The organism is Cupriavidus respiraculi, from assembly GCF_914271545.1.
Lineage (GTDB): Bacteria > Pseudomonadota > Gammaproteobacteria > Burkholderiales > Burkholderiaceae > Cupriavidus > Cupriavidus respiraculi.
In genome coordinates, this window is the sequence record NZ_CAJZAH010000001.1 from 226,798 (window position 1) to 337,375 (window position 110,578).

The following is a 110,578-nucleotide window of genomic DNA, read 5'->3' on the forward strand; positions in this document are numbered from 1 at the left end:
ATGCTGCTGCTGACGGCAGTGCTGGGCGCGGTCTGCGCCTGCTGCGCAGGACGCGGCGACGATCGCCTGGGCCGCCATTTCGACGCGCTGTTCCAGTTCCAGCTGATGGGCCTCAACGGTGCGTTCCTCGCCGGCGATATCTTCAATCTCTTCGTCTTCTTCGAAATCCTGCTGATCGCCTCGTATGCGTTGTTGGTGCACGGCGGCGGCGAAGCGCGGATCCGCTCGGGCCTGCACTATGTCGTGCTGAACCTGGTCGGTTCCTCGTTTTTCCTGGTCGCCATCGGCATCCTGTACGGGCTGACCGGCACGCTGAACATGGCCCACATGGGGGAGCGGCTGGCGCGCCTCGATGCCGAGGCGGTGCCGCTCGCGGCGGCCGCCGGCGCGATGCTGATGCTGGTGTTCGGGCTGAAGGCCGGCCTGTTTCCGCTGTCGTTCTGGCTGCCGCGCGCCTATGCCAGCGCTGCCGGCTCGGTCGCGGGCCTGTTCGCCATCATGACCAAGGTCGGCGTGTACGCCATCATGCGATGCCACGCGCTGATGTTCGACGCGGGCCACGGCATGCTGGCGACGTTCGCGTCGCGCTGGCTGTGGTGGCTGGCGCTAGCCACCATGGTAATCGGCGCCTGCGGGGCGCTCGCGGCCCGCAGCATGAAGCTGCTGACCGCCTACCTGGTGCTGGTGTCGGTGGGCCTGCTGCTCGCCAGCGTGGCGCTGCAATCCCCCGGTGCCTGGGGCGGGGCGTTGTACTACCTGGGCAGCACCACGCTATGCACGGCGGGGCTGTTCCTTCTGGCCGATGCGCTCGAGGGCCTGCCCACGCGGCGCACACCCGAGCCCACGCCGAGGGTGCGCGCCGTCGCGCGCCGCAAGCCGATCACCTGGATCGCGGGGGCGCTGTTCCTCACCGGTGCGATCGGCGCGGTCGGGCTGCCGCCGCTGTCCGGGTTTCTCGGCAAGGCCATGGTGTTGCGCGCCGCGCCGTTCGACGCGCAATGGCACGGCGCATCGGTGCTCTGGCCGGCCATCCTGCTGACCGGCCTCGCGTCGCTGGTGGCTGTCAGCCGCACGGGCACGCGCCTGGTGTGGCAGGCGCCGTCCGCGCCCGCAGGCACGCCCGCGCGCCAGGTGGCGGGCATCGTGCGGCATCGCGCGGCGCCGGACCCCGGCAAGCTGGCGTGCTGCGCCGCGCTGCTGGCCTGCAGCATCGGCATGGTGGTGTTCGCGCAGCCGATCTCGCGCTACGTGGACGCCACCGCGCTGCAACTGCTGGACCGTCCCGCGTACCTGCGGGCGGTGCTGCCGAACGGGGAGGGCTGACGCCATGCTGCGACGCTGGTTTCCCCATCCATGGCTCACGCTGGTCCTGCTGGTGGTCTGGCTGCTGCTGTCCAACGAGATCTCGTTCGGCAGCGTGCTGCTGGGCGGCCTGCTGGCGTGGCTGATCTCGCTGCGCATCGGCCTGCGGCTATGGCTGAGCCCGATGCAGTTGCGCCGGCCGGACCTGATGCTGCTGCTGCTGGGGCGTGTGATGGCCGATATCCTGGTGGCCAACGTGCATGTGGCGATGCTGGTGCTCGGGCGCGCGTCGCGCCTGCGGCCCGGCTTCGTCGAAGTCCCGCTGGAGGCCGAGCACGAAATGGCGCTGACGGCCCTGATCAGCATCGTCTCCCTCAGCCCCGGCACGCTATGCGCCGAGCTGAGCGAAGACCGCCGCTGCCTGCTGGTGCACGTGCTTGACCTGAAGGACGAGTCCACCCTGACTGCTGACATCAAATCGCGCTACGAAGCGCCTTTGAGGGAGATATTCGTATGCTCGACGTCGTGATCCCGATCTGCCTGGCGCTGCTGGTCCTTGCCTTCCTGCTGACCGCCGCCCGGCTGGTGCGCGGGCCGAGCCTGCCCGACCGCATCGTCGCGCTCGATACGCTGAACATCAACGCGATCGCGTTGATCGTGGTGTACGGCATCTGGTTGCGCAGCGCGCTGTTCTTCGAGGTCGCGCTGCTGATCGCGGTGATGGGATTCATCGGCACCGTCGCGCTGACCAAGTATTTGCAGCGCGGCGACATCATCGAACTGCAATAGCATCGCCGGAGTCCGCCATGAGCCTGTTCGTCGAAATCGCGACTTGCGCGCTGCTGCTGATCGGCAGCATCTTCACGCTGGTCGGCGCGCTGGGCCTGTTCCGGCTGCCTGACTTCTTCATGCGGCTGCACGGGCCGACCAAGTCAACCACCCTGGGCGTTGGCGGCGTGGTGGGCGCGTCGGTGGTGTTCTTCAGCGCGCAAGGCGAACTGAGCCTGCACGAGCTGCTGATCATCGCCTTCCTGTTCCTCACCGCCCCGATCAGCGCACATATGCTGGCGAAGGCGGCGATGCAGCAGCGCGTGCCGCTGGACCCCCGCACCCGTAACGTCGACGCCGTTACCCGCGAGCGCCGGGCGGCGGACGAAGACAGCCCCGTGCCGCGGCGCGAGCAGTGCTGACCCCGCCAGCGCCGCCCGCGGTCACGGCGCCGCGCGGTCACCAGTTGAAACGCAGGCCGACCTTGCCCTCGAAGGCGTAGCTGTCGTCGCCGAACGCGCGCTGATAGCCGACCGAGCCGAACAGCGAGGCGGTTCGCGTCAGTTGCGCGGTCACGCCGCCCTTCAGTTCCCACCAGCTGCCATCGATGCTCGCGGTGAACGGGACGAAGCCGGTGCTGGAGGAGAACGCCGTGCGCGGCTCGCCGCGGAACTCGCGCCACACGCTGGCGCGCAGCCACCCGGTGGTCAACCGTTCGGGATCGCCGTCGCGTTCCACGGTGCGCGCCAGGCGCACGCCGAGGCGGCCGGCGAGGGAGTCCATGTCGCTGAAACGGACCTGCGCGGCGCCATCGTTGCCGTCCGCGTCGCGGATGTTCTGGTAGACGAGCTGCGCCTGCGGCTCGACGACCCAGTTGCCCCGCACCGGCAGCGGGTAGCCGCCTTCGAGCGAGGCCGCCCAGCCGAATGCGTCCACGTCGAGGTTGGGCACGTCCCGCGTGGATTCCGCCTTGCCGTCGTACCACGTGCCTTGCAGGATGGCGTCGACATAGGCACCCGTGCGGGTGTAGTGGGTCCAGTAGCCACCCAGGGTGTAGGCATCGAGCCGGTTGGTGCCGGCCCGGCCGCCCGCGAAGCTGTCGACGTCGCTGCGCGCATAGCCCACCGCGCCGTAGATGCCTGCGTGATCGCGCCGGCCATCCTCCCGCTCCCGGCGGAACAGGTCCATGCCGATCTGTGCGCCGTAGAAATCGTAGTCGTAGCGCGGGCCGTCGCCACCCTGCGCACCGCCCGGATCGCCGTCGTGCCTGCCGTGCGCGCCGATGATGCGGCCCCAGGCGCCGTTGGCGTAGGGGCTCGCCCCGGGACCCGCGCGCCCGCGCAACTGCTCCTGTTCGCCGACCCGCTCGTGCAGCGTGTCGAGCAGCGCATGGCCATAGAGCAGGGCCATGGCGGGCAGGGCGCTGTACAGGGCCACTTCCTGCCGGAAGTTCGGCGCCGGGGCCGGGGCGGGGCCCGGCCCGGGTCCGGGCTGTTCGCAGGGCGGGGTGGTGGGAGACAGCGTGCAGTCCAGCGTGGAGCGCAGGAACCAGTCCTCGCCGCTGGCCGCGGACGCGCCGCCGCGGTAGAGGGCGTATTCGTACGGGCCGGCGACTACGCGCGTGCCGAGGGCGAACGCGCCGGACGCGGTGGTGCCGCCATTGATGCCCTGCACCACGCGGATGCCGTCGCCGGTCGTCAAGGCGCCGGGGCCGGTGGTGTTGCGAATATCGAGCGCGGTGGTCCCGGTGGCCGTGCCGCCATCGATCTGCAGCCTGTCCGAAGGCGAGCCGTCGCTGCCGAGAAACGTGTTCAGCGTCAGCCGGCCATTGGCGCCGGCGTAGTTGGCGACCCGCAGCGTCTTGTAGGCGCCCCCCGGAGGCGGCGGCGCGAAATCGATCGAACTGGCAGCCACGCTGAGATTCGTCAGATTGGAATCGCCGGTCACCAGCCACGACGACCCGCTGGTCATGGCGACATTGGCGGTGTTGCCCGGTTCGGTCAGCGCCGCGCCGCTGATGGCCGAGCGGCTGACCGCGATCGTCGCCGTGGAAGGCGCGAAGGTGACCGCCGTGGTGGGGCTGGTCGTCTCCAGCTCCGAGCCGAACACCAGCGTATCGGGAAACGCCGGGAAAGCGGCTTCGGCGTTGGCGTGCGGACGCGCGAAGTCCAGCGACAGGCTGTTGGCCCCCGGCACGGCGCCCTGGCCGACATGGAGCCAGTATCCGGGCGAGGACACCTGCGTCCCGTCGAGACTGATCTGTGCGATGCCGCCACCCACGCCGATGGCCGGACCGCGCGCGCTGGCGATGGCGCCCCCGGTGATCGACGCCACGCCGGTGTAGCCGTTGCCGCTGGCGATCAGCAGACCCGCCGCGCCCAGTCCGCTCGCCTGCGCGCTGGTGCCGGACAGCGTCAGCGTGCCGCCTTCGAGCACAGCCAGGGCATGTGCGGCATCGCCCTGCGTGGTGACCGCGATATCGGTGAGCCGTGCGGTGGCCAGCGCCGGGTCCGCGGCCGCCGCGACCACGTTGACGCCGTATGAAGCCGTGCCCCCGGTAGCGATGCTGCCGTCCGCGAGCGTGAGGCCTGCGCCGGACGCGGCCACCACGCCGTGCGCGCCCGCTCCGGCCGTGGCAATGGTCACCGTATCGAGCGCGGCGCGCGAGGCGGGGCCGAAGCCGAAGACGCCGTGGGCGGCCTGCCCCTGCGTGGCGATGTCGAGACCGGAGATGGCGGACGTGGAGGCCTCACGGGCGAGCATCCCCCACGCGTTGTCGCCCGCGGTGGCGATCCGCACGTTTCTCCCGTTGAAGGTCGATACCGGCGCGGCGTCCACGCCGGCAACGCGCAGGCCGATGCTGCCGGTGCCGCGCGTCTCGATGTCGATATCGGCGAAGTCGCCGTTGCCGCCGAGCTGGAAGTTCGCCCCGTAGGCGGAGGCGCCCGTGGTGACGATGCGCAGCCGCTGCGCGGTGGCGGTGGCCTCGTGCACCAGCACGCCGGCGGCGCCGAGTCCGGTGGTGGCCACGGTGCTGTCGCTGACGGCGAGCGTCGCGTTGACCTGCGAGGTCAGTCCGTAGGCTCCCTCGCGATTGGGCATCTGGTCGCCGGTGGTGACGACCTGGACGCGTTCGAGCACGCCGCTGGCCCCGTTGGTGACCACCACGGCCGATGCGCCGGTGCCGCCGGTGCCGATGGCGGCGTCGGCCAGGGACAGGATTGGCTGGCCGCCGATGGCGTTCGCGCCCATGGCGTAGACGCCATAGGAACGCTCGCCTCCCGTCAGCACGGTCAGCTGGGTGCCGGTCACCATCCGCACCTGCGCCGGATTCGTTCGCGCATCGACGAAGATGCCCAGCCCGCGATTGGCGGTGGGACTATCGGTGCGCAGTTCGATGCCGGCGCCCGTGCTGGCCGGATGGGTGCGATCGAGCACCACCGAGCCATTGGTACTGACGATGGCGAAGTCGCCGGAAACATCGGTGTCGACGATGGTGCCACCGACGATGGTGGCAGTGCCGCCCGGAGGCGGCGACACCGTCGTGGCCGTCACACCGGGCCCCACCACGGTCTGCGCGCCGGCGACGGTGGCCATGCATGCCAGCGGCACGGCGAGCAGGGCAAATCCGGAAAATGGCCGATTGGCCCGAGACGGTCTTGCCGACCCGTTGCTACGTTGACGGCGATCACTGCGGCTCCGCATCGCGGGCCTCCTTTGAGCGAACCGGTCTGGCGCTGGTGCGATCCGACGCACGCATGCCGGGACGCTCCGACGGTTCGTGACACCCCTGCCGAGGCGACGCTTCAGTTTCGCGCAAGCCACGTCCGCAGAGAACTGAAGAAGTTTCTGCCGTGACATAAACGCTGTCGTCAGGAATGCGGTCCGTGCAAGGCACGCGCGTCGGGACCACGGGCGGGTGTCAGCAAAGGTACCCGCAAGGCCACCGGTGTTGGACGGATGTGTCGATAACCAGGGTTCGGCCATGCGTTGCCGGCCGAGCGGCGGATTGTGGGCGGCCAAGCTAGCGCTTGCTGTCGGATTCGCTGCGCATTGTCGGTTTTGGCGGTTGCGCCGATTGCATGGCCCCGGGGCGAGGCAAACGCCCGCGGCGATCGCGCCGCGAACATGCACGGGGCAGGGAGAAGGACCTAGCGCGGCAATGGCGTGGAAGGCGCCGCGGCGGCCACCGCGGTGCGGCCATCCGAGCGGCAGATGGCATCCTGCCAGGGCGCCGGTGGCGCCAGTCGCTGGCTGATGGCGCGGGGCAGCATGGACTTCCAGGTGCTGGCGAGCGAGGTCGCCTGGATGACGTTCATGCGGGCGGCAGGCAGCGCGCTCTGGCCCGGCGGCAGTACCACGATGTTCGCCATCATGCCGCCGTCCTCGTGTTCGACGATGTGGCAGTGGAACACGAAGCGGCCGATCATCAGCGGATTGGTGAAGGGAATGATCACCTTGACCTCGCCCGGCACGCCGTTCTGCTGAAAGGGCAGGTCGATGACGTCCCTCAGCCCGCGCTCGTCCACGTCCTCGTTGTTGATCGACGTGACGAGGAAGTCGAGCTGGTGGATGTGGAACACGTGCCGTTCGCCGCTGACATTGCGGATGGTCCATTCCTCGACGTCGCCCAGGTTGACCGTCACGTCGTCGCGGCCCACGTCGTATTCCTTGCCGTCGATGAAGAAGGTGTTGCCGTCGGCCGTTTCCGAGAAGACGACGGTGCGGCGGCGCGTGATGGGCAATGCCGCTACCTGCTCGGGCGTCAGCGTGTCGCGCCGCACCGCCGGCTCGTCGATGCGCGCCAGCAGGTTGGCGGTGTCCTGCGGCTGGCCGCCCACGGCCAGCGTGGCGAGCCGGACTTCGGGATTGGGATCGCCTTGCGGGCCGGTATCGACCGCGAGCGTGCGGATGGCGTAGCTGCCCGCCGCATCGGCCGCGCGCACGATCAGCGTGGAGCGCGAGCCGGGGGGCAGGAACAGCGATGTCCGCGCCTCCGGGCGGGCCCGCACGTTGCCGTCGCGGGCGATCTCCCACCATTGCAGGCCGTCGATGGCCAGGTCGAAATACGCGTCGGCGCCCACGTTGCCCACGTGCCAGACCTGCATCTCGCCGGGGCGCAGGTTCAGGGTGCCGCCCAGCACGCCGTTGATGGTCTTGGTCAGCGGCGCGCCGTCGTCGGCACCGGGCAGCTGGATGTCCTTGAGCAGGAAGTGGCGCTCGGTCAAGCCGGCGAACGCAGGGAAATGGTCCAGCAGGCCGTCGATCACCATCAGCCCGGACATGCCGCTCAGAATCTGCGGCTCGACCAGGCCGTGCGGGTGCGGGTGGTACCAATGCGTGCCCTGCGGATGGTCCACGGGCACGCGCCACGTGTAGAGATAGTCGGCTCCGGCCCCCACGTGCAGGAAGATGTCATCGGCCGGCGCGAGCGGGGAGATCGACATTCCGTGGTAGTGCAGGTTCGTTTCCTGCGGACCGTCGATCTCCACCTCGGCCTTGCCGATGCGATTGCGCAGCGTCAGCGCCAGCCGGTCGCCGCGGCCGAGCTTGATCACCGGTGGCACATAGGTGTCGTTGAAGACGTTGGAGGTGATCGTGGTGCCGGCCACCTCGACTTTCGCGGGGGCCTGCCGCAGCGTCAGTTCGAGCACGCCGTCGCGGCTTGCCGCCACCTGCGGCTGCGGAATCGTGTCGGCCGGCTGGCCATCGCCGCCGCCTCCGCCCCCGCATCCGACCACCGCGGCGAGCAACAGGGCCGCTGCGGCGGCGGGGCGCATCGGCAAAGGCCTGCTTTCCATGTCAGCGTGTCCTTTCACGAACCGGTAGGCGGCAGGCATGCCATGTGGCTACGCCGCTTTCTCGGCCATTCTAGGAAACGCCCGTCGTCTTTTCCGCTGTTATTTTTCGTCCTTGCCGCCACCCCCGCTCTTGTCCGGCCGTCTCGTCCCTTTTCTGGCGGCGCCCGGCGCGGTGGCGCGCTTGCGGGCGGCCGTGCCGGCGGCAGGCGTCTTCGGTGTAGCCACGGCGCCGGCATCGGCCGCCTTCGCGGTAGTCGTTGCCGTGCTCCTGCCCTTGCGCGGCGGCGGCGCCGCCGACAGCCGCGCGGCCATCCGCAGCGCCTCGACGATGCGCTCGAAGGCGGCCTGCTTCGCAGCTTGGTCCGGCACGCGGAGCACGTAGGAGGGGTGATAGGTGGCGATGACCTTGCGGCCTTCGTGCTCGATGGCCATGCCCAGCACCTTCGATATCGCCACGGTCTTCTTGCCGAGCACGGCCTTGAGCGCCGTGGCGCCGAGCGTCACCACCACGTCCGGGCGCACCGTGCTCAGCTCGGATTCCAGCCAGTAGCCGCAGGCCTCGATTTCCTGTTGCGCCGGCGTCTTGTGCAGGCGCCGCTTCCCGCGCGGTTCCCATTTGAAGTGCTTGACGGCATTGGTCATGTAGACCTTGTCGCGCGCCAGGCCGGCGCGTTCGAGGGCGGTGTCCAGCATGCGGCCCGCGGGGCCGACGAAGGGAGCGCCTTGCAGGTCCTCCTGATCGCCGGGCTGTTCGCCCACCACCATCACGCGGGCCGAGGCCGGGCCCTCGCCGGGTACGCCCTGCGTGGCGTTGCGCCACAGGTCGCAGCGCCGGCATTCCTCCAGCGAGCGGGGCGCCTGGTCGTCGGGATGGAGTGCGTCCGGCTTGGCGTTGTCGTCTGCGGGACGGGTCACGTGGACTCCCTGGCATGGCGATGGCCCATGATAGGCCTGCGCCACGGGATCGCTCAAGCACGCCGTCCGCCTGGCGGCGGCGCGTCAGGCGCCGTGGTCCTCGAGCCTGGCGCGCGCGGTCAGAAGCGCGGCGGCGATGTCGGCGGCCTTTGCCTCGACGCGGTTGATCGGCCCGGCCACCGACACGCCGTGGGCGGTGCCCGCGAATACCACGGGCACGGCAATCGCGCCCAGGTCCGCCAGCGACTCGCCGAAGTTGCAATACCAGCCGCGCTCTCTGGAGGCGTCCAGCTCTTGCTGCAACGCTTCCTTCGTGCTCACCGTACGCGCGGTCAGCGGCGCGAAGGTCGCCCGCGCGAGATAAGCCTCGCGCTGCTCGTCCGGCAGCGCGCCGAGAATGGCGCGGCCGATGGAATTGGTATGGGCCACCCGGATGTCGCCCGCGGTGGCCGTGTAGCGCACCGGGTTGAGCGATTCGACCACATCGAGATAGACCACGCGGCCGTCGTCCCGCAGCTTGCCGAAGATCACGGTTTCGCCGGTCTGCTCGCGCAGCGAGTCCAGCACCGGCTGCACGCGTTCGAGCAGCGGATCGTTGGCGGCGATCTTCTGCGCCATCGCCAGCAGCCGCGCGGTGGGGTAGTACCCCTGCCTGCGCCCGGTATCGTAGAGATAGCCGAGCGAAGTCAGCGTCCGGATCAGGCCCAGGCAGCTCGACACGGGCGCGCCCAGCAGCCGCGCCAGCTCGGTCAGCGTCAGCGAGCGGCCTTCGCGCGCGAAGATCTCCATGATCTCGATCACGCGCAATGCGGTCTTCACGTTCGAGGTGCTTGCCTTCTCGGCCAGTTCCGCTTCCGCCATCTGTGTTCCTTGCCCGCCCGTTTCGCGATCGTCAGGCCGGTAGTGTAGCCGGCGCTGGTTCGGCACTACTCCAGCGCTTCCGGCCAGCGCCGGATATTGCCGGGCGTGCGCGAGAAGCGCGTGGGAATGCCCGCGGCGCGCACGCGCCCCTCGCTCGGATGATCGTATTCGAAGAACATGCCGGTGGCGCGCAGATGCGGGTCGTCGAACAGCGCGTCGAAGGCGGGCACTTCGCTGTGCGGAATGTCCTCGTGTTCGAGCAGCGCCAGCCACTGCGCCGTGGTGCGCGTGGCGACGATCTCCGCCAGCGTGGCGTACAGCGTGTCGATATTGGCGCTGCGCCCGGCCGCGTCGGCATAGCGCGGATCGCTGGCCAGCTCCGGATGGCCCGATAGCGCGAAAAAGCGCGCCCATTGCCCGGTGGTGTAGGGCAGCAGCGCGAGATGGCCGTCCAGCGTGCGATAGGGCTTGCGATGCCGCGACATCACGCGGGAATAGCCGGCGCCGCCCAGCGGCGGCACAAAGCTCTGGCCGGCCAGCTGTTCCACCGCCAGGAAAGAGACCAGCGTCTCGTACATGGGCACTTCGATGGCCTGGCCCACGCCCGAGCGCTCGCGTTCGTACAGGGCCATCGGGATGGCATAGGCGACCGTCAGCCCGGCCACCTTGTCGGCGAGGATGGTGTTGACGTACTGCGGGCCCTCGGTGGAGTTGGCCCCCTGGAACTGGGCCATGCCGCTGCGCGCCTGGATGATGTCGTCGAAGGCCGGCTGTCCCGCATAGGGTCCGGCCTCCGAATAGCCATAGGCGCCGCAGTAGATCAGGCGCGGATTGGCCGGGCGCAGCGATTCGTAGTCCAGGCCGAGCCGTTGCAGCGACCGTGGGCGCACGTTGGAGACGAACACATCGGCGCCGGCGATCAGCGCCTTCAGCTCGCGCAGGTCGGCCTCCCGCTTGATGTCGAGCACCACGAAGCGCTTGTTGCGGTTCAGGTTCAGGAAGGCGGCGCCCATGCCCGGATGGCGGGCCGGCGCGGCATGGCGGAACACGTCGCCATCGGGCGATTCCACCTTGATCACATCGGCGCCCATGTCGCCGAGGATCTGCGTGGCGTAGGGGCCCATGCCCACGGAGGTCATGTCGACCACGCGGATGCCGGCGAGGGGCCCGGTTGCCGGGCTGGCCGGCGTGTCGGAATCGGTCATGGTGCGGTAGCGTTGGCGCGGCCCCCATCGTCCCGATGCGGGCCGGCGCACGTCAGTAGGACTTGGGCAAACCCAGCACGCGCTCGGCGATGAAGCACATGATGAGCTGCGGGCTCACCGGGGCGATGCGCGGGATATAGGACTCGCGCAGCAGGCGCTCGACGCGGTACTCGCGCGAATAGCCCATGCCGCCCAGCGTCAGGATGGCGGTCTGGCAGGCGTTGTGGCCCGCCTCGGCGGCCAGGTACTTGGCGGCATTGGCCTCGGCGCCGCACGGCAGCCCCGCGTCGTAGCGCGCCGCGGCTTTCATCACCATCAGGTTGGCGGCTTCGAGCTGCATCCACGCCTGCGCGAGCGGATGCTGCACCCCCTGGTTGGTGCCGATGGGCCGCCCGAACACCACGCGATCCTTGGCGTACTGCGTGGCGATGGCCAGCGCCGCGCGGCCCAGGCCCACGGCTTCGGCGGCAATCAGAATGCGCTCGGGATTGAGCCCGTGCAGGATGTATTCGAAGCCCCGGCCTTCCTCGCCGATCCGGTCCTCCTCGGGGATGAACAGCTCGTCGATGAAGAGCATATTCGAATCGACCGCGGCGCGTCCCATCTTGTCGATCTCGCGCACCTCGATCTTGTCCCGGTCCAGCCGCGTGTAGAACAGCGACAGGCCCTCGGTGGGCTTGCCGACCGACTCCAGCGTCTCGGTGCGCGCGAGCAGCAGCATCCGATCGGCCACCTGCGCCGTGGAGATCCACAGCTTGCGGCCGCTGACGAGGTAGCCGCCGTCGACCTTGTGCGCGAAGGTCTTGATCCTGGTGGTGTCGAGCCCGGCGTCGGGCTCGGTGACCGCGAAGCAGGCTTTCTCGCGTCCCGCGATCAGCGGCGGCAGGAAACGCTCGCGCTGCGCATCGCTGCCGAACACCACCACCGGGTTCAGGCCGAACACGTTCATGTGCACCGCCGAGGCGCCCGACATGCCGGCGCCCGATTCCGAGACGGTCTGCATGACGAGCGCCGCCTCCAGGATGCCGAGGCCCGCCCCGCCCAGTGCCTCGGGCATCGCCACGCCAAGCCATCCGCCTTCGCACAGCGCCTGATGGAACTCGTGCGGGAAGGTGTGCGACGTGTCGAGCCGGTCCCAGTACTCCATGTCGAAGCGCGAACACACCGATTGCACGGCCTCGACGATGGCGCGCTGCTCGTCGCTGATTTCGAAATTCACGGTGCTCCCCTTATTCCGGTTGGATGCCGGCGTCCTTGACCAGCCGGGACCACTTCTGGATCTCGGCCGAGACGAAGCGGCCAAGTTCGGCCGGCGTGCTGCCGAAGGGCTCGAAGCCGAAACCGTAGTACTGCGAGGCGTACTGCTTGTTGGACACGATCGCGACCAGCTCGCGGTTCAGGCGCTCGACCACCGGCGCCGGCGTGCCGGCCGGGGCGAACACGCCGTTCCACGAGGTGATATCGAAGCCCTTGAGTTCGGGCGCGCTCGCCATTGGCGGCACGTCGGGCAGCAGCTGGCTGGTCTGCGCCGTGGTCACGGCCAGCGCGCGGAGCTTGCCGGCCTTCACGTTGCCGATCCCGGCGGCGAAGTCCACGAACATCATCTGGATCTGTCCGCCCATCACGTCGGTCATGGCCGGCGGCGTGCTCTTGTACGGCACGTGCAGCAGCTTCAGCCCGGCCATCTTGGCGAAGGTGGCGCCGGCCACGATGCCGGTGCTGTTGCCGCTGCCATAGCTCAGGCCGGGATTGGCCTTCGCGTAGGCGATCAGCTCGGGCAGCGTCTTGACCGGCAGCGCGGGGTTCACCACCAGCATGAAGGGCAGGTTGCCCATGCGCGAGATCGGCGTGAAGTCCTTCACCGGGTCGTAGCGGATCTGCTTCATCAGCGACGGGTTGGCCGAATGCGTGGTGTTGGTGGTCATGAACAGCGTGTAGCCATCGGGCGCCGCCTTGGCGACGTATTCGGCCGCGATGGTGCCGTTGGCGCCCGGCTTGTTCTCGATCAGCACGGGCTGGCCCAGCGACTCGCCGAGGTACTTGCCGGTCAGCCGCGCGACCGCATCGGTGCCGCTGCCGGCGGCGAAGGGCACCACCAGGCGGATCGGCTTGGACGGAAAGGTATCGGCCTGGGCCGGGGCCGACAGCGCGGCCAGCGCGGCGGCGCAGCCCGCCACCAGCGTGCGCAGCGCCTTTGCGGTTGAGGTCATGAGGTGTCTCCTGGATGTTGTTATGGGTGATGGGCGGCGAGGGTGTCGCCCGCTTCAGGCGGGTCGCACCACTCTGTCCGGCGATTCCTCGTAGGGCGGGGAATAGATGACCAACAGCTTGACGGGTTCGTCGCTGATGACCGTGAACACATGCATCAGGTCGGGCGGGAAGAAGCAGCAGTCGCCCGGCCCGAGTTCGCGGCTCTGACCGCCGACTTCGGCCAGCGCGCGGCCTTCCAGCACGTAGCACACCTGCTCGATACCCGGATGGGCATGGGGCAGCGCGCCCTTGCCCTTCTCGATGGTGCCGTGCACCACCTCTAGGTGGCGCGAGCCCACGGTGTCGGGGCTGATCAGCCGGCGGTTGGTGGTGCCGACATGGTTGGCGGGGTGGTAACCCTCGACCTGGTCGAGGGAGACGAAATAGGTCGGTGTGGGGTTGGGCGCGGTTGTCACTGGCTTGTCTCCGAGACCGGTGCTTGGTCTTGTTTTCATAAATATGAAGTGAAGTTTAGCTATGTGAATTCTGGCGTCAATGGGTAAGTGGCGGGGGCAGGGTATACCGGGACGGGCTTCGGGCCTGACGCGCGACACCTAGCCTGCCTTCGGTTTGCTCCCTCCCGCCCGCGGGAGAGGGACCGAGGGTGAGGGCGAACGTCTGCGATGCTGATGTCGTCAGTGCTTGCCCGCGCCCTTTTGTTAGACTAGACTAACCGGGCTTAGTCCAATACTCACGCCATTATGCAAACCGTCAACGTTCATGAAGCAAAGACGCATCTGTCTCGTCTGATCGATCAGGCGGCGAAGGGAGAGCCGTTCATCATCGCCAAGGCTGGCAAACCGCTGGTCAAGGTGGTTCCGCTTACGTCTCCGGACCCGGGCCAGACCAAACGATTGGGTTTTCTGAGCGGGCAGTTGCAGGTGCCGGACGACTTCGATCGCATGGGTGATGGGGAAATCGAGTCGCTATTCGGCGGTAGACCATGAAATTGCTCCTCGACACGCATCTGCTGCTCTGGGCTGCAGGCATGCCGGAACGATTGTCGGCGCCTGCGCGCGCGATCATCGAGGCACGCGACTCGGTGTTGTTCTTCAGCGTTGCCAGCTTGTGGGAGATAGCCATCAAACGGGGAGTTGGACGGACGGACTTTCAGGTCGATCCGCGTCTTTTGCGCCGCGGCCTGTTGGACAACGGATACAGCGAACTGCCGATTGCAAGCGAGCATGCCGTTGCCATCGACAGTCTCCCGCCGCTACACAGGGATCCGTTTGACCGGCTGCTGGTCGCGCAGGCAACAGTGGAGGGCATTACGCTATTGACCAGCGATTCGTTGGTAGCGCAATACCCTGGCCCCTTGAGGCTTGTCTAGCGCTGGGTCCAAGCGCTTTCCGCCCCGTCCTCAACTCAACCGCTCCTCCAGAATCTCCACCATCCGCTGCGCCAGCGGCGACAGGTAACCGCCCGCGCGCGACATCACGCCCACGCGCCGGCGCAGGTCCAGCTGCTCGGTGCCCAGGTCCAGCGGACGCAGGCGCATGCCGACATTGACGCCCACCGCGCTGGCAATGCTCAGCAGCTGCGTGCCTTGCACGAGGTGGAACAGCGAGGCGCTGCCGAAATCCGTTTCGATCCGCAGTTTCGGCGCCGGCAGGCCCTGTTGCCGGAAAGCGGCTTCCACCTGCTGGCGCAGCACGATATGCGGGCCGGGCAGCAGCCAGTCCTGATCGACGAGGTCGGCCAGCGTCAGGCCGCGCCGGCCCAATAGCGGATGACCGGGATCGGCAACGACGGCCAGACGGTCGTGGAACAGCTCGCGCACGACGAACTCGCCCACCCGTTGGCGCGGAACGGGCGCCAGCGCCAGGTCCAGTTCCCCCTCGATCAGCAGGTCCATCAACTCCGGTGCCAGCTTGCGCACCAGCCGCAGGCGGGCCACGGGCCGCTCGGTCATCAGCTGCCGGCAGGCCCCCAGCACGAGCGGGTTCGGCATGGAGGGCGAATACCCCAGGCGCAGCACGCCCAGTTCGCCGGTGCGCATGTCGCCCATTTCCTTGAGCGCGTCCTCGTATTCCAGCCGGATGCGCCGGGCGCGGTCGATGAACGCGGCGCCCGCCTGTGTCGGGCTCATGCCCCGCGCAGTGCGCTCGAACAGCGGCAGCCCGATCTGCGCCTCCACCCGCTGGATGGCCTTGGTGAGCGCCGGCTGGCTGATGCCGAGCGATTCCGCCGCGCGGCCGATGCCGCCCTGCGTGCTGACGGCCAGTACGTATTCGAGGTCGCGTGTCTCCATTTCGGCATTCCTTGTGGTTATGGCTTTATAGCCGACGCATCATTGCGGTGATGCCTCCCATCTTACAGACTGCGCAAAAGCACAGTCAGGAGACACCAATGACCTTCGCCTACTTCCTCCAGCGCGCCGCGCGCTATTGGGGGGACAACACCGCCGTGCTGGCGCGCGACAAGGCGCTGACCTATCGCGAGCTGGACCGCCGCTCGACGCGGCTGGCCAATGCCCTGCTCGGCCTGGGCCTGTCCCGCGGCGACCGCGTCGCCGTGCAATCGCGCAACTGCGCCGAACTCGTCGAGATCGAATGCGCGCTGTACAAGGCGGGCCTAGTCAAGGCGGCCCTCAATCCGCGCTTCACGGCGATGGAGGCCTCGGACGTGGTGGAGAACTGCACCCCGCGCGTGCTGATCGCCGGCGCCGGCTACACGGGCTATTCGGCGCAGACGCCGGGCTTCGGCTCGGTGCAGACCTATGTCGCCATCGGCCATCCGGCACCGGGCTACATCAGCTACGAGTCGCTGATCGCCGGCGGCAGCGACACGCCGCCGGACTATGTGCCCGCCGCCGACGATCTGGCCGTGCTGCACTTCTCCTCGGGTTCCACCGGCAAGATCAAGGCCGCGATGCAGACCTACGGCAACCGGATCGCCGCGCTGCGCAAGGTGGTGATGGGCATGGACCGGCCGGCGCGCCCGGGCGACCGCCTGGCGCTGATCGGCCCGGTCACGCACGCCTCCGGCATGCTGATGCAGCCCTATCTGTACACCGGCGCCACGCTGGTGCTGTTCGACAAGTTCGAGCCGGCCCACTTCCTGGCGGAGGTGGCGAGGCTGCGCATCACGCACGTGTTCATGGTCCCGGCCATGATCAATATGCTGCTGGCCGAGCCCTCGCTGGCCAAGGCCGACCTCTCCAGCCTGAAGACGCTGGCCTATGGCGCCGCGCCGATGGCGCCCGCGCGTATCGTCGAGGCGTGGGAGCGCTTCGGACCGATCCTGTCGCAAGGCTATGGCGCCAGCGAATCGACCTCCGGCGTCACGCGGCTGTCGACCACCGAGCATGCCGAGGCCATCGCCAACGCGCCGCACCGGCTCGCCTCCTGCGGCCGGGCGCTGGGCGAGACCGAGGTCCGCGTGGTCAACGAGCAGGGCCAGGAAGTGCAGGGCGACGAGATGGGCGAGATCGTGATCCGGGGCGAAGACGTGTTCCAGGGCTACTGGGGCGAGCCGGAACTCACGCGCGAAGTGCTGGTGGACGGCTGGCTGCGTACCGGCGACCTGGCGCGCGTGGACGAGGACGGCTTCATCTATCTGGTCGACCGCAAGAAGGACATGATCATCTCGGGCGGCTTCAACGTGTATCCGACCGAGGTCGAGGCAACGCTGTACCAGCATCCGGACGTGATGGAGGCGTGCGTGATCAGCGTGCCGGACGACACCTGGGGCGAAAGCGTCAAGGCCGTGGTGGCGCTGTGGCCGGGGCGCGAGGCCTCGGCGGCCGACCTGATGGCGCATTGCCGCGCCCGCATCGCCGACTACAAGACGCCGCGCTCGGTGGACTTCGTTGGCGAACTGCCCAAGAACGCCAGCGGCAAGCTGGCCCGCAAGCTGGTGCGCGAGCGCTACTGGCAGGGCGAAACCCGCCGCGTGAACTGACAGGGGACCACCAATGTTCGACCATCTGACCAACCCGGTGCTGGCGCAGACGCGCAGCGAGATCCAGCGCTTCATCGACACCGAGCTCAAGCCGCTGGAGGCGGAGCTGGGCCTGGGCTCCGAAGATCCGTGGCCGAAGGAGGTGCTGCGCCGCGTGTGGCGCCGCTCCAGCGAACTGGGCCTGTACGCCGCCTGCCTGCCGGTCGAGCTCGGCGGCAAGGGGCTCAACATCAGCGAGCAGTGTGCGCTGAAGGCCGATCTGGCGGCCAGCGGCTGCACGCTCGCGCCGCACGTGCTGGGCGACCTGGGCGGGCCGCCGCGCGTGGGCAACATGCTCAAGTACGCCACGCCGCAGCAACTGCGGGACTATTTCCAGCCGGTGATTCGCGGCGAGAAATCGACCTGCTTCGCGCTGACCGAACCGCATTCGGGTTCGGATGCGCAGAGCATCAAGACCTCGGCCGTGCCCGATGGCGACCAGCTGGTCATCAACGGCACCAAGCACTTCATCAGCGGCGCGCCGTTTGCCGATTTCGCGATCGTGATGTGCGTGACCGACGCCACCGTGACGCCGCCCGCGATTACCGCGGTGCTGGTGGACCTGGACCTGCCCGGGGTGACGGTGAGCACCGAGTACGTGCCGATGTCCGGCCAGCATATCGACGGCGACATCCTGTTCGACAACGTGCGGGTGCCGCGCGCAAATATCTTCGGCGGCGAAGGCAATGGCTTCAAGCTGGGCATGTCGCGCATCAACGTGAACCGCCTGCTGCACTGCCCCTCGATGCTGGGCCTGGCCACGATGGCCTACGAGTCGTCGCTGCGCTATGCCGGCCAGCGCCGCCAGTTCGGCGGACCGATCGCGCGCTTCCAGGCCATCCAGCACATGCTGGCGGACATGGCCGCGGCGCTGTGGGCGTGCGAGAGCATGATCGCCCAGACCGCGGCGCTGGCGGACGCGGGCGGCGACCTGCGGATGAAGGCCGCCGCGTGCAAGCTGTTCGTGTCGGAGCGATGCTTCGAGATCGCGGACAAGGCCGTGCAGATCCACGGCAATGTCGGTGTGACGCGGGGCCACCCCGTCGAGCAGGCGTTCCGCAAGCTACGCATGTTCCGCATCTTCACCGGCACCAGCGAGATCCAGCGCAATACCATCGCCAAGGCGATCCTGGACCCCGGACCGGCGCGGTAATCGCCGCGGTGCTTGCGCGGCGATTGCCGCGACAATCGCCGCCTTGCCACCATTCCTATCCGACGCAGACCACTGCGCAGCAATACGGAGACACGATATGAACCGTCGTAAATGGCTTGCCACCGCAGGCGCCGCCGCCATGGCAGGCGTCCTCCCGAGCGCCTGGGCCGCGGCCGCCTGGCCCAATCGTCCGATCCGCCTGATCGTGCCCTTCCTGCCCGGCACCTCGCCCGACAACATCGCGCGCGCGCTGGCGGCTGAACTGGGTCCGCGCCTGGGCCAGCCGCTGGTGGTCGAGAACATGCCCGGCGCGGGCGGCATCATCGGCGCCAAGGCGCTCAAGCGCGCCGCCGCCGATGGCTACACGCTGGGCATGCTTGCGAACGCCCACGTCATCAATATCCATATGTACAAGGAGGCGCCGTACGAACCGGCGCGGGACTTCACCGCCATCGGCGCGCTGTCCGGCGGTCCCACGGTGCTGGTCGTGCCCGCGAAGTCGCCGTACAAGACCGCCGCCGACCTGATCGCCGCGATGAAGCGCGCCCCGGGGGCCATGAACTACGGCTCGGGCGGCAAGGGCAGCATCGCCCATCTGGCCGTCGAATCGATGCTGCACCAGACCGGCACCGAGGCCGTCCATATTCCCTACAAGGGCGCCACGGAAATCCTCTCTTCGATGATGATGGGCCAGACACAGTTCGGCATGCCCGTGCTCGGCACGGCCACGCAGTTCCTGCGCGACGGACAGATGCGGGCGCTGGCCGTGTCGACCGCGGCGCGCTCGCCGTACTTTCCCGACGTGCCCACGCTGACCGAGGCGCTGCCGCCGGGATTCGTCATCGACAACTGGAGCGGGCTGTTCGCCCCGGCCGGCCTGCCCGCGCCGCTGGTGCAGCGGCTCTTTGCCAGCGTCAAGGAATTGCAGGACGGCGGCAAGTTCGACGCGCTGCTCAAGGCGAATGCCGGCGAACTGCGCCGCAGCGAATCGCCCGCGAAGTTCGCCGAGCAGGTACGGGCCGAAACCAGCCGCTATGGCGCGTTGATGAAATCCATCGGCATGACGCCCGACATGGCGTAAAGGCGGCCCATGCCGGAAGACGCCATGAAGCCCGAGTGGTCCTGCCTGAAGGACGTGAGAATCCTGGACCTGAGCCAGTTGCTGCCCGGGCCGCACGCGACCACGCTGCTGATGCAGCTGGGCGCGGATGTGATAAAGGTCGAGCAGCCCGGGGTGGGCGACACCTCGCGCCAGTTTGGGCAACGGGTCTTTGCGCAGTGCAACCGCGGCAAGCGCTCGGTGGCGCTGGACCTGAAGGCGCCGGCCGACCGCGACGCGTTCCTTGCCATGGTGCGCGAGGCCGATGCCGTGGTCGAAGGTTTCCGGCCCGGCGTGATGCGGCGGCTGGGACTGGACTACGCGGCGCTTGCCGAGGTCAATCCCGCCGTCGTGCTGTGCTCGATCTCGGGCTTCGGCCAGAGCGGGCCCTACGCGGAGCATGCGGGCCACGACCTGAACTATCTCGCGCTGGCCGGGTATTGGGCGGTGCCGGCGCAGGTGGATGATCTGGTCTCCCGTCCGCGCGCGCGGGTTTCGGACTATGCCGCCTCGGGCTACGCAGCGCTCGCGCTGGCCGTGGCCGTCATGAGCGCCCGGCAAAGCGGGCAGGGGCAGCATCTGGACGTGTCGATCCACGAGGCAATGCTGTCGTGGACCGCCCATGGCGCCTGGTCCGCCCGCACGCGAACGGACGAAACGGACGAAACGGACGATCCGGACGACGGGCCGCTGGTGATGCCCGACAACGACCTGTTCGAGACCGCGGACGGGCGCCACCTGGCCATGGGAATTCTGGAGAACAAGTTCTGGCTGCACCTGCGGGATGCGCTGGGGAACGATTGCCCGTGGCTGCGCGACGAGCGCTTTGCCACGCGGGCCGGCCGTCAAGGCCACCAGCGCGAAGTCAGCGGGCTGTTGAAGGCAATGTTCCGCTCGCGCACGCTGGCCCAATGGCGTGCCGCATTCGAGGGGCTGGACCTGCCGTTCTCGCCGGTGCTGAACGCCGACGAACTGTTCGCCGATCCGCATGTACGGGCCCGTGGCATGGTGCGAGAGCTCGACGACGGGCGGGCGATCGCGCTACGGTTCCCGGTGCGGTTCTCGCGCGGCCTGCCGGACAGCGGCACGCACGCGCCGGCATTGGACGAGCACGGCGGGCGCGCCGGGGACTAGGCGGGCGCCGCGTCAGTCGCGCGCGAAGCCGTAGTCGCGCTCCACGCGGCAGATGCGGGTCTTGTACGCCGCGTACCACTTGTCGCGCCCCTGCTGCTGGGCCATCAGGTGCGCGGCGTTCTGCTTCCATGCGGCGATGGCCTCCAGGCTCTCCCAGTAGGAGACCGTGATGCCCGTCTCTTCCCGCGCCGACTCGACGCCAAGAAAGCCCGGCTGCCTCGCCGCCAGCGCCACCATCGCGTCGGCCATCTTCCCGTAGCCGTCGTCGCCCTCGGTCCGCACGGAGGTGAAGATCACGGCGTAGTAGGGGGTATCGGGAGTCGGAGCGATGGTCATCGAAGGTTGCGCGGAGCGGTTGATTACATCGAATCCGATTCGCTGGCGAAGCGCTGGAACGCGGCCACCAACTCGACCTGTTCGAGCGAGCACAGCACGGCGCGCACCGAGGTGGTCTCGTCGTCGATGAACAGATAGCCCAGCGTCCAGGCGCTGAAACGGCCCGGGCTGGCCGGAATGCCGCAGGCCAGTTCCTCGATGCTGTGGTGATGGCGCGACGCCAGGATGCGGCGCCGGGCCTCCTGGATGCCGCTCACCGTCCCTTCGATGTACTGGTAGAACGAGGTCCCGTCGTACAGCAGGATCCCGGTGATGCCGTGCTGCCGGTTGAACGCCCGCGACTGCACGATGATGTTGGTCAGCGCGCTCGGCGCCAGGTTTGGCATGGCCACGCTGGCGTAGGCATAGCAGGATTGTGTTGTCATCTGGTTCCAGGGTGCGGGACGGACCTGGGGACCGCACGCGCGTTCTTCTGTCGGGATTTCAGGCCAGTAGGATAACGGCCCTTGGGTGACAGGCCAAGGCAAGTTTGTACTTAACGCCCTCGGCCCTGGTTGGCCCCGGCCATGGCGCTTGCCCGGCTCGATTGTGGACCGCGTCGGCGCCCGGGCGTCGGGCACAGCGCGTCCCACCCCGCCATCGCGCAGTCGATGATGCGCTGCAACCGCTGGCGCGGGGCGCCGTTGCGCGCCTGCAGCGACAAGCCCTGCAGCACTGTCTCGTAGTACGACGCCACGCCGGGGATATCGACGTCCGGCCCGATTTCTCCCTCGTCCGCGGCGCGGCGCAGCCGGCGCCGGATCGCCTCGCCCACCGCGCTCATATTGGCCGTCAGCATCTGCTTCACCGCGGTTTCCCGGTCCGGGCAACCCGCCGCCGCGGAAACCACCAGGCACCCCCGCGGCGTGGCGGGATCGCAGTACGCGTCCGCGTTGCTGCGCAGCATGGCCTCCACCCCCGCGCGCGCCGTGGGCGCGGTGGCAAGGGCGTCGTCCGTCAGGTTCATGGTCTGCTGGTAAAGGCCCGTTGCCTCGCGGAACAGCGCTTCCTTGTCGCCGAAGGCGGCATACAGGCTCGGCCGGTTGATGCCCATGGCAGTGGTCAGGTCGCTGAGCGAAGCATTCTCGTAGCCCCGTTCCCAGAAGACATGCATGGCCGCGCGCAGGGCGGCGTCGCGGTCGAAGGTGCGGGGGCGTCCGCGCTGGGTCATGGTCGGGTGCCGAATATTTATGTACCGGTCCGATGATAATTCTCTTGACCTGTCCGGGCAAGCTTGCCAATAATTTGTATCGAGCGGTACAAATTTCGGCGCGTCGCCGCCCCAGGGCGGGCTTACGGCGCGTCGACCTCTTCCCCTGATACGTGAAGGAGCATCCCATGGACAAGTCAGTCACAACACCGGCGCCCGTACTTGCCGGCAAGATCGCGCTGGTCACCGGCGGCAGCCGCGGCATCGGCGCGGCCATCGTCGAGCGGCTGGCGCGCGACGGCGCCGACGTCGCATTTACCTATGTCAGCGCGGAAGCGCGCGCCCGGGACACCGCGCGGGCGGTCGAGGCACTGGGCCGCAAGGCCCTGGCGATCCGCGCGGACAGTGCCGATCCCGATGCAGTCGCGCAGGCCGTACAACGCACCATCGCAGCGTTCGGCCGGATCGATATCCTGGTCAACAACGCGGGCATCTTCCATGCGGCCCCGCTGGAAGAGCTCTCCACCGCCGACTTCGACCGCACCATGGCCATCAATGTGCGTGCCGCCTTCGTCGCCGCGCGCGAGGCAGCCGCCGCGATGCCCTCCGGCGGACGCATCGTCAATATCGGCAGCAATCTGGCCGTGCGCGCCTTCGGCCCCGGCCTGACGCTCTATACGGCCAGCAAGGCGGCGATCGCGGGCCTGACGCAGGCGCTCGCCCGGGACCTTGGGCCGCGCGGCATCACGGCCAACGTGGTGCATCCCGGTTCGACGGACACCGACATGAATCCGGCGGACGGCCCGGGCGCGGCGCACCAGACCGCGATGATGGCAAGCGCCGGCGGCTACGCCGCGCCGGCCGACGTGGCCGCGGTCGTGGCCTTTCTCGCCAGCCCGGCGGCGCAATCGGTCAACGGCGCCGCGTGGACCGTGGACAACGGAACCAATGCATGACGGCCGGCCGAGCCTGCGCCACGCGGGGCGGGATCGGACTGGAGGGACTGGTGGTCGCCTTCGGCGCGGCCATCGTGGTGACGGTCGAGTTCGTCGTGATCGGACTGTCGCCGCTGATGGCCCAGTCCCTGGGCCTGTCGCTGGAGGCATCGGCCCGCTTCATGATCTGGTTCGCCATCGGTTCGGCGGCCATGGGGCCGTTCGTCACCATCCTCACGCGGCATTGGCGTGCGGATCATGCGCTGATGGTGGCGCTGCTGCCTTTCGTCGCCGGACTGGCCATGCCATGGATGCGGGACGCCGGGATGCTAAGTGCGCTACGCCTGTTGCAGGGCGCCACGCTGCCGCTTTATATCGGCATTGCGGCGGACGCGCTGGGGCGGCTGTGGGGCCGCGATGACCGGGCAGTGGCGCGCATCTATCTGGGCGTGACGGTCGGCAGCGTGCTGGGCGCGCCCCTCGGCGTGTTTATCGCGCAGCGCGCGAGGTGGGACGGCGCGTTCGCCATTCTCGGCGCAATCGCGTTGTTGGCCGTTGCGCTGATCGCGGTGCAACCGCGGCTGCGTATCGCTTCCTCCGCGCCGGCGTCGATGGGCAGCCAGGTGAAGGCGGTTGCGCGGCCGCAAGTGCTCGCGCATCTGGTGCTGTCCGCCCTGCATTTCGCCGCCATGTTCTGCTGCTACGGCTACCTGGGTGCGTTGCTGAGAATGCGCGAGGCGGACGAGTCCACCATCGGCTGGCTGCTGCTGGCGTTCGGTGCCGGCGGGCTCGCCGGCAACCAGTTCGCCGGCCGCATGGCGGGGCGCTCTACGCGCGCGCTTTCCATCGTCACGGCGGCGTCGATCGCCATGGCGGCGGTGGCCGTGACGCAGCTGGCTCTGGGGCGGGCTGCGACGGTGTTGCTGCTGCTGTTGTGGGGCGCCGCCCATGCCGCATCGTTTGTCGTGTGCCAGTTGCGCGTGGGGCGCGCGGCGCCCGCGGCGCCGAGGCTGGCCTCGGCGCTGAACATCTCCGCGGCCAATCTCGGCATCGCCGCGGGGCCCGCGCTCGGCGCGGCCGCCTTGCAGGCGGGGGCGCTGCCGGCGCTCGGGTGGACGGGTTTCGGCCTTGGGGTACTGGCCATGGCTATGGCATTGGCGCTCACGCATGCCCATGCCAGCACGGGCATTACGGACCGTGGCGACAGGCGCCGCCGGGAGTGATCGCACGCGGGCGAAGTTCTCGTTCAAGGAACATTCCCGCGTTCATACGAGCCCGACGGCGGCTTGCCAGCTTCCCCGCGCCCCTCACATTACACGGCGTTAACCACCGCGCTGCCCGCCGGCACCTCGAACGTGCGCGTGCTCGCCGTTGCGGGCTGGGCCGGCGCGACGCCATTCTCCAGGCGCTTGAGCTTGTGGAAGGTGCAGCTCAGCTTCTCCGGTGTGAGCGTGACCACGGCATAGCCGTGGGTATCGGTGTCGGCATGGGCGATCCAGGGATTGAACGCCTCCAGCGTGGCGTTGAAGGTGTTCACCACGGTATCGCCAATCCGCTCGTAGACCAGCGGCGCCGCGGCGGCGAAGGTGGGATTGGAATCGACCACTTGCACGAAGTTGTTCTGGAACGAGCCGCTGGAGAAGCCCGCCGTGACCAGGTCCACCATGACCGGCACCGGCGACGGCGTGTCGTAGTCCTCCATCACCACGCCGGCGAAGAACGCATGGATGTCGCCGGTCAGCGCCACGACGTTGCCGATGCCGCGCGTGCGCAGGAAGGCCATCAGCGCCTTGCGCTCGGCGTTGTAGCCGTCCCACTGGTCGGCATTGAGGATGTATTCGTCCAGCAGCGACACCGACGGCAGGCGCGCGTCGAGCGCGGGCCGCAGCACGTTGTTGAAGGTGGTGGCGTCGATGCCGGCAGGCGCCAGCACCGCCTGCAGCGCGGTGTAGGTCACGCTGGGATAGGTGCCGTTGTTGCGCGCCGCGGCCAGGTCGGTGACCAACGCGGCGGCCATCGAGCCGCGTAGCGGGGCGAGCGCGGAGTTCAGCTGCGCCAGGCCCGCCGCGAGCAGGTCGGCGATGGCCTGCAGGCCGTCCAGTTCCATGCGCAGCAGCGATACCTCGTTGCCCCACAGCTTCCAGGTGGTGCCGCCCGCGCTCATGCGCTCCTCCCACCAGGCGCGCTGGCCGTCGCCCAGCATCGACACGGGCGTCAGCGCATTGCCGGCGCTGGCCGTCTTCTGCGCCTCGGCCGCCGCCAGGGTGGACTTGCGCACGAAGAAGCGGCTGCCGATCTCGCTGCCCACCGCGGCCTCGGAGACGATATGGTCTGCCCGATACAGGCGCTGGTCGGTCATCACCAGGCTGGCCAGATTGCCGAAGGTGAACTCGCGGTAGATCTGGATATTGAGAAAGGACGGGTTGGCCGCGTCGAAGCTGACATCGGCCGGCATGAACTCGAACCATGCCTGGCTCGCGCCCCGGCGGCGGGCGGTGCTGGGCGACTGGTCATCGTCGGCATCGTAGTTCGCGCGGTCCTGCCAGCAGTCGTTGGAGAATTCGTGGTCGTCCCACACCGCGATCATGGGGAAGCTGGCGTGCAGCGCCTGCAGCCGGGGATCGCTGCGATATGCCTTGTACAGGTAGCGGTAGTCCTCCACCGTCGTGGCGTGGACCATGTCGTCGGGCGCCGGCGCGCCGTTGGGCAACGTGAGCGGCGGGTGGCGGTCTTCCACCAGACCCGCCGGCTGGGTCGCGGGCACGGCCTCGTAGATGTAGTCGCCCACGTGCACGACGAAGTCCAGGTCTTGTGCCGCCAGTTCCTCCATGCCGGCCCAGTGGTTCAGGTTCCAGTCCTGGCACGAGACGAAGGCGAAGCGCAGCTGCGACAGCGGGGTGCCCGGGGCCGGCGCGGTGCGCGTGCGGCCCACGGGGCTGGTCCGGTTGCCGACCACGAAGCGGTAGTAGTACGTGGTGGCGGCGGTGAGGCCGATCACCTTGTTGCGCAGCGTGTAGTCCCACTCGGGCAGCGCCTGCAACTGGTCGTCGACCAGCAGCGTGCCGAAGTCGGCTTGCGTGGACACCTGCAGGCGCACCGGTACGGGCTGGCGGCCATTGTTGCCCTCCACGCGCGTCCACAGCATCACGCTGTCGGGACGCGGGTCGCCCGAAGCGACGCCATGCTGGAACGTGAACAGTTCGGGATTGCCGGGCGGTGGCGCGGGTGGCGCTTCCGGATTGTCGTCACCGCCGCAGGCGGTCAGGCCGCCGGTGGCGACCGAGACTGTCACGAAACTACCCCATTTCAGAAACTGGCGGCGGTCCATTGTTGTTCTCCGAGGGCTGTGGGGGGATGAGCCTTGCTTTGCGACGAATGCCCTCGCGGCTCGAGAGGGCGGAAGAATCGGGGGGAAGGTACCGGGCTCAGCCGGGGTGGACGCCCGCGTCGGGTAATAACTGCGCGGCAGCGCAAATCCTTCGCGGGTGTCGCTGGCGGCCGCTCGTGAGCGCGGGGCGCCGCGGGCTGGAACACCTCTTGCGCGTTGGTGGGCAAGATTGCCGCGAAACGCCTTTCGCCGGCATCCATGGCCGGGAGCCCGCGGCGGGTGGCGTCACTTCCCGCATCCGGCCGGCCAGCCAACACCGAAGGAGAGCACCATGGCAACCCAATCCACCCAGTCCGGGTCCGGCGGCAACGTCCTGCACCTGCGCGACGTGATGAGCCGCGATCCGGCCTTTGTCTCGCCGGACGAGACCATCCAGCGCGCGGCGCAACTGATGGACGAACTCAATGTGGGCGCGCTGCCGGTATGCGACGGCCGCCGCCTGACCGGCATGATCACCGACCGCGATATCACCATCCGCTGCACCGCCGCGGGCAAGGCGCCCGACCAGGCGACCGTCAACGAGGCCATGTCTGCCGGTACGCAGTGGGCCAAGGAGGACGACGACGTCGATACCGCCCGCGAGATGATGGCCGAGCGGCAGATCCGGCGCCTGCCCGTGGTCGACGCGAACGATCAACTGGTGGGCATCGTGTCGCTGGGCGACCTGGCCACCAAGGCCGGCGATACCGCGCAGGCCGGCGAGACGCTGCTGGACGTCTCCGACCCGGCGGAGCCGGATCGCTGAGAACGCCGCGCGCATGGCTCAGGCCCCCTGGCCCTGGAACAGCATCAGGGCGCCGTCCACCACGATGGTCGCGCCCTGGATGTAGCGCGCCTGCGGCGAGGCGAGGAACGCCACGACATGCGCGACCTCCTCGGGCGTGCCGGCGCGCTTCATCGGAATGGATTGGACCTGCTTCTCGCGCACGCTGGCATCGTCGATCGCCGCCTGGTTCATCGGCGTAAGGATCATGCCGGGCGCGACGTTGTTGACATTGATGTTCTTCTCGGAGACCTCGAGCGCCAGCGTGGTGGTGAGGTTGCGCAGTCCTCCCTTGGAGGCGTCGTAGGCCGATGCGCCCGGCATCGGGATCTCCTGGTGGACGCTGGTGATGTTGATGATGCTGCCGTGCCGGCCGCTGCCATCGAGCCCGCGGATAAAGGCGCGGCAGCAGTAGAACGGCCCATACAGGTTGGTGCGGATGGTCTTGTCCCAGTCTTCGTCGGAAAGGTCTTTGACCGGCACCCCGTTGGCATTGATGCCGGCGTTGTTCACCAGGATCGTCGGCAGACCCAGCTGCTGGCGCACCTGCCCCAACATGCGGTCGACTGCCGCGGAGTCGGTCTGGTCCAGTTGCAGCGTCACGGCCTTGCGGCCGCAGGCCTGGATGGCGGCCACGGTCTTGTCGGCGCCCTCGCGGTCGCTGTGATAGAGCACCGCAACATCCGCGCCCTGGCGGGCGAGCGCGATGGCGCTGGCCTGGCCGATGCCGGAGTCCGCGCCGGAGACGATCGCGATTTCGTTCTGCAGGGTAGGAGTGGTCATGGCGGCAAGGGCTCTCGGGGGGAAACGATGTCGCCCTGCAAAGGTCGTACCCGCCGCAAAGCCGGCTGCCCGTCCGGGTTTGCCGTCGTGCCCGTCGCGCATCGCGGCGGGAATTGCACCCCGGTGGCAATCTTTACCGGCACCGGGCCCATGCCGATGTGGACCGGAGGCGGGGACGGTACTATTGCGCTTTCCCTTCACGCGGCCGAGCCGCCGCCCCATTCCCTCACGCCATGACCGATCTGTCCCGCTTCCCGATCACCCGCAAATGGCCGGCCGCGCATCCTGACCGGCTGCAGCTCTATTCGCTGCCCACGCCCAATGGCGTGAAGGCTTCCATCATGCTGGAGGAGATCGGCTTGCCCTACGAGCCGCACCTGGTGCGCTTCGATGCCAACGACCAGCTGTCTGCGGAATTCCTGTCGCTCAATCCGAACAACAAGATCCCGGCGATGCTGGACCCGGACGGCCCCGGCGGCGCGCCCCTGGCCCTGTTCGAATCGGGCGCCATCCTGCTGTACCTGGCCGAGAAGACCGGCAAGCTGCTGCCCCGCGACCCGGCGGCGCGCTACGAGACGATCCAGTGGGTGATGTTCCAGATGGGCGGGATCGGGCCGATGTTCGGACAGCTCGGTTTCTTCCACAAGTTCGCCGGCAAGGAATACGAGGACAAGCGCCCGCGCGACCGCTATGTCGCCGAATCGCGGCGCCTGCTCGGCGTGCTGGAGACGCGCCTGGCGGGGCGCGACTGGATCATGGGAGACGAATACACGATCGCCGATATCGCGATTTTCCCGTGGGTGCGCAACCTCGTCGGCTTCTACGAGGCCGGCGAACTGGTCCAGTTCGATGCTTTCCCGAACGTGCAGCGCGTGCTGGCGAACTTCGTGGCGCGCCCCGCGGTCGCGCGCGGTCTGGAAATTCCGAAGCGGGACTAGGCGGCGCTCTCCGTCCGCCGCGGGGTTAGCCGCCGGATCAGCCGCTGCGCGTCGAAGGGCGCCTTGACCTTCATGTCGTTGTCGAAATAGCAATAGACGTCGCGGCGCGCCTTCGTCGGCCGGACCGGCGAAATGCGCTTGGCATCCGGCGGTTCGCCGCCGGCCGCCCACGCCGCGATGCGCTCGGCCCAGCGATCCAGCGCCGGGTCCGCATAGGCGCCGCCATAGAGCGTCTCGCTACCGTGCAGCCGCATGTAGATGAAGTCGGCCGTCACGTCTTCCGCATAGGGCCAGTCGGCGATCGCGTCGGACACCACGAAGCCGACGCGGTGCTTTCGCAGCAGGGCCGGAAAGTCGGGCGTGCAGAAGCTCGCATGCCGTATTTCCACGGCGTGCCTGAGCTTGCGTTTGCGCATGGGACCGAACCAGGGCGTCTTGACGCGGCCATCGTGCTGCTTCGCCAGCGCGATCGCCTCGTCGGTATTGCGCGGCAGCAGGGCGAGAAACCGCTCCATGCGCTCGGGCTTGAAGGAGAAGTTCGGCGGAAACTGCCACAGGAATGGCCCGAGCTTCTCGCGCAGGCACAGCACGCCCGAGGCGAAGAAGTTCGATATCGCGGGCCGCGCGGTCTCGTCGCGAAAGCGCAGCATATGCGTGAGGTAGCGCGGCCCCTTGACGCTGAAGACGAAGTCTTCCGGCGTGCTGTCGTACCAGGCGCGGTAGCTCTGCACCGTCTGCAGCGAATAGTGCGAGCCGTTGATCTCGATGGTTTCGACGGCGCGCGACGCGAACTCCAGCTCGCGCCTTTGCGCCAGCCCCTTCGGATAGAACACGCCGCGCCAGCCTTCGTAGCGCCAGCCCGAGATGCCAATGCGGATCGTCATGGTGGTGGGCACGGTGCCGTGCGGGCGCGTACGTGCGACAGCTACGCCCGCCGGTCACCTTCCATTGCTCGTCTTGCCGGCTCCATGCAAATCACATGCCCGTGGCGCCGCATTCGAGCGCCCGGCGGCACGACCGCCGGATCAGATGAACGTGAACAGCTGGTCGTGGGGCAGGCGCGACTTCGGCAGCCGCGCATTGAAGTCATCCTCGCCGCGATAGCCCAGCGCCGCCAGCACGACACTGGTGTAGCCGCGCTCGCGCAAGCCCAGCGCCTGGTCGAGTGCGCGTGGATCGAAGCCCTCCATTGGCGTGGCATCCACGCCGAGCACCGCGGCGCCCATCAGCAGGCCGCCCAGTGCCAGATAGACCTGCTTCTCCATCCATTGCTGGACATCGCGCCGCTCGTAGCGGTGCAAATCCACATATAGCCGCCGGCTGCTGTCCTGTCCGGCCTTGGCGCCGTCGAGCTGGAAACGGCCGTCGCGCTCCTCTTGCGCAAGGACGTTCCGCAGATGGGCCTCGTCCATGTCGATGCGCATGGCCAGCGCGACGACGTGCGAGGCGTTGAGGACCTTGCCCCGGTTATAGGCATAGCTGCCCTGCGTGGCTTCCGCGATGCGCGCGCGCCCTTCCGGGGTCGACGCCACCACGTAATGCCATGGCTGGGAATTGACGGAGGAAGGGCTGTTGCGCAGGACGGCGAGCAATTGGTCGACCGTGGCCTGGGGCAGGGTGCGGTCCGGCGCGAACGCCTTGACGGTATGGCGGGTTTGGGTGGCTTCGGTGAGGTTCATGGCAAAGACCTTGGATTGCGTGATGGCTGGCTTGGATTGGAAGGGTGAGCGGGCCTGGGCCCGCATGGGTTCAGTGCGTGGGAGCGGGGGCGGCGTCGATGCGCACGCGCAGCAGGCTGTAAGGCTTGCGGCGCTCGTCCTTGCCGCCGTGGAAGCCCGGCTGGCGGTGCAGCTGGTTGGCGGTGAAGTACAGGTAGCCGTCGGGGCCGATCGACAGCGTGTCGGGCCACAGCATGCGCGGGTCGTGGGCGATGGTTTGCCACTGGCCGTCGGCGGTGCGCTTGCGGATCGCGTTGTGCTCGTAGTCGCTGGCATAGACGGCGCCATTGGCATCGGCCTCCAGCCCGTCGGACGCGCCTTTCTCGCCCAGGTCGCGCACCGCGGCGGCGAGGTCCGCCTCGCTGACAGCGGGGTCGCGCAGCAGGCGGGTCGGCACCGCGTACAGATGGCGGCTCGACAGCGGCGAGAAGTACAGCGTCGCGCCATCGGGCGACAAGGCGATGCCGTCGGAGGCCACGGTGAACGGGCTGGTGGTGCCATCGGCGTTGCGGCCAGCCAGCGGCCGCCCTTCCACCACCGGCACGAAGTCGGGGTCCGCCGAGGTGGAACGGTGCCCGGTCAGGCGCCGCATGGCGTTGCCGCTGTCCAGATCCATCACGATCAGGCCGCCGACCCCGCTCAGCGACGAGTCCGTGACATAGGCCACGCCTGCCTTGCCTACCCGGAAGTCGAAGCGCATGTCGTTGACGTAGGTCTGAGGCCGCATCACGTTGGCCGGAAAGACGAGCGTCTTCTCGATGCGGTCGGTCTTCAGGTCGATGGCGACCAGCTTGGCGCCGCCTGGCAGCGGCGGGCCGAACTTGGGTGCGGCGGTGTCGAGCACCCACAGCCGGCCGCGTCCGTCCGCAACCACGCTTTGCACGCTGATGAACTGCGTCGCGGCGCGGCTCGCATCCTCGCGGTTGACGGCCGCATCGGGGAAGGCCACGACGCGCCCGTTGCGCAGCTCGCCCACGGTAAAGGGCACGTCGTCGCCCCAGCGGGGAAAGTTGACGAAGATGCGGCCGCCCTCGCTCACGGTCACGCCGGTGGGCATGGCGTCGCGAAACGTCGCCACGGTTTCCAGCGCGCCGTAGGCCTGTTCGGCTGGCAGATGGGCGAGGCTGGCGGCGGCAGAAGCGGGCGCCGCGCCGGCCTGGCCGGCCACGGCGAGGGCGGCGGCCAGCAGGGCAGTGCGCAGGGCGGGGGTGAAGGTTTGCGTCATCGCGGTCTCGGATAGGTAGGAACGTGAAACGGATGATCCACTTCCCATCTCTATCGAAAAAGCGGCAAAATCCGGCAGCACTTTCACTCCGGGAATGAAAATGATCCGACTGGACGATCTGGCGCTGTTTCTGCGCACCGCCGCACTGGGCAGCTTTTCGAACGCGGCCAGGGAGGCGGGACTGCTGCCCGGCCAGGTGAGCGCCGCCATCCAGCGGCTGGAGCGCGAACTGGAGATCCGGCTGTTCGTCCGCACCACGCGCAGCCTGCGGCTGACGGCCGAAGGCGAGCAATACCTGCCCTACGCCAGCGAGGCGCTGGCGATGCTGGAGGAAGGGCGGGGGCAGTGGAAGGGCAAGCCGGACGAACTGAGCGGCATGCTGCGCATCTCGGCGCCGTCCGACCTGGGCCGCAACGTGCTGCTGCCGTGGATCACCGATTTCCGCGAGGCGCATCCGCGCCTGAGCCTGCGGCTGTTCCTGTCCGACCGCGTCGCCGACGTATTCCGCGAGGCGGTGGACATCGCCATCCGCTATGGCGTGTCCGAGGAGGCGAACTACGTCGCGCTGCCGCTGGCGCCGGCCAACCGGCGTGTCCTCGCGGCATCGCCCGCGTACCTGGAGCGGCATGGCCGGCCGCGCTCGCTCGACGACCTTGCCCGCCATCGTTGCGTGCTGTACGCGCTCGGCGGCCGCGTGTACGACAACTGGGTCTTTCCCGCCGAGCGCCAGCGGCGGCTCGTGAAGGTCTCCGGGCCGATGTTCTGCGACGATGCCGATGTCGCGCGGCGTTGGGCCATCGATGGCCGCGGCATCGTCTACAAGTCGTGGCTGGACCTGTGCGACGACGTGCGGGCCGGACGGCTGGAGGTGCTGCTGCCGGACCAGCCCGGCGAAGCCGCGCCGCTGAACCTGGTGTGCCCGCACCGCAAGCAGTTCTTGCCCGCCATCCGGCAGCTGCAAGGCGTGCTCAGGGCGCGCTGCGAGTCGCTGACCGCGACCTTGTCTGCGCTCGCCGCCGGGTGACCCCCCGGAGGGTGGGCGCTACACTGCGGTCTCGTCCCATCCCGCCGGGCCCCGACCCTCGGACCCCGGAAAAATTTCGGACCCAAGCCCCCATGTCCCAGTTGCGCTCGCTCTATCCGCCCATCGAACCCTATGCCAGCGGCACGCTGGACGTCGGCGACGGCCACGTCGTCTACTACGAGCGCGTGGGCACGCCGGGAGCCAAGCCCGCGGTGTTCCTGCATGGCGGGCCCGGCGGCGGCATTGCGGCGGACCACCGCCGCCTGTTCGACCCGGCGCGCTACGACGTGCTGCTGTTCGACCAGCGCGGCTGCGGCCGCTCCACGCCGCACGCCGGACTGGAGGCCAACACCACCTGGCACCTGGTGGCCGACATCGAGCGCCTGCGCGAGCTGGCCGGCGCGAAAAGCTGGCTGGTGTTCGGCGGCTCGTGGGGCTCGACGCTCGCGCTGGCCTATGCGCAGCGGCATCCCGAGCGCGTCAGCGAACTGGTGCTGCGCGGCATCTATACGGTGTCCCAGGCCGAGCTGGACTGGTACTACCAGTACGGCGTGTCCGAGATGTTCCCCGAGAAGTGGGAACGCTTCCAGGCGCCGGTTCCCGAGGCCGAGCGCGGCAACATGATGGCCGCCTATCGCAAACTGCTGACCGGCGACGACGAGGCCGTGCAACTGGAAGCCGCGCGCGCCTGGAGCGTGTGGGAAGGCGAGACCATCACGCTGCTGCCCGATCCGGCCAACAGCGCGAAGCACGCCGATCCGCATTTCGCGCTGGCATTCGCGCGGCTGGAGAACCACTACTTCACGCACCGCTGCTGGCTGGAGGAAGGGCAACTGCTGCGCGACGCTCCGCGCCTTGCCGGCATCCCCGGTGTGATCGTGCATGGCCGCTACGACATGCCGTGCCCCGTGCGCTACGCGCATGCGCTGCATCGCGCCTGGCCCGACGCGGATTTCCATCTGGTCGAGGGGGCCGGACACGCGTGGACCGAGCCCGGCATCCTGCATCGGCTGATCGAAGCCACGGATCGCTTCGCACAGGGGGCGCGATAGCACGGCGGGGGCCGGGGGCGCGGCTCACTCCGCCTTGAGACCGACTTTTTCGATCAGCGGTCCCCATTTCTGCCGCTCGCCGCGCGCGAAATCGGCCAGTTCGGCCGGCGTGCCCCCCGCCGGCTCGTGTCCCAGTTCCAGCAGCCGCTGCCTCACCTCCGGCCGCGCCAGCACCTTTGCCAGCTCGGCGTTGATCTTCCCAGCCACGGCGGGCGGCGTGCCCTTCGGGGCGTAGATCGCGTTCCATGCGACCACCTGGAAGCCGTCCACCCCCTGGGCGGCGATCGGCTTGACGCCAGCCAGCAGCGCGGTGGGCTTGAGGGACGTCACCCCCAGCGCCTTCACCTTGCCGCTGGCGATGAACGCGCGCGAGGCGCTGACCGTGTCGATGGCCAGGGCGACCTGCCCGCCTATCAGGTCCGTCATCGACGTGCCCGACCCCTTGTACGGGATCGCCCGGATACTGTTCACGCCCTGCTGCCTGAGCAGTTCGAACACCAGCCGGGCCGTGGTGCTCGGCAGGCCGACGTTGACGGTGTCGGGCTTGGCCTTGGCGGCGTCCTGCAGGTCGGCGAGACTGGCATAGGGCGAGGACGGATGACTGAGCACCACCATCGGGAACGTGCTGACCAGCATCACCGGGTCAAAGTCCTTGTCGGGGTCGAACGGCATGCCGTTGTACATGTACTGGTTCAGCGCGTGCGTGCCGTTCGTGCCCATCAGCAGCGTGTAGCCATCCGGTGCGGCGCGCGCGACCTCCGCCGCGCCGATATTGCCGCCCGCCCCCGGCCGGTTCTCCACCACGAAGCTCTGGCCCATCGCGCGGGTCAGGTAGTCGGCCAGGTAGCGCGTCGCGACGTCGGTTCCCTGGCCGGCCTGATAGGGCACGATGATCTTTACGGGCCTGGTTGGGTAGGGCGGCGTGGCAAGCGCAGGCGCGGCCAATATCGTGGCGGCCATCACGCCCGCCAGGGTCAGGGTTTTCATGCGTGTCTCCTGCTGTCTTGTCGAGCCTGTGCCGCGTCGTGGCGGTGCAGGGCAATGCAAAGCAAAGCAAAGCGGTAGGGTGCGCCGTGCCGTCACCGGCCGGTATCGCGTCGCGCCGGCAGCACGCCGCCTGCGCGCAGGTCGGCGATGTGCTCTTCATCGAAACCCGCTTCCCGCAGCACCTCGTCGGTGTGCTGCGCGTAGGCGGGGGGCGCGCGCGAGGCCTCCCCCGGCGTGCGCGACAGCCGGGTCGGCAGCCCCAAGCCGCGGTAATCGTCGCGCCCCACCAGCATGGCGCGATGATCGACGTGGGCCTGCTGGAAGGCCTGCGGCACGGTGTTGACCGGCCCGGCCGGCACGCCTAGTTGCATCAGCTCGCGACACAGCGCGTTGCGCGACAGCGGCGCCAGTGCGCTTTCGATCCTGACGCGCAGCGCGTCGCGGTGCCGCAGGCGCTGGCTGTTGGTACAGAAGCGTTCGTCGTCGCTGAGCCCGTCCAGGCCGACGTGCTCGCAGAAGCGGCGAAACTGCCGGTCGTTGACGATGCCGAGAAAGATCGCGCCGTCGCCGCAGGCGAACTTGTCGTAGGGTGCGATGTTGGGATGCGCGCTCCCCAGCAGCCCCGGCGTGCTCTCGGACTCCATCCAGTTGGCGGCGTGCGGTACCAGCAAGCTGAGAGCGGTGTCGAACAGCGTCGCCTCTACGCGCTGCCCCTGTCCCGAGCGCTCGCGGTGGCACAGCGCAAGCAGGATGCCGGTCAGCGCGGTGTAGCCGGTCAGATGATCGACGATGGGCACGCCGACCCGCGTGGGTCCGGACGCGGGGTCGCCGTTGATGCTCATCAGCCCGCACATCGCCTGCAGTACGGCGTCGTAGCCCGGCAGGCCGCCCAACGGGCCGTCCGCCCCGAAACCGGTGATCGCGCAGTAGATCAGCCGCGGAAAGCGCTGGCTGAGGACCGTCTCGTAGTCCATGCCCCAGCGCGCCATGGTGCCGGGCACGAAGTTCTCGACCAGAACGTCGGCACCTTCCAGCAGCCTCAGCATTGCGTCCTGCCCGGCAGGCGCGGAAAGATCCAGCGCGATGGCGCGCTTGCCGCGATTGACGGCGGTGAAATACGCCGCGTCGCCGTCGGCATTGAACGGCGGACCGAGGGTACGGGTTTCGTCGCCGGCTGGGGCTTCCACCTTGATCACATCGGCGCCGTGGTCCGCCAGCATCTGCGTGCACAGCGGCCCGGCCAGCACGCGGGACAGGTCGAGCACGCGGATGCCCGCGAGGGTGCCGGAAGGAGCGGCCGTGGCCGCCGTTTGGTACGTGGAACGATGCGACATCGTCGGACCCCCCGAAAGGTTTGACCGTGCGACGGCAGCAGCCGCCAGCGCGTTGCGTGGCGCGGCCAGCCGCGGCGAGGATGGTGGGCGCCATGGCCCGCCGCCCTGCGTCCGTGGAGCCTCAGCGCCGCGAGGGCAACTCGACCACGCCGGTCCCCAGTACCGACAGTTCGTCGTCCTGATTGCGCGCTTCCTGCTCGATCTCCACGAGATACCGCCCGTTTTCGACGTACTTGCGCTTGACCTTGCCGCGGATGAACAGCATGTCCCCTTCCGGGTTGTGCCGGCGGATCTTGCAGTACGACTTGCGCAGGAAGCCGTCGTCCCCCATCCAGTTGGTCAGATGGTGGGTCAGCCAGGAATTGCGCTCGGGGCCGTAGTCGTAGGCGCCGGGCGCGCCGACCTCCAGCGCGAAGTCCTCCTCCCAGTGCACCCGCTCGGGCACGTCCGGAATGCCGAAACGGTTGGTGATGCCCACGCCCGGATGCGCGTCGATCAGCTTCCACGCCAGCTTGTTGGCGCGAATGTAGAGACCGCCCCAACCCTGTGCGAAGGCGATGAAGCCGGTCACCGTCATCGGGCCCTTGAACATGATGGGCAGTTCGTCCCCCTCGTTGACGTCCTCCCAATACCGCGGTTCGGCGCCGCGCACCTCCTCGTTGGCATAAAGCCGGCACGCTTCGGCGATCTCCTCCGGCGCGTAGCGGCGCGGCGCGCGGGCGCGCACCTCCTTGTACTTGCTGCCTTGCTCGCGCGCGTGATCGCGCTCGGTGCGGAAGCACCAGCTGTCGGCCTCGGCTACCTTGTCGCCGTGCTGGTTGAAGAAGTCGACGTGATAGATCTGCTGTACCGCGCGGCCCGCGAAGCGGGTCTCGTGTTCGATCAGGTCCTTGAGATACGCCTCGGTCGAGATGGTGTCGTTGCGGCGCACCGCCTTGTGCCAGCTCCAGTCTGCGCCGGACCACATCGCATGCACCCCGGGCAGTCCGCCCACGTAGCCCGAGACGATGCGGCTGGTGGAGAACAGGAAGCTGGGCAGCGCCAGAATGCCGCCGTGCCGGGTCTTGGCGGCGTAGTCGGGATCGCACCAGAGCGGATTGTCGTCGCCGATGCCATGCGCGTAGTGCCGGATGTTGTCGCGCGTCGCCTCGTAGCACCACGGCTCGGCGGTGGCGCCGATCTTGGCGCCGATGCGTTCGCGCAATTCATCGAGCCCGCGCTCGCTGATCTTGGGAAAGGTTCGTTCGGTTGTGGTCGGCATGGTCATGGTGTCTCCTCTGTCTTCTGTCATTGCACGGCGGCGGCCGCGGTCTGTTGGTGGATGTCCTGTTCCCTCAGCTTCTTGCGGTGAATCTTTCCGGCTGGCGTCTTGGGCAGCTCGCGCACGAACTCGACGTGGCGGGGGTATTCGTGCTGGCTCAGCCGCGTGCGGACGGCGTCCTGGATTTCCTGCGCGAACGCCTCGTCGCCATCGCGCTCGGCCACGACGAAGGCCTTGACGACCTGCCCCCGCAGTGCGTCGGGGACGCCGATTGCCGCGGCCTCGCGCACATCGGGATGCTTCAGGATGGCGTCCTCGATCTCCACCGCGCTCATGGTCCAGCCTGCGGAGATGATCACGTCGTCGGCGCGCCCGCCGTGCCAGAAATAGCCGTCCTCGTCGACGCGGCCCAGGTCCTTGGTGGCGACCCAGGCGCCGCGCCGCCACAGCCTTAGTTCACCGGTCACGCCGGGCGGGCAGGTGGCCCCGCTGGCGTCGTGCACCTCCACCCGCACGCCGGGTACCGGCTTGCCGAGCGAACCTGGCTTGACGGGAAAGTCGTGGGCGCCGGGATAGTTGACGAGGCAGACGCCGATCTCGGTGGTGCCGTACATGCTGCAGACGGGCCGGCCGAAGGTGGCTTCGACGAACTCCGCGGTCTCGCTGTCGATCGGCTCGCCCGTGAAGGACAGCTTGTCGAGGCCGTAACGGTAGCGGCCCGCCGCGCCGCAGGTGCGCATCATCCGGTAGTGGGTCGCCGCGGCCGACAGGTTGTTGAAGCCATGATCCTGCAGCGCCTGCAGCAGGCGTTCGGCATTGAACTTGCCCGCATACGCGCCGATGGTCACGCCCAGCGCCAGTGGCGCTAGCGTGCCGTGCCACAGCCCGTGGCCCCAGGCTGGCGACGACGGGCACATGAAGCGGTCGCCGGGCCGCACGCCAGTGCCGTAGAGCGCCGCGGTCATCAGCGTCACCAGCGCGCGGTGCGTGTGCCGCACTGCGTCCGGCAGCTCGCGCGTGGTCCCCGAGGTGTACTGGAAGATCGCCAGGTCGTCGGCGCGCGTGCGCGCGTCGAAGGTGGAGGGAAAGGACGCCAGCGCCTGCATCAGCGCCGCATCGCCGATCACCACCTGCAACTCCGGGTCGCCGGCGGCCAGCGGGGCTTTCTCGGTATTGGTTACCAGCATGCGGGGGCGACAGTCCTGCATGCGCAGGCGGATGCCATCGGGTCCGAACAGCGTGAACAGCGGCACCGCGATCGCGCCCATCTTCATGGCGCCGAACATCGCGACGTAGAACTCGCGCGAAGGCTCCAGCATGACCGCCACGCGGTCCCCCGGCTGCACGCCACGCGACACCAGGTAGTGCGCGAAGCGGGACGAGTCCGCCGACAGCTCGCGAAATCCCAGCGTTTGCTCGCTCCCGACCGCGCGCACCAGGATCACGGCGGTACGGTCCTGCGCCGCATGCCGGTCGAGGCATTCGTGCGCGATGTTCATGCGTTCGCGGTCGCCATCGAAGAGCTCCCACAGCTTGTCCGCATGGCAGTGGCGCTGCGCATCGGCGTAGGAGGTGTAGTCGGTCAGCTTCGTCATCGGATCGGGCCTCATGGTTGCGCAGCACGTGCAGACCACTATGGTCGGTGGATGTCGAATTGTCAAATACGTTTGTGAATTGTATATGTACAATCACGGCGCAATTGACGCGGTGGGATCGCGCGGCGAATTCCCCGGCCGCCGGTTCACCCGCGGCATGTATGCTTGTCCCTGTACAAACGAGGAGAGAATCCGATGAGCCTGTCGACCCGGGGGGAAGGGGCCGCCACGGACGGCCCGCGTGTGCGCGCGGTGCCAGCGGTGACGCGCGCGGTGGCGATCCTGCGGTTGCTTGGACGCGCGCCCGCGCCGATGACGCTGAAGGCGATCGCGCAGGAGCTCGACATGGTGACCAGCACCTGTCTGCATATCCTGCGGGCGCTGGTGGAAGAGGGTCTGGTCAAGGTCGACGGCGGCAGCAAGCGCTACAGCCTGGGCGTCGGCCTGGTCAGCCTGGCCAGAAGCGTGCTCGCCAGCAGCCCGTTTCCGGCGCTGGTGCAGCCGGTGCTCGACCGGCTGTCCGGCACCTGGAACGTGACGGCCATCGGCGTGGAAGTCGCCGGCCCGGACCATATGGTCGTGCTGGCCCTGTCGCGCTCCAACGCGCCGTTCCGCCTGCATGTCGATGTCGGAAGCCGCTTCCCGGCTCTGATCAGCGCGACCGGACGACTGGTGGCCGCCTTCGGCGAACTGCCGGAAAAGGAAATCGAGCGCCGCTTCAAGGCGCTGCGCTGGGACGAGCCGCCAGATATCGAGGCGTGGCGCAAGGACGTGGAAGCGGTTCGCCGCAAGGGCTTCAGCATCGATCGCGGCAACTACATCGGCGGCGTGGTGCTGATCGCCGTGCCGGTGTTCGACGCGCAGAGCCGCATGACGCATTCGCTGGTGGCGGCCGGCGTGGCCGACCAGCTCGGCGGGACCAAGAGCCAGTCGCTAGCCAAGGACTTGCTGGCGGAGGCGCAGGCGTTGTCGCAGTCGATGGCTGCGCGCGGCTGAGGGCAGCCAGACGCGGTTCCTGCGCTAGTATTCGGGGCGGCGTGCATGCGTAATCGTTCCGCCGCCGCGCCCGCCTCACGTTCCCGCCGCCCTTCATGCCCGCCTCCGTCCCGCCCGACCATCCGCCATCGATCCCCGGCCCCAGGGAGCTGTTCCTCGAATTCGCCCGCATGGGACTGACCGGCTTCGGCGGCGTGCTGCCGTTCGTGCGGCGTGCCGTCGTGGAGCGCAACCGCTGGCTCGGCGATCGCGAGTTCGTCGAGTTGCTGAGCGTCGGACAGGTACTGCCGGGCCCCAACGTCGTCAACCTGGCCTTGATGCTCGGCATGCGTTTCGCGGGACTGCGCGGCGCGCTCGCCGCCTTCGCGGGCCTGGTGCTGGTGCCGATGACCGGCGTGCTGCTGCTGATGCTGCTGTACGAGCACTACCGCGACGTCGCCGCGGTGCAGCGCATGCTGACCGGCATGAGCGCGGTGGCGGCCGGACTGATCCTGGCGACCGCCATCCGGCTGGGGCAATCGCAGCCGCGCACTGCCCGCAACCTGCTGCTCGCGGCGGCGGCCTTTGTCGCGATCGGGCTGCTGCGCTGGCCGCTGGTGCCGGTGATGCTGGTCCTCGTGCCGCTGGGCATCGGCCTCGAGTGGTACGGCGAGCGGGCTGCGCGCGTGGCGAAAGACCGGGCGGGGGAGCCTCGCGCATGAACGGCCCCAACGTGCTCGGCACCCTCTTTACGCACTTCCTGCTGCTGTCCGTGCTGGCCATCGGCGGCACGGCCACGACGCTGCCCGACATGCACCGGCTGCTGGTGGAAACGCACGGCTGGATGACCGATGCGCAGTTCCTGTCGATGTACGCGATCTCGCAGGCGGCACCGGGTCCCAATATCCTCTTCGTGGCGCTGTTCGGCTGGCAGGTCGCGGGCGCCGCGGGCGCCGTGGTCGCCATGCTGGGCATCTGCGGTCCGTCCAGCGTGATCGCGCTCAGCTTCGAATACTTCAGCAGCCGCAAGCCCGAGGCCCGCTGGCCGGGACGGATCCGGCGCGGCCTCGCTGCCGTGACCATCGGCCTGCTGTTTTCGTCGGGCTGGGTGCTGGCCGCCGGCACGGACCACCGCTGGACCGCGGGCGCGCTGACGTTGCTCACGGTGGTGCTGATGCTCAAGACCCGCATCCATCCGTTCGTGCTGGTGGCGATCGGGGCGGCAGCGGGGCTGGCGGGGCTGGTGTAGCGCTGCGTGCGGCGAGGCCGTCGTCTTATCGCGGCACGGCGCCCTGGATCGTGATCCGGTGCATCTCGCGGCGAAAGCCGGGATAGTCATTGATGGCGTAATGCATGGTGCAGCGGTTATCCCAGAAGGCGATGGAGCCCTTCTGCCAGCGGAAGCGGCACGTGTTTTCCGGCTTCGCGCTGTGCTCGTACAGGAAGTTGAGCAGGGGAAGGCTTTCCTCCCGCGTCATGCCCTCGAAGGCATAGGTGAACGGACGGTTCACGAACAGGCATTTGCGCTCGGTTTCCTCGTGGGTGCGGACCACCGGGTGCACCACGTGGCTGACGCCCACGGTCTCGAGCAGCTTGGTCGAGCGCGTGGCATTGCGCGCCTGCGTATTGCCGGTCAGGAACTCGTTGGTATGCACGGCGCGCAGTGTCGCCAGCTGCCGTTTCATCGCGTCGGACAGCGTGTCGTAGGCGCGATAGAGATTGCACCACAGGGTGTCGCCGCCCACGGGCGGCACCTCGCGGGCGTAGAGGATGGATCCCAGCGGCGGCGTCGGCTGGTACGTCTCGTCGGTGTGCCAGGTGTCCCCGATGATGTCCGAGTCCGTGGGTTCCTTGACCACGGGCATGATCTCCGGGTGCGAGTCCAGCGTCTTGTAGACGGGACTGGAGCTGATCGCGCCGAACTGCCGGGCGAAGGCGATGTGCTCCTCCTTGCTCAGTGCCTGGTCGCGGAAGAAGATCACGCAGTTGTCCAGCAGGCAGCGGCGCACGTCCGCGAGAACCGCGGCGGACAGCGGCTTCGATACGTCGATGCCGAGAATCTCCGCGCCGATGGTGCCGGTCAGTTTTCGGATTTCCATGACGTCTCCTCTTTGTTGTCAGCGGATGTCCAGTAGGGCGAGGCCAGTATAGTTATCGGGAAATGGTCGAGTCCAATATACTTTTTGGCACGGATTCATAGCCGGGACAGAACAATGATCGACGTGAGGAGACTGCGCTATTTCGTGGCGGTTGCGGAGGAGCAGCACTTCAGCCGAGCGGCCGAACGACTGGGCATCAGCCAGCCGCCACTGAGCGAGCACATATCGGCGCTGGAGCGGGAACTGGGCGTGGCGCTGTTCCAGCGCACCACGCGCAGCGTTTCTCTGACCGAGGACGGACTGAACCTGTTGCCGCATGCCCGCCGCATCCTGCGCGATATCGACCGCTGCGGCGAGGTGATACGGGACGCGCGCTGGGAGCGCATGAGCACGCTGCGCATCGGCATCCTGCATGCGCATGCCTATACCTTCCTGCCGCGGCTGCTCGCCGCGTGGGCGAGGCACCGGCCGGACGTGCGGCTCACGTTGCGCGAGCACGCGACGCAGGACCAGACCACGGTACTGCTGGCGGGCGACGTCGACCTGGCCTTTGTCAGGGAACCGGTGCACGAGAACGATCTCGGCGTCACGCGGCTGTTCTCCGAACCGTACTGCATCGCGCTGCCCGAGCGCTGGACCACGGCGAAGGCAGGGCGGATCTCGGTGAGCGAACTCCAGGACTGCCGCATGATCGGCTTCCCGAGCCATCACGCCAGCGGCAGCACCCGCACGCTGTTCCGCGATTTCCTGATCAAGCACAAGGTCAAGACCGCCGACTTCCTCGAGGTGCGGACCATGCACGCCGCGTTGGCCCTGGTCGCGGGCGAGCAGGGCTTCTCGCCCGTGCCGCGGTCGCAGAGCAAGCTCGGGCTGCATGGCGTGCGCTATCTGCCCCTGGTGGAGCCGCCGCCCCAGCTTTCCGTGGGCCTGGCGCATCGCAGCCAGGGCGCCGGTGCGCTGGCGCAGGAGTTCATCGATTTCTGCGTGGAGCACTTCCAGCGGCCGGACTGGTGACAGTGCGCCCCCGGGTCTTCGATTGATAGGCGCGGCAAGGGTAATCGCGTGCTGAAACTGTATTTGTCGGCGCCCTTTGCCAATGATAAGTTGGCCTTCCGGGCGGTCCGCCGCAAGCGGGCGGCCCTCCAATACAAGATCGAGGGGAGACACCATGACAGTGAGCACGTCGATCCGGCTCGCGGCGGGATGCCTGCTGCTCGCCGCCAGCGTGGCGGCGCCGGTACAAGCCGAATCCGCGGCCGAGTGGCCGACGCGGCCCGTGACCTGGGTCGTCGGCTATGCCGCCGGCGGCACCACCGATATCGTCGCGCGGGCCATCGCCACCAAGGTTTCGCAGGAACTCGGGCAGACCGTCGTGGTGATGAACCGGCCGGGGGCCAACAGCAATATCGGCGCCCAGGCCGTCAAGCGCGTCGATGCCGATGGCTACACGTACTACGTCGGTTCCGCGGCCAATGCGATCAACCGGACGCTGTACGAGAACGCCGGCTATGACATCGTCAAGGACTTCGCGCCGGTGGCGCTGTTCGTCTCGGTGCCCAACATGCTGGTCGTCAATCCGGCGCTGCCCATCAAAAGCGTGGCGGACTACATCGCCTACGCGAAGGCGAACCCCGGCAAGCTGACCTGTGGTTCGTCCGGCACCGGGTCCAGCATCCATCTGTCGTGCGAGCTGTTCAAGATGCGCACGGGCACCAGCATCATGCATGTGCCCTTCACCGGAAGCGGACCGGCGATGGCGGCCTTGCTGGGCGGCCAGGTGGACTCGGTCTTCGACAATATGCCCACGGTAAAGCCCAACGTCGACGCCGGGAAACTGCGCGCGCTCGGCGTGACCAGCGCGAAGCGCTCCGCCTCTGCCAGGGACGTGCCCACGATTGGCGAGGAAGGGGTGCCGGACTACGCCGTCAATGCGTGGTTCGGGCTGTTCGCGCCCGCGGGCACGAACAAGGAGGTCGTGGCGAAGATGAATCGCGCGGTGAACGCCGCGCTGCGGGACGGGGAGATCCGGACTATCCTCACGCAGCGTGGCGCGGATGCGCCCGATGGCCCCAACACGCCCGCCGAATTCGGCGAGCATGTCAGGCGCGAGGTGGACAAATGGGCGACGGTCGTGAAGGCCTCCGGCGCCAAAGTCAATTGAGAGGCCCGCGATGATCCAGAAACGGACTGTGCTGGTCACCGGCGCGAGCCGAGGAATCGGCCTTGCCGTCGCCATACGGGCGAGCCGCGATGGCCACCGCGTGATCGGGTTGGCCCGTTCGGCGCCACAGCAGGCGTTCCCCGGCGATTTCTATGCCGTGGACCTCGGGGACGCCGACGCCACCGAGGCCACACTGGCGCGGATCGCCCAAGAGCACGAGGTCGACAGCGTCGTCAACAACGCGGGCCTGACGACTTCCAGCACGCTCGAGGAGACCGGGCGCGACGAACTGGACCGCATCCTCGCCATCAACCTGCGCGCACCGCTGCAGTGCGTGCAGGCATGCCTGCCGTCGATGATCCGGTCCGGGCAGGGCAGCATCGTCAACGTCGCGAGCCGCGCGGCCCTCGGCATGCCACGCCGGACCGCCTACGCGGCCGCGAAAAGCGGTCTGATCGGCTACACGCGTACCTGGGCGCTGGAACTCGGCAAGCACGGCATCACGGTCAACGCGGTGGCGCCGGGCCCGGTGCAGACCGAGCTCTACCGGAACAACAACCCGATGAGCGCGGAAGAGCGGCAGGCTCTGGAGAACCGGATCCCGCTGCGGCGGCTCGGGGAGCCCGAAGACATCGCGGGCGCCATCGCGTTCTTCCTGTCGGCGGACTCGCGCTTCGTCACGGGGCAGGTGCTGTACGCGTGCGGAGGGCTGTCCGTGGGCGCCGCGCCGCTATAGCCATCGCTCACGCACGTCCGGCCGTGTCCAGACGTGCGCGAGGCGGACGCGAGGCAGTGCCGCTTCCGGTCCCAGATCGGGGCAGCGTAAGCCTGCCATGTAAAATACGCCCCGTTTGCCGCGCCGGAACTCCCCGGCGCCTGCCCGTCCCGACCGCCCGGTAGTGCCTCGCGGATCATGAAGTGGGGCCGGGCAACCCCACACGGCCCTCGTGGCCGCTCTCAGCCGTGGCCGCAACCGGCACGGCAGGCTTGCCCGGCAACCGCGCCGGCATTCGCCGTCCCCCGGCAATACACCACTTCGCCCTCGCCCGGGCAGGGCGCGCCTGTGCGCTTTGCCCGATGACGACGCGCGCGCCTGCCCGGCCCGCGACTCACCGGCCGACGGCCTGACGAATCCGCACGCGTGCCTTCGCGCCGCGGCGGCTTCGACCCCGGAGAATCATCGATGAAGACAACAGCCAGCCTCTGGCTGCTGGCGAGCGGGCTGTTGCCCGTCCTCGCCCACGCGCAATCCCAACCTCAATCCGGCGTGACCTTGTACGGCATCGTCAGCTCCGCCGTGCGCTACACCTCCAACCTCGACGGCCGACACAACGACCAGATGGCGCTGGTATCGGGCGGCATGGTCGGCAGCCGCTTCGGCCTGAAGGGCCAGGAAGACCTGGGCGGCGGCCGGCGCGCCGTGTTTCAGCTGGAAGCCGGCATCGGCAGCGACGACGGCCGCGTCGGCTACAACGCCCTGTTCGGCCGCCAGGCGTACATGGGCCTCGAAGGCGAGTGGGGCAGCCTCACGCTCGGGCGGCAGTACAACGCGCTGAACAATATCGGGTGGAGCTTCAATCCGCTGAGCCAGGGCTGGGGCAACTTCTGGTCCGATCCCATCTACCTCGGCGGCGATATCTTCTTCCAGGACTATCGCGTCGACAACAGCGTGGTCTACAAGCGCACGATGGGGCCGGTGTCGATCCAGCTCGATTACGGTGCCGGCGAGCGGCCGGGCAGCATGGCCCGCGGCACCACCCTGGGCGGCGGCGTGATGTACCAGCGCGACGGCCTCGCGATGGGCGTGGCCTACGACCAGCGCAAGGACGCGGACGGGGGCAATACCACGCGCAACTACTCGGCTGGGGGCTCGTACGCATGGGGCAAGGCGACGGCCTATGTCGGCCACATGGGCCGCCGCGAATCGGCCACCGGGGCGCGCTTCGCGATCGCCTTCGCGGGCCTCGGCTACCAGCTCACGCCGGCGCTGCACCTGTCGGGCGCTTACTACCGCTATTGGCAGCGCGGCAACGTGACCACGCAATTCGAAGACGTACCCGCGCTGCTCGGCGCGGGCGACGCCGACAGCATTGCACTGGTGGCGGACTACGCGCTGTCGAAGCGCACCGTCCTGTATGTGGAGGCCGATGTGGTCCACGCGCGCGACGGCGCGGTTGGGCGGGAAACCGAATACTGGGCTGGCACGCCCGCCACCGGCGTCGAGGAATCGACGCGAGTGGGCGTGATGGTCGGGATGCGGCACCACTTCTGAGCGGGCAGGGCCATGGGCGCGCCTGAGCCCCGTGCCCGCGGTCCGGTGCCTTTGTCCGTGCACGTCATCGCACGGTGCGCGTCGCTCGCTTGTGCGGGGCTGGGGGCGTGGCGCGTTCGCCAGTGCCGCCCCCGGCAGTCTTTCGCGCTGGTTTGCTCGCCGAAGGCTTTGCCGCGGTGGTCTTCGCACTGCGCGCGACCATGGCGAGGATGGTGTCCAGCAGCTCGGCGCGCGCCTCGGACTCGGTGATGTCGCCGACGGCCGCCGCTGCGGACAGCGTCTCGGCGGCGCCGAGCATTGCCCATAGCGCCGGCGCGGCGATCGTGCCGGGCGTGCAGAAGGGCGCCAGCACCTTGCGGCAGTCCTCCATGAAGGCCAGTTCGCATTCCCGCTTGACCTTCTCCAGCTCCGGCGTGCTCGTCAAGGCGGCGATCACACCCGAAATCTCCCGGCCCTGGGCCAGCACGCACTCGACATAGGACGACGCGATGACCGCGGCCCGGCTGTCCAGCGTCGGCTCGCTGGCGCGCAGCGCTTCGTCCATCAGTGCGGTCTGGCGCGCGGCGAATTCCTGGTACAGCTCGGCGAGCAGGCCGGGCCGCGTCGTGAAATGGTCGTAGACCACCGGCTTGGTGACGCCGGCCTCCTCGGCCAGCCGGCCCAGCGTCAGGGCGTCGCTGCCGACCTCGCGCACCAGGCGCCACGATACGTCGAGAAGCTGGCGGTGCCGCTCCGCCCACGACATGCGGCGACGCGGCTGCGTATCGGAGGCGACGCCGCCGCTGCGCGCGGCATCCTTCGCGCTCGCGGTCGCCCTCGTTCTTTGCGCCGTTCCATCCTTTCCAGCGACTCTCGAATCCGATCTTGACATGGCAATATACCAAAAGTAACCTACTAAACGTATAGCAGTAGCTACCTTCAGTATATTGGCTGCTGTCCCCATCGGCAATCCACGCAAATGGAGTCAAGCTCATGCATGCCCTGATCGTCGTCGCGCATCCCGAGCGCAAATCGTTGTCCCACAGCATCGCCCGGCACGTTGCCGAGGGCCTGTCCGCCGTCGGCGCCGGCCACACCTTCGAGATCGCGGATCTCGTCGCGGAAGGTTTCGATCCCACTTTCCGCGAGGCAGACCTCGCCGTCCATCGCACCAAGGCAGCGCCGCCGGCCGACGTCGCCGCCGAGCAGGCGCGGATCGAGCGGGCCGATGCGCTGGTGCTCGTCTATCCCGTCTACTGGTGGTCGATGCCGGCCGTGCTGAAAGGATGGATCGACCGTGTCTTCTCCAATGGCTGGGCGTTCGACTTCAGTGCGGACACGCCCCTCGTCAAGAAGCTGCGGGGACGCCAGGTGCACCTCGTGGCCATCGCGGGCGCGGACTCGCCGACCTACGCCCGGCACGGCTACGCCACGGCAATGAAAACGCAGATCGAGCACGGGATCTTCGACTACTGCGGCGCCAGCGTCGCCAGCGCCGAGTTGATGGTCAACTCCGAATCGGAGGACCCGGCCGGCCATCTGGATACCGCGCGGAAGCTCGGGCGCGGGCTCTTCGCCGGCGCGGCGCGCGAAGCGGCCAAGGTCGCCGGCGTCGCCTGATTGCGAGGGCGGGCCGCATCCGCTTTGGCATCCCGGCGGGGCAAACTGTCTTTACAATATGCCGCAGCCCCATGCGCCACCGCTCCCGGCCGGTGCATGGCGGTCCGTCCCCACCATCGGCATCGACATGAACCTGCCTTTCCCCATTCGCCAGGAGTGCCCGCCCGGCGCCTGCGTATGCGGGCGGGAGCAGCTATTGGCGGACCCGGGCAGCGATATCCGCGTCCTGCGGCTGACCCGGGAAGAGGAAAAGAAGCTGATCGCCCGGCTCGACAGCGTGGCCACGCTGGCCGAACTGGAGCACATGCAGCAGCGGATGATGGCGCTGCTGGGCATCTCGGTCAGCATCCGCCCCAGCATTCACGGCGTGCGCACCGTGCGCGGCTTCAATATCGACATCGCGCAGCAGCCGGGCCTGTGCCGCAAGACGCGGCAGGCCATCCCCGCGGCGATCCGGCGCTGCCTGGACCGGCATCCGGAGATCGCCTATGCGATCCTGGATGCGCAGGGCCTGCTGGGGATGGAAATGGACCTGGACCTGGACCTGCACGAGGCGCCGGCCGGGCCCGGCGACGATGCCCCGAGCCCACCGGCCTGAGGCCGCGCTCGGCGCTAGGCCGACACCTCGAACGACGGGTGGTAGGCGACCGTGCCCGCCGGCAGGCGCCCTTGGAACAGCAGCGCCATGAAGTACGCCGGGGGCACGCCCGGCAAAGTCAGGCCCGGTTCCTGCCGAAAGCCGAAGCGGCCGTAGTAGCCGGGCTCTCCCAACACCACGCAACCGCCCGCGCCGCCTGTCCGCAACGCCGACAACGCCTCCCGCACCAGCCGCCCGCCGATTCCCGCGCGCTGGCGTCGGGGCGCGACGCAGAGCGGTCCCAGTCCGAACCACGCCCCGGTCCCGTCCGAAATCGTGATGGGGGAAACCGCCACATGCCCGACGATGCCACCGTTCTCCTGCGCCACCAGCGACACCGTCAGCGCACCGGCGCGGCGCAGTGCGGCGACGATCGCCTGCTCGGTGCCGCTCGCGTGCTCGGCGGCGCTGAAGGCCACGCGGGTGACGGCGTCGATGGCGGCGGCGTCTTCCGGCGTTTCGGGGCGGATCGAGACTGACATGTGGAATGCCCTCCTAGCGGGCCAGCATCAGAGGGACCGCCGCTACCACGTCCTCGCGCATGGCCTTGAGCGGTACCCGTTTGGGGTGGAAAAGGTATTGCATCGCGACGCCCTGACGCCATTGCGCAATGCGCCCGGGAGGAGCAAACGCGCACCGAGGGCGATGGGCAGTACTTCGCCTGCCATCGACCGATGCCCGTCGCCGCAGGGTGAAGGCACCGCGTTACAGAAACCCGTCGATCGGCAGCAGCGACAGGAACCAGATGCCGAAGCGTGCGAGCCAGCCCAGGTTCGGTTCGGTATCGTGGCGGATGACCTCGGTGCCGCGCCGCTCCAGCCAGTACAGCTTGCCGGACTCCGACAGGCGAACTTCGTAGGCATTCTGCGGAATCCGGGTGAGAAAGGCGGACTCGATGCGGGCGGCCAGCACCGGGCTTTCGATGACGAAGCCCAGTTCGGTATTGAGGTTGGCCGAGCGCGGATCGAAGTTCAGCGAGCCGACGAACACGCGCCTGGCGTCCACGGCAAAGGTCTTGGCATGGAGGCTGGAGCCGGAACTGCCGAACGGCCCGGCACGCTCTTCCTTCTGCGGGCGCTTGCCGTCGGTCGCAGCGCCGCCGTCGGCGATGGCCCGCCGCAGCTCGAACAGCTGCACGCCCGACTCCAGCAGTTCATGGCGCCATTTGGCGTAGCCGGCATGGACCGCCTTGACGTCGGTCGCCTCGGCCGCGTTGGTCAGCACGCGCACCGCGACGCCGCTGCGGGCCAGATCGCCGAACGCCTGGGTGCCGGCTGCCGTGGGCACGAAGTACGGCGATACCAGATCCAGTTCGCGGGTGGGGATGCCGACGATCTCCTGCAGCTGCGCGCCAATCAGCGAGCTCTTGGGCGCGACGCCGAGCACCTTGCCGGGATCGTCGCTGACGATGCGCGTGGGCGCCCATTCGAACGACAGGTCGCCCGCCAGCAGTTTGCGCACGGCCGGCATGTCGCGCACCGCGGCCATATAGGCCGCGGCGGCGGGGTCGCGCTCGACGCTGGCAGCCTTGTTCGACAGCTCCTGCAGCCGCTCTTCGCTGACGGGCAGCACGATGCGGTCCACCGGATAGGCGCTGGCGCTGGACCAGTAGCGGTCGAAGTCCTGTTCCACGTCGGCGGCGATGGGGCCGACGGCCAGCACGTCCAGATCGGAAAACAGCACGCCGTCGGTCGCGCCGAAATACTCGTCGCCCACATTGCGCCCGCCCACGATGGTCATCTGCGCGTCGGCGGTAAACGACTTGTTGTGCATGCGCCGGTTCAGCCGGCGGAACTCGGTCAGGAAGCCCAGATACTTTGGCGAGCGGATGACGAAGGGGTTGAACAGCCGTACCTCGATATCGGGATGGGCATCGAGCGCGGCGAGGATATCGTCCATGCCCGAAATGCCGTTGTCGTCCAGCAGCAGGCGCACGCGCACGCCCCGGTCGGCCGCCTCGTGCAGGGCTTCGAGCAGCAGCGTGCCCGTCAGGTCGTTGCGCCAGATGTAGTACTGCACGTCCAGCGTGCGCTGCGCCAGGTGCGCCGCGTGCATCCGCGCGGCGAACGCTTCGCGCGCATCGCTCAGCGAGTGGATGCCCGATTGGCCGGGATGCGCCTCGAGCTCCGTCGCGAGCGCGCGGCCCAGGTCGGTGTCGCGCGACTCCGCCGGCGTCAGGGCATGGGAGACGGTGCGCTCGCCCAGCGGCGGCAGGGCGCAGCCGGCCATCAGCAGCACGGCGAAGGCGGGCAGGCCGAGGGCGCGTAGGCGGGCGGCAAGGCGAACGAGCGCGGTAGGCATGGCGGCAGGGGCGATCTGAGCGCGGAAAGGCACGCGGCCGGTGGCGCCATGGTGCCACGGTCGCCGCGCCATGGGCAGTCCCTCGCCGCCGCGCCGGCTCGCCTCACGTGAGCGAGATGCCGCCATCCACCCGGAGGTTGACGCCCGTGATGAAGCTGCCTGCGTCGCTGACCAGCAACAGGGCGGCGGCGGCCACTTCGTCGGCGCGGCCCAGCCGCCCGAGCGGGATGGCCGCCGCCATGGCCGACTCGAAGGCCGGCAGTTCCGTGGCCCCCACGCCGAGCTTGGCGAGGATCGGCGTGTCGGTCGGGCCGGGGCTGATCACGTTGACCCGGATGCCGCGGGTCTTGAACTCCAGCGTCCAGCTCTTGGCGAACGCGTCGATGGCGGCCTTGGTGCCGGCGTAGACGGCATGCCCCTCGAGCACCTTGTCGGTGGCGATGGAGCCGACCAGCAGGATCGCGCCGCCATCGCGCAACAGCGGCCCGATCTTCTGCACGCCGAAGAACGTGGCGCGGGCGTTGGTGGCGAACTGCCGGTCGTATTCGTGAGGCGCGACCTCGGCGGAGGCGGTAATCACGTTCATGCCGGCGTTCGCCACATAGATGTCGGCGTTGCCGAACTGCTCGGCCACGAGCGCCGCCACGCGATCGTGGGTGGCGATATCCGCGACGTCGCCGGTCAGGCCGACGGCGGACGGGCCGAGCGCGGCCACCGCGGCCTCGACGGCATCGTGCCGCCGGCCCACGATGACGACCCTGGCGCCTTCGTCGACGAAGCGTTGCGCCATGGCAAAGCCGATGCCGCTGTTGCCGCCGGTGATCACGGCGATCTTTCCTGCAAGCGCGTTCATGATGGTTCCTGTTCGATGGTTGGTGTCCAGGCGAATCGTGCGCGCGCGGGGCGGCGGCGGGCAGCCCTACAATGGACCCTTCACTTGTGCCAAGGTGTCATCAATGCCCGTCGATCAGCTTCCCGGCTTGTCCGCCTTCGTCCGCGCCGTGGAAACGGGGTCCTTCACCGCCGCCGCGAAGCTGTTGGGAACCACGCCGTCGGCCGTGTCCAAGAGCATCGCGCGACTGGAGGCCCGCCTGGGTGTCCGCCTGTTCCAGCGCTCGACGCGCGCGCTCGTGCTGACCGGCGAGGGGCGCGCGTACTACGAGCGGGTGGCGGTGCTGGTGCGCGGACTGGAGGAGGCGGCCGAGGCCGTGGCGGCCCCATCCGCGGCGGTGGGGTCCTTGCGCATCAGCATGCCCGCGGACCTGGGCCGCTCGCTGCTCGCGGCGATCACCGCGAAGCTGATGCCGCGGCACCCGCGGCTCGCGCTCGATATCAGCATGAGCGACCAGCATGTCGACCTGATCCGTGGCGGCTTCGACCTGGCGCTGCGGGCCGGACATGCCGCCGACAGCGGGCTCCATGTGCGCTCGATGGGCTTGCTGCCGCTGGTGCTGGTGGCCTCGCCGGACTATCTCGCCCGGCAAGGCGAGCCGCGCACGGTGGCGGAGCTGGCGGCCCATGCGCATGTGCGTTACCGCTTGGCCGGAGAAGTCGTGCCACTGGCGTTCGCCAGCGGCGAGCGCGTGCCGATGGACGGCGCGTTCGATACGGACAGCGGCGAGGCGATGCGGATTGCGGCGCTGAGCGGCCTGGGCATCGCGCAGATCCTGCGGATGACGGTGCAGGACGATCTCGACGCCGGGCGGCTGCGTACGGTGCTGCCGCAGGCCGGACTGCGCCCAGTGCCGCTGCAGGTCCTGCACGGTTTCGGACGCCGCCTGCCCATCCGGGCGAAGGTCTTCGTCGAGTTCGTAAGAGCCGAGCTGGCGCTGCGCGGCCATGGGCCGGGGCCGGACTGAACGTCAGCCGGCCGCGCGCCAGCACCCGGTGTCCGGGCTCACCCGCACCCGCTCGCCGTTTCTCCAGACCTGCTCTTCGTCCAGATGCTGCGCGGCGGCCGGTTCCGTATCGAGCCCGATTGCCAGCGCGCGGGCCAGCGCGGCGTCCTCGATGGGAAGCTCCCATGTGAGAAAGAGCTGCGCACCCGGCGGGCCGGGCGGGAAATCGGCCGCATCGAAGCCGGTGGCGCCGCGCCGGATCACGCCGTGCGGCTGGCAGGTGTCGAAGATCAGCACCGTGCCGCGGCGGATGGGCACGCGGATGTCCAATGCCGGGAAATGCACGTCCTGCCCGTTGTCCTCGCCCACGAAGAGATTGCAGAACGCCGCGCCGCCATACTGTTCGCCGTCGTTGTGATAGCGCGCGCCGCGGCACGCCATCAGCGCGATGTCGGCGCCGGCGAGCACGCCGGGCAGTCCCAGCCCGTCCGCCCATGCGGACACCGCCCCCACGCAGTCCCCGTATTCCGGCCAGCGCATGCGCGCCCGAGCCAGCGGCATGGCTTCGACGTCGCCGGCTTCCAGCGGCATGTTGACCGACAGCTCTCTCGCCCAGTCGGCGCGCAGGCGCGCGGGCGGCTGCGGAATATCGACGAGACCGGTCAGCACGATGTCGCTGACCGCGCGGCTGCGCATGGCGTCGCCACTCCAGAAAAAGGAAGTGAGGCGGTCGGCGGCATGGGAAGGCGGGAGGAGGCGGCTCATGGCCGGCGGGACGCGTGCGCGGCCGGCATGGAGCACATGGGCTGCATGGCAATGACCCGGTGCGTGGATGGCGATGGGCCGGATTATACGGAGCAGGGCGGTGCGCCACGTGGCGGGATGTCCGCCCGGGCGTGTCGGGCATGGCGCTTGCAGGCTTGCGTCGTCGAGCTTGTTTCTATACTGGACTCTGCCTGCCGCCCCTGCGCCGGGGCCCATGTCGGGCTGGAGCGATCATGCAAGAGCTGGCCTTCCGCACCCTGCTGTACCGCTATTTCTTCTTCGGCTGGCTGTTCCGGGACATCAACTCGGGCAACCGGGCCGAGCGCGCCCGCGCCTGGCATTTCAACAAGACGCGCGCGCACTGGCTGCCGGTGTACATGCGGCGCTGGCTCTGGAGCGGCGCGATCCTGTACGGGCTGGGCTGCGTCGTGGAGCTGGTGCTGGGCGCGCCCGCGCTGTCGGCGCTGTTCTATGTGCCCGGCGCGCTCAGCGTGCCGGGCAATGTGGTCATCGGGGTGCTGTGGATCGGCTTGAAGACGCTGCCCGGCCCCCTCTGACCCGCAACGGCGCCGTCAGGCGCCCGCGCCGTCCGGCAGGCGTGCGACCACCTTGATCTCGAAGTCGAACCCGGAGAGCCACGTCACACCGATGGCCGTCGCCGTCGGATGCGGCGCGCCTCCCCAGTACTCCGACACCACCAGCTTCCAGATCGTCTCGAACTTGTCCGCCGGATCGACCATGAACACCGTCACGTCCACGACATCGTCGAACGAGCAGCCCGCCGCCGCCAGCACGGCATTCAGGTTGTCGAACGCGCGCCGGACCTGGGCCTCCAGGCCGGGCTCGGGCGAGCCGTCTTCGCGGCTGCCGACCTGCCCGGAGACGAACAGGAAGCCGTTGGACCGGATCGCCGGGGAATAGCTGTGCCGTTCGTACAGGGCGTGGCGCCCGGCCGGAAATACCACATCGCGTTTTGCTGCCATCTTCGATCTCCATTGACGGGTCAGGCGACCCGGAATTGACAATGGAGACACTGTAGAGAGGCGGGCCGCCCCGATAAACGCCCAATCCCACCCATCACTGTTTGTAAAATCCAAACAATCTCATTCATGGCCAGGACAGAGGTGCGATGGACCGTTTCGATGCAATGCAGGCGTTCGCGCGCGTGGTGGAGACCGGCAGCTTTACGAAGGCCGCCGACACGCTGCATATGAGCAAGACCAGCGTGACGCAGCTGGTGCAGCAACTGGAGGCGCGGCTGCGCGTCAAGCTGCTCAACCGCACGACGCGCAAGGTCAACGTCACGGCCGACGGAGCCGCCTACTACGAGCGGGTGATCCGGCTGCTGGCCGATATGGACGACGCCGAAACCAGCCTGTCCGGCGCCTCGGCCGTGCCGCGGGGCCGCCTGCGCGTGGATGTGCCCAGCCCGCTGGCGCGCATGATCCTCGTCCCCGCGTTGCCCGCCTTCCATGCGCGCTACCCCGACATCCAACTGGACCTGGGCGTCAGCGACCGCATCGTCGACGTGATCGACGAAAACGTCGATTGCGTGATCCGCGGCGGCGAGGTCGCCGACCAGTCCCTGCGCGCGCGGCACGTGGGCGACCTGCGCCTCGGCGTGTATGCCGCGCCCGGCTATGTGCAGCGCGCCGGCACCCCCGCGCACCCGGCGGAGCTGGAGAACACGCATCATCGCATCGTGGGCTTTCTGTGGTCGCGCACCGGCAAACCGCTTCCCTATGCCATGCGGCGCGGGGCCGAGAGCGCCAATGCGCACGGCCGCTATGCGGTGTCGGTGGATGACGGGAACGCCTATCTCGCGGCTGGGCTGGCCGGCATGGGCGTGCTCTGGCTGCCGGACTACATGGCCCGGCCACACCTCGCTCGCGGCGAGCTGGTGCCGCTGCTCCAGGAATGGGAACTGGAGCCGATGCCGCTGTACCTGGCCTTCCCGCCGAACCGGCATGTCAGCGCCAAGCTGCGTGTATTCGTCGACTGGGTGGTTGCGTTGATGGCCGAGCATGCGCCACTGGCGCGGGCGCCCGGCGGGGCGGGTTAGTGCGCCGACCCCGGCTGCGAGGCGGGCCGAAGCGGCGGGCGGCACGCGCTGGCTGAACTACGCGGGCGGGCAGGCGTCGAACCGTGTTTCGGAAAGCGAGACGAAGCCATGCGACGCGCCATGACCACTGCCTTTGGCCTGATATTCCTGCTCGGCGCGCTGGCGGGCTGCACGACGGCGTCGGGCAGGGGCGATCGCCAGTCTGGCATCACCGTCTATGGCACGGTGGACTCGGCCATCGACGTGACGCGATAGGGGACGCCGGCCAGCGTCAGGCCACCGCGGGGCTCGGGTCCGGGTGGGTGAGTTCGAGCCGGTTGCCGCCGAGGGATTTCGCGCGGTACAGCGCCCGGTCGGCGGCGGCGAGCCCTTCCCCGAGCGGCGGCACGTCGCCGTCGAACCGCGCCAGGCCGATGCTGACCGTTGCCGGTATCCCGGCGCCCTCCACGTGGACCGGCGCCGCCTCGGCAAAGCGCCGTGCGATGGTTTCGCCCCGTGCCTGGGCATGGCGGGCATCGTCGCCGCAGAGCAGGGCGGCGAATTCCTCGCCGCCGATGCGCGCGAGGACGACATCCGGACCCATCACGCCTTGCGCCGTTTCCGCGAACACCTTCAGCACGTGGTCGCCCGTCTGGTGCCCGTAGCGGTCGTTGATGGCCTTGAAGCGGTCCAGGTCGAACGCCAGCACGCAGACCGGTCCGCGCGTGTTGCCACCGCCGATGATGCGCTGGCCTTGCTCGAAGAACCATTTGCGATTGCCCAGCCCGGTCAGGTAGTCGGTCTGCGACTCGCGCAACAGCTGGCCGTGCGTCTCCTCGCGGACCAGCTTGAGCAGGGCCATCGGCAGGATGACCGAGTACAGCACGCCTTCGTAGATGGTGATCTTGCTGGCGATCAGATTGACGGTGGGTCCATAAAGGCTGACCAGCCACGGCAGCACCAGGGCGCGCGCGCCATAGCAGAGCGCATGGATGGCGGTTACCGCCACGACGATGTGCCGGGAGTGCAGCGCGCGCAGCGCCTCGCAGCGCAGCATTTCCCACGTCGTCATGGCGCTGATCAGTGCGATCGGGACGGCGCTGAGGTAGTTCCAGACGACTTCCTCGGCGCGCTGACCCAGGATGGCCCACACCAGCGCCATGCCGGCCAGCAGGGCGGCCGGGATCGCGCGGTATCGCCGGCCCCTCAGTGCCCCAACGCCGCCAAGGATCAGCAGATAGCCGCAGAGCATGATCAGATTGCTGACGGCCGAGCCGAAGGGGCTGGGCAGCTCGCGACGGACCAGCACGGCCGCACAGCCCGCGGCCAGCGTGGCGAACCCTGCCGCCAGGATGCGCAGCGCCTTGCCGCGCTTGGGATTGGTACGGTATTCCCAGAACGTCATGCCGGCGCTGACGAGGAGCGTTCCAATGGCGAGCAGGTAAAGGGTGCGAAGGTCGACGTACATCCAGATGTAGAGACATGGCGCCGAGACAATCGCGGCGGCAGGAATTTTACGTTGAAAAGCGCAGGGGCAGACCGGCGGGCGCCCGCCGATTGCGGGGGGCGTGCCGAGCCCGTATATTCCGTCGCGTTCCCCGGTCAGCGCGCAGAACGCCGCCCACGGCCCAACCCAGATACCCAGCCTCATGAAAACAATCACTGTCCTCCTTGGATTCGTTGCCGGTGCCGTGGCATGCGCCGCGCAGGCCGGCGTGGGCGATGGCCCGACCCGCGCACGTGTGGAGCAGGCCGTCGACGCGGCCGTGCGCCCGCTGATGGACGCCCAGAAGGTGCCCGGCATGGCCGTCGCGGTCACGGTCGACGGCAAGCGTTACTTCTTCAACTATGGCGTCGCTTCGAAGGAGAGCCGGCGGCAAGTCAGCGAGCACACCATCTTCGAGATCGGCTCGGTCAGCAAGACCTTCACTGCGACGCTGGGCGCCCATGCGCTGGCGCGCGGCGCGCTGTCGCTGTCGGACCCGGCCAGCAAATGGCTGCCGGCCCTGGCGGGCAGCGCGTTCGACGGGATCTCCCTGCTGGAGCTGGGCACCTATACCGCCGGCGGACTGCCGCTGCAGTTTCCGGAGTCGGTGCGCGACGATGCGGACATGGTCGAGTGGTTCCGTGCCTGGCGTCCGTCGTATCCGCCCGGTACGCAGCGGCGCTATTCCAATCCGAGCATCGGCCTGTTCGGCTACCTCGCCGCGAAAAGCCTGGGGCGGCCGTTCGACGAACTGATGGAGAAGACGCTGTTCCCGGCGTTCGGCCTCACGCGCTCGTATATCCGGGTGCCCCCCGAGCGCATGGGCGACTACGCCCAGGGCTACACCAGGGACGACAAGCCCGTGCGCGTGAATCCCGGCATCCGCGACGCCGAGGCCTATGGCGTCAAGACGACGGCCGCCGACATGGTGCGCTATATCGAAGCCCACATGCAGCCCGCCGCGCTCGAACCAAAGATGCGGCAGGCCACGGTGACGACGCGCACGGGCTACTTCCGGGTGGGCGGCATGACGCAGGGTCTGGGATGGGAGATGTACCCCTATCCGGTGAGCCTGGAAACACTGTTGGCGGGCAACGCCAACCAGATGGCGCTGGAGCCCAACGCGGCCACCCGCTTGACGCCGCCACAGCCGCCGGAGCCGGCAATGCTGTTCAACAAGACCGGATCCACCAATGGCTTCGGTGCCTACGTGCTGTTCGTCCCTGCCCGACAGATCGGCATCGTGATGCTGGCCAACAGGAATTACCCGAACGCCGAGCGGGTCAAGGCGGCATTGCGCATCCTCGACGCGCTCGACGGCCAACAAGCTGCGGGCGGCAGCCGCTAGGCGGCTTCCCAGCCGGCGGGCGCGCCGAGGCGCGGGGTCGATGGCGGCGGCCGGCGGTGCGCCGTGGCCGCCTCGAACGCGCGGGCCATGTCCAGCAGGACCGCGTCGTGCCCGCTGCGCCCCAGCAGCGACAGGCCGGCGGGTACGCCGTCATCGGTCCACCCCATGGGCACGCTGAGTTCCGGAAAACCGGCCGCGCTGGCGATATGCATGGCAGCCAGCGGGTTGTCCGCCCGGCAGCGGTAGCTCGGGTCCGGCAGATCGAAGCGTGGCGAGGCCGGGCAGGCCAGGGTCGGATAGACCAGCGCATCGCAGCGCGACGCTTCCATCGACGCGGCGAGCTGCGTGCCCAACGCCCGTGCCGCCGCCACGCAGGCACGCGAAGGGGCGTGCCGCGTGTCCAGCGCATGGCGCAATGCAGCGACCGTCAGCGGATTCGGCGGGTAGCCGGCGCCAGCCTGGCGTTCCGCCTCGATCCGGCGCAGCAGGCCCGCGGTGTCGCGTGGGCAGGGCGGCGCCATGCGCGCCAGATGGCGATCCATGGCGGCTACCCATTCGCTGCGCACGATCTCGGCCAGCAAGTCCTCGTACAGGCGCCGGGCATCGATGGGCAGGGCGACCGCAACCGTCTGCGCACCGGCGCGCGCCACGTCGGCGCACGCACGGGCGAACAGCTCGTCGATGTCGTCGTTGCCGCCACAGAAGTCCGTCACGATGCCCAGGCGGCGGCCCGCGAGGCCGGTGCCCCGTGCGCCGAAGCCGGCGTCGGGCGCCAGCGCCGCGAGGACGAGCGCGACGTCGTCGACGGTGCGCCCCAGCGGCCCCACCGTGTCGAACGAGGGTGCCAGCGGCAGCACGCCAGCGGCGTCGAGCAGGCCATGGGTCGGGCGCATGCCGACGAGGGCATGCACGCAGGCCGGCCCGCGCACCGAGCCGAAGGAATCGGTTCCCAGCCCGAACACCGCGAGGCCGGCCGCGACCGCCGCCCCCGTGCCACTGCTGGACCCGCTGGCATTGCGCGCGAGCCGGTAGGGATTGAGCGTCAGCCCATGGGCGGAGCTGTAGCCGAAGCGGCCGTTGGAGGCGGCCAGTTCCGACATATTGGTCTTGCCCAGCACGATGGCCCCCGCTGCGCGCAGGCGGGCCACGGCGGGGGCATCCGCCGCGGGAACGGCGTCGTGCAACGCCCGGCACCCCGCGGTGGTGGGCAACCCGGCACAGTCGATGTTGTCCTTGATCACCATCGGCATGCCATGCAGCGGCCCGCGCGGCCCGCGCAGCGCCCGCTCGCGATCGAGCCGGGCCGCCTCGTCCAGCGCGGCGGGGTGCAGGTACGACACGGCATTGATCGAGGGGCCGGCGCGGTCGAAAGCCTCGATGCTGGCCAGATGCCATTCCACGAGCCGGACGGCGGTCAGCCTGCCACGGTCCATCTCATGGGACAGCGCCGCGATCGGCAGTTCGAAGGGGTCGCACGGTGACGGCGCGGGGGCCGTCGGCTCGGGTTGGGCGGGGTGCATGGGGATGGTTTCCTTCACGGAATACATGGTGGACAATCGCATGATCCCCCCGCGCCTCGCGAGACCCACCGATGAAGAGCACCACCAGCCGCAACCTTCCCGCCGTGGCCAATCTGCTCGCGTTCGAAACCACCGCCCGACTGGGCAGCGTTACCGAAGCGGCCGAGGAGCTGTGCCTGACGCAGAGCGCCGTAAGCAAGCAAGTGAGCGAGCTGGAGTCCTTCCTCGGCATCCGCCTGCTGGACCGCCGCAAGGGCGCGGTCACCGCGACGGCGACAGGCGAGGCCTACCTGAAGCAGGTCCGCACGGTGCTCAACCTGCTGGAGGAAGCGACGCTGGAGGTGCTGTCCGGCCGCGGCGCCGGAGGACGGCTCGACCTGTCGGTGCCGGTGTCGCTGGGCAATATCTGGCTGCTGCCGCGCCTGTTGCAGTTCGCCAAGCAGCATCCGCAGATCCAGCTGAACATCACCACCAAGGTCGGGCCGGTGGACCTGGTTCACAGCGGCCTGGACGCCGCGATCATGTACTGCGCCGGCCCGCCGCCGGGACATTTCGGCGTCCAGGTCATGCCGCTGGAACTGTTCCCGGTATGCGCGCCGGACAGGCTGCCGCGCGGCGGCTCCCTGGCGCAGGCGCTGCGCAGCCTGCCGCTGCTGCACCAGAACGCCGCCCCGGATGCGTGGCCGGCCTACCTCGCCCAGATCGGCGCAAAGGTGGCGCGGCCCGCGGACGGGCCGCGCTACGGGCTGCTGACGATGGGCCTGCAGGCCGCGGTAGGAGGCATGGGGCTGGCCCTGCTGCCGGACTACGTGACCGGCGACGATATCGCGGCGGGCCGGCTGCTGCGGGTCAGCCGGCGCGGATATCTCTCGCCGAAGGCTTATTACTTCGTCTGCCTGGAGGAAAAGCGTACCCATCCCACGCTGGTGACCTTCGTGGAATGGCTGCTGGACGCCGCGCATGCCGCCGCCGCGCCCTGACCGGGCCCGCCTCATGCGCATGGCTGCGGCTTGACCAGTGTCGAGGTGACGAACCGCCCCGGCCGGCGTCCGGTGGGCGAGCCGTCGCGCAGCGTGGACTGGCCGGACACGAACACGTCGCGCACTCCTTCCGATGGCAGTGTGGGAGCGTCGAAGGTGGCGCGGTCGCGGATGGTCGCCGCGTTGAATACGGTAATGTCCGCGACGTTGCCCACGGCAAGGAGCCCGCGCCGCTCGAGACCGAACCGGCGCGCGGGCAGGCCGGTCATCTTGTGGATGGCCTGTTCCAGCGGGAAGAGGCCCAGTTCCCGCGAGTAGCGGCCCAGCACGCGGGGAAAGGTTCCCCACAGGCGGGGATGCGGCGTGGTGTCGGAGGGAATGCCGTCGGAGCCGATCATGGTATCGGGATAGCGCAGGATGTCCCGCACATCGCCCTCGTCCATGATGAAGTACACCGCGCCACCGGGCAGCAGGGCCTGCGCCACCTCGCGCCGAGACTGTCCCCGTTCGGCCGCGAGGTCCTCCAGGTAGCGGCCCGCGGCTTCCGGATGCGTGGCCGACCACGTGATGAGGATGCGGTCGCACTGGTCCACGCGCTCCGGACGGAGCATGGTCGAGGAGGCCGCATAGGGATAGCAGTCCAGGCACAGCGGCATGGTGGCCGACAGCGACCGCACCTGTGCCAGCGTCTCGCGGCTGCGCCCGTGGTTGCGCTTGCCCACCAGCTTGTGGTGCGAGATGACGGTCGGCACGTCCAGCGCCTTGCCCAGCCGTGCCGTCTCCGCAATGGCTTCGGCCACGTTGTCGCTCTCGTCGCGCATATGCGAGACCAGCACCCCGCCCAGCCGCCGCATCGGCTCGCACATGCGCAATATCTCGTCTTCCGGCGCGGCCGCGGAGGGCGGATAGAAGGTGCCCGTCGACACGCCGATGGCGCCCTCGCGCAACGCCAGCTCGATGTCCTGGCGCATCTTCTCGATCTCGCTGTCGCGCGCTGGCCGGCCGAGTTGAGGCACATGGCGGGCGCGCAGCGTCGATTGGCCGACCAGGACGGAGACGTTGACCGTGGCGGGGCTTGCCTCGAATGTCGCGCGGTAGGCGCGCACCGAAGGGAAGCGGAAGCCGCCGCGCATGATGTCCAGCGGGGCGGGCGGCGTCGTGTCGGTGACCAGCGGGAACAGGCTGATGCCGCAGTTGCCCGCGATGATCGAGGTCACGCCCTGCGTGACCTTGGGCAGCATATCGGGGGAATCGAACACCATCCAGTCGTCGTGCGTATGGGTGTCGATAAAGCCCGGCGCCACCACCATGCCGGCCGCATCGACCGTCTCGTCGGCGCTTGCGTCGGCCAGCTCCCCCATGGCGGCGATCACGCCGCCGCGTACCGCGAGGTCCGCCTTGCGGCGCGGCGCGCCGCTGCCGTCGATGAGCTCGCCATTGCGGATGATCAGATCGTAGTGAATCGTCATGTCCGCCCCTCAGTCGACCTTGGCGCCGCTCTTGCGCACCAGTTCGCCGAACTTCGCGGTCTCGGACGTCACCAGCGCGCGAAACTGCTGCGGCGTCCCCCCCAGCGGTTCGAACGATAGCCGGTCCAGCTGCGCGCGGAAGCCAGGGTCGCGGATCACCGCATTGACCTCGCGGTTGATGCGCTCTACCGCCTCCGCCGGCATGCCGGGCGCGCCGACCAGCCCGGCCCACGCCGTCAGCTCGTAGCCCTTGAGGCCGGCTTCGTCCATCGTCGGGACATCGGGGAAATGGGGCGACCGCTTCGTCGACGTCACGGCCAGCGCGCGGACCCTGTTGCCGGTGACATAGGGACCGATGGAAGGCACGTTGTCGAACATGAGTTGCACGTTGTTGCCGACCAGATCCTGCAGGGCGGGCGTGCTGCCCTTGTACGGCACGTGGGCGATGTCCAGGTTCGCCAGCGTCTTGAACAGTTCGCCGCCCAGATGGCTGGTCGTGCCGTTCCCCGCCGAGCCCATCGACAGCTTTCCCGGATGGGCCTGGGCGTAGGCCACCAGTTCGCGCACCGTCCTGACGGGCAGCGCATTGTTGACGGCGAGGATATTGAAGGTGGTCACCAGCCCCACGATGGGGACGAGCTTGTCCGGATCGTACGGCAGTCGGCTGTACAGGTAGCGGTTGGTGGCCAGCGTGGCGTTGTTGCCGTAGGCGATCGTGTAGCCGTCCGCGGGGGCCTGCAGCAGGGCCTGCATGCCGATATTGCCGCCCGCGCCCGGGCGATTCTCCACCACCACGGCTTGGCCCAGGCGTTTGGACAGCGCGTCGCCGAACAGCCGGGCGACGATGTCGGGCGCGCCTCCGGCCGCGGTCGGAACGATCAGCTTGACCGGCTTCTCCGGCCATGCGGCGTGGGCGGCCGTTGCGGTCAGCGCGATGCCGAGGGCGGTGGCCAGGATGCGTGCGATTGCGTGTGTCACGTTGCTTCTCCCCGATACCGGTGTGGATGGATGAAACCAGTATGGAGGAACGCCCGGAGCGGATCGTGACAAATTCTCCTCCGTGCATTCCGTGGCGGAATACCTGGAGGACATGGAGCATCGCCCTTTCCGCAGCCTTGCGCTTTCCGTCAGTCATGTACTATTCTGAGTTACATGATTGACAAGAAGCTCTCCTCCGTTCTCCATCTGCTTCTGCATATGGCAGAAAGTGACCGTCCTCTGACCTCCGAGGAACTGGCCGGCTATCTCGATACCAATGCGGTGGTCGTGCGCCGCACGCTGGCAGGCCTGCGCGCGCTCGGCTACGTCAGTGCCGACAAGGGACATGGCGGGGGATGGACGCTGGCGCGCGGGTTGCACTCGCTCACGCTGCGCGACATCTACGAAGCGGTCGGCTCGCCCGCGCTGTTCGCCATCGGCCATCGCAGCGCGCAGCCGGCCTGCTTGGTCGAGCAGGCCGTCAACGCGTCGCTGGACGATACGCTGGCCGCCGCGCAGGCGCTGATCGACCAACGGCTGGCGAGCATCACGCTGGCCGACCTTGCCGCCGACTTCGAGCGTCGGCTTGCCGCCCACCCACGCAGGAAACATCGACATGCGCACTGAATCGACCCGCCCATCGCACCACCAGCCCGACCGTTTCGACGCCGTCATTGTCGGCGGCAGCTATGCGGGCCTGTCCGCCGCGCTGCAGCTGGCGCGCGCGCGCCGGCGGATCCTCGTCATCGATGGCGGCCAGCGGCGCAACCGCTACGCCGCGGCATCGCACGGTTTTCTCGGCCAGGATGGCCGGGCTCCCGGCGCCATCGTGGCCGAGGCGCGCGAGCAGCTGCTGGCCTACCCGACGGTGCACTGGCGCGACGGCACGGCGGCCTCGGCGAGCCGCCGCGCCGACGGCTTCGCCATCGGCACCGACGACGGCGGCACGATTGCCGCGGCGCGCCTGGTGCTGGCTACCGGAGTGGTCGACGAACTGCCGGCGGTGGAGGGGCTGGCCGAGCGCTGGGGGCACAGCGTCTTCCATTGCCCGTATTGCCACGGCTATGAACTGGAGGAAGGCCGAATCGGCGTGCTGGCGAGCAGCGAACTGTCGATGCACCACGCGCTGATGCTGCCGCATTGGGGCCGGGTCACGCTGTTCCTGAACGATGCCTTCGTTCCCGACGAGCAGCAGTACGCCGAACTCGCGGCTCGCGGCGTTGCCATCGAGACCGGCCGGGTGCGGCGCCTTGCCGGCCATGCGACCGTGGTGCTCGACGACGGCCGCCAATGCGAGATGGACGGGCTGTTCACGGTCACGCGCACGCGGGTATCGAGCCCACTGGCCCGCCAGCTTGGCTGCGCGTTCGAGGAAGGCCCGCTGGGCGCGTATATCCGCACCGATGCGACCCAGGAGACGTCGGTGCAGGGCGTGTTCGCCTGCGGCGACGCGGCGCGCGCCACGGGCAATGTGGCGTTGGCCGTGGGCGACGGCGCGATGGCGGGGGTGGGCGCCCATCGTTCCATGCTGTTCGGCCAGGCGATCGGCGACACTGCGCCGGTGCGCTGACAGCATCCATTTCAACAAATCATTCAATACGGTTCCTGTCCCCTGGTTCATATACTCGGTGGCAATCCGGTGCACGCGGCACCGCCATTGCCCGCGACGGAGGGGAACGAGATGAGGCATCCGTGGAGAACCGTGTTGCCGGTGCTGCTGTCAGGGGCCGCCATGCCCGCGGTGGCGCAAGGCTCTGTCACGTTGTACGGCATCGTGGACCAGAGCATCCGCTATACCAGCAATGCGAACGCCGACAACGACGGCCTGTTCGAGCTGACCAACGGCGCGCTGACCAACAGCCGCTGGGGCCTGAAGGGCAGCGAGTCGCTGGGCGGCGGGCTGCAGGCCATCTTTCAGCTCGAAAACGGCTTCGATCCGGATACCGGCCGCGCCAACCAGGGCGGCGCGCTGTTCGGCAGGCAGGCCTATGTCGGACTGGCCGGGCCGTGGGGAACGGTGGCGCTGGGAAGGCAGAACACCGAGGGCTGGACGTTCTCCGGCGACTTCGATCCTCTCGGGGTCGGCAACTATCCCGGCAATTCATGGGCCTATTCGCTCGATCGCATCCGCAGCGACAACGTGGTGAGCTATACGGGCCATTTCGGCGACGTGAACGTCGGCGCGAGCTACGGGTTCGGCGAGACGCCCGGCAGCCTCAAGCCGAACCAGTACTGGGGTACCCACGCGACCTGGCTGACCGGCCGCTTCGGCGTGGGCGCCGTGTATCAGGAAATGCGCGACGCGGAAGGCAATCGCCAGCAGATGTGGAGCGCGGCCGGCCGCTATACGATCGGCAACGTGCGGCTGTTTCTCGCCTATATCGGCGGCAAGGACCGCTCCGGCGCCATCGACAACGATTTCCTCAATGCGCCGTCGCGCAATATCGTCGTCACGCCCGAGCAGGCCGCGGCGAATCCGCGCAAGGACAACATCCTGGTGACCGGGTTCGCGTGGCAGGCCGCGCCCTCGTGGCACGTCAGCGCCGCCTTCTACTACGGCGACATCGGCAACAAGAACGGTATCGGCGGCAATGACGGCAAGCGCTACACGGGGGTCGTGCTGGCCGAGTATTCGTTGTCCAGGCGCACGCAGGTGTATGGAACGGTGGACTACAACCGGGTGACCGGGGGCGCGGTGACGGAGCTGCCGGGCAAGAACAACCAGACCGGCGTGGCCGCCGGCATCCGGCACATCTTCTGAACCCCCGGAGCGTTGTGCTCCGGGGCCAGCGTGAAGCCTAGCGCTGCGGCTTGCGCACTTCGGCGATGACGTTGTTGTTGGACACCAGCAGGAAATCGGCGCCGACGCCTACCCACCGATGGCCGCGCTTGGGCGGTGGCAGGTCGAACTGCTTGTAGTTCGTGATGTTGAACTGGTGTCCGTCGGTGCGGAATTCCGCCGGCAGGCGGTCGCCGACCCGCCATTCGCTTCCGGCCGGTTTGGCCTCGCGGTCGGAGCGGGCGCCCGGCGGCTTGTTGACGTTCCGGCCGGAGGCGCCTGACCCCGTGCCGGACCCCGAGCCGGTTGCCTGCGCCACCCACTGCTCCGCTGGCGCCGACTGGGCGACGCCGATACCGGACGTCAGCAACATGACGGCGCAAGCGGCCGATGCGTAATGTCTGATCTTCATGCACGCCTCCTTGGATGAGCAACGCAATTGCCGGGCACGGCCCTGGCCGGGCCCGAAAACGCCGGGTTTGTCGATGCAGTGTGGTGGACGTATGCAGGCGCGGCAAGCCGAATAGAAATCTTTCAGACCGCGCAAAGAATCTTTTCAATTCCCCCGCCGGCAATTTGTGATTTGCTTATCGCAGGATCGGCATGCCGCGCCGGTCCACGCCCATCCACGCAGCGCGCCGACATGGCCTTCAGGCGCGCCATCCATGCCGCCATGGCGCCGGGAAACGAGATGCCGGCGTGCTGGCAATCCCTTGCGTCGATAACCAATGGAGCCTGCGAATGGCCGAACCGGCGAGTGGACAAAAGCTGTCTCTGATGGCGCTGACCGCCATGGTGGTTGGATCCATGGTCGGAGCCGGCATATTCTCGCTGCCGCGCACCTTCGGCGGTGCGACGGGGCCCTTCGGCGCGATCATCGCGTGGTGTATTGCCGGCGCCGGCATGTACACATTGGCGCGCGTTTTCCAGAGCCTGGCGCAACGCAAGCCCGATCTCGACGCCGGCGTCTATGCCTATGCGCGCGCGGGCTTCGGGCGTTATCTGGGCTTTCTCTCGGCCTTCGGGTACTGGATCAGCAGCTGCATCGGCAATGTCTCGTACTGGGTGCTTATCAAATCGACGTTGGGCGCCTTTTTTCCCGTGTTCGGCGATGGCAATACGGTGGTGGCGATCGCCGTGGCCTCGGTCGGCATCTGGGCTTTCCACTTCATGATCCTGCGCGGCGTGCAGCAGGCCGCGTTCATCAATACGGTGGTGACCATCGCCAAGGTGGTCCCCATCCTTGTGTTCATCGTGATCCTGGCCTTCGCGTTCGAGGCCGATCAGTTCCGCGCCAACTTCTATGGCGGCGAAGACATGCCGGCGCAAGGGCTGTTCGAGCAGGTACGCCTGACGATGATGGTGACGGTGTTCGTCTTCATCGGCATCGAAGGGGCGAGCGTGTATTCGCGCTATGCGGCGAAGCGTTCCGATGTGGGCGTGGCCACCTTGCTCGGCTTCGGCGGCGTGCTGCTGCTGCTGGTGCTGGTGACGCTGCTGCCGTATGCAGTGCTGCCGCGCGTGGAGATCGCCGGCATGCGGCAGCCGTCGATGGCGGCGGTGCTGGAGGCGGTGGTCGGTCCCTGGGGCGCGGTGTTCGTCAGCGCGGGTCTGCTGATCTCCGTGCTGGGCGCCTACCTGGCCTGGTCGCTGATCTGCGCGGAGGTGCTGTTCACGGCCGCGAAGACCGACGACATGCCCCGGGTGTTCGCCAGGGAGAACGCCAACAAGGTGCCCGTGGCGGCGCTGTGGCTGACCAATATCGTCGTGCAGCTGCTCGTCATCAGCACCTACTGGTCCACCGATGCCTTCGCGCTGATGCTCGGGCTGACCAGCTCCATGTCCCTGATTCCCTACCTGCTGGTGGCCGCCTATGCCGTGAAGCTGACGCGCAGCGGCGAGGGCTACACCGCAGGCGAGCCGGCTATCCGGCGCGATCTGCTGCTGGCCGCGCTGGCTACCTTCTACACCGTGTTCCTGGTGTTCGCAGGCGGGCTCCGGTACGTGCTGCTGTCGGCATTGCTCTACGCGCCCGGGACGCTGCTCTATTTCTGGGCATCGCGCGAACAGAGGATCCGCCCGTTCACTGGCGCGGAACTGGTGATCTTTATTGTCGCCGTGATCGGTTTCGTCGCGGCGGTGGCCGGTCTGGTGACCGGCCGCCTCACTATCTGAAGGGAGACGGCAATGGCTGGCAACGGGGGTTTCGGCGTGCATTCCGAAGTCGGGGTGCTGCGCGAGGTAATGGTCTGCGCGCCGGGGCGCGCGCACGAGCGGCTGACCCCGTCGAACTGCGATGCGCTGCTGTTCGACGACGTGATGTGGGTGGACGTGGCCAAGCGGGACCACTTCGACTTCATCAACAAGATGCGGGACCGCGGCGTCAATGTGCTGGAGATGCACAACCTGCTGGCGGAGACGGTCGCGCTGCCCGAAGCGAAGAAATGGATACTGGACAATCAGGTGGTGCCCAACCAGGTCGGGCTCGGCCTGGTGGACGAGATTCGCAGCTATCTGGACGGGCTGTCCCCGCGCGAGCTTGCGGAGACGCTGATCGGCGGTCTGTCCACCGAGGAGTTTCCGGAGGATATCGGCGGCGAGATGATGAAGCTGGTGCACGAGGCGGCCGGCGTCACCGAATATCTGTTGCCGCCGCTGCCCAACACCATCTATACGCGCGATACCACGTGCTGGATCTACGGCGGCGTGACCATCAACCCGCTGTTCTGGCCGGCGCGCCATGAGGAGCCCATCCTGGCGGCGGCGATCTATCGCTTCCACCCGCACTTCGCCGGCAAGGTCAACGTGTGGTGGGGCGACCCGAACGAGGACCACGGCATGGCGACGCTGGAGGGTGGCGACGTGATGCCCATCGGCAAGGGGACGGTGCTGATCGGCATGAGCGAGCGCACCTCGCGGCAGGCCATCAGCCAGCTTGCCGCCAGGCTGTTCGAGCAGCAGGCGGCGGAGCGCGTGATCGTCGCCGCCATGCCCAAGCTGCGCGCGGCCATGCATCTGGACACGATCTTCACCTTCGCCGACCGCGACTGCGTGCTGATGTACCCGGATATCGTCAACCGCATCGCCGCCTTCTCGTGGCGTCCGGGCAGCAAGCCGGGGCAGGTAGAGTTGCACAAGGAAGAGCAGCCCTTCATCGACGTGGTGCGCGACGCGCTCGGCCTGAAGGCCATGCGGGTCGTCGAGACGGGCGGCAATGCCTACATGCGCGAGCGGACCCAGTGGGACAGCGGCGCCAATCTGGTATGCGCGGCCCCGGGCGTGGTCTACGCCTACGACCGCAATACCTACACCAACACGCTGCTGCGCAAGGCGGGCGTCGAGGTCATCACGATCTCGGGCTCGGAACTCGGGCGCGGGCGCGGCGGCGGCCACTGCATGACGTGCCCGATCATTCGCGATCCCGCGGACTACTGAGGCGCGCGACGCGGGCGGCGAGCCCGGCTGGCCGCCCGCTACGACAGCCACGCGAGACTGACCTGGATCACGATCGCGTTGACGATGTCGATAAAGAACGCGCCCACCATGGGAACGACCAGGAACGCGGTATGCGAGGGGCCGAAGCGGTCGGTGATGGCCTGCATGTTGGCGATGGCGGTCGGCGTCGCCCCGAGTCCCACCCCGCAGATGCCGGCCGACAGCACCACGGCGTCATAGTCGCGCCCCATCACGCGGTAGTTGACGAAGATCGCGTACAGCGCGGTGAGAGCGGTCTGCACCGCGAGGATGGCGAACAGAGGCAGCGCGAGCGCCGCCATCTCCCACAGGCGCAGGCTCATCAGCGCCATGGCCAGAAACAGCGACAAACTGACGTTGCCCAGCACGGACACCGCGCGGTCGAACACGGTGTACCAGCCCAGCGCCGACAGCGCATTGCGCAGGATGACGCCGGTCAGCAAGACCCAGACGAAGACGGGCAGCGACAGGGGCGTGGCCGCGGTCGCCGCCGCCAGCATCTGTCCGACCATCAGGCACACCAGCACCAGCGCCAGCATCTCGATCACCGCATGCGGGGTGATCTCGCGCAGGCCGCCCGGCACCTCGAAGTTGTGGGCATCGGGCGGTTGCGCCTGCACCGCCGGGGCGGCATGGCGGCGCAGCAGCAGGCGTGCCACCGGCCCGCCGATCACGCCGCCGAGAATCAGGCCGAAGGTGGCGCAGGCCACCGCCATTTCGGTGGCCGCCGCGATGCCGAATTCCTCGACCAGCGTCGGGCTCCAGGCCACGCTGGTGCCATGTCCGCCGATGAGCGAGATGGAGCCGGCGAGGATGCCCACCGCGGGGTTCATGCCCAGCGCCGTGGCCGTGGCCACGCCGGCGATGTTCTGCAGCACCAGCAGCCCGGTCACCACCGCCAGGAACAGCGCGATGGTGCGGCCGCCGCGCTTCAGGCTGGCGATATCCGCGCTCAGGCCCAGGCAGGCGAAGAATGCCAGCATCAGCGGCGACTGCAGGGTCTGGTCGAAGGTCAGCTCGAAGCCGGACAGCTGCCGCGCCAGCATCAGCAGCAGCGCCACCAGCACGCCGCCGGCGACGGGCTCGGGGATGCTGTAGGCCCGCAGCGGCGCGATGGCGGCAACGAGCTTGCGTCCCAGCAGCAAGACCAGCGATGCCGCTACCAGGGTTTCGTAGTTGTTCAGTTGCATGGCGTGGCGTCGTGCATGGCGCGAAGTGTCTATGGTAGGCAGCGCGCCGCGAAGTCAGAAGCTCGCCAAATGGTCGCGGGCCCCGAATTGCGAAAACTTTCACTACGGACACGGGCGTCGCTGCGCGCGGCCCCGTTGTATCTTGGGCCTCCGGTCGCGGCGGACGCGACCGTCCGCCGGCGGGAGGGTCAACGTGGCTGAACCGGAAAGTCCCCAGAAACTGTCGCTCATCTCGCTGACCGCCATGGTCGTGGGCTCCATGGTCGGCGCGGGCATCTTCTCGCTGCCGCGCACCTTCGGCGGCGCCACCGGGCCCTTCGGCGCCATCCTGGCGTGGTGCATCGCGGGCGCGGGCATGTTCACGCTGGCGCAGATGTTCCAGATACTGGCGCAGCGCAAGCCCGCGCTGGACGCGGGTGTCTATGCCTATGCGCGGGCAGGCTTTGGCCGCTATCCCGGCTTTCTGTCGGCGCTCGGCTACTGGGCCGCCGGATGCCTCGGGTGCGTGTCGTACTGGGTGCTGATCAAGTCCACACTGGGCGCCTTCTTTCCCGTGTTCGGCGACGGCAATACGGTCGTGGCGATCGCCGTGGCCTCGGTGGGCATCTGGGCCTTCCACTTCCTGATCCTGCGCGGGGTGCGGCAGGCGGCGTTCTTGAATACGGTGGTCACCGTCGCGAAGATCGTGCCCATCGTCATCTTTATCGTGATCCTGGCGTTTGCCTTCCAGGCCGACCTGTTCCGCGCCAATTTCTTCGGCGGCGAGGACATGCCGTCCCAGGGCCTGTTCACGCAGGTGCGCTCGACCATGATGGTGACCGTGTTCGTCTTCCTCGGCATCGAGGGCGCCAGCGTGTATTCCCGCTATGCCGCAAAGCGCTCGGACGTGGGCGTGGCCACGCTGCTAGGCTTCGGCGGCGTGCTGTTGCTGCTGGTGCTGGTGACGCTGCTGCCGTACGCGGTGCTGCCGCGCGTGGAAATCGCCGGCATGCGGCAGCCGTCGATGGCCGCGGTACTGGAAGCGGTGGTCGGGCACTGGGGCGCGGTATTCGTCAGCGTGGGGCTTCTGGTGTCGGTGCTGGGCGCCTACCTGGCGTGGTCCCTGATCTGCGCCGAGGTGCTGTTTACCGCGGCGAAGACCGACGACATGCCGCGCGTGTTCGCGACCGAGAACGCCAACAGGGTGCCCGCGGCGGCCCTGTGGCTGACCAATATCGTCGTGCAGCTGTTCGTGATCAGCACCTACTGGTCCACCGACGCGTTCGCGCTGATGCTGGGGCTGACCAGCGCGATGGCCCTGATTCCCTATCTGCTGGTGGCCGCCTACGGCCTGAAGCTGGCGCGCAGCGGCGAGGGCTATGCGGCCGGCGAGCCGGCGCTGCGGCGCGACCTGGTGCTGGCCGCGGTGGCGACGCTGTACACGGCGTTCCTGATCTACGCCGGCGGCCTCAAGTACGTGCTGCTGTCGGCCTTGCTCTACGCGCCTGGAACGGTGCTGTACCTGTGGGCCTCGCGCGAGCAGAAGATCCGGCCGTTCAGCGGCGCGGAGTGGCCGATCTTCGTGCTCGCCGTGATCGGCTGCGTTGCCGCCGTGGCAGGCATCGCCGGCGGCTGGATCCAGCCGTGAACGGCGCCCGCCGTGCCGGCGTCAGGCGATGCCCAGTGCCGCCATGTTCTCCACCCTCAGCGTCTGCGGCGTCGACAGCGAGATGTCCGCCGCGCGCAGCCGCTTGAGAATCTCGAACAGCAGATCGCTCTTGGCCCCGGCCGCGATGCGCGGGCTGGCAACGTAGCCGGTGACGCTGAGCGTGATGCCGTTGGGCGCGAGCTGGCTGAAGGTGACCGATGGGGCGGGGATGTCGAGGATGGTCTCGTTCTCCCGGTACGCCTCCAGCAGCAGGTCGCGGACCTGCTCGGGATCGGTGTTCAGCGGGAAGGTCAGCTGCAGCGTCGCCACCCCCTGCGTGCTGTTGCTCATCGTCACGTTGCGCAGGTTCTGCGAGATCAGCTGGGAATTCGGCACGATGACCGTGGAACGGTCGCCAAGCTGGATCTCGGTGGCGCGCACGTTGATGCGGCGGATATCGCCTTCGACGCCGGCGATGCTGACCATGTCGCCCACTTTCACTGGCCGCTCGGTCAGCAGGATGAGCCCCGAGACGAAGTTCTTGACGATTTCCTGCAGGCCGAAGCCGATGCCGACCGACAGCGCGCTGACGATCCAGGCGAGGTTTTCCCATTTGACGCCGAGCAGCGACAGGATCAGCAGCACCAGGACCACGTAGCCGACATTGCTGAACAGCGTGATCAGCGACGCGCGCAAGCCGGGTTCCAGCACCATCTTGGGCAGCAGCTCCGTGTCGAGCCAGCGCCGCAGCGAGCGCAGCAGCCAGATGCCGACCACCAGCGCCACCAGCGCATTCATGATGCGGTCCGGCATGATGTTCAGGCTGCGCAGCTTTTCGCCGCCGAGCACGGTCAGCAGGCTGTCGAGCAGTTCGCTGGGCGTGGTGCCGAAGCCGCCGGTCAATAGCGCGATCACGGCCACCAGCAGCAGCACGCTTGCGCCCAGCCCAGACAGCAGCGTCGAAGCCTGCGCCAGGTGGCTGTCGCCGACGCCGAAGAGCTGCTTGATCAGCCGGCCGCTGGCGTGCTGCGAGGAAAACACGCTCTCGCAGACGTCGCGCGTGAGCTGCGTCAGCAGGTACAGGCTGCACAGCACGATGTCGAACCAGACCAGCTCGTAGGTCAGGAAGCGGGCGAAGCTGATATAGCCGGCCAGCAGCGCGCCCATCGACACGACGATGGTGATCGTCACGCCCGCGTGGATCATGCCGGCCAGCGTGGCCCGCGCTTCGGCGGGTTCGCCGGCCGCCGCCAGCGCGGTGCGTACGCGGTTGGCGCGCAGCAGCGCCGCGCCGATGGTCACCACCACGACCAGCGACACCAGACCGCGGCCGAGCAGCGTGAACTGGATGCTGGTGTCGATGGTCCGGTTCAGCTGTTCCAGCGTGCCGGCCACCAGCAGCAGGCCCGCCAGCAGCGCCGGGAAGGGCTTCATCGCCAGTGCCACCGGATCGGCCAGCGCGGGCAGGCGCCAGGTGGGATGGCGCGTGCACAGCAGCGCCCGTCCCAGTCCCGCAATCAGCGCGCTGGTCAGCATCAGCTTGCTCAGCTCGGTGATCAGAGCCTGCAGCTCGGGGGAGAGCTCGTACTGGCGGGTGAAGGCGGCGAAGACGAACTGCACGGCGAGCGCCGTCGTGGCGACGGTGGTCAGCGCGGTGGCCAGCGCCAGTGCGCTGCGGCGCAGCCGCGTCTCCGGCAGGCGGGTCAGGCACAGCCATGCCAGGCCGCGCTCGATCAGCCGCCGGCCCAGCGTCCAGATGGCCAGCGCCAGCACCAGCAGCAGCACGGTACCCGCCCGCTGCTCCGGTTGCCACGCCTGCGCGAGCATCGGCGCCACCTCCCGCTTGAAGCCGGCGATGCGCTCGCGGTCTTCGGCCGACGGCCGGAACAGCGGGCCCCAGAAATGCGGGTTCAGGATGCTCTCGGAGCGCAGCGCGAGCTGGTTCTTCATCTGCGCACGCCGCAGCTTGCCGAGCTGGTCGTTCAGATTGGCGATGCTCTCCTTGCTCTCCGCCGCCTGCTTCAGCGCGGCGTCGAGCTGGGTCCTGCGCGCGTTCAGGTCGGCACGCTGCCGGGCCACGGCGGCGGCCTCGGGCGGGGAGGTGCCCGGCGCCGGCGGCGGTCCGAGCACGTCCAGCTGCTCCTGCAGCTGCGTGCGCTGCGGCGTGAGGGCCGTGGCTAGCTTGTCGACGTCGGCGTCGAGCTGCTGCAGGGCATCGTCAAGTTCGTCGAAGCGGGTATTGTTGTTCCCGCGCGAGGCCTGCTGCTTGATGCGGTCCTGTTCGGTCTGCAGGCGCTTGAGTTCGGCCATCGTGTCGGCGTGGGACAGCGGCGGCGCCTGGGCGGCCTCGGCAGCCGAGGCGCCTTCGTTGGCGAGGGCGCCGGGTACGGCGGCGGGCGCCACGTGAAGCAGTACGACCAGTGCAAAGCTCAGTGCGAGCCTGGAAAGTTTGCGCATGGCGAAGCTCATCCGGTTGGCGTGGCGGCCTCGCCGACGATGCGGTGCTTGCCGGTTGCCGCCGCGGCCCGTGAGGCTGGCGCGCTGCGCGGTGGAAGCAATGTCGGGCGGCGGGGCGCCGATGAAGAACAGGAAGGGATAGGCATGACAGGTGGCCATCCGCTTCGGCGATGGGTCGGCGGCCAGGGGCATCGGGCGGGCTTCGTGGCGATGGGGAAGCCGCCGGCGCGGGCGCGCCAACCATAAGGCGCGAGGTCCGCCGGCCCAGTCGCGGCTGGCGCGAGCGGGCGCGCGAAAACGCCGGATTATACGCAAGCGTTCGGATCACTCCGGGAGGATGGCGGCCCGGGCGCCTTATCATGCGGTATTCCCAACCGCAGGTTGCAGATCATGGACGAGTCATGGACAAGGCGCGGGTACTGAGCCTCTTTCTGGGCGTGGTGCGCGCGAACAGCTTCCACCGGGCGGCCGTCGAGGCGGGCGTGACGCCGCAGGCCGTCAGCAAGGCGGTGCGTACGCTGGAGGCGGATCTGGGCGTGCGGCTGCTGCACCGGACCACGCGCAAGCTGAGCCTGACGGCGGAAGGCGCGCGCCTGTTCGAACTCGCCGACCCGGGCATGCGCCAGCTCGATGAGGCCATGGAGCACGTGCGCCGCGGCAGGAGCGACAGCGAGGGCCTGATCCGGCTGACCGCGCCGCCGTCGATCGGCAGCCGTGTGCTGGTGCCGCTGATCAAGGCCTTCCGCGACCTGCATCCGGCCACGCAATTCGACGTGGTGCTCAGCGACCTGTTCACCGACCTGGTGGCCGCGCGCATCGACGTGGGGTTCCGCGCGGGTTCGCAGCCCGGGCAGAACCTGGTGGCGCGGCGGCTGTGCGATCTGCCGCTGCTGATCTGCGCGGCGCCTTCCTACCTGGAGACCCATGGCACGCCGCGCAGCGCGGACGAGTTGATGGCCCATCGCTGCACCGCGTTCCGCCGTCCCGCCACGGGGCGCATCGTGCCGTGGGAGCTGCGCATCGACGGCGAACTCGTCTATCGCGAGATGCCCGCGGTGGTGACCTTCAACGATGTGGACGCCGAGGTCGAGGCCGTGCGCGCGGGCATCGGCATCGGCCAGCTTTCGGCCTACATGGTCCACGAGGATCTCGCGGCGGGCAGGCTCGTGACCCTGTTGCCGGAGCTCTGCGGCGGCGATGTCGGGCTGTACATGTACTACCCGCAACGCACGCATATGCCGGTGCGGGTGCGCCGGTTCATAGACTTCGTCGCCGAGGCCAGCCGCGGGGCGGAGGGCGGGTTGGCCCGGCTCGCCGCGCGCTCGGAAGCGCCCGCCGCCCGGGCCCGGCCGCGGCGCGCACGCCGCGACGCCCCGGGCGCCTAGGAGCCGCGCCGCCGCGCTGTCACGCCGCCGTCATCGCCGGCTGGTATCGTTGCCCGCTGCACAGCGGAGCGCGCATGAATGCAGAACGTGTCGAGCCCGGCTATGGCTCGGACCCGGTCGGCCTGATCGCCGGCTATCACTTCAAGCCCGGACAGCCGGGCACCCCCATCGATTCCCATGCCGCGGCCGCCTGGCTCGGCGACGGCGCGCCCGGGCGCGGCGATGCCCCGGGGGAGTTCGTGTGGCTGCATTTCAATCTGGCGCACAGCGCCTGCGAACGCTGGCTCAAGAGCCGGCTGGCGCTGCCCGACGATTTTTTCGAGGCGCTGCGCCAGGGCTCGCGCTCCACGCGCATCGAGCGGCTGGACGAGGCGCTGCTGGCCGTGGTCAACGATGTCATCTACAACTTTGGCGTGGCGTCGAACGACGTCGCCACGATGTGGGCGTGCGCGGACCGCCGCCTGCTCGTCACCGCGCGGCCCAAGCCGCTGCGCGCGGTGGACAAGCTGCGCGCAGCGGTGCGGGCGGGCGAGGCGTTCCGCTCGCCGTTCGCGCTGGTCGTGCACCTGCTGCGCGACCAGGCCGACGTGCTGGTGCAGATCGTGCGCGAGACCAGCGTCGGCGTCGATCGCATCGAGGACCAGCTGCTCGCGCAGCGGCTGCTGGGCAATCGCGCGGAACTGGGCACCATGCGGCGGGCGCTGGTGCGGCTGCAACGGCTGCTGGCGCCCGAGCCCGGCGCGCTGTTCCGGCTGCTGAACAAGGCGCCGCCGTGGCTGCAGGAGGCCGACCTGCAGGAGCTGCGCGAGGCGACCGAGGAATTCTCGCTGGTGCTGGCCGATCTGGCCGGACTGGTCGAGCGCATCAAGCTGCTGCAGGAAGAGCTCGCGGCGGCGGTCAACGAGCAGACCAACCGCACGCTGTTCACGCTGACGCTGGTCACGGTGCTGGCGCTGCCGATCAATATCGTGGCCGGTTTCTTCGGCATGAACGTCGGCGGCATTCCGTTCGCCGACCACCCGCACGGATTCTGGGTACTGGTGGCGCTGGTGGCAGGTTTCAGTGCCCTGGCGGGGCGGCTGGCATTTCGCCGGCGCGATGGACGCTAGCGGTTGTCGCGGGCATCCACCGGAGCGTCAGGGCCCAGAACGCCAGCGCCAGCGCACTCACGGCCGCGCCGAGCGCGCACACGCCGGACCAGCCCGCAGACGCATACGCCGCCGTCGCCAGAATGGCGCCGAGCCCGCTGCCGGCCGCGTAGAACAGCATGTAGGCCCCGATCAGCCGGCTGTGCGCGCCGGCATGGGCGCGCAGGATCAGGCTCTGGTTGGTCACGTGGATGGCTTGTCCGCCGAGGTCCAGCATCAGGATGCCGATGGCCAGCGCCCACAACGACGAGGGCAGCCAGGACAGCGGCAGCCATGCGGCCAGCAGCAGGAGCAGGGCGCCGGCGCTGGTCCGTTGCGCGAGCCCCCGGTCGGCCCAGGCGCCGGCGCGCATGGCGGCAAGCGCCCCGGCCGCGCCGACGAGGCCAAAGGCTCCTACCGCCGTATGCGACAGGCCGTGCGGCGGCGCGGTGAGCGGAAAGACCAGCGCACTCCAGAAGATATTGAAGGCGGCGAACATCAGCAGCGCGATGACGCCGCGCACCTGCAGCACCCGGTCCCGCGCGAGCAGCGCGAACATCGAGGCCAGCAGGCGGCGATAGGGCAGCGGCTCGCCGGCGCGCGGCTGCGCCGGCAGGCGCCACCACAGCGCCACGGCCAGCAGCAGCATGGCACCGGCCGAGGCGAGGTAGACGCCGTGCCATCCCGCCACGTCCGCGATGGCACCGGCGACGACGCGCGCCAGCAGCAGGCCGACGAACACGCCGCCCTGCGCGGCGCCGACCACGCGGCCGCGCTCGGCGGGCATGGCAGCCGCGGCGGCGCAGGCGATCAGCCCCTGCGTCATCGCCGTGCCGAGCAGCCCCACCGCCAGCATGCCGGCCAGCAGCATCCGTGGCGAGCGGGCGTCCGCCACCACCAGCAACGCCACGGCGAGCGCCGCCAGCTGCATCAGCAGCAGGCGCCGGCGCTCCATGCGGTCGCCCAGCGGCACCAGCAGCAGCAAGGCGAGCGCACTGCCGGCCTGGGTCGCGGTTACGACGCCGCCGATCGTCGCGCGGGACACGCCGAAGTCGGCGGCCACGATATCGAGCAGCGGTTGCGCGTAGTAGACGTTGGCCACGGACAGCCCGCACGCGAGCGCGAACAGGGCGACCAGGCCGCGCGACATCGCGGATAGGGTGGGCCCGGTGCGGGCGATGGCCGTGGGGACGGAATCCATGTTGCACTCCATGTGGTTGCAAATCGAAACCGGTTGGAGCGTAAGGCAACTGGTTTTAGAATGCAACCACTTGGAGGAGCGGGTCATTGGCGCCCGCGGCGGCGGCAAGCAGAGGAGAACGCGATGAGCAAGCGCAGGAGCCTGATGGAAGAACCATGCCCGGTGGCGCGCTCGGTGGACGTGCTGGGCGACCGCTGGACGCTGCTGATCGTGCGCGACGCCTTCGACGGCACCCGCCGCTTCGGCGATTTCCAGCGCAGCCTGGGCGTGGCGCGCAACGTGCTGGCCGACCGGCTGCGCCGCCTGACGGAGGCCGGCGTGCTGACCGTGCAGCCGGCCTCGGATGGCACCAGCTACCAGGAATACGTGCTGACGCCCGCGGGCCGGGCGCTGTTCCCGGTCGTGGTGGCGCTGCGCCAGTGGGGCGAAGGCCAGCTGTTCGCCAGGGGCGAAGCGCATTCGCGCCTGCTCGATACGGCGGTCAGCAAGCCAGTGCCGGCGATGGTGCCGCGCGGGTTGGACGGACGGCCGCTGACCCCTGAAGACACGGTGGTGCGCAAGGTCCGGTAGCGCGAGGGAACCGCGTCAGGCGGCGTCGGGTGCCGCAGGCGCGTCGCGTCCGGCTTGGCCCTTGACCCATTGCAGGAACGCCGCCACGGGCGGCCGCCTGGCATGGCGGGCGGGGTACACCGCGAAATGCGCCTTCACCCGGATGGCGCGATCCATGCCGAACACGGGGATCAGCTTGCGCTCGGCCAGATGCTGGTTTGCGATGGTCGCGCTTTCCAGCGCCACGCCAAGGCCCTGCGTCGCCGCATCCAATGCCATCTGCGCGCGGTCGAAGCGCAGTCCATACCGGTCCGGCGCGCGCCGGTCGCTATGGGCGGCGAACCAGTCCGCCCACTGCACCACGCTGACCGTGCTCTGGATCAGCGGCACCGACAGCAGGTCCGGCACGCGCCGCAGCCGGTTCTGCTGCACGAACGCCGGGCTGGCCAGCGGCAGGATCCTTTCCTCGAACAGCGCCTCGACCTCCAGGTCCGGCCACTGCGGCACGCCATAGCGGATGTCGATGTCGGCCTGGCCCAGCGCGAAATCGCTGGGCGTATGGGCTGCCGACAGATTGAGCGAGATATCCGGATGGGCCCGCGCGAAATCGGCCAGCCGCGGCATCAGCCACAGGCTGGCGATGCTGGGCGCCGAATGCAGGTACAGGCTGTTGCTCACGCCCTGCTGCAAGTCGTCGGTGGCCGCCGATAGCGCGGAGAGGGCGCCGCCCACCCGCGTCAGATAGCCTTCGCCGGCCGCGCTCAGCCGCACCCCGTGCGCGCTGCGCTCGAACAGTCTCACGCCCAGATGGGACTCGAGCCGGGAAATCTGGTGGCTGACCGCGGAGGCGGTCAAGTGCAGCTCGGCCGCCGCGAGCGCAAAGCTGCGGCGCCGCGCGACGGCTTCGAAGGCGAGCAGATTGGCGACAGGCGGGATCGAAGGCATCGGCGTTTTCCTAGGATGTCAGGATGTCATCTTAGGCTGAAAACATATCCCTTGTCGTCATGCCGAGCCCGACCAACAATGCACACAACGAAAACAAGGAGACAGGGCACGGCAGCGCTACGCCGCCGCTCCCGGAGCCGGCACCGCCGGCCTGGGGAATACCCGCGCCCACCGCCCGCGCCCATCGTCTCCGACTTCGCCACGCATTGGCCCACGCCACGCCGTGCCGAGGCGCGTCTCGCGCCCGGACGGCTCACTGTCGACAGGAGACGAAATCCCATGCTGCTTACCAACAAGGTTGCCGTGATCACCGGCGCCGCCGGCCCCAACGGTCTCGGCTTTGCCACCGCCCGGCTGATGGCCGCCCATGGCGCCACCGTCGTCGTGCTGGATCTCGCGCAGGCCGAGCCCGCCGCCGCAGCTGCCCGCATCGGCGCCGGCCATCTGGGCCTGGTGGCCGACGTCACCGACCGCGCCTCCTGCGACGCCGCCATCGAGGCCGTCCTGGGCAAGCTCGGCCGCGTGGATATCCTGGTCAACAACGCGGGCATCACCCAGCCCCGCAAGATCGTCGACATCTCGGCAAGCGACTACGACGCCGTGCTGGACGTGAGCCTGCGCGGCACGCTGCAGATGTCGCAGGCCGTCATTCCCGCCATGCAGCGCCAGCGCAGCGGCTCGATCATCTGCATCTCGTCGGTATCGGCACAGCGGGGCGGCGGCATTCTGGGCGGACCCCACTATTCCGCGGCAAAAGCCGGGGTGCTGGGCCTTGCGCGGGCGATGGCCCGCGAGCTTGGCGGCGATGCGATCCGCGTCAACTGCATCACGCCGGGACTGATCGCCACCGACATCAGCAAGGGGAAGCTGACCGAGGAGCGCAAGGCGGAGATCGCGGAGACGATCCCGCTGGGGCGGCTGGGCGACGCGGCCGACGTGGCCGGCGCCTGCCTGTTCCTGGCGAGCGACCTGTCCGGCTATTGCACCGGCATCACGCTCGACGTCAACGGCGGCATGCTGATTCACTAGCACGCCGGTCCTCTGACAAACCGCAGGCAAAAACACAACAACCAAGGAGACAACCACCATGAACCGAACATTCTTCCCAGGCAAGCTGGCGGCATTGGCGACGGGCGCGCTGCTGGCATTGCCGCTCGGCGCGCAGGCGCAGGCGGTCAAGCTCACGCTGGGCCACGGTGCGGCGCCGGGCAATCCCCGCCACGAGGCCTCCGTCAAGTTCGCCGAAGCGGTCAAGGCCAAGTCCGGCGGCCGCATCCACGTGCAGGTCGCGCCGTCGGCCCAGCTCGGCGACGACGCGGCGATGCTGACGGCGCTGCGCACGGGCGCGCTGGACATCTCCGCCAACTCGCAGGGCGCGGTCTCCGCCGCGGTGCCAGAGTACGCGGCCTACGGCATGCCGTTTCTCTTCACCAAGTCCGCCGATGCGTTCAAGCTGCTGGACGGACCGCTCGGCAGGGAGCTGTCGGACAAATCGGCGGCGAAAGGCATGGTTGTGCTGGGCTATTGGGACAACGGCATCCGCCACATGACCAACAACCGGCGCCCCATCAAAAAGGTCGAGGACATGAAGGGCCTGAAGATGCGGACGCCGCCGGATGCCGTGCTGGTCGACATCATGCAGGCGCTGGGCGCCGAGGCGCAGCAGATCAAGTTCGCCGAACTGTACGTGGCGCTGCAGCAGGGCGTCGTGGACGGACAGGAGAACCCGCTGGTGAACATCCACGCCAGCAAGTTGTACGAGGTGCAGAAGCATCTGGCACTGACCGGCCACATGTTCCAGATGACGCCGTTCGTGATGAGCAAGCGCACCTGGGACCGCCTGTCCGAGGCGGACCGCAAGGCCGTGACCGAGGCCGCCGCCGAGGCCACCGCGCTGCAGCGCAAGCTGACGCAGGACTCCGACGACAAGACGCTGGCCGAGCTGAAGGCCAAGGGCATGCAGGTGACCGACGTAGACAAGGCCGCCTTCCAGAAGGCTACCGCGGGCGTCGATGCGAAATGGGCCGCCACGCCGATCGGACCCTATGTGAAAAAGGTCATCGCGGCCGCCCGCACCCACTGATCCGTCGCGACGCGCGCCGCGGCATGGCCGCGGGCGCAGTCCTGGAGACTGCCATGAATATCCTCGAACGCGTCGTCGTCGGCGTCTGCCGCGGCGTGCTGTGGCTCAGTACGCTCGTCATCTTCCTGATCCTGAGTGCCAACACGGTTCTGCGCTATGCGACCGGCACGAGCCTGCAATGGGCCAACGAAGTGCCGGAGCTGCTGTTTCCCTGGCTGGTAATGGCGGGCGTGGTGCTTGCCGCCGCGCACGGCGCGCATATCACCACGTCCTTCCTGATGGATGCGGTGCCCGCGGCAGTGCGCCGCGTCGTTGGCGCGCTGGGCTGGCTCGCCGTTGCCGCGCTGTACGGGACGCTTGCCATCGCGACCGTCCGCATGCTCGAGATCGTGCACGACGAGAAGTCGCCGATCCTGCAGGTACCCGGCTCGATCACCTACGGTTGCGTGGCCGGCGGCATGGTCCTGCTGGCGCTACTCGCGCTCCAGTCCGCATGGAAGGCGTGGAATCCCGCGCCGCAACCGGCCGATACGGCCGAGCCGACCGTGCCTGCCGCCCACTGGTAAGCGGCCCATCCTTCCCGGAGTCAAGCCATGAGTGCCCTGATCCTTGTCGTTTTCATGGGCGCGGCCGTTGCCGCCGTGCCGATTGCCCACGCGTTACTGATGGCGGCGATGGCGGCCGCCGCCACGTCCGATAGCGTGCCGCTCGATCTGCTGGTGCAGCAGATGGTGGCGCAGGTGCAGAGTTTTCCGCTGATCGCCATTCCCTTCTTCATGCTGACCGGCACGTTGATGATGGGCGGCAAGCTCGGCGTCGCGCTGGTGGGCGTGCTGTCCACGCTGATCGGCCGTTACCACGGCGGGCCGGCCCAGGTCGGCGTGCTGTCTTCCACGCTGTTCGGCGGCGTATCTGGCTCCGCGGTGGCCGATGCCTCGGCCATCGGCTCGCTGCTGATTCCCTGGCACAAGCGCCTCGGTTATCCCGCGGCATTCTCGGCCGCGACGCTGGCGTCGGCCGCCACCATCGACATCCTGATCCCGCCCTCGATCCCGATGATCCTGTACGCACTGACGGCGAACGCCTCTATCGCGTCACTGTTCGTCGCCGGCGTGCTGCCGGGCGTGCTGATGTGCGGCGGCTTCATGCTGATGTGCTGGTGGGTAGGCAAGCGCCGCAACTTCCCGCGGGACACCACGCCCTTCGACCGCGTGGCCTTCCGGCGCCAGCTGATGTACGCCGCTCCGGCCATCCTGCTGCCGATCCTGATCGTGCTGTTCCTGCGCTTCGGCATCGCCACGCCGACCGAAGTGGCGGTGCTCTCCACGCTCTACGCCGGTGCGGTGTCCGCGGTGGTCTATCGCGACCTCACGTTCAAGCGGCTCAACGATGCCATCGTCCACGCAGGCCTGGCCACCGGGGTCGTGCTGCTGGTCATCATGGCCTCGGCTGCCATCGGCTGGCTGCTCACGTTCGACCAGATGCCCAATGGCATCACCTCTTGGGTAGCCGAGAACGTCCATTCGGCCTGGCTGGTGATCCTGCTGATGAACCTGCTGATGCTGTTCGTCGGCATGTTCATCGACCTGCCCGCTGCCGTGCTGTTGCTGACCCCGGTGTTCCTGCCGCTGGCGCAGAGCATCGGCATGGACCCGACCCAGCTCGGCGTGATGATGGTGGTCAACCTCGCCATCGGGCTCTATACACCGCCGGTCGGCACCACGCTGTTCATCACCAGCGCGCTGGCCAAGGTCAAGGTCGGTCAGACCGTGCGCGAGCTGGGGCCGTTCTACCTCGTCGCCTTCGGCGTGCTGGCCATCGTGTCCTACATCCCCGCGAGCATCCTGCGCTGAGGCGCGTTGCGGAACCCATTTACCCCAAGGAGAATGCCATGAGTACCACCGACGCCGCGCTCGATGCGCTGTCACGCTGCGCCTACCGGATCCGCCGCTATGCGCTGCGCATGGGCGAGGTCCAGGGTCAGGGCTATATCGGCCAGGCACTCGGCTACGCCGACGTTCTCGCCGTTGCCTACGGCCATGCGCTGAAACTGCGCCCCGACGAACCGCGGTGGGAGGGCCGCGACCGCTTCCTGCTCTCTCACGGGCACTACGCCATCGCCTTCTACGCGGCGCTGATCGAGGCGAAGATCATCCCCGAGGACGAGATCGAGACCTATGGCAGCGACGACAGCCGGCTGCCGATGTCGGGCATGGCCACCTATACCCCCGGCATGGAGATATCCGGTGGATCGCTGGGGCAGGGCCTGCCGATCGCGGTCGGCATGGCGCTGGGCCTGCGCTGCAAGGGCAATCCCGCCTTTGTCTACAACTCCATGTCCGACGGCGAGCTGGACGAGGGCTCCACCTGGGAAGCGGCCATGGGCGCGGCCCACCACGGGCTGTCCAACCTGATCTGCCTGGTCGATATCAACAACCAGCAGGCCGACGGCCCCTCGGGCAAGGTGCTGGGCTTCGAGCCGCTGGCGGACAAGTGGGCCGCCTTCGGCTGGCATGTGCAGCGCGTGGCCGGCAACGACCTCCCCGCCGTGCTGGCGGCCTTCGATACGGCGCGCCGGCTGGCGGATCCGAAGCCGCGCGTGATCCTGTTCGACACCCTGATGGGCAAGGGCGTGCCGTTCCTGGAGCAGCGCGAGAAGAACCACTTCATCCGCGTCGATCCGCCCGAATGGCAACAGGCCATCCGCATCCTGGACGAGTCGCACCCCGCATCCCAGCAAGATTCCCAGCCCCAGCTCACGACCGAGGAGGCCCAGCAATGAACACCGTCGCCGACAAGAAACCGCGCCTGACCACTTCGGCAATGATCGCCTCCATCGCCGCCGAAGGGCAGCGCGTCAAGCCCGCGCCGTTCGGCAAGGCGCTGGTCGAGCTCGCCGCCGACCGGCCGGAGATCGTCGGGCTGACCGCCGACCTCGCCAAGTACACGGACCTGCATCTGTTCGCGCAGGCCTATCCCGAGCGCTTTTTCCAGATGGGCATGGCCGAGCAGCTGCTGATGGCCGCGGCTGGCGGCATGGCCAAGGAAGGGCTGGTGCCGTTCGCCACCACCTACGCCGTGTTTGGAACCCGGCGCGCCTACGACTTTATCCATCAGGTCATCGCCGAGGAAAACCTGAACGTCAAGATCTGCTGCGCCCTGCCGGGCCTGACCACCGGCTACGGCCCCAGCCACCAGGCGACCGAGGACCTGGCCATGATGCGGGGCGTCCCGGGGCTGACGATCGTCGATCCCTGCGACGCGCTCGACATCGAGCAGGCCGTGCCGCAGATCGCCGCCCACAATGGCCCGGTCTACATGCGCCTGCTCCGCGGCAGCGTGCCCCTGGTGCTGGACGAGTACGACTATCGCTTCGAGCTGGGGAAGGCCAAGCTGCTGCGCGATGGCGCCGACGTGCTGGTGATTGCGAGCGGCTTCATGACCATGCGGGCGCTGGAGGCAGCGGAAGCGCTGCGGGCGGACAAGGTCGACGTGGCCGTGCTGCACTGTCCCACCATCAAGCCGCTGGACGAGGCGGCCATCGTCGAAGCGGTGCGCTACAAGCACCGGCTCGTGGTGGTGGCGGAGAACCATTCGGTGGTCGGGGGCCTGGGCGAGGCCGTGGCGAGCGCGCTGCTGCGGCACCGGGTGCAGCCGGCCGGCTTCCAGCTCGCCGGATTGCCCGACGCTTTCCTCGATGCGGGCGCCTTGCCGACGCTGCACGAGCGCTACGGCATCAGCCGGGATGCACTCGCGGCGCGGATCCGTCAGTGGCTCGGCTGAAAGCCGGGAGAGGCCGCGGAAGGGCGCAGGCCTGGCATCGAGGGGCCGAAAAGCCCCTTCGCCAGGACCGCCAATCGGGTTTCGCTTCGGGCGGGGGCGCGTTGGGTTGTATACTCCGCGTGACGCAGCACTGCGATCACCGCCCTACCGATTTTTAGAGAGACCTACCTTGGCTACCGACCGTTCGAAAATCGTCTATACGCTCACCGATGAAGCGCCGTACCTGGCAACGCACTCGTTCCTGCCGATCGTCCGTACCTTTGCCGCCAGCGCGGGTATCGACGTGGTGGAGAGCGACATCTCCGTCGCGAACCGGATCCTGGGGCAGTTCTCCGACTACCTGACCGACGAGCAGAAGGTGCCGAACACCCTGGCCGAACTGGGCCAGAAGACGCTGAAGCCGGACGCCAACATCATCAAGCTGCCCAATATCAGTGCTTCGCAGAACCAGCTGGTGGCGGCGATCCGCGAGCTGCGCGCCAAGGGCTACATGGTCCCCGAGTTCCCGGACAATCCCCAGACCGACGAAGAGAAGGAAATCCGCCAGCGCTACGGCAAGGTGCTGGGCTCGGCGGTGAACCCGGTGCTGCGCGAGGGCAATTCCGACCGGCGCGCGCCCAAGGCCGTCAAGGAATACGCCCGCAAGCATCCGCATTCGATGGGGGAGTGGAGCCCGGCCTCGCGCACGCACGTCTCGCACATGTTCGAAGGCGACTTCTATCACGGCGAAAAGTCGATGACGCTGGACAAGGCGCGCGACGTCAAGATGGAACTGATCACGAAGTCGGGCAAGACGCTGGTGCTCAAGCCCAAGGTCTCGCTGCTCGATGGCGAGATCATCGACTCGATGTTCATGAGCAAGAAGGCCCTGCTGGCCTTCTATGAAAAGCAGATCGAGGACGCGCACAAGTCGGGCGTCATGTTCTCGCTGCACGTGAAGGCCACGATGATGAAGGTCTCGCACCCGATCGTGTTCGGCCACTGCGTGCGCATGTTCTACAAGGAAGCCTTCGAGAAGCACGGCAAGCTGTTCGACGAGCTGGGCGTGAACGTCAACAACGGCATGGCGAACCTGTACGAGAAGATCGCCACGCTGCCGGAGTCCAAGCAGGAAGAGATCAAGCGCGACCTGCACGCGTGCCACGAGCACCGTCCCGAACTGGCGATGGTGGATTCGGCCAAGGGCATCACCAATTTCCATTCGCCCAATGACGTGATCGTGGACGCCTCGATGCCGGCCATGATCCGCCAGGGCGGCAAGATGTACGGCGCCGACGGCCGCCTGAAGGAAGTCAAGGCGGTCATCCCCGAGTCGACCTTTGCCCGCATCTACCAGGAGATCATCAACTTCTGCAAGTGGCACGGCAACTTCGACCCGAAGACCATGGGCACGGTGCCGAACGTGGGCCTGATGGCGCAGCAGGCCGAGGAATACGGCTCGCACGACAAGACCTTCGAGATCCCCGAGGACGGCGTGGCCAACATCACCGACCTGGCTACCGGCGAGGTGCTGCTGAGCCAGAACGTGGAGCAGGGCGACATCTGGCGCATGTGCCAGGTCAAGGACGCCGCGATCCGCGACTGGGTGAAGCTGGCCGTCACGCGCGCCCGCAATTCCGGCATGACCGCGGTGTTCTGGCTGGACCCGTACCGTCCGCACGAAGCCGAGATGATCAAGAAGGTGAACACCTACCTGAAGGATCACGACACGACGGGCCTGGACATCCAGATCATGAGCCAGGTGCGCGCGATGCGCTACACGCTGGAGCGCGTGATTCGCGGCCTGGACACGATCAGCGTGACCGGCAACATCCTGCGCGACTACCTGACCGACCTGTTCCCGATCATGGAACTGGGCACCAGCGCCAAGATGCTGTCGATCGTGCCGTTGATGGCCGGTGGCGGCATGTACGAGACCGGCGCCGGCGGTTCGGCACCGAAGCACGTGCAGCAGCTGGTCGAGGAAAACCACCTGCGCTGGGATTCGCTGGGCGAGTTCCTCGCGCTGGCGGTGAGCCTGGAGGAAGAGGGCATCAAGACCAACAACGAGCAGGCGAAGATCCTTGCCAAGGCGCTGGATGCGGCCACCGGCAAGCTGCTCGACAACAACAAGAGCCCCTCGCCCAAGACCGGCCAGCTCGATAACCGCGGCAGCCAGTTCTACCTGACCATGTACTGGGCGCAGGCGCTGGCCGAGCAGACGCAGGACGCCGCGCTGGCGGCCCGCTTCGCCCCGCTGGCCAAGGCGCTGTCGGAGAACGAGCAGAAGATCGTGGAAGAGCTGAACAGCGTCCAGGGCAAGCCCGTGGACATCGGCGGCTACTACTTCCCGGACCGCAGCAAGGTGAGCGCCGTGATGCGTCCGAGCGCCACGTTCAACAAGGCGCTGGAGGCGGTGCAGGCCGCGTAAGGCTCCGCGCGGGCTCTCCCGCCGCGAAACCCTACGGCGGAGCAAACGACGCCGGACGTCAGCGGGGCCTCAGGGCCGCGCCGGCGTCCGGCGTTGTGCTTTGCGCTGGGAGGCGCCGTTGCGGCGCCGCCCGTGCGCATCAGTACTTCCAGAAGATTTGCTGCAGCGCCTTGCTGTCGTTGGTTTGCGTCAGCGCCAGCGCCATCAGGATGCGCGCCTTCTGCGGCAGCTGGTCGTCGGTGACGATCCAGTCGTACTTGTCGTCGGGCTGCTCGCCGTTGCGGATCACCACGCCGCTGCCCGTGCGCGATGCGCGCACGACATGCACGCCCCGCGCCCGCGCGGCCTTCAGCGGCTCCACCATGTATTCCCCGACGCTGCCGTTGCCCGTGGCCGCGTAGACGATCGCTTTGGCACCGCTCCTGACCGCGGCATCGACGGCGGCCGGGTTGACGTTGCCATAGGCGTAGACCACGGCCACTTCGGGCAGCGCGGTGATCGTGTCGATGTCCCACTGGGTCTGCAGCGTATGCGGGCGCGCCGGCAGCCGGTAGAACAGCGTGCGTCCCTCCACCACATAGCCCAGCGGGCCGAACGGCGAGCGGAAGGTTTCGGTCTTGAAGGTATTGGTCTTGCTGACATCGCGGCCGGTGTGGATCTCGTCATTCAGCACCACCAGGGTGCCCTTGCCGCGCGAGGCCGGGTTGGAGGCGACCAGCACGGCGTCGTAGAGATTGAGCGCGCCATCGGCGCCCAGCGCGGTACCGGGCCGCATCGAGCCGACCACCACCACCGGCTTGTCGCTCTTGAGGGTCAGGTTGAGAAAGTAGGCGGTCTCCTCGATGGTGTCGGTCCCGTGCGTGATGACCACGCCGTCGACATCGGGCTGCTTGAGCAGTTGCGAGACCCGCTTGCCCAGCGTCAGCAGGCGCTCGTTGTTGAAGCTCTCCGAGCCGATCTGGAAGACCTGCTCGCCCTTGACGTTGGCGACCTTGGAGATCTCCGGCACCGAGGCAATGATCTTGTCGACCGGCACCACCGCGGACTGATACGCGGCGGTATTGATCGCGGACGCGCCCGCGCCCGCGATGGTGCCACCGGTGCCGACGATGACGATATTGGCCCGGCGTGCCTGCGCGGGGGCCTGTGCCGGCGGGGCCTGCATCGGCGCGGCGGCCGGCGCAGTGGCCGGCGCGGTGGCGGCGGACGGGGCCGTGGCGGGCGCCTCGGGGGCGCGCTGCGCCTGCGCGCATGCGCCGAGAAGGCCGGCGGCCAGCAGGGCAAGCGCGGGAATGCGTGCGGATCGGATCATGATCTCTCCTTGTCGGGGGCCAGTACGCGCGCCTATCCCGTCGGCGGGCGCGCGTGCCGGTCGTCTCATCGGGTCGCGTCGACCAGGGCCCTGTCCCTGCCGCCCTGGTCGCCGGGGGTGAAAGGACTATATGCGACGGGATTGCGCGATTCCAGGAAAGCGGGGGCTGCGCCAAGGCGCGCCCCTGGGCCGGGGGCGTCAGAATGTCACGGTAACGCCTACGCCGGCGCCATCGAGGCCAGGGCCCCAGTCCAGCCGCGCCCCATGGCTCGCGGCGATGTGGGCGACCAGCGCCAGACCGATCCCGCTGCCGTTTTCGGGCGTGCCCGGGATGCGGTAAAAGCGGTCGAATACCCGCTCCCGCTCGGCCGGCGCTATGCCGGGGCCATTGTCCTTCACGCTCAGGCGGACCTTGCCGTCCGGCAGCGTGCCGCATGCCACCGCGATGCGGCCGCCCGCGGCGGTGTAGCGCAGCGCGTTGTCCAGCAGGTTGCGCAGCAGTACACCCAGCGCATCGACCTCGCCGCTCACCGACGCAGGCTGCACGTTCAGGCTGATGCGCTGGCGCTTGCGCGCGGCCAGCGCCTCGCTGTCCCGCACGATCATTTCCACCAGCGGCCCCAATTCCACCGGCTGGGCCTGCCTCTCGTCCAGGCGCTGCACGCGTGCGTGGTCCAGCAACTGCTCCACCAGGCGCGCGGTGCGCGCCGCGACGTCGCGCAGCTTCTCCACGGCCTGCTGGCGCACCGGGGGGCTGCCCCCGGTGGCGGCGACCTCGGCGTAGGTGCTCATCGCCGACAGCGGGGTGCGCAGTTCGTGAGCGGCGTCGGCGAGAAACTGCCGCTCGCGCTCGAGCGAGGCGGCAAGGCGCCTGAGCAGGTGGTTGATGGCGCTGATGAACGGCTGGAGTTCACCGGGCATGCCCGCGCGGGGCAGCGGTGTCAGGTCCATGTCCGAGCGGCTCAGGATGGATTCGCGCGCCTGCTCGACGGGTCGGAAGGCACGCCGTATCACCCACCACGTCACGCCGGTGAGAATGACGAAAAGAATGGTCTGGAATTCCAGGCCCGTGCGCATTCTGGCCACCGCATCGTCGTTCAGCTGCTGATGGGATTTGGCGAACTGCACCTGGATCCGGCCATCCCGGTCCGACAGCGCATAGACGCGCCACGTCTTTCCATCGAGCCGGATGTCGTGGAAGCCCTCGCTGAAATCGCCGACCAGCGGCTCGTCGAGCGTACCGGGCGAGCTCAGCAGCAAGCGGCGGTCTTGCAGGGACCAGAACTGGAAGATCTTTTCGAAGCGGGGCGCATCCGCGTCGGGCAGTTCGAAGTGCTCGTCATCCGGGGAAATCCGCGAGTGCAACAGGCTGGTGGGAACGGACAGCAGGGCCTGGCGCGCACTGTCGCGCATCATCGTGTCGAGCAGGCCCGTTTCGGCGCGGCGGATCTCGTTGTAGCGGATCGCGAACGCCGTGGCCCAGGACATGAGCATGGTCAGCAGCAGCGCCATCGCGACCTGTTTGCGCATGGTCTTCATCGGCTGCCATCCATCTCGATGCGGTAGCCCATGCCGTGCACCGTCTCGATCAGCTCGTCGCCGAGCTTGCGCCGCAACTGATGGATGAAGACGGCAACGGTATTGCTCTCGATGGTGCCGCTGCTGCCGTAGACCGCGACCTCGAGCTGATCGCGATTGACGATCTGCCCCACGCGCTGCATCAGCGCCAGCAGCGTGCGGTATTCGTTGGTACTCAGGCTCACTTCGCTGCCCGCGCGGTTGACCACCCGCCGCGCGGGGTCCAGCACCACGTCGCGACAGCGCAGGACGGACACCACGCTGTTGCTGCTGCGGCGGATCACGGCGCGCAGCCTGGCGAGCAGTTCGTCGGACTGGAACGGCTTGACCAGGTAGTCGTCGGCGCCGGCGTCCAGGCCCTGCACGCGGTCGCTGAGGCGGTCGCGCGCGGTGATGATCACCACCGGCGTCGCATCGTAGCTGGTGCGCAGATGCCTGAGCAGGGCAAGGCCGCTGCCATCGGGCAAGCCGAGGTCCAGCAGGACGGCCTGGTAGCCGTGGTCGACCAGGGCAAGGCGCGCCTGCATCATGTCGCGTACCCACTCCACGTGAGTTCCCTCCTGCGCCAGGGCCGTATGGAGTGCGTCGCCCAGCATCGGGTCGTCTTCTACCAGCAATATCCGCAAGGCTGCTCCAATCCCATTTCCGTACGATTCGATTCCGGTTCGCGGTTGATGCGTGGCCATTGCGCGGCCATTGCGCGAACCATTCCTGCACCATTCAGCGGTACCCGAGGGAACACCTTAAAGATTAATTAAAAATCGCTGCGCACAATGCACGCGCTCTCCGGAGCGGCCATTGTCCACAGCGTTTCCAACAATAAAGGAAGTCCCGATGTACCTCGGCATATTAGCAAGAGCGGCACTGGCAGCCGCAGCCTTTTTGGCAATCCATCCGGCCTTTGCGCAGAGCGGAAATTTCGTGGGCCTCGGTGTCGGCGCGGTGCCGGTCTACGAAGGCGCGAGCGAATACAAGGCGCTGCCGAGCCCGGTCGTCAATTACCACGCCGGCCCCTTTTTCATCAGCCCGCGCGGCGGTCTTCCCGCCATGGGTCTGAAAACGACGCTGGCGTCGAATCTGGATGCCGGCATCTTCATCGGACTGGGCCGTGGCCGGGATGCCGACGACGCGGACCGCACGCGCGGCCTGGACAATATCGACTTTCACGCGGCCTACGGCGCGTATATCGAATGGACGCCGGGGAAATATTCGCTGGGCGCGGCATATCGCCAGGCGGCCAAGGGCGGCTATGGCGGCACGCTGGAACTGCGCGCGACCTATACCGCCTTCACCAGCGCGAAGCATGCCGTGCGGATCGGCGCGAACACGCAATGGGCCAATGACGACTACATGCAGACCTGGTATGGTGTCACGCCGTCGCAGGCCGCGCGCAGCGAGGCGGGATTGCCCGCCTATTCCGCCTCCGCGGGATTCAAGTCGGCCTCGGTGTTTGCCACATGGGCATATCGCCTCGACCAGAACTGGAGCACGCTGACCACCGTCGGCGTGCTGACGGTGATGGGCGACGCGCGCAGCAGCCCGCTGACGGCGAGGAAGACGAATCCATTCGGCGCCGTGGCCCTGGTCTACAACTTCTGAGCGCGCAACGGGCCGCCCGGCACGAAGCGCTGGGCGGGATCGGTCATCGTGCGTGGATAGGCGCAACGACAATGCTTAGCGCAGAACAATACCGGTCTGCCGTCGAGGAATTCGATCGCCTGTGGGCCGCGGATCGCACGGGCGAATTCCGGGCCCGGATGGACGCGCTGCTGGCCGCCATCGAAAACCATGAGCGCGTCAGGGATGCGTCAGGCGAGCGGGTCGGCGATTTTCAGGGAGCGCGGCATCCCTTATCGGCAGGCGACCGGAAAACTTGACCCCCACTTCAGGGTGGGGTGAAAAGTGTGGGTCCGATGCGACAAAGCGGCTGACCGACATAGCGGTTGCCCGGCATATTAGAATCGTTCCCTCGTTAGCCCGATCGACCGGCATATCTATCCCCCGGGATGGGAAAAAAAGACCAGGGTCGTATCGGCTTTTCACGGACTTTCTGATTGCGCGCCGGCGAGCCATTGCCCCATGGCCCGACGGTGGTTGTTACATGACCTCGTTCACATATGACGCCGTTCTTGCCAACGAAACCGCCGAATGGCCGGCCGTAGCGGCCGACCTGCCTTCGGCGCGGCAGGCATGGGCGCTGCTGGAAGCGTCGGGCGCGCTTGCAATGCAGGTGGGCGCGACGGGGAACATTCTGCAAGCCACGCAGGCCTCGGCCGCGCTGCTGGCTTATCCGCTGGAATATCTGCTGCGCTCCTCGATGCAGGACATCGTCTCGTTCGAGGAGAGAGAGCGCACCGCCGCGCTGTTGCAGTCCTGCGCGCACAAGGGCGAAAGCAGTCACGAGCGCATCCGCTTCGCCTGCGGCATGGTCGGCAGCCGCTGGATCGATGTACGCATGTCCCCGCATGTCACGGACGACGGTACGCCCTGCGTGCTGGTGTTCGGTCACGACGTGACCCAATGGATCGAGAGCGAGCAGCGGCTGGTGGCCCAGTCATTCCGCGATCCGCTGACCGGCATCGGCAACCGCGCGTATATCCGCATGCGCATCGGTGAGCGCCTTGCCGCCGGACTGGCCGGGCAGCCGCCGCTCGCGGTGGCGCTGATGGACCTGGACGGCTTCAAGAAGGTCAACGACTCGCTGGGCCACGAGTTCGGCGATGCGCTGCTCAAGGAGCTCGCCGTCCGGCTAGAGGGCACGATGCGGTCCAGCAACATGGTCGCGCGCCTGGGCGGCGACGAATTCGTGCTGCTGCTCGATGGCGTGACGTCGGAAGAGGATGCGGTTGGCGTGCTCGACCGCATCATCCATGTCTGCCGCCAGCCGTTTCACCTGGCCGGCTGCCAGGTGCGCGTGACCACCAGCGTGGGGCTCGCGTTCGCCACCGGCACCGAGGAATCCGAGTCGCAGCTGCTGCGCCGGGCCGACCTTGCCATGTACGAAGCGAAGGCCCAGGGCAAGAACCGCTTCCACGTCTATTCCCCGCAGCTCGACCACCGCCTGAACGAGCAGTTCCGCATCGAGCAGAGCATGTTCGAGGCCGTGCAGAACGGTGAATTCGTACTGTATTACCAGCCCATCGTGTGGCCCGGCAGCGGCGAGGTGTGCGCCGCCGAGGCGCTGATGCGCTGGGAGAGCCCCAACGGCATGATCGCCCCGGACAAGTTCATCCCGGCCGCCGAGGGCAACGGGCTGATCAAGCATCTGGGCGCGTGGGCGCTGCGCTGCGCGTGCGCACAGCTCGCGCTGTGGGACGCCTCCGGCTTCCAGGTCGGGCATATCTCGGTCAACGTCTCGCCGGTCCAGTTCCAGCATCCGGGCTTTGCGGACAGCGTGCGCCGGGCCATCGAGGACGCAGGCATCAGCGCCCACCGCCTCGTGCTGGAGATCACCGAGGGCGTGCTGATGACCGACCCGAAGACCGCCGAGGCGGTGCTGGTCGAGCTGCGCGCGCTGGGCATCCGCTTCGCGGTGGACGACTTCGGCACCGGGTATTCGAGCCTGGCCTACCTGCGCCGTTTCCCGCTGTCCGCGCTGAAGATCGACCGCAGCTTCGTGTCGGACATGGTCGAGTCGCCGCATGCGCGCACCATCGTCTCGGCGGTGCTGTCGCTGGCGCGCGAACTGGGCCTGGTGGCGATCGCCGAGGGCGTGGAGACCGACGCGCAGCGCGATCTGCTGATGGCGCAGGGCTGCGACCTGGTCCAGGGCTGGCGCTATGCCAGGGCCATGAGCCCGGCACAGTTCGAGGAAGCCGTGCGCGAAGGCCGGCACGTGATCAGCTCCGCGGACGTGTTTACGAAGTGAAGGCAACGATGTCCAGCAAGGCGTTTCTCGAAACCCTGTGGAACCGGATGGCGCAGCAGGGCGATTTCCCCACCCTGCAGTACTCCATCGACAATATTTCGAAGACCCTCAACGGCGACCTGAGCGTCGGCGAGATGGCCACCAGCGTGCTGTCGGATTTCAGCCTGTCGCAAAAGGTGATCCGGCTGGCCAATTCCGCGATGTACCGCTCCTTTGGCGGCGAAGTCACCACGGTGTCGCGCGCCATCCTGGTCCTCGGCGTGGATGCCATCAGCCATCTGACCCTGGGCGTGCAGCTGCTGGACTATTTCCATGGCACCGCGCCCAAGCGGCCCGAGGCCGCCCAGGCGCTGCAGCAGGCCATGATGGCGGGCGAAATCACCCGGGCGCTGAACAACGCCCGCGGCATCAATGATGGCGAGGAAGCCGTCGTCTGCACGCTGATGCACCATATCAGCCGCCTGCTGCTGATCTTCTATTTCCCGCAGGAGTGGGAGCGCGTGGAGGCGCTGCGCGACGGCCAGGGAATGGAGGAGGGGCAGGCCTGCAAGGAGGTGTTCGGCATCTCGCTGGAAGAGGTGGGCGCGGCCGCCGCGGTCAAGTGGCGTCTGCCGGCGTTGATCGCCAAGTCCATGACGCGCACCCGTCCCACCGACGACGCGGAGCTGGAGACGCATGCCGACTGGCTGGGCGCGATGGGCTGGATGTCGTCGCAGGCGGCGGCCTCCGTGCTGCGCGGCGAGCCCGAGGAGGCGATCCAGGAAGCGCTGATGTCCCATGCGGTGAAGCTGGGGCTGGAGGCGGCGGATGTGGAAGGTGCGATCCGGCAGGCGACCTCGCTGAACGCGTCCCTGGCGAACCCACCGTCGGCCCGTGCGGCCGAGCCGGACCAGGCGCCCAGCGCGCAGCCGCGCCAGGACGTCGGCAAGCCCTCCGACGCGGTGAGCCGGCTGAACCAGGCGCTGGTCGAAGTGCGGCGCGAAGGGCCGGATGCGTCGGTGGCGCAGCTCGCGCCGCTGGTGCTCGAATCCGCGATGCGCGCGCTCAATTTCTCGCGCTGCTTCCTGATGCTGCTCAATCCCGCGGCCAAGCGCTTCGGCGCCCGGCTGGGCTTCGGCGAAGGCATGCGCGACAAGCTCGATGCGCTGGCGTTCGAAGAAAGCTTCGTGCCCGACATCTTCCACTTCGCCAGCATCGCGCAGGAGCCGCTGTACTTCGCCGACACCTTCGAGCCGCAGGTGGCGCAACGCGTGCCGCGCTGGTATCGCGAGACGCTGCCCGATGCGCGCTCGGTGCTGCTGGTGCCGGTCAAGGTACGCAACCGGTGCGTCGCGCTGATGTGCGGGGACTGGGGCCCGACGCCTTGTGCCGAGGAGCTGACGGAAGCCGAGATCGAAGCGGTGGACCGGCTCGCGCAGGAGATGTCCAGCGGCTTCATGCGCTCGGCCAGCCAGCGCTGAGGCAGGGCGCCGCGGCGCCACGCCCGTTGTCAACCCTGCATGCCGTTGTCAGGCGTGCATGCGAAACCGGCAACGGCGCCCCGGCAGCGGCGCGTGGCGGTCGGCACGATCCCTGCGTGAAGGCGGGCATCTACACCCCGTGAGTCAGCCCCCATGTCCAAGAACGAGGAATACGGCACCACCGCCGAGTCGGCACGCGCCTCCACGCGCGGCGGGCACCTGATCGCCAAGCCGGCGATCTGGGTGTGCGTGGCCATCGTCATCGTCGGCCTGCTGGTGATGTCCTACTGGTAGCCGGCCCGCCAGCCGGCCCCAACAAAAAAGCCCCCGCACTGGCGGGGGCTGTCCGGACCATCCATGGGGCCGTTGCAGCCCCGCGGCACGATCATTCGGCCGTGATCTTCATCGACTTGATGTCGCGGTCCCAGCGCAGCAGTTCCTCGTTCACGCGGGCCTTGAACTGCGCCGGCGTGCTGCTCTCGGGTTCCACGCCCTGCTGCGCGAACGCTTCCACCAGTTCCGGCTTGGCCAGCGCCTTCTTGATCTCGCGGGCGAGCTGGTCGAGCACCGCCGGATCGGTGCCGCCGGTGGTGAACATGCCGTACCAGCTCGAGAAGTCGTAGCCGGCCACGCCAGCCTCGGCCATGGTCGGCACGTTGGGCAGGGAGGGCACGCGCTTCTTGGTGGTGACGGCCAGGATCTTGGCCTTGCCCGTCTTCAGCGCCGCCATGGCGACCGGCACCGAGGCGAACACCATGTCGACGTTGCCGGCGTACAGATCGTTCATGGCCGGGCCATTGCCCTTGTACGGAATGTGCAGCAGATCGACGCCCGCCAGCTTCTCCATCAGCGCGCCGGAGACGTGCAGCGTGGTGCCATTGCCGGACGACGCATAGGTATAGCCGTCCGGCTTCGCCTTGGCCGCGGCGATCAGCTCCTTCACGTTGTTGAAGGGCAGGCCATTGCGGATCAGCAGCACGTTGGCCGCCTCGGCAACCAGCGAGACCGGCGCCAGGCCGGTGCGCGGGTCGTACGGCATCTTGCGGGTCAGCGCGGGCAGCACGGTCTGCGCGCCGGCGCTGCCCAGCAGCAGCGTGTAGCCATCGGGCGGCGCCTTGGCCACGATATCCGAACCGATCAGGCCGCCGGCGCCGCCGCGGTTCTCCACGACCACCGCCTGGCCCATGCTCTGCTGCAGTTCCTTGCCCAGGATGCGGGCGATGGTGTCGTTGGCCCCGCCGGCCGCGAAGGCCACCACCAGACGGATGGGCTTGGAGGGGTACTTGTCGGCCGCCATGGCCGCGGCGGGCAGGGCGCACAGCGCGGCAAGCGCGATCAGGGTACGGCGGCGAAGGGCGTTTCGGGCAGCGAACACGGCAGAAGTCTCCTTGGGTTGGCGCGATTATAGGGCCGACCCATATAAAGGAAAATTAAGACTTTATTCGGTCAACCGTAACGATTTCTTGTTTGTTGGCTTGCGACTTCGGAGCGGCCAGCCGGCGCCGGTTAGCGGGGCAAGGCGTCAAGGCCCTCACGCCTGCACCCGCCAGCCCATCACGATGACCGCCATGCCGAGAAGCGCGATGGCGGCGCCAGTCCAGTCCCACACGGAGAGCTTCACGCCGTCCACCAGGCGCAGCCACACCAGCGCGGTAAAGACATAGACGCCGCCGTAGGCGGCATAGACGCGGCCGCTGGCGGCCGGATGCAGCGACAACAGCCAGACGAACAGCGCCAGGCTGGCCGCGGCCGGCAGCAGCAGCCAGGCCGAAGCGCCCTTGCGCAGCCACAGGTAGGGCAGGAAGCAGCCGACGATCTCGGCGAGCGCCGTGGCGAAGAACAGGGCAGTGGTTTTCAGCAGCACGATGCGTGTCCGTGGTGAGTGCGTTGTCGCGGCCGGTCCGCGCAATCTCCGGTGTTGCCGGACAAGGATGGTACAGGCCGAACGGGTCCTTGCCCCCGCGCCGCCCAGTGACTAACCTGCAGTCACACCAGATCGGGCGACTGGGGGATAGCGTCGACCCGATCGATTCCAGCCCGAGTTCTCCGTTCGATCCGCTTCGCCCATTGGTTGCCGGCGTGCCGCCGTGTTGCCCGGGGCACCGTCGGCTCCGCGGCTCGCTCGTGCTTTTTCCAAAGCCGGGGATAAAGCCAGCAAGCCGAAAGGAGCAATACCATGGGCATGATCGCTACCAAGGATGGCACCGAGATCTTCTACAAGGATTGGGGGGAAGGGCAGCCGATCGTCTTCCACCACGGGTGGCCGCTGAGCGGCGACGATTGGGACGCGCAGATGCTGTTCTTCCTGGCCAGGGGCTATCGCGTCATCGCCCATGACCGGCGCGGCCACGGTCGCTCGAGCCAGGCGGCGAGCGGCCACGACATGGACCACTATGCCGCCGACGTGGCGGCGATGGTCGAGCATCTGGACCTGCGGGATGCGATCCATATCGGCCATTCGACCGGCGGCGGGGAGGCGACCCGCTATGTCGCCCGCCATGGCAAGGGCCGCGTGGCCAAGCTCGTGCTGATCGGGGCGGTGCCGCCGCTGATGGTAAAGACGCCCGACAATCCGGGCGGACTGCCGGTGGAGGTGTTCGACGGCTTCCGGCAGCAGCTGGCTGCCAATCGCGCCCAGTTCTACCTCGACGTGGCCAGCGGTCCCTTTTATGGCTACAACCGGCCGGGCGCGCAGGCGCAGGACGGCGTCATCCGCAACTGGTGGCGGCAGGGCATGATGGGCGGGGCCAATGCGCACTACCACGGCATCAAGGCATTTTCCGAGACTGACTTCACCGCGGACCTGCAGGCGATCGAGGTGCCGACGCTGGTGATGCATGGCGACGACGACCAGATCGTGCCGATCGCGGACTCGGCGCTGCTGTCGGTGAAGCTGCTCAAGCGGGGCACGCTGAAGGTCTACGAGGGCTTGCCGCACGGCCTGTGCACCACGCATGCCGACATCGTCAACGCGGCCCTGCTGGAATTCGTGCAAGGCTGACCGGCTCGCGGGGCCGGCCGGTGGCCGGCCTCCCGGGATCGGCCTGGCTCAGTGCCAGCGGTGATGGTCGTGGCGATGCTCCCACTGGCGCTCGCGCCAGCCGCGGGCATGGCCGTAGGGCGGGCCGTAGCGTACCGGTGCGGGGCGTACCACCACTGGCGCCGGCACATAGGCGACCGGCGGCGGTGCATAGACCGGCTGGGGCGCGTACACGGGAACCGGCCGGTGGTAGACCGGCGCCGGCGCCACCACCACGCCCGGCACGCCAATGCCCACATCGACATGCACGCCGGCATGCGCTGCCGCGCTGGCCGCAAGCATTGCACCACCGAGCGCCACCGTTGCGAGAATCCGTTTCATGGTCGTCCCCCTGAGACACCGTTGAACATGGCCGCAATGTAGGGCGCGGCGCCGTAATATGGGCGCCGCGAAGTGTTGCAATTGTGACGTCGGATTACGGCGCACCGCCTCCGCTCATCGCTTCAGCGGCGTGGTCAGTTCCTTGTCGTCGGTATCCACCACGAACACCGCGAGCAGCTTGGCCGGCTCCGTCTTGCTGGCGTTGGCGCTGATATCGTGCCGGTCCCCCGGCATCTCGGTGAAGTTCTGCCCCTTGGTGAACGTGCGCACCGGCCCGCCGTTGAGCTGGTTGAGCACCGCGCCTTCCAGCACGGTCGCGTAGATCAGGGCGGATTTCGCGTGGGTGTGCGAGGCATTGACGCCGCCCGGCTCGTATTCCACCAGCACGCCCTTCAGGCTTTTGCCGGGGATATTGGGAATCTCCTGCTGATAGACCATGGTGACCTTGACCCCGACGGTGTGGTCGTGGGTCTGGGCCGAGGCGGCCTGCCAGGGCAGGGCGGCGAACAACAGAGAGGCGAGCAGCTTTTTCATCGGAATCTCCGGCAAGGGCAGGGGTCTGGTCGGTCGTTGCATCCTGGCGCTCAGGCCGAGGCCTTGGCGCGCTGTACCCATTGGGCGAGGTCGGTGCTGCCCTGGCGGGCGCCGGCCAGCGGCACGAGCGAGAACTCCTCGACGCGGCCGCCGAAGTAGAGCGCATCGGCGTCGCGCACGACGGTACGCGGGTCGCCGGTCATGCCCAGGTAGCGGCGCACGAATTCGTCCAGCGGCGCGCGTTCCGGGCCGGCGATCTCGACGATGCCGTTGACCGCGGCGCCGACGGCGACGTCGGCAAGGGCGGCGGCCACATCGTCCGCCGCGATGGGCTGGAACAAGCCGCCCGACAGCCGGACCGTGCCCTCGCTCGTGCCGGCGTCGGCGATGCCGGACAGGAATTCGAAGAACTGCGTTGCGCGGACGATGGTGTAGGGGACGGGGCCGTCCGCGATCAGCGCTTCCTGGGCGACCTTGGCGCGGAAATAACCGTTGTCCGGCATGCGGTCGGTGCCGACGATCGACAGCGCCACGTGGTGCGGGACATTGGCGCGGGCCTCGGCGGCCAGCAGGTTGCGCGTCGAGGTCTCGAAGAACGCGCGCACGGCGTCGGCTTCCCAGGACGGTGCGTTGGTGACATCGAGTACCACGTCCGCCCCGGCCAGCGCCTGGTCCAGACCCTCTCCGGTGATGCTGTTCACGCCGCCGCTGGGCGAGGCCGCGACCACGTCATGGCCGGCGGCGCGCAGCAGGGCGACGGTCTTCGAGCCGATCAGGCCGGTGCCGCCGATGATGACGATCTTGCTGGTTGCGTTCATGTCTGCTTCTCCTTGTTTCCGGTTTGCCTGCGGCGATGCAGGATTGAGATGAATGGTACGGGCGAGAGGCAGGCATCGCCGTTCCCGAATTGGGAACAGTGTTCCGATCTTGCGGAAACAATCGAAGGGAGCGGGGACACCGGGCCGGGCAACACCGCAACACCGCCACACCGCAACACCGCAACACCGCCACACCGCAACACCGCAACACCGCAACACCGCAACACCGCAACACCGCAACACCGCAACACCGCAACACCGCAACACCGCAACACCGCAACACCGCAACACCGCAACACCGCCACACCGCAACACCGCAACACCGCAACACCGCAACACCGCCACACCGCAACACCGCAACTTCGGGACAGTGCCGCAACGCGCGGAAGGCACCGGTTCGCCTGCGGGCCTATAAAGGGCTTCCATCCTTCAAGGCCGCCGGCAGGGCCGCACACATGCCAGACCACAAGATCATTCTCGTCACCGAGGCGCACCGGGGTCTCGGCCGCCTGACCGTGGGCGCTCTGGCCCACGGGGGCCACACCATCTACGCGGCGATCGATCGCAGCCGAGGCGCGAACCGGCGCGAGGCGGACCGCTTTCGTCGCTATGCACGCGAGCATGGCGTGAATATCCGCGTCGTCGATCTGGACCCCATGTCCGATGCCGGGGCGGCGTCCGCGCTGGACCGGGTGGTGGACGCGCAAGGACGCGTGGATGTGGTGGTGCAGAACCCGCAACCCGGACTGTTCGGGCCGGCGGAGGCCTCCACGCCCGCCCAGATCGCGGCCGTCCACGATCGCAGCCTGCTGGGCGCGCAGCGCGTCATGCGGGCCGCGCTGCCGCATATGCGTCGCCGGTCCGCCGGGCTGGTGGTCTGGATGCTCAGCACCGCCTGCGGCGGCGGCGCGGCGCCTTATCTCGGCGTCTACTGCGCGCTCATGGCGGGTCTGGAAGCGATGGCGGTCCAGTACGCCCGGGAAGTCGCGCGCTGGGGTGTCGAGACATCGATCGTGATGCCCGGCGCGTTCGGCGCGGTGGGCAGTCCGCTGGATGCCGATCTTGCGCCCGACGACACGGCGCGGCTGGCGGTCTACGGCTACGGGCAGGCGGGCGACCTGGCGCAGCGCATCCGCGACGGGCGCCGCGCCGTGCTTCCCCGCGATGACATCCCCGGGGCCGCGGCCGGCGCGGTCGCCATGGTCGTGGATACGCCCGCCGGCGAGCGCCCGTTCCGGGTCTGTGCGGACCCGGCACAGGATGGCGCCTCGGTCGTGCTGCCGTTGCTGGACCGGGTGCGGGAGGAAATGCTGCGTCGGCTCGGGCTGGAGGAACTGCTCGTGCCACATCGCGGGGACGCGCCGCCGGACCGGACTTCGTATTAGAGCGCCCGCCGAAACGCCGTAGGGGTGGTGCCGGTGATCTTGCGGAAACTGGAGGCGAAGGAGGACGGAGTCTGGTAGCCGACGGCCAGTCCGACGGTGGTCACCGGCAGGTCGGTGGTCGCCAGCAGGTGGCGCGCATGGCCGATGCGCAGCGCCGTCAGCCATTCATGGGGCGTCTGGCCGGTCGCCAGACGGAAGGCGGTGCAGAAGTGAAAGCGGCTCAGCTGCACCAGACCGGCCAGGTCGTCTAGGCGGATCTCCTGGTCCAGCGCCTCCTGCATATAGCGGGTGACCCGCTTGACCTGCCAGTCGGCCAGCCCCTTGCGCGGCGCCGGCACCGGCAGCGCCGAGCGGGCCGAATGGCCGCGCACGAGCTGGGCGCACAGCAGGTCCAGCGCCTGGTCGGCGAACAGCGAGGAACTGCTGTCGCCGCGCGCCGCTTCCAGGCTCAGGATCTCCAGGATGCGCGCCGCGACCGGATCGTCGAAGCAGATCCGTCCGATCAGCTCCACCGGCTCGTCCTGTCCGTGCAATGCCGCCACCGCGGTGCGCAGCCGTTCGTCCGTCAGGTAGACGTGCGAGACCTCGATCGGCCCCTCCACGTCCCAGCGGCCGTCCTGCCCCTCTGGGATGATGGTGATCGTGCCGGGCCGCGTGCGCGCGCTGGTCCGCTTCGCGCCGATGCGGCAGCTCGAATCCTGTGCGGCACCGTAGTACGTCATGATGACGTGCGTGGTCATGGCCGGCAGTGCGGCGTGGAACTCGCCATGCCGCCAGCGTTGCGTGAGCCGCGTACCGCCGCGCAGCACGTCGGTGGCCAGGGCAGGGGGCTGGTCGAGGATGTCACCGATCGCGCGGGGGGCGTCGCGGACGTCCATCGGTCCGATGGCTCGCGGTTGTGGGGCGTGCTGGCCGGCTGCGGCAGTGGTCATGGGTGACTTTCCTTTGTCCGTCGGACGGCACCGCCGTTTCCGGCCATGGCATGGCGTTTGTGCGCAATGTAGCGGCATATCGCGCGTCGAGCAATGGTGGCCTGGCCCGGCAGAGCGCGGCAGCGCGGATGCCGGCGCAACCGGTGCCGCGCCGGTGCGGGAAGCCATGTTCGGCCACGCAGGCCGCTAAGCCGCCCTGCGTAGTGCGGCAACGAGCCAGGCCACACCGACGTCCATCATGGCCGCCCTGGGCACGACCAGATTCATCCCGAAGCGACCCAGCGCGATCGGTGCCTCCGCGCAGGCGATGCCGAACCTGCGGGCATGCAGCGCCGCGAAGCGGCGTGGCACGGCGCAGGCCAGGTCGCTGTCCGCGAGCACCGCGAGCGCGAACAGGAAGTTGGGTACGGTCAGCGCCACGCGCCGCGCCAGGCCGCGCTGCGCGAGCACGTTGTCGACAAATCCGTGCGGATCGCCGGCATGCGAGACGACGAGATGCGGGAGCCGGCAGTAGTTCTCCAGGGTGGGGGCAGCGAGCCAGGGGTGGCCCTGCCTGAGCGCGATCACGAAGTCCTCCTCGTACAGCGTGTGCCGGAGAAATCGCGCCGGAATCTCGCCGTGCGGAATGATCGCGACGTCCATGGCCTGCGCTTCGAGCTCCACGAGGGCATCGCGCCAGGCCAGCGCCGGGGACGGCTCGCCGTGGCGCGGCAGCAGTTGGCGGATGCCGACGTCGATGGCGGGCGCGGTGTCCCGCAGGGTGGCCAGCAATGGCGGCAGCACGATGGCTGCGGCGGCGTCGGGCGCGCCGATGGTGAAACGGCGGCTCGTGCGCGCCGGATCGAAGGGCGTGGCGCACTGGATGACGCCGCGGATGCGGGCGAGGACATCGCCGATCGGGGCGGCCAGCTCCACCGCGCGGGCCGTCGGCACGACCCCGCGTGGCGTCCGCAGAAACAGCGGATCGCCGAGCAGCGCGCGCAGCCGACGCAGTCCGTGGCTGACGGCGGACGGTGAGACGCTGAGCCTTTCGGCCGCGCGCCCGACGTGGCGTTCCTCCATCACGGTTTCGAACAGCACCAGCAGATTGAGGTCGGCCCGGGATAGGTCCATTTGCTTCAGCATATTGCTGAAATCATATCGCTGGCTTCAGCACCCTGAAAGCGCAGAATCGCGGCATGCCGGCATGGCGCCGGAATCCACCGGGCCAGCGTAGCCGACGAACAGGAGATGCCGATGCCAGCCATCCGTCGCAAGTTCACCCCCCTCGAACGCGAGACCAGCGGGGACCCAGCATCGACCGCGATGCGGCCCCGCGTGCCGCTCGATGCGCCGCTCGATGCCCTGATCCGGCGCACCGGCGCCCAGGCGCGGGCGTTCCAGTCCGGCCGCATGCGGGCCTGGTTCCGCCTGCTGCGGCTGGCAGACGACTTCACGTTGATGCAGCCGTTCGGCGGGCGGGCGAGCCACGGATTCGACGGCAGCCCGGAGCGGCTGGCGCAAATGGCTGTCGACTTCCGGCATGGCGATGCCGCGATCGAGCTCGAGAAGACCTACGTCTGCGGCGATCTCGCCGTGCTCGTATTCGTCGAGCGCCAGCATGGGGAAGTTCATGGACTGCCGTCGCAGGACTGGTCCTTGCGCGTCACGCAAGTCTATCGGCGGCAAGGCGCCGAATGGCGGTTGGCGCATCGCCATGCCGATCCGCTGGTGCGGCGGCGCAGCGTGGAACAGACTGCGCGGCTGGCGCGCGGGGCCGATATGGCCGAATGAACCCGGCGACGGCCGCCATGCGGGAATGCGCGCCAGCCCGCCTACTGATCGCGCTGCAGGTCCGCCAACAGCTTGCGGCGCTCGCCTCGCCGGCGAATCTGCGCGGTATCGATCGTAGCGCTGTGCACGCGCACCCCCGCGCCTTCACGGGATAGCAAGAAGCGGCGGCGTGCGCCCACCGGCAAGTCCTCGGAGCCATAGACGCCGAGCACCGCGATCGTCACTGCCTCCACCTCGTCGAGACGCGCATCGCCTTCGCGCAGCGCCGCGTCCACCAGATGCCTGAAAGACCCGATGTCACGGATGGCGGCGGGCTGGAGCGGACCCTGCCGCGTGCGCTCCAGCGGGCGGGACGAGCCCGGCTCATCGCTCTCGTGCATTTCGGTGGCGGGCCGGATCAGCGTGCCCTTCGGCGTTTCGAGCGTAATGATGACGCTCAGCACGTACACCGGTCCGGCGCTCATGTTGGTCAGGAAGCAGCGCGCCGCCAGCCCGTCTCCGGGGCCGCGGGTGATGAGCAGCGTCGCCCCGAGCTGGCGGCGGTAGCTGCTGACGAATACGTGCAGGTAGACGATCCAGACGAGCAGGGTGCCGAACCCCGTCAGCGCGGAGATCAGTGCGCTGTGTTCGGTAATCCATTGCAAAAGCGGCTCCTCGGGCAGGCAATCGGGAAGGTTCGACCCGCCATCCGGGCGCAAGGTCCCGCCGCGGGTCGGCAAACTGGCGGCGATCTGGCCAGCCGGCCATATCGCCGCAAGATCCGTTCCTCGCGGGCGATTCGCCGCGTTGCCCGCGCAAGGCGCGACGCTGCCTTTGCAGTGCGCTGAGTCCGGACAGCTAGCCGCCTAGCGGCTGCACGCGTAGATCAGGAAGTCCCGCAGCGCCGTCGCCGACGGCGACAGCTCTCCGCCTTTCTTCCACAGGATGCCGACTTCCATGTCCGGGGCGGGTATGGCCAGCGGCCGCGCCTCGATCTCCTTGCCTTCGAGCGACCACGGTCGGAACACCATGTCCGACAGCACGGTCACGCCGAAGCCGTGCGCGACCAGCCCGCGCAGCGCCTCCATGGAAGTGGTGCGGAACGCGATATCGGGCGCCAGCCGCTTTGCCTGCCAGTAGCGCATCGTCGATTCCTCGCCCTCGTCCACGGTCAGCAGGATGTAGGGATAGCGGGCGATCTGCTTGAGCGTGGGCGCGCCGCCTTCGAGCAGCGGATGGCCGGGCGCGGCCCACAGCTGCCGCCGGGAGCGGATCAGCGAACGATGGGCGAACCTGCCGGGGTCGGGGACGTTGGACAGCAGCACGATGCCGAGCTCGATGTCGCCGGACAGCACGCGCGCCTCCACCTCGGGCCGCGTGAGGTCGTGCAGCGCCAGCTCGATATGGGGATAGCTGTTGCGAAAGCGCGCCAGCAGGCCGGGCAGGAAGTAGCCCAGCACGGTATAGCTCGCCGCGATCTTCACGGTGCCTTCCAGCGTATCGAGCCGCACGCGGGGCTGCCGCAGGGCATCGTCCACCGACTCCAGGATGCGCGTGACGTGCTGATACAGGTGATTGCCCTCCGCCGTCAGCGCAACGCCGTGCGGCAGCCGGTCGAACAGCCTGACGCCCAGCAGTTGCTCGAGCGCCATCACGGCATTGGTGATCGCGGACTGCGAGACGTGTTCTTCCGTCGCCGCCATGGAGAACTGCCCCGTCGCGGCGGCTGAGCGGAAGTAGCGCATCTGGCGCAGCGTGATTTCCTTTGCTGCCGGGAAGACGCCTTCGACACCGGACTTGCGTCTGCCTGGGGACCGCTTGTCACTGGTGGCCATGGCTATGTGTAAAACGGATACCTGTTGTCCGAAAGTGTGATTTTACGATACGGGGCACGCTCTCTACACTGGGCCGATCCCTACGAGAAGCCGCACGGCCAGGAGACTCCCCGTGAACAGTCCGCTTACCCCAGAATCCCGGCAGGCCCTTGCCGATGTGCTGGCGTCCACCAGTATCGACGACAAGTACAGCCTGCCGAAGGGCCGCGTGTACATGAGCGGCACCCAGGCCCTGGTGCGGCTGCCGCTGCTGCAGAAGGCGCGCGACGAGGCTGCGGGTTTGAACACGGCGGGCTTCGTGTCGGGCTATCGCGGATCGCCGCTGGGGGCGCTCGACATGGCGCTGTGGAAAGCCAAATCGCATCTGGCGGCCAGCGACGTGGTGTTTCAGCCCGGCGTCAACGAGGACCTGGCCGCTACCGCGGTCTGGGGCACGCAGCAGGTGAACCTGTTTCCCAAGGCCACACGCGACGGCGTGTTCTCGATGTGGTACGGCAAAGGGCCCGGCGTGGATCGCTCGATGGACGTGCTCAAGCACGGCAACGCGGCGGGCTCCGCCGCGCATGGCGGCGTACTGGTGCTGGCGGGCGACGACCATGCCGCGAAGTCCTCGTCCGTGGCGCACCAGTCCGAGCACGTGCTGCTCGCCGCAGGCATCCCGGTGCTGTACCCGTCCACTGTCCAGGAATATCTCGACTACGGCCTGCATGGGTGGGCGATGAGCCGGTACTCCGGCCTGTGGGTCGCCATGAAGTGCGTCACCGACATCGTGGAATCCACCTCCTCGGTGGAGATCGACCCGGAGCGGGTACAAGTGCGCCTGCCCGAAGACTTCGCGATGCCGCCCGAGGGATTGAACATCCGCTGGCCCGACTCGCCGCTGGCGCAGGAAGCCCGGCTGCTGGACCACAAGTTCTACGCGGCCCTGGCCTACGTGCGGGCCAACAAGCTCAACCGCATCGTGCTGGATTCGGACAAGGCCCGCTTCGGCATCATGGCGGCCGGCAAGGCGTACCTCGACGTGCGGCAGGCGCTGCTGGACCTGGGGCTTGACGACGACACTTGCAGGAGCATCGGCCTGCGGCTGTTCAAGGTCGGCTGCGTCTGGCCGCTGGACGCCCAGGATGCACGGGAGTTCGCCACCGGGCTGGAGGAAATCCTCGTCGTCGAGGAAAAGCGCCAGATCCTCGAATACGCGCTCAAGGAAGAGCTCTACAACTGGCGCGAGGACGTGCGGCCCCGCATCTTCGGCAAGTTCGACGAGCGGGGCAACCAGGGCGGCGAATGGTCGGTTCCGCAGGGCCAGTGGCTGCTGCCCGCCCACTATGAGCTTTCGCCGGCGCTGATCGCCAAGGCGATCGCCCGGCGGCTGGAGACCTTCACGCTGCCGGACGACGTGCGCGCGCGCATCGCTGCGCGCGTTGCGCTGATCCAGGCGAAGGAGCGCGAGCTCGCCAGGCCGCGCGTGGCCGTGGAGCGCAAGCCGTGGTTCTGCTCGGGCTGCCCGCACAACACGTCGACGCGGGTGCCGGAAGGATCGCGGGCATTGGCCGGCATCGGCTGCCACTACATGGCCATGTGGATGGACCGCAATACCGATACGTTCAGCCAGATGGGCGGGGAAGGGGTGGCCTGGATCGGCCAGACGCCGTTCACCGACGAGCAGCATGTGTTCGTCAACCTCGGTGACGGCACCTATTTCCACTCGGGCCTGCTCGCCATCCGTGCGGCGGTCGCGGCCAGCGTCAATATCACCTACAAGATCCTCTTCAACGATGCGGTGGCCATGACGGGCGGCCAGCCCGTGGACGGCGTGCTGACCGTGCCGCAGATCACGCATCAGGTCCGCGCCGAAGGCGTGCGCGAGATCGTCATCGTGACCGACGAGCCGGACAAGTACGGCAAGCAGGACGGGCTGGCGCCGGGCGTCACGGTGTATCACCGCGACGCGCTGGACGAGGTACAGAAGCGCCTGCGCACCGTCGAAGGGGTCACCATCCTGGTTTACGACCAGACCTGCGCCACCGAAAAGCGGCGCCGGCGCAAGCAGGGCAAGTATCCCGATCCGGCACGTCGTGCCTTTATCAATGACGCCGTGTGCGAAGGCTGCGGCGATTGTTCGGTGAAGTCCAACTGCCTGTCGGTCGAGCCGCTGGAGACGCCGCTGGGCACCAAGCGCGCGATCAACCAGTCGTCCTGCAACAAGGACTTCTCGTGCGTGAACGGCTTCTGCCCGAGCTTCGTGACGGCCGAGGGCGCGCAACTGCGCAAGCCCGCGGCGGCGGCCGATTCGTCCGGCGGGGGCGGCGTGGCAGAGATCCCGTTGCCGCAGACCATCGCGCTGGAAGGCACGTACGGGATTCTGGTCACCGGCATTGGCGGCACGGGCGTCGTGACCATCGGCGGACTGCTCGGCATGGCCGCTCATCTCGAACGCAAGGGCGTCACGGTGCTGGACATGGCGGGGCTCGCGCAGAAGGGCGGAGCGGTGCTCAGCCACGTGCAGATCGCCCCCACGCCGGACGACCTGCACGCCACCCGCATCGCGACCGGGGAGGCCAGGCTCGTCATCGGCTGCGATGCGATCGTGTCGGCCTCGGCTGAGGCGCTGTCCAAGGTGCAGTGCGGCCGTACCGCGGCCGCGATCAACAGCGCCAGCACGCCAACGGCGGAATTCCTCGCGAACCCCAAATGGACGTTCCCCGGCGCATCCGCCGAGAACGACATCCGCGCCGGCGTCGGCGAGCGCTGCGCGTTCATCGACGCCAACGCGTGGGCCGTGACGCTGCTCGGCGATGCCATCTACGCCAACCCGCTGCTGCTGGGTTATGCCTGGCAGCAAGGCTGGGTTCCGCTGTCGCTGGACAGCCTGATGCGCGCCATCGAGCTGAACGCGGTGGCGGTCGAACGCAACAAGCGGGCGTTCCACTGGGGGCGCGCGCTCGTTCACCATGGCGAGGACGCGGTGCGTTCCATGGTGGGCGCACCTGGCGGAAAAGCCACGATCGTCGCCATGCCCCAGACGCTGGACGGCATCATCCGCCGCCGGGAAGAGCTGCTGACCGGCTACCAGGACGCAGCCTATGCACGGCGCTATGCCGATGCGGTCGCCCGGGTGCGCACGCTGGAGGACAGGCTCGGCCCGGACCGCAAGCGCCCGCTGACCGAAGCCGTGGCGAAGAATCTGGCGAAACTGATGGCGTACAAGGACGAGTACGAGGTGGCCCGGCTCTATGCCGACCCCGCGTTCACCGACAAGCTGCGCGCACAGTTCGAAGGCGAGCCCGGGCGGGACTACCAGCTGCA

Annotated in this window: 105 protein-coding genes and 1 pseudogene (2 of these 106 running past the window's edge); 56 read left to right on the forward strand and 50 right to left on the reverse strand. The window is 68.5% G+C overall.

From position 1 onward, the window contains the following. The 4 genes in view from LDO27_RS00915 to LDO27_RS00930 are tightly spaced (at most 17 nt apart) and all read left to right on the forward strand, a layout consistent with a single transcriptional unit that may run on beyond the window. A protein-coding gene (locus LDO27_RS00915; RefSeq protein WP_224039075.1) for a monovalent cation/H+ antiporter subunit D crosses the window boundary here: on the forward strand, positions 1–1,323 show its 3' portion. Its footprint begins 243 nt before the window's first position; only the last 1,323 of its 1,566 coding nucleotides appear in the window; its start codon lies off the left edge, out of view; its stop codon occupies positions 1,321–1,323. Positions 1,324–1,327: 4 nt separating this feature from the next. Then, positions 1,328–1,831, forward strand: coding sequence for a Na+/H+ antiporter subunit E (locus LDO27_RS00920; protein WP_224039077.1), 504 nt, complete (start codon positions 1,328–1,330; stop codon positions 1,829–1,831). Beyond that, positions 1,816–2,091, forward strand: coding sequence for a K+/H+ antiporter subunit F (locus LDO27_RS00925; protein WP_224039079.1), 276 nt, complete (start codon positions 1,816–1,818; stop codon positions 2,089–2,091). The genes LDO27_RS00920 and LDO27_RS00925 overlap by 16 nt, the downstream gene beginning before the upstream one ends. 17 nt (positions 2,092–2,108) lie before the next feature. Continuing rightward, complete coding sequence (locus LDO27_RS00930) at positions 2,109–2,492, forward strand: Na+/H+ antiporter subunit G (RefSeq protein ID WP_224039081.1); 384 nt, start codon at positions 2,109–2,111, stop codon at positions 2,490–2,492. Positions 2,493–2,529: 37 nt separating this feature from the next. Here the strand turns inward: LDO27_RS00930 and LDO27_RS00935 are convergent, their stop codons facing one another. The 8 genes and pseudogenes from LDO27_RS00935 to LDO27_RS00970 all read right to left on the reverse strand — a co-directional run bounded on the left by LDO27_RS00935 (position 2,530) and on the right by LDO27_RS00970 (position 13,518). Then, positions 2,530–5,667 carry an autotransporter family protein gene (locus LDO27_RS00935; RefSeq protein WP_224039083.1) on the reverse strand — a complete coding sequence of 1,046 codons (3,138 nt, stop codon included), beginning with the start codon at positions 5,665–5,667 and terminating at the stop codon, positions 2,530–2,532. A 554-nt stretch (positions 5,668–6,221) separates the two neighbouring features. Further along, complete coding sequence (locus LDO27_RS00940; protein WP_224039085.1) at positions 6,222–7,871, reverse strand: multicopper oxidase family protein; 1,650 nt, start codon at positions 7,869–7,871, stop codon at positions 6,222–6,224. 294 nt (positions 7,872–8,165) lie between these two features. Continuing rightward, a pseudogene (locus LDO27_RS00945) lies at positions 8,166–8,717 on the reverse strand (UdgX family uracil-DNA binding protein); the annotation flags it as partial. A 153-nt stretch (positions 8,718–8,870) separates the two neighbouring features. Next, entirely contained in the window at positions 8,871–9,647 is a 777-nt protein-coding gene (locus LDO27_RS00950) for an IclR family transcriptional regulator (RefSeq protein ID WP_222205462.1), read from the reverse strand. Positions 9,648–9,712: 65 nt separating this feature from the next. Further along, a complete protein-coding gene (locus LDO27_RS00955) occupies positions 9,713–10,852 on the reverse strand; it encodes a CaiB/BaiF CoA transferase family protein (protein ID WP_222205465.1) in 1,140 nt (379 codons plus the stop codon). A gap of 52 nt (positions 10,853–10,904) precedes the next feature. Beyond that, positions 10,905–12,071 (reverse strand): acyl-CoA dehydrogenase family protein, encoded by a 1,167-nt coding sequence (locus LDO27_RS00960; protein WP_224039086.1) that lies wholly within the window; start codon positions 12,069–12,071, stop codon positions 10,905–10,907. 10 nt (positions 12,072–12,081) lie between these two features. Then, positions 12,082–13,062: a Bug family tripartite tricarboxylate transporter substrate binding protein gene (locus LDO27_RS00965; protein WP_224039088.1), complete on the reverse strand. Its 981-nt coding sequence runs from the start codon at positions 13,060–13,062 to the stop codon at positions 12,082–12,084. Between the two features lie 54 nt (positions 13,063–13,116). Next, the gene (locus LDO27_RS00970; RefSeq protein WP_224039089.1) at positions 13,117–13,518 is read right to left on the reverse strand and encodes a cupin domain-containing protein; all 402 of its coding nucleotides are present in this window, start codon (positions 13,516–13,518) and stop codon (positions 13,117–13,119) included. Between the two features lie 285 nt (positions 13,519–13,803). Here LDO27_RS00970 and LDO27_RS00975 point away from each other — a divergent pair, with 285 nt between their 5' ends. Together LDO27_RS00975 and LDO27_RS00980 are read left to right on the forward strand one after the other, a co-directional pair. Continuing rightward, on the forward strand, positions 13,804–14,049 hold the full coding sequence (locus LDO27_RS00975; RefSeq protein WP_222205476.1) for a type II toxin-antitoxin system Phd/YefM family antitoxin: 246 nt from the start codon (positions 13,804–13,806) through the stop codon (positions 14,047–14,049). Next, on the forward strand, positions 14,046–14,432 hold the full coding sequence (locus LDO27_RS00980) for a type II toxin-antitoxin system VapC family toxin (RefSeq protein WP_224039091.1): 387 nt from the start codon (positions 14,046–14,048) through the stop codon (positions 14,430–14,432). Before LDO27_RS00975 ends, LDO27_RS00980 begins: the two co-directional genes overlap by 4 nt. Before the next feature lie 30 nt (positions 14,433–14,462). Here LDO27_RS00980 and LDO27_RS00985 read toward each other — a convergent pair whose 3' ends face one another. Beyond that, positions 14,463–15,353 carry a LysR family transcriptional regulator gene (locus tag LDO27_RS00985; RefSeq protein ID WP_224039093.1) on the reverse strand — a complete coding sequence of 297 codons (891 nt, stop codon included), beginning with the start codon at positions 15,351–15,353 and terminating at the stop codon, positions 14,463–14,465. A gap of 98 nt (positions 15,354–15,451) precedes the next feature. Here LDO27_RS00985 and LDO27_RS00990 point away from each other — a divergent pair, with 98 nt between their 5' ends. The 4 genes from LDO27_RS00990 to LDO27_RS01005 all read left to right on the forward strand — a co-directional run bounded on the left by LDO27_RS00990 (position 15,452) and on the right by LDO27_RS01005 (position 20,430). Continuing rightward, positions 15,452–17,005 (forward strand): AMP-binding protein, encoded by a 1,554-nt coding sequence (locus LDO27_RS00990; protein WP_224039095.1) that lies wholly within the window; start codon positions 15,452–15,454, stop codon positions 17,003–17,005. A 13-nt stretch (positions 17,006–17,018) separates the two neighbouring features. Next, positions 17,019–18,197: an acyl-CoA dehydrogenase family protein gene (locus LDO27_RS00995; protein ID WP_224039097.1), complete on the forward strand. Its 1,179-nt coding sequence runs from the start codon at positions 17,019–17,021 to the stop codon at positions 18,195–18,197. 97 nt (positions 18,198–18,294) lie between these two features. Then, positions 18,295–19,278, forward strand: a complete 984-nt coding sequence (locus LDO27_RS01000) for a tripartite tricarboxylate transporter substrate binding protein (RefSeq protein ID WP_224039099.1) — start codon at positions 18,295–18,297, stop codon at positions 19,276–19,278. 24 nt (positions 19,279–19,302) lie between these two features. Further along, complete coding sequence (locus tag LDO27_RS01005; protein ID WP_224039101.1) at positions 19,303–20,430, forward strand: CaiB/BaiF CoA transferase family protein; 1,128 nt, start codon at positions 19,303–19,305, stop codon at positions 20,428–20,430. Positions 20,431–20,442: 12 nt separating this feature from the next. Here the strand turns inward: LDO27_RS01005 and LDO27_RS01010 are convergent, their stop codons facing one another. The 3 genes from LDO27_RS01010 to LDO27_RS01020 form a co-directional block, all read right to left on the reverse strand. Continuing rightward, positions 20,443–20,766 carry an antibiotic biosynthesis monooxygenase family protein gene (locus tag LDO27_RS01010; RefSeq protein ID WP_224039103.1) on the reverse strand — a complete coding sequence of 108 codons (324 nt, stop codon included), beginning with the start codon at positions 20,764–20,766 and terminating at the stop codon, positions 20,443–20,445. 23 nt (positions 20,767–20,789) lie between these two features. After that, positions 20,790–21,191 carry a BLUF domain-containing protein gene (locus LDO27_RS01015; protein ID WP_222205490.1) on the reverse strand — a complete coding sequence of 134 codons (402 nt, stop codon included), beginning with the start codon at positions 21,189–21,191 and terminating at the stop codon, positions 20,790–20,792. Between the two features lie 110 nt (positions 21,192–21,301). Beyond that, positions 21,302–21,976: a TetR/AcrR family transcriptional regulator gene (locus LDO27_RS01020; protein WP_224039105.1), complete on the reverse strand. Its 675-nt coding sequence runs from the start codon at positions 21,974–21,976 to the stop codon at positions 21,302–21,304. 167 nt (positions 21,977–22,143) lie between these two features. Here LDO27_RS01020 and LDO27_RS01025 point away from each other — a divergent pair, with 167 nt between their 5' ends. Both LDO27_RS01025 and LDO27_RS01030 read left to right on the forward strand, forming a co-directional pair. After that, entirely contained in the window at positions 22,144–22,911 is a 768-nt protein-coding gene (locus LDO27_RS01025) for an SDR family NAD(P)-dependent oxidoreductase (RefSeq protein WP_224039107.1), read from the forward strand. Next, entirely contained in the window at positions 22,908–24,113 is a 1,206-nt protein-coding gene (locus tag LDO27_RS01030) for an MFS transporter (protein ID WP_224039109.1), read from the forward strand. The genes LDO27_RS01025 and LDO27_RS01030 overlap by 4 nt, the downstream gene beginning before the upstream one ends. A gap of 89 nt (positions 24,114–24,202) precedes the next feature. Here LDO27_RS01030 and LDO27_RS01035 read toward each other — a convergent pair whose 3' ends face one another. After that, on the reverse strand, positions 24,203–26,218 hold the full coding sequence (locus LDO27_RS01035; protein ID WP_224039110.1) for an alkaline phosphatase D family protein: 2,016 nt from the start codon (positions 26,216–26,218) through the stop codon (positions 24,203–24,205). A gap of 331 nt (positions 26,219–26,549) precedes the next feature. Here LDO27_RS01035 and LDO27_RS01040 point away from each other — a divergent pair, with 331 nt between their 5' ends. Next, on the forward strand, positions 26,550–27,023 hold the full coding sequence (locus tag LDO27_RS01040) for a CBS domain-containing protein (RefSeq protein WP_224039111.1): 474 nt from the start codon (positions 26,550–26,552) through the stop codon (positions 27,021–27,023). Positions 27,024–27,041: 18 nt separating this feature from the next. On the opposite strand, the gene LDO27_RS01045 is transcribed toward LDO27_RS01040, so the two are convergent. Continuing rightward, positions 27,042–27,824 carry an SDR family NAD(P)-dependent oxidoreductase gene (locus LDO27_RS01045; RefSeq protein ID WP_224039112.1) on the reverse strand — a complete coding sequence of 261 codons (783 nt, stop codon included), beginning with the start codon at positions 27,822–27,824 and terminating at the stop codon, positions 27,042–27,044. Positions 27,825–28,057: 233 nt separating this feature from the next. Between LDO27_RS01045 and LDO27_RS01050 the strand changes: the two genes are divergently transcribed. Beyond that, positions 28,058–28,762, forward strand: coding sequence for a glutathione binding-like protein (locus LDO27_RS01050; protein WP_222205515.1), 705 nt, complete (start codon positions 28,058–28,060; stop codon positions 28,760–28,762). Here the strand turns inward: LDO27_RS01050 and LDO27_RS01055 are convergent. From LDO27_RS01055 to LDO27_RS01065, 3 genes are all read right to left on the reverse strand, one after another. Next, complete coding sequence (locus LDO27_RS01055) at positions 28,759–29,646, reverse strand: DUF72 domain-containing protein (RefSeq protein WP_224039113.1); 888 nt, start codon at positions 29,644–29,646, stop codon at positions 28,759–28,761. The genes LDO27_RS01050 and LDO27_RS01055 overlap by 4 nt on opposite strands. Before the next feature lie 141 nt (positions 29,647–29,787). Further along, positions 29,788–30,441 carry an oxygen-insensitive NAD(P)H nitroreductase gene (nfsB, locus tag LDO27_RS01060; protein WP_224039115.1) on the reverse strand — a complete coding sequence of 218 codons (654 nt, stop codon included), beginning with the start codon at positions 30,439–30,441 and terminating at the stop codon, positions 29,788–29,790. Positions 30,442–30,511: 70 nt separating this feature from the next. Beyond that, on the reverse strand, positions 30,512–31,705 hold the full coding sequence (locus LDO27_RS01065; RefSeq protein WP_224039117.1) for a major royal jelly family protein: 1,194 nt from the start codon (positions 31,703–31,705) through the stop codon (positions 30,512–30,514). A gap of 100 nt (positions 31,706–31,805) precedes the next feature. Here LDO27_RS01065 and LDO27_RS01070 point away from each other — a divergent pair, with 100 nt between their 5' ends. Further along, positions 31,806–32,729, forward strand: a complete 924-nt coding sequence (locus tag LDO27_RS01070) for a LysR family transcriptional regulator (RefSeq protein ID WP_224039119.1) — start codon at positions 31,806–31,808, stop codon at positions 32,727–32,729. Between the two features lie 92 nt (positions 32,730–32,821). Then, complete coding sequence (gene pip / locus LDO27_RS01075) at positions 32,822–33,781, forward strand: prolyl aminopeptidase (protein WP_224039120.1); 960 nt, start codon at positions 32,822–32,824, stop codon at positions 33,779–33,781. A 24-nt stretch (positions 33,782–33,805) separates the two neighbouring features. On the opposite strand, the gene LDO27_RS01080 is transcribed toward pip, so the two are convergent. The 4 genes from LDO27_RS01080 to LDO27_RS01095 all read right to left on the reverse strand — a co-directional run bounded on the left by LDO27_RS01080 (position 33,806) and on the right by LDO27_RS01095 (position 38,958). Then, on the reverse strand, positions 33,806–34,768 hold the full coding sequence (locus LDO27_RS01080) for a Bug family tripartite tricarboxylate transporter substrate binding protein (protein WP_224039122.1): 963 nt from the start codon (positions 34,766–34,768) through the stop codon (positions 33,806–33,808). A gap of 92 nt (positions 34,769–34,860) precedes the next feature. Next, on the reverse strand, positions 34,861–36,102 hold the full coding sequence (locus LDO27_RS01085) for a CaiB/BaiF CoA transferase family protein (protein ID WP_224039124.1): 1,242 nt from the start codon (positions 36,100–36,102) through the stop codon (positions 34,861–34,863). 121 nt (positions 36,103–36,223) lie between these two features. After that, on the reverse strand, positions 36,224–37,363 hold the full coding sequence (locus LDO27_RS01090; protein ID WP_222205538.1) for an FAS1-like dehydratase domain-containing protein: 1,140 nt from the start codon (positions 37,361–37,363) through the stop codon (positions 36,224–36,226). Between the two features lie 26 nt (positions 37,364–37,389). Next, the gene (locus tag LDO27_RS01095; RefSeq protein ID WP_224039126.1) at positions 37,390–38,958 is read right to left on the reverse strand and encodes an acyl-CoA synthetase; all 1,569 of its coding nucleotides are present in this window, start codon (positions 38,956–38,958) and stop codon (positions 37,390–37,392) included. Between the two features lie 195 nt (positions 38,959–39,153). On the opposite strand from LDO27_RS01095, the gene LDO27_RS01100 reads away from it, so the two are divergent. The 3 genes from LDO27_RS01100 to LDO27_RS01110 all read left to right on the forward strand — a co-directional run bounded on the left by LDO27_RS01100 (position 39,154) and on the right by LDO27_RS01110 (position 41,182). Continuing rightward, positions 39,154–39,954, forward strand: a complete 801-nt coding sequence (locus LDO27_RS01100) for an IclR family transcriptional regulator (RefSeq protein WP_224039128.1) — start codon at positions 39,154–39,156, stop codon at positions 39,952–39,954. A gap of 95 nt (positions 39,955–40,049) precedes the next feature. Continuing rightward, positions 40,050–40,655: a chromate transporter gene (locus tag LDO27_RS01105; RefSeq protein WP_222205547.1), complete on the forward strand. Its 606-nt coding sequence runs from the start codon at positions 40,050–40,052 to the stop codon at positions 40,653–40,655. Continuing rightward, entirely contained in the window at positions 40,652–41,182 is a 531-nt protein-coding gene (locus tag LDO27_RS01110) for a chromate transporter (RefSeq protein ID WP_222205550.1), read from the forward strand. Before LDO27_RS01105 ends, LDO27_RS01110 begins: the two co-directional genes overlap by 4 nt. Before the next feature lie 25 nt (positions 41,183–41,207). Here the strand turns inward: LDO27_RS01110 and LDO27_RS01115 are convergent, their stop codons facing one another. Further along, positions 41,208–42,032 (reverse strand): TauD/TfdA dioxygenase family protein, encoded by an 825-nt coding sequence (locus LDO27_RS01115; RefSeq protein ID WP_224039130.1) that lies wholly within the window; start codon positions 42,030–42,032, stop codon positions 41,208–41,210. 114 nt (positions 42,033–42,146) lie between these two features. Here LDO27_RS01115 and LDO27_RS01125 point away from each other — a divergent pair, with 114 nt between their 5' ends. The 4 genes from LDO27_RS01125 to LDO27_RS01140 all read left to right on the forward strand — a co-directional run bounded on the left by LDO27_RS01125 (position 42,147) and on the right by LDO27_RS01140 (position 46,465). Continuing rightward, positions 42,147–43,046, forward strand: a complete 900-nt coding sequence (locus tag LDO27_RS01125) for a LysR family transcriptional regulator (protein ID WP_290368785.1) — start codon at positions 42,147–42,149, stop codon at positions 43,044–43,046. Positions 43,047–43,200: 154 nt separating this feature from the next. Then, positions 43,201–44,193, forward strand: a complete 993-nt coding sequence (locus tag LDO27_RS01130) for a Bug family tripartite tricarboxylate transporter substrate binding protein (RefSeq protein WP_224039131.1) — start codon at positions 43,201–43,203, stop codon at positions 44,191–44,193. Between the two features lie 10 nt (positions 44,194–44,203). Further along, the gene (locus tag LDO27_RS01135) at positions 44,204–44,929 is read left to right on the forward strand and encodes an SDR family oxidoreductase (RefSeq protein ID WP_233472553.1); all 726 of its coding nucleotides are present in this window, start codon (positions 44,204–44,206) and stop codon (positions 44,927–44,929) included. 447 nt (positions 44,930–45,376) lie between these two features. Then, positions 45,377–46,465, forward strand: coding sequence for a porin (locus tag LDO27_RS01140; RefSeq protein WP_224039133.1), 1,089 nt, complete (start codon positions 45,377–45,379; stop codon positions 46,463–46,465). A gap of 64 nt (positions 46,466–46,529) precedes the next feature. Here LDO27_RS01140 and LDO27_RS01145 read toward each other — a convergent pair whose 3' ends face one another. Then, positions 46,530–47,210, reverse strand: coding sequence for a TetR/AcrR family transcriptional regulator (locus LDO27_RS01145; protein ID WP_322790798.1), 681 nt, complete (start codon positions 47,208–47,210; stop codon positions 46,530–46,532). 227 nt (positions 47,211–47,437) lie between these two features. On the opposite strand from LDO27_RS01145, the gene LDO27_RS01150 reads away from it, so the two are divergent. Then, on the forward strand, positions 47,438–48,064 hold the full coding sequence (locus LDO27_RS01150; protein ID WP_224039135.1) for an NAD(P)H-dependent oxidoreductase: 627 nt from the start codon (positions 47,438–47,440) through the stop codon (positions 48,062–48,064). A 127-nt stretch (positions 48,065–48,191) separates the two neighbouring features. Next, complete coding sequence (locus LDO27_RS01155) at positions 48,192–48,662, forward strand: hypothetical protein (protein ID WP_224039137.1); 471 nt, start codon at positions 48,192–48,194, stop codon at positions 48,660–48,662. Between the two features lie 14 nt (positions 48,663–48,676). Here the strand turns inward: LDO27_RS01155 and LDO27_RS01160 are convergent, their stop codons facing one another. The 3 genes from LDO27_RS01160 to LDO27_RS01170 all read right to left on the reverse strand — a co-directional run bounded on the left by LDO27_RS01160 (position 48,677) and on the right by LDO27_RS01170 (position 51,855). Then, on the reverse strand, positions 48,677–49,183 hold the full coding sequence (locus LDO27_RS01160; RefSeq protein WP_224039138.1) for a GNAT family N-acetyltransferase: 507 nt from the start codon (positions 49,181–49,183) through the stop codon (positions 48,677–48,679). 223 nt (positions 49,184–49,406) lie between these two features. After that, positions 49,407–51,002 carry a phospholipase D family protein gene (locus LDO27_RS01165; protein ID WP_224039140.1) on the reverse strand — a complete coding sequence of 532 codons (1,596 nt, stop codon included), beginning with the start codon at positions 51,000–51,002 and terminating at the stop codon, positions 49,407–49,409. A 103-nt stretch (positions 51,003–51,105) separates the two neighbouring features. Further along, positions 51,106–51,855 carry an SDR family NAD(P)-dependent oxidoreductase gene (locus LDO27_RS01170; RefSeq protein WP_224039142.1) on the reverse strand — a complete coding sequence of 250 codons (750 nt, stop codon included), beginning with the start codon at positions 51,853–51,855 and terminating at the stop codon, positions 51,106–51,108. A gap of 103 nt (positions 51,856–51,958) precedes the next feature. Here LDO27_RS01170 and LDO27_RS01175 point away from each other — a divergent pair, with 103 nt between their 5' ends. After that, positions 51,959–52,861: a LysR family transcriptional regulator gene (locus tag LDO27_RS01175; RefSeq protein ID WP_224039143.1), complete on the forward strand. Its 903-nt coding sequence runs from the start codon at positions 51,959–51,961 to the stop codon at positions 52,859–52,861. 3 nt (positions 52,862–52,864) lie between these two features. On the opposite strand, the gene LDO27_RS01180 is transcribed toward LDO27_RS01175, so the two are convergent. After that, positions 52,865–53,605 carry a hypothetical protein gene (locus LDO27_RS01180; protein WP_224039144.1) on the reverse strand — a complete coding sequence of 247 codons (741 nt, stop codon included), beginning with the start codon at positions 53,603–53,605 and terminating at the stop codon, positions 52,865–52,867. A gap of 233 nt (positions 53,606–53,838) precedes the next feature. On the opposite strand from LDO27_RS01180, the gene LDO27_RS01185 reads away from it, so the two are divergent. After that, positions 53,839–54,162, forward strand: coding sequence for a hypothetical protein (locus tag LDO27_RS01185; RefSeq protein ID WP_224039145.1), 324 nt, complete (start codon positions 53,839–53,841; stop codon positions 54,160–54,162). A 15-nt stretch (positions 54,163–54,177) separates the two neighbouring features. Here LDO27_RS01185 and LDO27_RS01190 read toward each other — a convergent pair whose 3' ends face one another. Then, complete coding sequence (locus LDO27_RS01190; RefSeq protein ID WP_222205613.1) at positions 54,178–54,588, reverse strand: RidA family protein; 411 nt, start codon at positions 54,586–54,588, stop codon at positions 54,178–54,180. A gap of 146 nt (positions 54,589–54,734) precedes the next feature. Here LDO27_RS01190 and LDO27_RS01195 point away from each other — a divergent pair, with 146 nt between their 5' ends. Both LDO27_RS01195 and LDO27_RS25560 read left to right on the forward strand, forming a co-directional pair. Further along, positions 54,735–55,667 carry a LysR family transcriptional regulator gene (locus LDO27_RS01195; RefSeq protein ID WP_222205616.1) on the forward strand — a complete coding sequence of 311 codons (933 nt, stop codon included), beginning with the start codon at positions 54,735–54,737 and terminating at the stop codon, positions 55,665–55,667. A 120-nt stretch (positions 55,668–55,787) separates the two neighbouring features. Then, a complete protein-coding gene (locus LDO27_RS25560; RefSeq protein ID WP_290368786.1) occupies positions 55,788–55,922 on the forward strand; it encodes a hypothetical protein in 135 nt (44 codons plus the stop codon). Positions 55,923–55,938: 16 nt separating this feature from the next. On the opposite strand, the gene LDO27_RS01200 is transcribed toward LDO27_RS25560, so the two are convergent. Next, a complete protein-coding gene (locus LDO27_RS01200; protein WP_224039147.1) occupies positions 55,939–57,114 on the reverse strand; it encodes a GGDEF domain-containing protein in 1,176 nt (391 codons plus the stop codon). A gap of 181 nt (positions 57,115–57,295) precedes the next feature. On the opposite strand from LDO27_RS01200, the gene ampC reads away from it, so the two are divergent. Then, positions 57,296–58,480, forward strand: a complete 1,185-nt coding sequence (gene ampC / locus LDO27_RS01205; protein WP_224039148.1) for a class C beta-lactamase — start codon at positions 57,296–57,298, stop codon at positions 58,478–58,480. Here the strand turns inward: ampC and LDO27_RS01210 are convergent. Beyond that, positions 58,477–60,000, reverse strand: coding sequence for an amidase (locus LDO27_RS01210; RefSeq protein ID WP_224039150.1), 1,524 nt, complete (start codon positions 59,998–60,000; stop codon positions 58,477–58,479). The genes ampC and LDO27_RS01210 overlap by 4 nt on opposite strands. Before the next feature lie 71 nt (positions 60,001–60,071). Between LDO27_RS01210 and LDO27_RS01215 the strand changes: the two genes are divergently transcribed. After that, complete coding sequence (locus tag LDO27_RS01215) at positions 60,072–60,980, forward strand: LysR substrate-binding domain-containing protein (protein WP_224039151.1); 909 nt, start codon at positions 60,072–60,074, stop codon at positions 60,978–60,980. 11 nt (positions 60,981–60,991) lie between these two features. Here LDO27_RS01215 and LDO27_RS01220 read toward each other — a convergent pair whose 3' ends face one another. Both LDO27_RS01220 and LDO27_RS01225 read right to left on the reverse strand, forming a co-directional pair. Next, positions 60,992–62,443: an N-acyl-D-amino-acid deacylase family protein gene (locus LDO27_RS01220; protein WP_224040749.1), complete on the reverse strand. Its 1,452-nt coding sequence runs from the start codon at positions 62,441–62,443 to the stop codon at positions 60,992–60,994. 15 nt (positions 62,444–62,458) lie between these two features. Beyond that, the gene (locus LDO27_RS01225; RefSeq protein ID WP_224039153.1) at positions 62,459–63,427 is read right to left on the reverse strand and encodes a Bug family tripartite tricarboxylate transporter substrate binding protein; all 969 of its coding nucleotides are present in this window, start codon (positions 63,425–63,427) and stop codon (positions 62,459–62,461) included. A 219-nt stretch (positions 63,428–63,646) separates the two neighbouring features. Between LDO27_RS01225 and LDO27_RS01230 the strand changes: the two genes are divergently transcribed. The 3 genes from LDO27_RS01230 to LDO27_RS01240 all read left to right on the forward strand — a co-directional run bounded on the left by LDO27_RS01230 (position 63,647) and on the right by LDO27_RS01240 (position 66,188). Next, complete coding sequence (locus LDO27_RS01230) at positions 63,647–64,054, forward strand: Rrf2 family transcriptional regulator (RefSeq protein ID WP_253074067.1); 408 nt, start codon at positions 63,647–63,649, stop codon at positions 64,052–64,054. After that, positions 64,044–64,997: an NAD(P)/FAD-dependent oxidoreductase gene (locus LDO27_RS01235; protein WP_224039155.1), complete on the forward strand. Its 954-nt coding sequence runs from the start codon at positions 64,044–64,046 to the stop codon at positions 64,995–64,997. Before LDO27_RS01230 ends, LDO27_RS01235 begins: the two co-directional genes overlap by 11 nt. A gap of 111 nt (positions 64,998–65,108) precedes the next feature. Then, positions 65,109–66,188 (forward strand): porin, encoded by a 1,080-nt coding sequence (locus tag LDO27_RS01240; RefSeq protein ID WP_222205632.1) that lies wholly within the window; start codon positions 65,109–65,111, stop codon positions 66,186–66,188. Positions 66,189–66,225: 37 nt separating this feature from the next. Here LDO27_RS01240 and LDO27_RS01245 read toward each other — a convergent pair whose 3' ends face one another. Next, positions 66,226–66,618 (reverse strand): RcnB family protein, encoded by a 393-nt coding sequence (locus LDO27_RS01245; RefSeq protein WP_222205634.1) that lies wholly within the window; start codon positions 66,616–66,618, stop codon positions 66,226–66,228. A gap of 122 nt (positions 66,619–66,740) precedes the next feature. Next, positions 66,741–66,935: a hypothetical protein gene (locus LDO27_RS01250; protein ID WP_224039157.1), complete on the reverse strand. Its 195-nt coding sequence runs from the start codon at positions 66,933–66,935 to the stop codon at positions 66,741–66,743. Positions 66,936–66,947: 12 nt separating this feature from the next. Here LDO27_RS01250 and LDO27_RS01255 point away from each other — a divergent pair, with 12 nt between their 5' ends. Beyond that, entirely contained in the window at positions 66,948–68,381 is a 1,434-nt protein-coding gene (locus tag LDO27_RS01255; RefSeq protein WP_222205637.1) for a basic amino acid/polyamine antiporter, read from the forward strand. Positions 68,382–68,393: 12 nt separating this feature from the next. Beyond that, the gene (arcA, locus tag LDO27_RS01260; protein ID WP_224039158.1) at positions 68,394–69,641 is read left to right on the forward strand and encodes an arginine deiminase; all 1,248 of its coding nucleotides are present in this window, start codon (positions 68,394–68,396) and stop codon (positions 69,639–69,641) included. 38 nt (positions 69,642–69,679) lie between these two features. Here the strand turns inward: arcA and gltS are convergent, their stop codons facing one another. After that, positions 69,680–70,870, reverse strand: coding sequence for a sodium/glutamate symporter (gene gltS, locus LDO27_RS01265; protein ID WP_222205643.1), 1,191 nt, complete (start codon positions 70,868–70,870; stop codon positions 69,680–69,682). A 193-nt stretch (positions 70,871–71,063) separates the two neighbouring features. On the opposite strand from gltS, the gene LDO27_RS01270 reads away from it, so the two are divergent. Next, complete coding sequence (locus tag LDO27_RS01270; protein WP_224039160.1) at positions 71,064–72,497, forward strand: basic amino acid/polyamine antiporter; 1,434 nt, start codon at positions 71,064–71,066, stop codon at positions 72,495–72,497. A gap of 21 nt (positions 72,498–72,518) precedes the next feature. Here the strand turns inward: LDO27_RS01270 and LDO27_RS01275 are convergent, their stop codons facing one another. Beyond that, the gene (locus tag LDO27_RS01275) at positions 72,519–74,954 is read right to left on the reverse strand and encodes a DUF3772 domain-containing protein (protein WP_224040751.1); all 2,436 of its coding nucleotides are present in this window, start codon (positions 74,952–74,954) and stop codon (positions 72,519–72,521) included. Between the two features lie 401 nt (positions 74,955–75,355). On the opposite strand from LDO27_RS01275, the gene LDO27_RS01280 reads away from it, so the two are divergent. Together LDO27_RS01280 and LDO27_RS01285 are read left to right on the forward strand one after the other, a co-directional pair. After that, a complete protein-coding gene (locus LDO27_RS01280) occupies positions 75,356–76,339 on the forward strand; it encodes a LysR family transcriptional regulator (RefSeq protein WP_224039162.1) in 984 nt (327 codons plus the stop codon). A gap of 74 nt (positions 76,340–76,413) precedes the next feature. Continuing rightward, a complete protein-coding gene (locus LDO27_RS01285) occupies positions 76,414–77,448 on the forward strand; it encodes a transporter (RefSeq protein WP_224039164.1) in 1,035 nt (344 codons plus the stop codon). On the opposite strand, the gene LDO27_RS01290 is transcribed toward LDO27_RS01285, so the two are convergent. Next, entirely contained in the window at positions 77,399–78,667 is a 1,269-nt protein-coding gene (locus tag LDO27_RS01290) for an MFS transporter (RefSeq protein ID WP_224039167.1), read from the reverse strand. The two genes, LDO27_RS01285 and LDO27_RS01290, sit on opposite strands and share 50 nt — an antisense overlap. A gap of 123 nt (positions 78,668–78,790) precedes the next feature. On the opposite strand from LDO27_RS01290, the gene LDO27_RS01295 reads away from it, so the two are divergent. After that, complete coding sequence (locus tag LDO27_RS01295; protein ID WP_224039169.1) at positions 78,791–79,237, forward strand: winged helix-turn-helix transcriptional regulator; 447 nt, start codon at positions 78,791–78,793, stop codon at positions 79,235–79,237. A gap of 15 nt (positions 79,238–79,252) precedes the next feature. Here LDO27_RS01295 and LDO27_RS01300 read toward each other — a convergent pair whose 3' ends face one another. After that, the gene (locus LDO27_RS01300; RefSeq protein WP_222205658.1) at positions 79,253–80,161 is read right to left on the reverse strand and encodes a LysR substrate-binding domain-containing protein; all 909 of its coding nucleotides are present in this window, start codon (positions 80,159–80,161) and stop codon (positions 79,253–79,255) included. 279 nt (positions 80,162–80,440) lie between these two features. On the opposite strand from LDO27_RS01300, the gene LDO27_RS01305 reads away from it, so the two are divergent. The 7 genes from LDO27_RS01305 (at position 80,441) to LDO27_RS01335 (ending at position 88,437) form a co-directional block, all read left to right on the forward strand. Beyond that, positions 80,441–81,190: an SDR family NAD(P)-dependent oxidoreductase gene (locus LDO27_RS01305; protein ID WP_224039171.1), complete on the forward strand. Its 750-nt coding sequence runs from the start codon at positions 80,441–80,443 to the stop codon at positions 81,188–81,190. Between the two features lie 58 nt (positions 81,191–81,248). Next, a complete protein-coding gene (locus tag LDO27_RS01310; RefSeq protein WP_224039172.1) occupies positions 81,249–82,244 on the forward strand; it encodes a TRAP transporter substrate-binding protein in 996 nt (331 codons plus the stop codon). Between the two features lie 53 nt (positions 82,245–82,297). Then, a complete protein-coding gene (locus tag LDO27_RS01315) occupies positions 82,298–82,810 on the forward strand; it encodes a TRAP transporter small permease (protein WP_224039174.1) in 513 nt (170 codons plus the stop codon). Between the two features lie 27 nt (positions 82,811–82,837). Continuing rightward, positions 82,838–84,097: a TRAP transporter large permease gene (locus LDO27_RS01320; RefSeq protein WP_224039175.1), complete on the forward strand. Its 1,260-nt coding sequence runs from the start codon at positions 82,838–82,840 to the stop codon at positions 84,095–84,097. A gap of 38 nt (positions 84,098–84,135) precedes the next feature. Next, positions 84,136–85,026, forward strand: a complete 891-nt coding sequence (locus LDO27_RS01325; protein WP_224039177.1) for a transketolase — start codon at positions 84,136–84,138, stop codon at positions 85,024–85,026. Then, a complete protein-coding gene (locus LDO27_RS01330) occupies positions 85,023–86,027 on the forward strand; it encodes a transketolase family protein (RefSeq protein WP_224039179.1) in 1,005 nt (334 codons plus the stop codon). The genes LDO27_RS01325 and LDO27_RS01330 overlap by 4 nt, the downstream gene beginning before the upstream one ends. Positions 86,028–86,196: 169 nt before the next feature. Further along, positions 86,197–88,437, forward strand: coding sequence for an NADP-dependent isocitrate dehydrogenase (locus tag LDO27_RS01335; protein ID WP_222205681.1), 2,241 nt, complete (start codon positions 86,197–86,199; stop codon positions 88,435–88,437). Between the two features lie 139 nt (positions 88,438–88,576). On the opposite strand, the gene LDO27_RS01340 is transcribed toward LDO27_RS01335, so the two are convergent. The 3 genes from LDO27_RS01340 to LDO27_RS01350 form a co-directional block, all read right to left on the reverse strand. Then, complete coding sequence (locus tag LDO27_RS01340; RefSeq protein ID WP_224039180.1) at positions 88,577–89,749, reverse strand: asparaginase; 1,173 nt, start codon at positions 89,747–89,749, stop codon at positions 88,577–88,579. A 198-nt stretch (positions 89,750–89,947) separates the two neighbouring features. Further along, on the reverse strand, positions 89,948–91,288 hold the full coding sequence (locus tag LDO27_RS01345; RefSeq protein ID WP_224039182.1) for an ATP-binding protein: 1,341 nt from the start codon (positions 91,286–91,288) through the stop codon (positions 89,948–89,950). Continuing rightward, on the reverse strand, positions 91,285–91,953 hold the full coding sequence (locus tag LDO27_RS01350; RefSeq protein ID WP_224039183.1) for a response regulator transcription factor: 669 nt from the start codon (positions 91,951–91,953) through the stop codon (positions 91,285–91,287). The genes LDO27_RS01345 and LDO27_RS01350 overlap by 4 nt, the downstream gene beginning before the upstream one ends. A 208-nt stretch (positions 91,954–92,161) precedes the next feature. Here LDO27_RS01350 and LDO27_RS01355 point away from each other — a divergent pair, with 208 nt between their 5' ends. The 5 genes from LDO27_RS01355 (at position 92,162) to LDO27_RS01375 (ending at position 96,949) form a co-directional block, all read left to right on the forward strand. Then, on the forward strand, positions 92,162–92,926 hold the full coding sequence (locus tag LDO27_RS01355) for a MipA/OmpV family protein (RefSeq protein ID WP_224039184.1): 765 nt from the start codon (positions 92,162–92,164) through the stop codon (positions 92,924–92,926). A gap of 71 nt (positions 92,927–92,997) precedes the next feature. Then, the gene (locus LDO27_RS01360) at positions 92,998–93,204 is read left to right on the forward strand and encodes a hypothetical protein (RefSeq protein WP_224039185.1); all 207 of its coding nucleotides are present in this window, start codon (positions 92,998–93,000) and stop codon (positions 93,202–93,204) included. 224 nt (positions 93,205–93,428) lie between these two features. After that, positions 93,429–95,195 carry a putative bifunctional diguanylate cyclase/phosphodiesterase gene (locus LDO27_RS01365; RefSeq protein ID WP_224039186.1) on the forward strand — a complete coding sequence of 589 codons (1,767 nt, stop codon included), beginning with the start codon at positions 93,429–93,431 and terminating at the stop codon, positions 95,193–95,195. Between the two features lie 8 nt (positions 95,196–95,203). Continuing rightward, a complete protein-coding gene (locus LDO27_RS01370) occupies positions 95,204–96,655 on the forward strand; it encodes an HDOD domain-containing protein (protein WP_224039187.1) in 1,452 nt (483 codons plus the stop codon). A gap of 153 nt (positions 96,656–96,808) precedes the next feature. After that, the gene (locus LDO27_RS01375) at positions 96,809–96,949 is read left to right on the forward strand and encodes a hypothetical protein (RefSeq protein WP_224039188.1); all 141 of its coding nucleotides are present in this window, start codon (positions 96,809–96,811) and stop codon (positions 96,947–96,949) included. A 91-nt stretch (positions 96,950–97,040) separates the two neighbouring features. Here LDO27_RS01375 and LDO27_RS01380 read toward each other — a convergent pair whose 3' ends face one another. Next, on the reverse strand, positions 97,041–98,030 hold the full coding sequence (locus LDO27_RS01380) for a tripartite tricarboxylate transporter substrate binding protein (protein WP_224039190.1): 990 nt from the start codon (positions 98,028–98,030) through the stop codon (positions 97,041–97,043). A gap of 156 nt (positions 98,031–98,186) precedes the next feature. Next, positions 98,187–98,522 (reverse strand): YnfA family protein, encoded by a 336-nt coding sequence (locus tag LDO27_RS01385; RefSeq protein ID WP_377747438.1) that lies wholly within the window; start codon positions 98,520–98,522, stop codon positions 98,187–98,189. A gap of 309 nt (positions 98,523–98,831) precedes the next feature. On the opposite strand from LDO27_RS01385, the gene LDO27_RS01390 reads away from it, so the two are divergent. After that, positions 98,832–99,656 (forward strand): alpha/beta fold hydrolase, encoded by an 825-nt coding sequence (locus tag LDO27_RS01390; RefSeq protein WP_224039192.1) that lies wholly within the window; start codon positions 98,832–98,834, stop codon positions 99,654–99,656. Positions 99,657–99,704: 48 nt separating this feature from the next. On the opposite strand, the gene LDO27_RS01395 is transcribed toward LDO27_RS01390, so the two are convergent. The 3 genes from LDO27_RS01395 to LDO27_RS01405 form a co-directional block, all read right to left on the reverse strand. Continuing rightward, the gene (locus LDO27_RS01395) at positions 99,705–100,016 is read right to left on the reverse strand and encodes a hypothetical protein (RefSeq protein WP_224039193.1); all 312 of its coding nucleotides are present in this window, start codon (positions 100,014–100,016) and stop codon (positions 99,705–99,707) included. Positions 100,017–100,130: 114 nt separating this feature from the next. Beyond that, positions 100,131–100,550, reverse strand: a complete 420-nt coding sequence (locus tag LDO27_RS01400; RefSeq protein ID WP_222205711.1) for a cupin domain-containing protein — start codon at positions 100,548–100,550, stop codon at positions 100,131–100,133. A 50-nt stretch (positions 100,551–100,600) separates the two neighbouring features. Next, positions 100,601–101,368, reverse strand: a complete 768-nt coding sequence (locus LDO27_RS01405; protein WP_224039195.1) for an SDR family oxidoreductase — start codon at positions 101,366–101,368, stop codon at positions 100,601–100,603. A gap of 455 nt (positions 101,369–101,823) precedes the next feature. Between LDO27_RS01405 and LDO27_RS01410 the strand changes: the two genes are divergently transcribed. Beyond that, positions 101,824–102,753, forward strand: a complete 930-nt coding sequence (locus LDO27_RS01410; RefSeq protein ID WP_224039197.1) for an SDR family NAD(P)-dependent oxidoreductase — start codon at positions 101,824–101,826, stop codon at positions 102,751–102,753. Here the strand turns inward: LDO27_RS01410 and LDO27_RS01415 are convergent. Both LDO27_RS01415 and LDO27_RS01420 read right to left on the reverse strand, forming a co-directional pair. Then, positions 102,750–103,685 (reverse strand): helix-turn-helix domain-containing protein, encoded by a 936-nt coding sequence (locus LDO27_RS01415; protein ID WP_224039199.1) that lies wholly within the window; start codon positions 103,683–103,685, stop codon positions 102,750–102,752. The two genes, LDO27_RS01410 and LDO27_RS01415, sit on opposite strands and share 4 nt — an antisense overlap. Positions 103,686–103,871: 186 nt before the next feature. After that, complete coding sequence (locus LDO27_RS01420) at positions 103,872–104,810, reverse strand: LysR family transcriptional regulator (protein WP_224039200.1); 939 nt, start codon at positions 104,808–104,810, stop codon at positions 103,872–103,874. Positions 104,811–104,921: 111 nt separating this feature from the next. On the opposite strand from LDO27_RS01420, the gene LDO27_RS01425 reads away from it, so the two are divergent. Further along, positions 104,922–105,458, forward strand: coding sequence for a YybH family protein (locus LDO27_RS01425; protein ID WP_224039202.1), 537 nt, complete (start codon positions 104,922–104,924; stop codon positions 105,456–105,458). Between the two features lie 41 nt (positions 105,459–105,499). Here LDO27_RS01425 and LDO27_RS01430 read toward each other — a convergent pair whose 3' ends face one another. Continuing rightward, on the reverse strand, positions 105,500–106,102 hold the full coding sequence (locus LDO27_RS01430) for a hypothetical protein (RefSeq protein ID WP_224039204.1): 603 nt from the start codon (positions 106,100–106,102) through the stop codon (positions 105,500–105,502). A 201-nt stretch (positions 106,103–106,303) separates the two neighbouring features. Then, positions 106,304–107,182, reverse strand: coding sequence for a LysR substrate-binding domain-containing protein (locus LDO27_RS01435; protein WP_224040755.1), 879 nt, complete (start codon positions 107,180–107,182; stop codon positions 106,304–106,306). Positions 107,183–107,384: 202 nt separating this feature from the next. On the opposite strand from LDO27_RS01435, the gene LDO27_RS01440 reads away from it, so the two are divergent. Then, a protein-coding gene (locus tag LDO27_RS01440) for an indolepyruvate ferredoxin oxidoreductase family protein (protein WP_224039205.1) crosses the window boundary here: on the forward strand, positions 107,385–110,578 show its 5' portion. Its footprint extends 403 nt past the window's final position; the window shows 3,194 of its 3,597 coding nt (coding positions 1–3,194); the start codon lies at positions 107,385–107,387; its stop codon lies beyond the right edge, outside the window.

Bases quoted from the DNA above. Each gene is read 5' to 3' on its own strand.
- LDO27_RS01365 (WP_224039186.1), top strand. From the start codon at position 93,429: ATGACCTCGTTCACATATGACGCCGTTCTTGCCAACGAAACCGCCGAA.
- LDO27_RS00990 (WP_224039095.1), top strand. From the start codon at position 15,452: ATGACCTTCGCCTACTTCCTCCAGCGCGCCGCGCGCTATTGGGGGGAC.
- LDO27_RS01240 (WP_222205632.1), top strand. From the start codon at position 65,109: ATGAGGCATCCGTGGAGAACCGTGTTGCCGGTGCTGCTGTCAGGGGCC.
- LDO27_RS01090 (WP_222205538.1), bottom strand. From the start codon at position 37,363: ATGCCGACCACAACCGAACGAACCTTTCCCAAGATCAGCGAGCGCGGG.
- LDO27_RS01080 (WP_224039122.1), bottom strand. From the start codon at position 34,768: ATGAAAACCCTGACCCTGGCGGGCGTGATGGCCGCCACGATATTGGCC.
- LDO27_RS01150 (WP_224039135.1), top strand. From the start codon at position 47,438: ATGCATGCCCTGATCGTCGTCGCGCATCCCGAGCGCAAATCGTTGTCC.
- LDO27_RS01375 (WP_224039188.1), top strand. From the start codon at position 96,809: ATGTCCAAGAACGAGGAATACGGCACCACCGCCGAGTCGGCACGCGCC.
- LDO27_RS25560 (WP_290368786.1), top strand. From the start codon at position 55,788: ATGACCACTGCCTTTGGCCTGATATTCCTGCTCGGCGCGCTGGCGGGC.
- LDO27_RS01050 (WP_222205515.1), top strand. From the start codon at position 28,058: ATGACCGATCTGTCCCGCTTCCCGATCACCCGCAAATGGCCGGCCGCG.
- LDO27_RS01215 (WP_224039151.1), top strand. From the start codon at position 60,072: ATGAAGAGCACCACCAGCCGCAACCTTCCCGCCGTGGCCAATCTGCTC.
- LDO27_RS01295 (WP_224039169.1), top strand. From the start codon at position 78,791: ATGAGCAAGCGCAGGAGCCTGATGGAAGAACCATGCCCGGTGGCGCGC.
- LDO27_RS01130 (WP_224039131.1), top strand. From the start codon at position 43,201: ATGACAGTGAGCACGTCGATCCGGCTCGCGGCGGGATGCCTGCTGCTC.
- LDO27_RS01210 (WP_224039150.1), bottom strand. From the start codon at position 60,000: ATGCACCCCGCCCAACCCGAGCCGACGGCCCCCGCGCCGTCACCGTGC.
- LDO27_RS01125 (WP_290368785.1), top strand. From the start codon at position 42,147: ATGATCGACGTGAGGAGACTGCGCTATTTCGTGGCGGTTGCGGAGGAG.
- LDO27_RS00920 (WP_224039077.1), top strand. From the start codon at position 1,328: ATGCTGCGACGCTGGTTTCCCCATCCATGGCTCACGCTGGTCCTGCTG.
- LDO27_RS01020 (WP_224039105.1), bottom strand. From the start codon at position 21,976: ATGACCCAGCGCGGACGCCCCCGCACCTTCGACCGCGACGCCGCCCTG.
- LDO27_RS00930 (WP_224039081.1), top strand. From the start codon at position 2,109: ATGAGCCTGTTCGTCGAAATCGCGACTTGCGCGCTGCTGCTGATCGGC.
- LDO27_RS01245 (WP_222205634.1), bottom strand. From the start codon at position 66,618: ATGAAGATCAGACATTACGCATCGGCCGCTTGCGCCGTCATGTTGCTG.
- LDO27_RS00980 (WP_224039091.1), top strand. From the start codon at position 14,046: ATGAAATTGCTCCTCGACACGCATCTGCTGCTCTGGGCTGCAGGCATG.
- LDO27_RS01015 (WP_222205490.1), bottom strand. From the start codon at position 21,191: ATGACAACACAATCCTGCTATGCCTACGCCAGCGTGGCCATGCCAAAC.
- LDO27_RS01085 (WP_224039124.1), bottom strand. From the start codon at position 36,102: ATGTCGCATCGTTCCACGTACCAAACGGCGGCCACGGCCGCTCCTTCC.
- LDO27_RS01340 (WP_224039180.1), bottom strand. From the start codon at position 89,749: ATGATCCGATCCGCACGCATTCCCGCGCTTGCCCTGCTGGCCGCCGGC.
- LDO27_RS01170 (WP_224039142.1), bottom strand. From the start codon at position 51,855: ATGAACGCGCTTGCAGGAAAGATCGCCGTGATCACCGGCGGCAACAGC.
- LDO27_RS01275 (WP_224040751.1), bottom strand. From the start codon at position 74,954: ATGCGCAAACTTTCCAGGCTCGCACTGAGCTTTGCACTGGTCGTACTG.
- LDO27_RS01065 (WP_224039117.1), bottom strand. From the start codon at position 31,705: ATGACGCAAACCTTCACCCCCGCCCTGCGCACTGCCCTGCTGGCCGCC.
- LDO27_RS01100 (WP_224039128.1), top strand. From the start codon at position 39,154: ATGAGCCTGTCGACCCGGGGGGAAGGGGCCGCCACGGACGGCCCGCGT.
- LDO27_RS01000 (WP_224039099.1), top strand. From the start codon at position 18,295: ATGAACCGTCGTAAATGGCTTGCCACCGCAGGCGCCGCCGCCATGGCA.
- LDO27_RS01280 (WP_224039162.1), top strand. From the start codon at position 75,356: ATGGACAAGGCGCGGGTACTGAGCCTCTTTCTGGGCGTGGTGCGCGCG.
- LDO27_RS01140 (WP_224039133.1), top strand. From the start codon at position 45,377: ATGAAGACAACAGCCAGCCTCTGGCTGCTGGCGAGCGGGCTGTTGCCC.
- LDO27_RS00995 (WP_224039097.1), top strand. From the start codon at position 17,019: ATGTTCGACCATCTGACCAACCCGGTGCTGGCGCAGACGCGCAGCGAG.
- LDO27_RS01185 (WP_224039145.1), top strand. From the start codon at position 53,839: ATGCAAGAGCTGGCCTTCCGCACCCTGCTGTACCGCTATTTCTTCTTC.
- LDO27_RS01410 (WP_224039197.1), top strand. From the start codon at position 101,824: ATGCCAGACCACAAGATCATTCTCGTCACCGAGGCGCACCGGGGTCTC.
- LDO27_RS01345 (WP_224039182.1), bottom strand. From the start codon at position 91,288: ATGAAGACCATGCGCAAACAGGTCGCGATGGCGCTGCTGCTGACCATG.
- LDO27_RS01145 (WP_322790798.1), bottom strand. From the start codon at position 47,210: ATGTCGTGGGCGGAGCGGCACCGCCAGCTTCTCGACGTATCGTGGCGC.
- LDO27_RS01395 (WP_224039193.1), bottom strand. From the start codon at position 100,016: ATGAAACGGATTCTCGCAACGGTGGCGCTCGGTGGTGCAATGCTTGCG.
- LDO27_RS01160 (WP_224039138.1), bottom strand. From the start codon at position 49,183: ATGTCAGTCTCGATCCGCCCCGAAACGCCGGAAGACGCCGCCGCCATC.
- LDO27_RS00975 (WP_222205476.1), top strand. From the start codon at position 13,804: ATGCAAACCGTCAACGTTCATGAAGCAAAGACGCATCTGTCTCGTCTG.
- LDO27_RS01180 (WP_224039144.1), bottom strand. From the start codon at position 53,605: ATGAGCCGCCTCCTCCCGCCTTCCCATGCCGCCGACCGCCTCACTTCC.
- LDO27_RS00940 (WP_224039085.1), bottom strand. From the start codon at position 7,871: ATGGAAAGCAGGCCTTTGCCGATGCGCCCCGCCGCCGCAGCGGCCCTG.
- LDO27_RS01190 (WP_222205613.1), bottom strand. From the start codon at position 54,588: ATGGCAGCAAAACGCGATGTGGTATTTCCGGCCGGGCGCCACGCCCTG.
- ampC (WP_224039148.1), top strand. From the start codon at position 57,296: ATGAAAACAATCACTGTCCTCCTTGGATTCGTTGCCGGTGCCGTGGCA.
- LDO27_RS01235 (WP_224039155.1), top strand. From the start codon at position 64,044: ATGCGCACTGAATCGACCCGCCCATCGCACCACCAGCCCGACCGTTTC.
- LDO27_RS01200 (WP_224039147.1), bottom strand. From the start codon at position 57,114: ATGTACGTCGACCTTCGCACCCTTTACCTGCTCGCCATTGGAACGCTC.
- LDO27_RS01330 (WP_224039179.1), top strand. From the start codon at position 85,023: ATGAACACCGTCGCCGACAAGAAACCGCGCCTGACCACTTCGGCAATG.
- LDO27_RS01030 (WP_224039109.1), top strand. From the start codon at position 22,908: ATGACGGCCGGCCGAGCCTGCGCCACGCGGGGCGGGATCGGACTGGAG.
- LDO27_RS01155 (WP_224039137.1), top strand. From the start codon at position 48,192: ATGAACCTGCCTTTCCCCATTCGCCAGGAGTGCCCGCCCGGCGCCTGC.
- LDO27_RS01110 (WP_222205550.1), top strand. From the start codon at position 40,652: ATGAACGGCCCCAACGTGCTCGGCACCCTCTTTACGCACTTCCTGCTG.
- LDO27_RS01135 (WP_233472553.1), top strand. From the start codon at position 44,204: ATGATCCAGAAACGGACTGTGCTGGTCACCGGCGCGAGCCGAGGAATC.
- gltS (WP_222205643.1), bottom strand. From the start codon at position 70,870: ATGCAACTGAACAACTACGAAACCCTGGTAGCGGCATCGCTGGTCTTG.
- LDO27_RS01195 (WP_222205616.1), top strand. From the start codon at position 54,735: ATGGACCGTTTCGATGCAATGCAGGCGTTCGCGCGCGTGGTGGAGACC.
- LDO27_RS01415 (WP_224039199.1), bottom strand. From the start codon at position 103,685: ATGACCACTGCCGCAGCCGGCCAGCACGCCCCACAACCGCGAGCCATC.
- arcA (WP_224039158.1), top strand. From the start codon at position 68,394: ATGGCTGGCAACGGGGGTTTCGGCGTGCATTCCGAAGTCGGGGTGCTG.
- LDO27_RS01035 (WP_224039110.1), bottom strand. From the start codon at position 26,218: ATGGACCGCCGCCAGTTTCTGAAATGGGGTAGTTTCGTGACAGTCTCG.
- LDO27_RS01290 (WP_224039167.1), bottom strand. From the start codon at position 78,667: ATGGATTCCGTCCCCACGGCCATCGCCCGCACCGGGCCCACCCTATCC.
- LDO27_RS01070 (WP_224039119.1), top strand. From the start codon at position 31,806: ATGATCCGACTGGACGATCTGGCGCTGTTTCTGCGCACCGCCGCACTG.
- LDO27_RS01370 (WP_224039187.1), top strand. From the start codon at position 95,204: ATGTCCAGCAAGGCGTTTCTCGAAACCCTGTGGAACCGGATGGCGCAG.
- LDO27_RS00950 (WP_222205462.1), bottom strand. From the start codon at position 9,647: ATGGCGGAAGCGGAACTGGCCGAGAAGGCAAGCACCTCGAACGTGAAG.
- LDO27_RS01425 (WP_224039202.1), top strand. From the start codon at position 104,922: ATGCCAGCCATCCGTCGCAAGTTCACCCCCCTCGAACGCGAGACCAGC.
- LDO27_RS01420 (WP_224039200.1), bottom strand. From the start codon at position 104,810: ATGCTGAAGCAAATGGACCTATCCCGGGCCGACCTCAATCTGCTGGTG.
- LDO27_RS01045 (WP_224039112.1), bottom strand. From the start codon at position 27,824: ATGACCACTCCTACCCTGCAGAACGAAATCGCGATCGTCTCCGGCGCG.
- LDO27_RS01040 (WP_224039111.1), top strand. From the start codon at position 26,550: ATGGCAACCCAATCCACCCAGTCCGGGTCCGGCGGCAACGTCCTGCAC.
- LDO27_RS00935 (WP_224039083.1), bottom strand. From the start codon at position 5,667: ATGGCCACCGTCGCCGGCGCGCAGACCGTGGTGGGGCCCGGTGTGACG.
- LDO27_RS01435 (WP_224040755.1), bottom strand. From the start codon at position 107,182: ATGCGCTACTTCCGCTCAGCCGCCGCGACGGGGCAGTTCTCCATGGCG.
- LDO27_RS01325 (WP_224039177.1), top strand. From the start codon at position 84,136: ATGAGTACCACCGACGCCGCGCTCGATGCGCTGTCACGCTGCGCCTAC.
- LDO27_RS01105 (WP_222205547.1), top strand. From the start codon at position 40,050: ATGCCCGCCTCCGTCCCGCCCGACCATCCGCCATCGATCCCCGGCCCC.
- LDO27_RS01310 (WP_224039172.1), top strand. From the start codon at position 81,249: ATGAACCGAACATTCTTCCCAGGCAAGCTGGCGGCATTGGCGACGGGC.
- LDO27_RS01390 (WP_224039192.1), top strand. From the start codon at position 98,832: ATGGGCATGATCGCTACCAAGGATGGCACCGAGATCTTCTACAAGGAT.
- LDO27_RS01355 (WP_224039184.1), top strand. From the start codon at position 92,162: ATGTACCTCGGCATATTAGCAAGAGCGGCACTGGCAGCCGCAGCCTTT.
- LDO27_RS01230 (WP_253074067.1), top strand. From the start codon at position 63,647: ATGGCAGAAAGTGACCGTCCTCTGACCTCCGAGGAACTGGCCGGCTAT.
- LDO27_RS01255 (WP_222205637.1), top strand. From the start codon at position 66,948: ATGGCCGAACCGGCGAGTGGACAAAAGCTGTCTCTGATGGCGCTGACC.
- LDO27_RS01115 (WP_224039130.1), bottom strand. From the start codon at position 42,032: ATGGAAATCCGAAAACTGACCGGCACCATCGGCGCGGAGATTCTCGGC.
- LDO27_RS00955 (WP_222205465.1), bottom strand. From the start codon at position 10,852: ATGACCGATTCCGACACGCCGGCCAGCCCGGCAACCGGGCCCCTCGCC.
- LDO27_RS00925 (WP_224039079.1), top strand. From the start codon at position 1,816: ATGCTCGACGTCGTGATCCCGATCTGCCTGGCGCTGCTGGTCCTTGCC.
- LDO27_RS01285 (WP_224039164.1), top strand. From the start codon at position 76,414: ATGAATGCAGAACGTGTCGAGCCCGGCTATGGCTCGGACCCGGTCGGC.
- LDO27_RS01025 (WP_224039107.1), top strand. From the start codon at position 22,144: ATGGACAAGTCAGTCACAACACCGGCGCCCGTACTTGCCGGCAAGATC.
- LDO27_RS00965 (WP_224039088.1), bottom strand. From the start codon at position 13,062: ATGACCTCAACCGCAAAGGCGCTGCGCACGCTGGTGGCGGGCTGCGCC.
- LDO27_RS01175 (WP_224039143.1), top strand. From the start codon at position 51,959: ATGCCCGTCGATCAGCTTCCCGGCTTGTCCGCCTTCGTCCGCGCCGTG.
- pip (WP_224039120.1), top strand. From the start codon at position 32,822: ATGTCCCAGTTGCGCTCGCTCTATCCGCCCATCGAACCCTATGCCAGC.
- LDO27_RS01010 (WP_224039103.1), bottom strand. From the start codon at position 20,766: ATGACCATCGCTCCGACTCCCGATACCCCCTACTACGCCGTGATCTTC.
- LDO27_RS00985 (WP_224039093.1), bottom strand. From the start codon at position 15,353: ATGGAGACACGCGACCTCGAATACGTACTGGCCGTCAGCACGCAGGGC.
- LDO27_RS01315 (WP_224039174.1), top strand. From the start codon at position 82,298: ATGAATATCCTCGAACGCGTCGTCGTCGGCGTCTGCCGCGGCGTGCTG.
- LDO27_RS01320 (WP_224039175.1), top strand. From the start codon at position 82,838: ATGAGTGCCCTGATCCTTGTCGTTTTCATGGGCGCGGCCGTTGCCGCC.
- LDO27_RS01300 (WP_222205658.1), bottom strand. From the start codon at position 80,161: ATGCCTTCGATCCCGCCTGTCGCCAATCTGCTCGCCTTCGAAGCCGTC.
- nfsB (WP_224039115.1), bottom strand. From the start codon at position 30,441: ATGAACCTCACCGAAGCCACCCAAACCCGCCATACCGTCAAGGCGTTC.
- LDO27_RS01400 (WP_222205711.1), bottom strand. From the start codon at position 100,550: ATGAAAAAGCTGCTCGCCTCTCTGTTGTTCGCCGCCCTGCCCTGGCAG.
- LDO27_RS01360 (WP_224039185.1), top strand. From the start codon at position 92,998: ATGCTTAGCGCAGAACAATACCGGTCTGCCGTCGAGGAATTCGATCGC.
- LDO27_RS01165 (WP_224039140.1), bottom strand. From the start codon at position 51,002: ATGCCTACCGCGCTCGTTCGCCTTGCCGCCCGCCTACGCGCCCTCGGC.
- LDO27_RS01055 (WP_224039113.1), bottom strand. From the start codon at position 29,646: ATGACGATCCGCATTGGCATCTCGGGCTGGCGCTACGAAGGCTGGCGC.
- LDO27_RS01095 (WP_224039126.1), bottom strand. From the start codon at position 38,958: ATGACGAAGCTGACCGACTACACCTCCTACGCCGATGCGCAGCGCCAC.
- LDO27_RS01305 (WP_224039171.1), top strand. From the start codon at position 80,441: ATGCTGCTTACCAACAAGGTTGCCGTGATCACCGGCGCCGCCGGCCCC.
- LDO27_RS01005 (WP_224039101.1), top strand. From the start codon at position 19,303: ATGAAGCCCGAGTGGTCCTGCCTGAAGGACGTGAGAATCCTGGACCTG.
- LDO27_RS01405 (WP_224039195.1), bottom strand. From the start codon at position 101,368: ATGAACGCAACCAGCAAGATCGTCATCATCGGCGGCACCGGCCTGATC.